The following is a 115,343-nucleotide window of genomic DNA, read 5'->3' on the forward strand; positions in this document are numbered from 1 at the left end:
GGCTGACGGGTAATGTCGCCATGGTAATGGTTTGATCAAGGCTTTCGGTATCAATGGCGCAGGCGGAGGCGATAATCCTGCCATTCACGGTAACCTCACCTCTTCCCTGATTGGCAGAGTGCGCCAAAGAGGAACACAGCAACAGATTAACTAACACCGCACTGCGCAATGTCCTTTTGCCATACTGTGAATGCATATCCGTTCCCCACATAACAAGTTAATAAGCAGCATGCGGGTTGCCCCGCATGCAATTAACTGTGCGAATTAATCGCCGTGGGCTTACTGGTACGCCAGGGTAAAGTCAGCAACAGAGTTGAATTCGCCCGGGGTGATGGCAGCAGAAGCGCCGTCGCCCTGCAGGTGGGCGCTGAAGCGCAGAGTCGCCTGGCCGTCTTCAATTTTTTGTGCCTTGCTGGCTTTGCTCAGCGGCAGCAGTTTACCGTCGACGTCGTTGATGGCGATGCTGGCACCACGTGCAGAGCCTTTCATAGCCAACAGGCCTGGAACGGCTTCAGACTCGGTACCGGTGAAGGTCGTGGTCACATCTTGAGCCGTTTGCACATCACAGCCAACCAGCTTGATCAGGATATCCTGCGGCGTAGACTTGCCGCCGTTTTTCAGCTGTGCAGAAGCGATATCGCCCAGTTTCACGGTTTGATCCAGGCTACCTGGTTCAATAGAGCATGGTGCATCAATGATAGAACCTTTAAAGGTTACGGAGCCGCCCCCTTGGTTAGCCGCGTTAGCCATAGAAATCGTACCCAGAGTCATTACCGCAGCCAGCATGATTTTGTTCAGTTTCATTAAGTTAATTCCATATAGACAATAAATTCAATTAAAGAAAACTCTCGTATACAGGACAGAGATTTTTCTTACTCTAAATTCGCCTAAACAACGCGTTGACCGCATTCGGCGAGGTGGCAATGATAGTTTCATAGTGTGAAAATCAGCAACATAAACTACATAATTTATGATATACGATATTAAATATCATAAATTATAGATTTATTACCTATATGTTCTATTTCTTTTCTGCAATTAGGTGTTGGTGCGGTGTAAGTTTCCTTGCTAAAAGCAATGAATTATCCGCCCTGGGATTTATTTTTCATGAAGCTATCGTTTTTTCTTGAAAATGATAATTTTTAACATAGGATAATACTTGCCTGATTCCTGTGATTTACAAATACAGCAAAGAAGACAGAAGATGAAATATATTATAAATAATAAGTTTTTATTCGATTTCAATGATCTGGGATTATCCGACAGCAAGCACCCTGAGATAGTCACGAAGCTAAAAAAACCAGTGGGTCGGTTGTTGTTAGAGTTTTTACACAACAGTAAAGTTGACGTATCCAGAGAGTATTTGCTGGAAAAAGTCTGGTCGACTAACATGTTTACCGCATCTAACGCGGGGCTCAATAATTACGTCAGTGATCTTCGTAAGGCCTTTACTTTGGTTGGGTGTGAGGATGATATTATTATCACGCTGCCGAAGTTTGGGTTTCGGTTTGAGGCGGATGTGGCATCTGTCGGTTTATCAGAAGATCATTCAGATGAAACTAACCTGAGTGACGATGCTGAACCTTCGGAACCTGATGAAAAAATTCAGCCTAAAAAACCATTTCTGCCTAAGGCAATTAAATTTCTTCTCATTGCTTCAGGCATAATGGTTATCATTATTTTCTTATGGATGATGTTAAGAAAGGATGAGGTTCATCGTATTGAGAAGATTGGCCATGTAGGCCAGTGTGATATTTACTCGATGAGCAAGCTCTATATTAATGATGAGACGGTATCGTACATCAAAAAAACGCTCGATCACGAGGGTTTTGACTGTACCAAGCGTCAGCTCGACGTTTTTTATATAGAGGACAGGATTAACAGAAAAACGGTGCGTGCGGATCTGGTCTCGGTGTGTGCCAGAAATCCTGACCAGCATTATAATTTTTGTTTTAATGTGAAAAATCAGTGGGGTAGTGTAAAATGATTAAATTCATAATCAACACTTTCTTTATTTTATTTATCTCTTTCGGCGCGAGTGCAGATGAGTCGTTCAAGTGCACAACTCAGAATAAATTTCATATAGAGGACGACACTGAGTCGGTCAATTTTGAAGGAAGAATTACCGTGTTTCTTCAAAATGATAATAAGGGTTTTTTTAGCCTGGCAGGACGCGTCAGTACCAAAGATAACCACTATCTTTTGGCCCGAAATACCTACTTCATTCTTGCTCCGGAAGAGGTCAATCAGGTTAAAAAGGCAAATATTACCAAAGTCATAAAACATCCTACTGATACGACACCGGAGGACATCTGGATAGATTATATTTTGCCAGAATTACCCGGCATCGACTTTCATATTGAAATTTGGCCCCTCAAGGATAATCTGGTGCTGATCAAATCGATCAATACTGGCTATCTTGTTTGTGCCAAGACATGATCCTCAAGATTTTTCTCTGATGATTCTTACCTGACGCCTCACAACTTATTTTTACCTGACGGTTCGATCGTTGAGGAGCTCCCTGACTTCAACGATATCGAACTCTGCCCTGATAACACAGGCACGCTGATTTTCATCCGGTTATCGCGGCCGTATAACATCCCTCACCCATGCAGCACTGTTCTGCAATACATGACCTTGCATTCCAGGCATAGGATGATGTGATCCCCACGACAAAATTCAATCCCTAGGTTCATATAAAATGAAATGCTGTTTCATTTTGTTGAGTTTATCCCATTTTGCCGCTAAGCTGCTTTTATCAGTTTTGGCATCGGGCACGCTCCGCCACCTGTCAGGGTCACGGAAAGCGCCTGAATATGTGGGTTAACTCAAGGAAACACCATGATTTTGGATAATTTCTCCCTGGCGGGAAAAGTGGCGGTGGTGACCGGGTGTGATACCGGTCTGGGGCAGGGGATGGCGCTGGGTCTGGCGGAAGCGGGCTGCGATATTGTCGGCATTAATATTGTTGAGCCGGTGGAAACCATTGAGCGCATCGCGGCCACCGGGCGTCGTTTTCTCAGCCTGACCGCTGACCTTAGCGATACCCAAGTCATTCCGGGTCTGCTGGAACGTGCGGTCGCCGAGATGGGCCACCTGGATATCCTGGTCAATAACGCCGGGATCATCCGTCGGGAAGACGCCATCGACTTTAGCGAAAAGAACTGGGACGACGTGATGAACCTGAACATCAAGTCGGTGTTCTTTATGTCACAGGCGGTGGCGAAGCAGTTTATCGCGCAGGGAACGGGCGGGAAAATTATCAATATTGCGTCGATGCTCTCTTATCAGGGCGGCATCCGCGTTCCCTCGTATACCGCATCGAAAAGTGCGGTGATGGGCGTGACCCGTCTGCTGGCTAATGAATGGGCGCAGCACAAGATCAACGTTAACGCGATAGCGCCCGGTTATATGGCCACCAACAACACTCAGCAGCTGCGGGCGGATGAAGCGCGCAGCGAAGAGATCCTTGGCCGCATTCCGGCCGGGCGCTGGGGCCTGCCAGCCGACCTGATGGGGCCGGTGGTGTTTCTCTCTTCCCCGGCATCTGACTATGTTAATGGCTACACCCTTGCCGTCGACGGCGGCTGGCTGGCCCGTTAATTTCCCTGTTTACTGACCTGCGGCAGGTAAGCCTGCCGCACACAAGAGGATGACGAATATGAAAATTGCACTGATGATGGAAAATAGCCAGGCGGCAAAAAACGCGATTATCCTGAAAGAACTGAACGCGGTCGCCGGGGAGAAAGAGTACCCGGTGTATAACGTCGGCATGTCTGACGAGCAGGATCACCACCTGACCTATATCCATCTGGGGATCATGGCCAGCATTCTGCTGAACTCGAAGGCAGTGGATTTTGTGGTCGCTGGCTGCGGCACCGGTCAGGGTGCGCTGATGTCGCTCAACCTGCACCCGGGTGTGATCTGTGGTTACTGCATTGATCCGGCAGATGCGTTCCTGTTTGCCCAGATCAACAACGGCAATGCGCTGTCACTGCCGTTCGCCAAAGGCTTTGGCTGGGGTGCCGAGCTGAACGTGCGCTTTATCTTCGAAAAGGCCTTTGCGGGTGAGAAAGGTCAGGGCTACCCGGCGGAGCGTAAAGAGCCGCAGGTACGCAATGCGGGCATTCTCAATCAGGTGAAGGCGGCGATCGTCAAAGAAAACTACCTGGATACGCTACGCGCCATTGATAAAGAGCTGGTGAAAACCGCGGTTTCGGGCGAACGCTTCCAGAAATGCTTCTTCGAAAACAGTCAGAACAAAGAGATCGAAAACTTTGTGCGTGAAATCCTCGCGTAATTTTTTCCTTTTCGCCCAATAAAAACCGGTGCTCTGCGAGCACCGGTTTTTTTATGCCGGATAAATTACAAAAAATCCTGGCGCTGTGGGGTGAACGTATCCAGCAGCACACCTTTCTCCAGGCAGACGCAGCCGTGAATGATGTCCGGCTTTTTGTACAGCGTGTCGCCGGCGGTCACCTCGTGGGTTTCGTCACCGATGGTAAAGCGAAAGCGGCCGGACAGCACATAGGTCAGCTGTTCGTGGACGTGATGGTGCAGCGGGCCGACGGCTCCGGTCTCAAAGCTGACCTCTACCGCCATCATGCTGCCGCCGTGTGCCAGTACGCGACGGCTGACGCCGTCGCCTAAATCCTGCAGGGGTCTGTCCTGTCTGTAAATAAACACGGGTTAATCCTTCTGTAATGAGTGGCGAAGCGCGTCCGGGATCTCGGCAAGATAGAGCGCGGGCTGTCCTTCATAATCGGTGGTGAACAGCACGTGACGATCGTCTGGCGAGAAAGAGGGGTGCGGATGGGTCACCTGCCGGTCACCGTCCAGCACCTGCCAGGAGCTGTTATGTGCAGCCAGCGGCGCGTATTTCCGCGTGCGCGCGTCGAACAGGTACAGCCACGGGTCATTCTCAATCGTGTGGCTGGCGGTGTCTTTCACGTCCACCGGGGTTCCGGATCCGTCACCGACCAGCAGCGTGCCGTTATCATTGCTCATCAAATGTGAGCAGGCAGGCATGGTCATCAGGCTGACGTCTTCACCTGTCTGTGGGTCAAAGCGGCGGATATGGCGGTCGTGCTGGCCCTTCAGGTAGGAAACATAAATGAGCGCGGAGCCGTCCGGCACCCAGAACTCGTGGGTGCAACTTTCCCCCGGGGCGTGTTCCTTCACTTTCCGCACGTTGCTGCCGTCTTCATTCACCAGCCACATTCTGGCGTCCACCAGATCGTGCGGGCCTTCGTGGCAGAACGCCACGGTACTGTCGTCAAACGGCCGGTAGATCGGGTGGCCCAGCCATTCGTTTTTCTCGTGGATAACGTGTGACTGGCCGCTGTGCAGGTCGATGCGCAGCAGGCGGCAGCGCGGGTTACTGTGGTAGAACGTCTGGAAAATTTTCCAGTCAGAGAGCGGCGTCCAGTCCCTGCGGTCGATCTCAATCCCCACCAGGCTTGAGCATTCGCTGTTGGCGACCCAGGTACCATAGCCGACCCAGGCTTCCGGCACCTGATAAACCGTTTTTTCGCTGAAGTCGGCCAGCGTGACGCGCTGCAGCAGGCGTTCATTTTTTACGTAATACAGGTACTGGTCATCCGGGGAAAGGAAACCGCCAAAGGTATTATCCCCAGGGCCTTCGGTAAGCTGCACGGCCTGCTGTGTGCCCAGGTCGAGCAGATAATAGTTGCGGTGACCGTCAAACTCCCCGGCAAACAGCAGCTGGCTGCCGTCGCGCGTAAAGCATTTCTGATAGAAGTAGTTGCGGTGGCACAGCACGTCAGGCGGCGTTAAGCGCGTGACGCGTGCGCCGGTCTGCGCATCCTGAACGGTGTGGAAGTTGAATGAGATCTGAGAGCCTTTAGCCATGATTCACTCCATCGGTAGCAAGGGGTATTACCCCTGAAGGATAAATTTATTAAAATGAAATGCTGTTTCATAAATATGAAAACAGATTATCACTGTGATGAGTGAAACAGCGGGTGTGGCTGACAGAAATGCTATGCGGATCACAAAACAACGCCTTATTCTTCAGGAACGCAGGATTAACTGCCCGATAGAAAGTGTTTTTTGTCCTTTGTGCCTGTTGCTTACACTGCACGGCTTGTTGCTTTTAAGTGTCTGTATTGTGGCAAAAAATAGTACGGTATTTGCCGTTTTTATCAGGCGATAAGGAATAAAGAGGGGGGTAAAAAGGACCCTTTACTATTAAGAATGCTACACGTATCGCAAATCTGTCTGAGAAATCACCGGCTGCTGTTTTAACTGTGAGTTAATTCACATCTATTCCGCCGGGAGATCTATATAAAACACCGTATCTATAAAAATAAAACAACGGTTCATTTTTATAAAATCTCTCTGGGCGGGGCTCACATGAACGCAGAAAAACCAATTCTCTTCAGACATCAGCTGGCATACGGCGGTGGTAATTTACTCGGTAGCGGGGCGCTGGCGATAGCCGGTATCTGGTTACTCTATTTCTATACTACCTTTTGTGGGCTGACGCTGTTACAGGCTTCGGCGATCTTTTCCGTTGCCAGCATCATCGATGCCATCAGCAACCCGCTGATGGGCTATCTCTCGGATAACTTTGGCAAAACGCGGCTCGGCAAACGCTTTGGCCGCCGCCGTTTCTTTATCTTACTCGGCATCCCGCTGATGATGGTCTACCCGCTGCTGTGGGTGGAGGGCTTCGGCTTCTGGTACTACCTTTCAACCTATGTGCTGTTTGAACTGATCTACACCTCGGTGATGGTCCCTTACGAAACCCTCGCCACCGAGATGACCACCGACTTCTCAGCCCGATCGAAGCTGACCGGATATAAGGCAATTTTCGGTAAAGTGGCGAACTTCCTCGCGGCATTTATCCCCGGCCAGTTCATCCTGATCTACGGTAAAGAGTCGGCAGAGCCGTTCTTCTTTACCGCGCTGACTTACGGGGTGATTTTATGCGTGGCGATGATCATGCTGTATATCTCCTCCTGGGAACGCCCGGTGGAAGAGACCACCCCGGTTGATGAGAAGAAAATGACGCTGGCGAAAACCATGGTGACGCTGGTGCGCGATATGAAGTCGACCTTCCATCTGCGCGTGTTCCGCAAGCACCTGGGCATGTACCTGTGCGGGTTTGGCGCGGAGTGGCTGTTTGCTTCAGTCTTCACCTACTTCATTATCTTTGTGCTGCAGTACGATCCGGCCATGGTGGCGGGATTAAGCAGTCTTAACTCCCTGTTACAGCTCTTCTCCACCGCCATCTTTATCGGTATCTGCGTGAAGCACGGCTTCAGCAAGCCGTACATTCTGGCTCTGAGTATCGTGGTGTTCTCGGTGGTGTGTTACAGCCTGCTGCACTTCCTGCACCTGCCGCAGCAGTACGCGACGGCGGCGATGCTGGCCATCACCGTGGTGTTCGGCATCGGTACGGGCGGTGTGTACTACATCCCGTGGACGGTCTACACCTTCCTGGCGGATATCGATGAAGCCTTTACCGGCCGTCGTCGTGAAGGCATCTACGCCGGGGCGATGACTTTCTCCGGCAAACTGATGCGCTCGGTGATTGTTTTCGCCATGGGTGCCATCCTCAGCTTCTATGGCTTCCAGTCTAAATCGCAGACGCAGCCGGAAAGCGCCGTTACGGCGATCGCTCTGGTGTTCTGCGTGGGCGTGATTGCACTGGCGCTGATGGCCATGGTCTTCAGTCATCAGATGAAGCTGAACCGCAAAACGCACCTGGTCGTGCTGGGTGAAGTCGCCAGGATCAAGGCCGGTGGCCTGATTGGCCACGTGCAGCCCGAGGTGCGTGCGGTGATGGAAGAGCTGATCGGCTACCCGTATGAAGAGTGCTGGGGTAACAGTAAAGTGTGCCGCAAAATCTTTGATACGCCCGCCGTTGAGGTGCTCCCCGTGGCAAAACCTGAATCGCTGGTGAGCCGCACGCAGCACCCGTAATCCTTCGTTTTTACCAACCCTTTACTGACTCTCCGACTGGCCGGGAAACCGGCCAGCGGCCCCCTGCGCATTGAGGATGGGAACCATGAACTGGGAACGTCAACTGTGTATCGTCACGTTAACCCTCGGGCTGAGTACGCTCGCCGCCGCTGCCCTGCCGGACAGCAGCCGGCTGGTCTGGCACAGCATCACCTTCGGTCAGTCGACCGACGTCAATTTCGCCACCAACGTGCTGGCGGAAAAAATTGGCCGCAATGAAACCCGTCTGGCTGGTGGAGATCCCGTCCCGCCGGAAGGCAGTGCGCTGAGTGTCCCCTTTACGCTGGAAAGCCGGGGTGGCAAGGTCGGCAACAGCCATGACGGGCTGACGTATTACTACACGCGCCTGCCGGCGGATGCCAACTTCCAGCTGGACGCGGACGTGACGCTTAACCAGTTTGGCCCGGAAAACGGTGCCAGACCGGCCGGACAGGAGGGCGCTGGCCTGCTGGTGCGCGATATCCTCGGACCGGCACGCTCCCCGGAGGTTATACCCGGTAATGAAGAGCTTCCGGCCGCGTCGAATATGGTGATGAACACGGTGATGGCCGTCGGTGATAAGCCGCCAGTGGTGGCGCTGGTGGCCCGGCAGGGCGTGCAGCAGCCCTGGGGCAATACCGGCATTGGCATCGTGCGTGAGCCGTATCAGCCGCTGGCCAGCCCGCAACATTTTTCACTGCGCCTGAGCCGCACGGATGCCGGCTTTGAGGTGGCGTATGCCCCGCAGGGCAGCAGCGCATGGATCCGTAAAACGGTGGCAGGTGCAGACCGCATCACGCAGCTGGATAAAGCCGGTTACTACGTCGGCTTTTTCGCCGCGCGCAATGCCCGTCTTACGGTCAATCAGGCCTCGCTGACCCTCAGTGAAGCACACCCGCAGCCCGGCATCCCCTATGTGCCACCGGCTCTGCAGCCGCGCATTGAAGTGATGTCATCACCGGTGCTCACCCGGTCCGCCAGCCTTTTCCAGCTGCGCACCAACGGTAACGGCCAGATTGCGGTTGCACAGGGCGGTAACGCGCTGCTCAGCCAGACGGTACACGGTGGACAGGTGGTGACGGTGCCGGTAAAGGCCACGGTGGGCGGCAGCGAGCTGACGGTGACGTTCACACCGGACAGCGGCCCGGCCCTGACGCAGATCCTGCCGGTTCGCCTGGCGAAGGTGAGCAATCCGCTGGTGCTGTACGCTTCAGCGCAGGGTGTGGCGGGCAATGACGGCTCACCGCAGCACCCGCTGGACGTTGCCAGCGCGGTGAATCTGTTAGCCCCGGGGGGCACCCTGTGGCTGGCGGACGGTGACTACCCGGCCAGCGTGATACCGGCCACCGCCAGCGGCACCGACAAACAGCCGAAAACCCTGCGTCCACAGGGCGGCAGTGTGGTGTTTCACGGGCTGAAGCTTGATGGCAGCTACTGGCAGGTACAGGACATCACCGTGACGGAGAAAAGTTTTCATATTGCCGGCAGTTATAACCATATCGATCGCGTTCGCGCCCATCACGCCGACGATACCGGCATCTGGGTCGCCTCGCCGGAGGGGATTGGCCGTGCCCTGTGGGCCAGCCAGAACCTGATCAGCAACTCGGAATCCTGGGGCAATCAGGATCCGGGGCGGAAAAATGCCGACGGCTTTGCGGTGAAAATGCGCGTGGGCGAAGGCAACCGGCTGGTGAACTGTTACGCGCATGACAACATCGACGACGGTTTCGACCTGTTCAATAAGATCGAAGACGGCCCGAACGGTAGCGTCACCATCGAAAACAGCCGCTCCGCGCATAACGGCAGCAACGGTTTCAAGCTGGGGGGCGAAGGCCTGCCGGTGGCGCATACGGTACGCAACAGCCTGGCAGAAGAAAACGGCATGGACGGCTTCAGCGATAACTTTAACCCCGGCGCGCTGGTGGTTGAGGGGAACCGCGCACGGGATAACCGGCGCTTTAACTTCCTGTTCCGCCCGTCACCTTATGTCACGCCGGATCAGCAGGGGCACTTTCGCGGCAATATCTCGCAGCGGACGACACCGGGAAAATATCCGGATGTGGTCAGCGGCAATATCGCTGCCGGCAATGATTTTTATATGAGTAATTAACACGAAGTTCTAAAAAAATATCAATATTCTCTGGGATGACATAATGAAAAATAACAGACTGCTGCTCTGCGGTCTGCTGCTGGCCAGCGCCGGCAGTCAGGCTGTGACAATCGATCTTCGCCACGAGTGGCTGGATGACAGTAAACAACATAAAGACCGCGCCATGGTGTCGCACCGTTTTGCTAACGGCCTGGGTTTCTCGCTGGAGGCAAAGTGGAAATCAGGCGGAGATAATTCGAATAAAGCCTTTAATAATCTGGTGGATAACGGAACGGAAAGTACCGTCAGTTATCAGTACAAAGTGACGCCCGCCTGGTTTCTGCAGCCAGGGTTTACGCTGGAATCCAGCTCTGACAGCAGCATCTATAAGCCGTTTTTAACCACCGGTTACCAGTTTGATAGCGGGATTTATTTTAACGTGCGCTATCGCTATGAATATACGCGCTACACCAAAGAAAATACCGACGATAAGAAAACCAACCGGGGTGAGTTCTGGCTGGGCTATCGTCTGGCCGACTGGCGCTTTGAATATAACTATATTTATAAGCACAGCGATCAGGTGTTGTATGACAACGACAAATGGGATTACGAGCAGGATTTGAAAGTCGCCTATAACATTAACAAGCAGTGGACGCCGTATGTGCAGGTGGGCGATGTCTCCGTCAGGAAAACGGCAGATGACCGGCAGACGCGGCTGCGCGTGGGCATTCAGTATAACTTTTAAGGCGGCTTAACCTGCGCCATATACCGCCCGCCGGACGACCCTGCGGGCGGTTTTGTCATGTGCCGATCAGCGCCCGGCGCGGCAGACCGATGGGATAAGACCGGTTAGTCCGCCGGACTTGATGAGAAAGCGTCAGATTCGTGAGTGTCTGCAGTCAGTATCCGGCTGATTTCGCTGCCATATCCCCGCACCGTCAGCACCCCATCCAGCAGCTCCACCACCGCAAACGGCACGTCTTCCGCGCCGTCGAGCATCCCTTTCATGGTGATAAAGTCGGTATTCTCACGCCGCACGTAGCCGCCGCGATGGTCGTGCCCGGTAAAGCAGGCACGTACCTGATAGCGGCACAGCAGATCGGCCAGCTCGCCGCCGTTCCACAGAATATGCCCGGTGTGCGGGGCCAGCGGATAGTGGCCGAACACCACCACCGTTTCTCCCAGCAGCCGGGCCTGTTTCAGCTGCTCTTCAATCCAGGCAAACTGGGCGCTGCCTACGGCACCATTCCACAGCTGGCCCTGCGGCTGCTGACGTGCGATCAGATCGGCCAGCATGGCCTTCGCCTGCAGACGGTCGCCGCCGTTACCCTGATTGCAGTACAGGCTGATGTCGTTACCGTCGAAAATAATAAAGCGGTAGCCCGCCAGGCGAAACTGATAATAGCTTTTGGGTAAACCGGCGGGGGGCGTGTGTGCCGACGTCAGGCGGTCGGAAATGACCTGTGCGTCATGGTTGCCGATCACCATCGCATGGGGGTGATGCAGCGTTTCATACAGCGGCAGCAGCGCCTGATAGCTTGGCCAGTGGCGATCCACCATGTCGCCCAGGGTGACGACAAAATCGAGTGGCTGTCGGTTAAGGGCGGCGATCGCCTTCGGCAGCTTGTGCAGGGCGTGGCGGTAGTAGAGATTTTTCGGCACGTCGGCATCAACGTCGGCGTACTGCGGGTCGGCCATCAGCCCAAAGCGCAGCGTGCGATCGGCCGGATGCGTGGCGCGCATCCGGGGCGGCTGGTACATCATGGCGGCTGCGCCCAGCGCCTGGCGTTGCAGGTCAGAAAGGGGGTGAGGCAGGGTGTCAAAGGACATGATGAAACTCCGTTAGCGGATACCGGCACGCATAAAAGACTGAACAAACTGAGGCTGGAAGACCAGAAACAGCACCAGCAGCGGTAACGAGGTCATCAGCGTTGCTGCACCCACCAGCGCCCACTGCACGCCCTGCTCCGGCGCAGAGAAAAGCTGAAGCCCGACGGTAATCGGCCGCACGCTGACCGAGTCGGTGATCACCAGCGGCCAGAGGAAATCATTCCAGTGGAAGCTGATCGACACCAGGGCAAAGGCGATGTACACCGGCTTTGCCAGCGGCACATAAATACGACGCAAGATAGTCCAGCGGCTGGCACCTTCAACAATGGCCGCCTCTTCCAGCACCAGCGGGATGCTTTTAAAGGTCTGGCGCAGCAGAAAGATGGCAAATGCCGAGGCGAGGTAAGGCAGCGCAATTCCCCACAGGCTGTCGCGCAGGCCCAGTGCGCCCACGGTTTTGTAGTTACTGAGGATCAGGACATCGGGGCTGATCATCAGCTGCAGCAGGATCAATGCAAACAGCAGCCCGGAAAATTTCAGCCGGAACCTGACCAGCGCATAGGCCGCCATGGTGGCCAGCACCAGCTGACAGATAACAATCATCAGCACCAGCAGCGTGGTGTTGAGGAAGTAGCGGGCAAACGGGGCGGCATGCCAGGCGTCAATAAAGTTCTGCGCCGTCAGCGGTGAAAACAGGATAAAGGTGCCCTGGTCGGACGCCGGGTGAACCGCCACCCAGATGGCCACCAGAATGGGTAAAAACCACAGCAGCGCCGCCAGCCAGATCGCCAGGTTCAGGCACAGGCAGCCCGCGGAAAACGGGCGTGCAGGACGTATCATCGTCAGGCTCATTGGTAGTGGGCTCGCTTATCCAGCAGGTGGAATTTGATGAGAGCCACCGCGCCGAGGATAACCAGCAATACCACGGTCATCGCGGAGGCGGCCGGTAAATCCCAAAAGCTAAAGGCGGTGCGGTAGATGTAAAACAGCAGCAGGCTGCTGCTGTTATTGGGCCCGCCGTTGGTCATGGCGATCACCTGATCGACGATGCGGAAGGCGTTCATCGAGGCATTGATCAGAATAAACAGCGTAGTCGGCATCAGCAGTGGCCACTGCACGCGGCGGAAGAAGTAGCGGCGGGACGCCCCCTCAATCTCTGCCGCCTCGCTCAGACGCGGGTCAATCTGCTGCAGCGCCGCCAGATAGAAGATCATAAAGAATCCGGCCTCACGCCAGACGGACACCGCCATCAGGCTCCAGAGTGCGCTGTCAGGATCGCCCAGCCAGTTGACGGGCGGCAGCGAAAACAGCGCCAGCAGCTGATTCAGCAGGCCGAGCTGCGGCGTGTAGAAAAACAGCCACAGATTGGCGATGGCAATCATCGGCAGCAGCGACGGAATGAAAAAGGCGGCGCGGGTCAGCGCACTGCCGCGCAGGCGGCGATTAACCGCCAGCGCCATCAGCAGCGCCAGCCCCACCGCCAGCGGAATGGTGACCGCTGCGTACAGCAGGTTATTGCGCAGTGACAGCATAAAGATGTCGTCATCCAGCAGCGCGGCATAGTTATCCAGCCCGACAAAATGGGCCGGATGACCGTTGCGTGCGGCAGAAAACAGGCTCTCCCACATCGTCGCCACGGCCGGGTAATGGGTAAACGTCAGGAGAAAACCCAGCGCCGGTAGCAGCAGCAGATAACCGTAAATCTGCAGCGACAGGCCGCGCTGACGTGCGGCAGGGGCGGCGATATGAAACGTGCTCATCTTGTGCCCGTTACTGGTAAGGTTTCAGCAGGCGGTCAGCCTGCTTCTGCGCCGATTTCAGTGCCTGCTCAGGGGTTTTCTCCTGGGTGACGGCCGCTTCGATCGCATGGTTCAGGGCTTCCTGAATCTGTACGCTGTTATAGGTCGACAGCTCGGGCTGGGAGTATTTGAGCTGCTCACGTGCCACCAGAGCCTGCGGTACCTGCTTCACGTAATCCTGCATCACGGCGGTATCCCATGCTGCCGGGGAGGTGGCTACGTAACCCGTTGCGATACTCCAGCGTGCTGCCTGTTCCGGTGCGGACACCCAGCGGATAAAGGCCATGGCGGCTTTCTGCTGTTCCGGGCTGGCGTTTTTAAACACGTAAAGGTTGCCGCCGCCGGTCGGGCTGCCGCGCTGCGTTTTCTCTGGCAGCATGGCGACGCCAAACGGGAACTTCGCATTTTCACGTACGGTGGTCAGATTACCGGTGGTGGTAACCATCATGGCCGTTTTGCCGCTGATAAAGTCCTGTGGGGTGGTGCTCCAGGCGATAGCACCTTTAGGGGATACGCCCTCTTTCTGCCCCAGGTCGGTCAGCCACTGCAGGGTTTCAATGTTAGCTGGCGTGTCGAAGGTCACGGCGGTGCCTTTGCCATTATCCAGACGGCCACCGTTGGTGGCCGCCAGTCCCTGGAAGTTCCAGTAGCCGTTCGGCGTGGACGGGATCTCAATACCCCACTGGCTCACGCCTTTCTCGTCTTTCACCACCAGTTTTTTCCCGAAGTCGACCACCTGCTGCCAGCTGGCAGGCGGCGTATTGCCGTCGAGGCCCGCTTTTTCAAATGCCTGTTTGTTCCAGTACATCACCACCGTGGAACGCTGAAAAGGGATGCCCCACACCTTACCGTCGATATGACGGAGGAAGGCCGGATAAAAACTGTCGATCCACTTTTTACCCTCATCATCATTCGCCAGATCGCTGGCGGCACTGATGGCGCCGGCGTCAATCAGAGAATAGGCTTCAATGTCACCGATCACCGCCATCTGCGGGGCGTTGCCGCCGCGAAACGCAGTCAGGGCTTTGGTTACCGTGGTGGCATAATCCCCGGTATACACCGGCTGGATGCTGACGTCCGGGTGCAGTTTTTCAAAATCGGCGACCAGGGTATCGACGGTATGGCTGACTTTGCCGCCTACGGCGATCGGGTAGTACATCTGCAGTTTCACCGGATCGGCGGCGAAGGCTGATGAAGCAGCGCACAGCAGCAGGGCAGAGGTCAGGCGTGAGACATGGCGAACTGGAGACATGATTTTCCCTTAGGCGATAAAATAATGATTAAACAGCATATTTTTGTTCTGACGGTAAAGCGGTGTGTTCCGCACCGTAGCAGCGTTTGCCGCTGGCGGTGACGAAGAAATAGTGTCGGGAGGCTGACCACTGCAGCCCGACCAGGCTGTGTTCACTGAAGCGCCTCATGCCGGCGACTTTGACGGTGATTGGCTCGCGGCAGGCGGCGATCTGACATACCAGCAGGGTGTCGGCCCCCATATATTCATAGCTGATGACCCGGGCGGTGAGCGCCGCCCGGTCGGCAGCGGTCAGCTGAATATCTTCCGCGCGCAGCCCCAGGCTCAGGGCGGCTTCATGGCGGTGTTCCACCACCGGGATCGGCATCTCTCCCAGGTAATGGTGCTGGCCCTCGCGCCGCAGCGGAATGATATTCATCGGCGGTGCGCCAATAAACTGTGCGGCAAAAATGCTGGCGGGGTTGTTGTAAAGATTATCCGGGGTGTCGTGCTGTTCGATAGCGCCGTCGTTCAGCAAAATAATCTTATCGGCCATGCTCATGGCCTCGGTTTGATCGTGAGTGACGTACAGCATCGTCAGGCCGAGCTTCTTCTGTAGGGCGCGAATTTCGCGGCGCATGCTCTGGCGCAGCTTGGCGTCGAGGTTAGAGAGCGGCTCATCCATCAGACACAGTTTATTGTTGGCGATCACCGCACGGCCCAGCGCCACGCGCTGCTGCTGCCCGCCTGATAGCTGGGACGGCAGCCGGTCAAGCAGCGGTGCCAGCTCCATCAGGCGGCTGACTTCCTCCAGACGCGCGGGGAAATGACGCTTGTCTTCGCCACGGGCGCGCAGGCCAAACAGCAGATTTTCCCGCACGCTGAGGTGGGGGAAGAGCGCATAAGACTGGAACACCATCGACAGCTTACGCTGCGATGGCGGCAGGGTGGTGACATCGGTCTGCTGAAAGCAGATAGCGCCACTGTCGGCAGACTCCAGTCCGGCGATGGTACGCAACAGGGTCGACTTGCCGCAGCCGGAAGGCCCGAGGAGCGCGATAAAATCGCCTTCTGCCACCCCGAAGCTGATGTCGTTGAGCGCGGTTTTGCTGCCCCAGGCTTTGTCAATATGGTGAAGAGAGAGATAGCTCATACCCGCTGTGCATCTTTGCAATAATAAGTGGCCTTACGCTAGCGGGGCGGAATGACGTTTTTATTAACGACGGATGACGCTTGTAAGACAGGGGGCGTCAGGCCTGACCGGATGGCGGGTCAGACGGCGGGAAACGGCCGGATTTTCTATTTTTTATTACTGGTATGAATAAATAATTATATTTTGCCTGATGAGGTGAAAGTATAATTACCGTATCTTTTTTATTGCATTAAATAGATCTTTAAACCTTAAGGATGCGCAGGATTTATTCCATCTCAAAAGGGAGGTTTTACAGTAAATAGCGCGATTTATTACTTATTTTGATAATAAACATGACTGTTTTGCCTATTTTTTTATGCTTTTGCCATTAGTGCTGAATAAGCCGGAAAGCTCAGTTTATACTAATGTTGAAATTAGCGGAGATAACTAAAAAAGCATATTTTTTCGACTATTTTATCATTTTTATGTGTTTTTCGATACTTTTTCCTGCCATTGTTAGGGTGGTTAATTTTTTTTACTTATTTTAATCATGGGCTTAGTGTGGTTTTATGCGACTGTTTCTTCTGTTAGTGAATGGCCTTATCGATTAATAAAATTTATCGATATGATAATTTATTGTCACTTTACATTAATTACCTGCAATCCACAGACTTCTTCGCACTCTATCTCATTTAAAGAGGCTATTAAGACTCAGTGTAACGATTCCCGTAAATTATATTGCGTCATTTCCTGTCACTGAAATAACAATTATTTCTGGTGTGGAAGGCTTTGCTTTAAATAAATGGATGAGCAAAAGCAGCTGCCAGTGAGGTGACTGCTTAATTGTTTTTTATAAAAAGGAATTGCAGTGATGAAAAAAAACAGTTTCAGGCTGAGTGCACTGACGGTCTCCGTTGTCGTTGGTATGAGTAGTGCTGCTTTCGCCGCCGGCGTAACGCCCGCCGTAAAAGATATCACCGCACTGAGCCATAATGGCCAGGGTCAGTACACTGGCGGAGGTTCAGTCTTTATTGGTGGCGATAACCTGACCGTGGTTAACGACACGCTTACCGGGTCCCGCTGGGTGAATATCAACCCTCGCACACCGGGATTTGAAGCCCTGCTGAACAGCAGCGGTTATAAAGGTTACATGGACGCCAGCGCGGCCAGTCTCGAGGGCGACGTACATTATCTGATCAATGAAGACTATCAGCGTGCACTGCACGGTGAGCGCCAGGCCCATGCCGTCAGCCAGAACGGCTATTCGGTGCCGGTTGGCGTTGTTAACGGTCTGAAAATGGGCACGGCCGATCAGCGATATCAGAAATCGCAGTCCGTTACGCTTTACCAGCGTGATGCGGCGGGGGCTATCCAGTATAAGAAAAATGCAGATGACACCTTTGTGCTGGATCAGAGTGGCAATAAAATCCCTCTTACCGTGATCTCCTCCCTGGTGCTTGACCGCAATGCGGATGTCTATCTCAAGCCGGTAACCAGCGTGGGCGGTGATTTTGGCCTGCTGAATGCGGCGATCTATTCGAAAGTGGTTAGCCTGCAGAATGATGTTACCGCGGCCGTTGCCGTGAACGGTAATCTGCAGGAGAACACCGGCAATCAGCGTGCCCGCGATGTGCTGGTCATGAAAAATACCATCATCGACAACACCCTGGATAAAGACGCCGTGCCCGTGGGCGCTTCCGGAATCAATGGTGACCAGCACGGTGATGAACACAAATACAGTGAGCGCCCGTTTGCCACTGGCCTGAGCATCAACAGCAGCAGCGTCGACCATCAGTTTGATAAAGACGGACAGATTGTCTCGTCCGGCGTGTTGACCCATCAGGTCGCCAGTTCGGCCAACGTGGTGCTGGATAATGCCCAGATTACGGCCAAAAACATCGCCGCCGTGCGCCATGATGATAACAACAACGGTGGTCATCATTATGATGCCTACGACCGTTATGCCGATAAGCGTTCTACGGCAGTGGCGATCACCGGTTCTGGCCTGTTTGTCTCTATTGCCAACCAGTCTACCCTCTCCGGTGGGGTAAACCACGCCGGCAATGCCCTGAGCCTGTCCGGCCATGCCAACCGTGTTGATGTGAATCAGTCAACGCTCAACGGTAACGTCCAGTTGGATCATGACGGCTATCGCCCGACCGTCACCGTGACCGTAGTGCGGGACAGCAAGACCGGCCATTACATCGCCAGTGGTGCGGCCGTGGCTAACAACAGCCTGCTTAACCGTGAGCATAACGGCACCACCCTGAATATCGCCAATAACAGTGTGGTTAATGGGGATATTACGGCTTCTGGGCAGACGGGATATTACGTTCAACTGGTTGACGTGACGGCGTCGGATGCGCCGGTGACGCTGACCGATGACGTGATCATTGGTTCAAGCTCGGCGACGGCGATTTATAAAAATGCCGTCAGCAGCGCTAATCAGACGCTGCTGGCTAACGCCGGTGCCGCCTGGACGCCAGCGACCGTTAACCTCAACCACAGCACCCTGAATGGTCGCGTGGCGGGCATTACCTCTGTCTCGCAGCCTGATTTCATTGTGGGGGGGACGGATGTGCTGTCCCGTCATCCGGATTTCAACGTCACTAACGGTTCCGTATGGAATGCCGCAGCGACGGCAGATGGCGGCCTGGCAATCAGCGACGTGCACGATCTGAATCTCTCCGCTTCCACGCTGAACATGATCAACATGGAAACCGACAATGCGACACTGGGTGGCCGGGGCCGCTATGAAGATGTTGGCGCAGCGCGCGTTGTGGTACACGGTAACCTGACGCAGGATAAAGACAGTAAGGGCAACAACCTGACGTCACTGATTAACATCGGCAAGGCTGTGGCCGATCCGCTGCTGAACCTGGGTGGTGAGTACACCTACGGATCGATGCAGGTGAAAGGATCTGCGCAGGGCACCTACAAGCTGGCTATCGCTAACTCGGGCGTGGAACCCTATGTGAAACAGGGCTACATTGCCGATCGCGGTGACAAAAATGCGGCCAGCAAGTACAACCCGCACAGCTTTGTTAACTATCAGGCCAGCGGCAGCAATGCACATTTCTACGGACGCACAGAAATGGGTGTCTGGCAGTATGATGCAGTCGACCAGTTAAATGACAAAGTGCACAACGAACATAACGTGTACTTCAAAAATAACGGTCATCTGTCAAACAGCGCCGCGACGGCGTTAAGTATGGCGGCATCTCAGGTGAATGTGGCCAGTCTGGAAAATGAAGCGTTATCCCAACATATGAAAGCCTCGCGTCACGCGATGGACGATGGTGGCGTCTGGCTCTCTTACTTTGGCGGTAAGAGCAAAAATACCACCAGCGCAGGCGCAGGCTACTCTCTGGATACCAACGGCGTGATGCTGGGTGTGGATAACCTGTTTGATGCCAAAAATGGCGGCAGCTGGTTAGCAGGCCTGGCGTTCTCTTCTGCACGTTCAGATATGAGCGTAATGAACAGCAGCGGCGACCTGGACAGCTACGGTGCGCAGTTCTATCTGTCCCGTCATTTTGACAACGGTCTCTTTGTTGATACCACCGCGCAGTTTGACCACTTCAGCAACAGCGGCGACGCCCGCACGCTCGATGGCCAGCGTTCACGCTCTGATTTCTCGGGCAACGGCTACGGTTTGGGTATGACCGTGGGCTATACCTGGGCTGATAACGGTTACTTCGCAGAACCCTATATCAAAGCCACCGGTCGGACAATTGATGGCGCCCACTACACCATGAACAACGGTATGGTGGTTAACAGTGATGACTACAAATCGCTGCAGGGTGAGATTGGTGCCGACGTGGGTTACACCTTTGATATTAATCAGGGCTACATCAAGCCTTATTTCCACCTGGCGGGTCTGAACGAATTTGCTGACAGCAATGAAGTGAAGCTGAATAACGTCACCATGAACAACAGCATTGATGGTGCGGCGGTTCAGGTGGGGGCAGGTGCCGAGGTGAAACTGATGAAGGATGTCGGTGGTTTCGCCAGCTTCAATTATACCAAAGGCGATGACATTGAGCGTCCGTGGCAGGCAAACGTAGGGGTCAGTTACTCCTGGTGATTGCCTGTTAATTTTCCCCCGCCTTTGGTCTGAGGCGGGGGGTTTTCCGGCTATGGATAGCAACTATATGAAGAAAAAGATCGTAGCGTCGGCACAGAAGCAGCAAGTGAAATTCGTTAAAACTGTCTCACAAAGTAACCATGATGGCGGGCTCATTCCTGAAGAGCTGAGTGAATATGCCAACAGGCCGCTTTATATCCTGATCGCGCTGTGGTGCCGCCGTCAGCATAAATGGATAGACCGCAAACAAATCTCCGCCGCGTTTGCGATCACCGAACGCCGTGCTTCCTTCCTGATATCCTACATTATCCGTAAAAATGAGATTATTCATTGCCAGACGCGTAAAATTAAAGCGCAGGGTTCACGGCATATGTGTCATGAGATCCTTATTGAACAGGTCTTTTTAACGCCTGAAAACGGAAAAAAGACCCCTCAAAATCAAGCCAGAGCTAAGCGCCGTCCGCGTGAAAATACCTGTCGTCACGACATGCGCTGGTTGCTCAGCCGCGCAATATCCGGTAAATCATAACGTAGTGTCAGGTGCGGTCCGTGAGTGCCTGACGTTGCGCTTTCCCTGCCACAGGTAACTGAGGGTGGCAAACAGGCACAGTGAGTACCCCAGCAGTTCACTCCCTTCTTCAGCCATGTTTTTCACCGTGCGGTTATAGCCCTCCAGCATCAGATGTTCCCAGAGCTGATGCATACCGAACAGGCGGGAGAAAACCAGAATCGTCAGCATTCCCGCCGTCATCAAACCCCATGCCGGGTGAGTCATAAAGGCTGCCAGACCCGGGACGATGCCGCGCGCATCCCGCAGTGCCAGCGCAAGGCAGGCCAGCGCTAAGGCCAGAGCAAACCAGAACCAGCTACCGTGCGTGATCTTATCAAACAAAAAATCCAGCTCGCGGATCAACATGCAGCTGAAGAAACCGCCGACCAGCACCATCACCGGGCGCTGGAGCGGGGAACGCCAGGCACGGTGAAAGAACATCAGCGCGATCGCCGCCAGCATTGTTTCCTGAGCGATTTCCGTGAATGAGGTTTCGTGGACTGCATTGTTCATCCACACCACATCAATAAATACCAGTCCCATCATCATACTGAGGAACAGGGCAGACCCTAAAAATGCGAATGTTTTATTTTTTATTATGGTTAAGTCAGTAGACATATTGCCTCCCAGTGATCAATTGGGGGGCAATGATAGGGATGTTAACTGACAGAACTAGCCATTTTATGCGGTTGTCGTGACCACCGCACATAATGTCATGTATCGCACGATTTTTTAAGTTAACTCATTGTTGTATATGGTATTTATTTTCCTGTTTTTCAAACCACTCAGGGGTGACATGCCAGGGGGCCTGGTGGAGCTGCGCGATCCCCTGTTCAATGACCTGGTCTGCCATCCGGTGCAGGGTTGCATTGCCATCGGTCAGCAGGCGAATTTGTATTCGTTTTTCTATCAGATACACCCGTGCAAAATGGGGATCGTAATGAATGATGGATCGCGTGTTGTCGATGATGTCTGCCAGCTTAATGGTCTGCGCATCGGCTGAGGCCTGCTGAGTATGGCGGAAATGCGCCACCTTGCGTGCCGTACGGTTCTGCCCGGCGCTGGCACCTTTGTTGGTCAGCATTTCTACCAGCGAAGCAACCCGGTCGCCGAAGTGGGTACGGATATCCTCCAGCGTGCTGGGGGTGTCTTCCACGGTGTCGTGCAGCCACGCGGCGGCCAGCATCTCTTCATCGTCACTGACGCTGCGCACCAGTTCAGCCACGGCGGCCGGATGCACTATATAGGGTTCATCGGTATACTTTCGTCGCTGCCCGGCTTCTGCATGGGCTTTGCTGGCGTAGCGCTGTGCCTGTTCTTCCAGTGTCTGCATATTACACTCCCTGATAATAAAGTTGCTTGCAAATATATAGCGCACTATTTATATTGTTGTCATGACTAAAGATAAAGATGACAAAAAAGCAGCGGATGCGCCACTGTTGCTCGATCAGCAGATGTGCTTCGCTCTTTACTCCGCCAACCTGGCGCTGCATAAGCTCTACCGGCAGCTGCTGGCTCCGCTGGAGATCACCTATCCTCAGTACCTGGTGATGATGGTACTGTGGGAGCGCGATGACGTAACCGTATCGGAAATCGGCGAGCGGCTGTTTCTTGACTCCGCTACCCTGACTCCGCTGCTGAAGCGCCTGGAGACGGCGGGCCTGTTACACCGCCTCCGCTCGCGTAAAGATGAACGCCAGGTGGTGGTCACCCTGACCGATGCCGGGCGTGAACTGCGCATGAAGGCGCTGGATATTCCCGAGTCAGTCCGCTGTGCTTCGGCCTGTGAGCTGGAGACACTTCAGTCACTGAAGGGCGAACTGGAAATACTCCGCGATAACCTTAACCGCTGACGGCGGTGAAGGTTGCGCATAACGCTATGCTGTAACAATGTATATAGTGCGCGATTTAATCGCTCGTAAAATAAACCAACAGGAAGCTCACCATGTCTTTAGAAAAAGTTGTATACCGTGCAAAAGCAAAAGCCACCGGTGGCCGTGAAGGCCGTGCGACCTCCTCCGACGGCGTGCTGGATCTCCAGCTTGGCCTGCCAAAAGAGATGGGCGGGGCGGGCGGTAACGTCACTAACCCGGAACAGCTGTTTGCTGCTGGCTACTCGGCCTGTTTCCTCGGGGCGATGAAGTTTGTCGCCGGGCGTGACAAACTGGCCATGCCAAAAGAGGCGTTCGTGGAAGGCGAAGTGGGTATCGGCCCGTTGCCGACCGGTTTTGGCATTGAGGCGACACTGAACATCCACCTGCCGGGCATGGACAGCGCTGATGCACAGAAACTGGTTGATGCTGCCCATATCGTTTGTCCTTACTCGAATGCCACCCAGGGCAATATCGACGTGACGTTGACGATCATTAACTAAGTCCCTGACCGGGGCTGAGGCCCCGGTGATGTTCCTGCCTTGTGTGCCATCCTCCCGCTGTCACCCCTTCTGCGGGTTTAAACGTAAAAATGCCAAAATTTTCGTTGTTCACAGACTAACGTCCCTGAGTGTGTTTAACTACGTCCCCTACTTTTCTTATCAGATTCCTCTGGTTATGGGCGGCCTTAAGGTTTATCGGTGTTATTACCGAACTCTGGGGCAGTGCCAGGGTCTGATTAGCGTTCAGATCGTTTTAGCACTCGTTTAGGTTACGCCAGGATTAAAGGTCCAATGAATTCTATTAAAATGTATTCCCAGCAAAAGTTGTCGCTGTTGCTGGCCTTCTACGTCGGACTGTGTTTGAACCTTCCGGTGTTTTATCGTCGGTTTAGTCCCTTTCTCGATAAATTTAACATCATGCAGTGGCTGTCCGCGCTGGCAGAAGGGACAGCAGCCGTACTGCTGACCTTCTTCCTGTTTCGTCTGCTGTCGCTGGGTGGAAAATGGTTCTGGCGGATAACCGCCACGCTGCTGGTAGTGATTTCCGTTTCGGCCAGTTACTACATGGCCTTCTTTAACGTGGTGATTGGCTACGGCATCGTCGCCTCGGTGATGACCACGGACACCGACCTGTCGAAAGAGGTAGTGGGTTACCACTTTATTCTCTGGATGGTGCTGGTCAGCCTGCCGCCGCTGGTGCTGATCTGGTGGAGCAGCCTGCGTCTGACGCTGCTGGAACAGCTTAAAACGCCGGGGCAGCGCATGATGCCGTTGCTGACGCTACTGCTGGCTCTGTTACTGACCTGGGGTCCTATCCGCTATTTCGATAAAATCCAGAGCGCTAATGAGAAAGTCACCAACATTGATCTGCCGAGCTATGGCGGCGTGGTGGCACACTCTTATCTGCCGTCTAACTGGCTGAGTGCCGTCGGGCTGTTTGCCTACACCACCTATGACGAACGAATGGACAGCGGAAACCTGCTCGATCCGGCGAAGAAGTTCACCTATAACGCGCCAGAAGGGCTGGATGATACCTACGTGGTCTTCGTGATTGGCGAAACCACGCGCTGGGATCATATGGGACTGCTGGGCTACGAGCGTGATAACACGCCGAAGCTGTCGAAAGAGAAAAACCTGGTGGCGTTCCGTGGGGAGTCCTGCGATACCTCGACCAAGCTCTCCCTGCGCTGCATGTTCGTGCGCGAGGGCGGGACCATGGATAACCCTGGCCGCACGCTGAAAGAGCAGAACGTCTTTGCCGTCCTGAAGGAACTGGGCTTCAGCTCCGATCTCTTTGCGATGCAGAGTGAGGTGTGGTTCTATAACAACACCGACGCTGACAGCTACGCCTTCCGCGAGCAGATTGGCTCAGAGAAGCGTAACCAGGGGAAATCAGTGGACGATATGCTGCTGATCCCGGAGCTGAAGGCCTCTATTGACGATCACCCTAAGGGTAAACACCTGGTGATCCTGCACACCAAAGGCTCTCATTACTTATACTCTCAGCGTTATCCGCGCGAGTTCGCCCGCTACCAGCCGGAGTGCCTGGGCGTGGACGATACCTGCAGTAAAGAGATGCTGATCAACGCCTACGACAACTCGATTCTTTATGTCGACACCATGCTGGACAGCGTCTATGACCAGCTGCGTGATAAGAAAGCGATTGTGTTCTACGCTGCCGATCACGGTGAGTCCATCAGCGAAAATATGCACCTGCACGGTACGCCACGTAATATGGCCCCGCCGGAGCAGTTCCGCGTACCCATGATTGTCTGGGCGTCGGATAAATATCTGGAAGATCCGGCAAATAAAAGTGCCTTTGAGCGGTTACAGGCAGAGCAGAAGGCAGGGAAAACCCATCGCCACGTTGAGCTGTTTGACACCATCCTGGGATGCCTGGGCTATACCTCGCCGGACGGCGGGATTAAGCAGGCTAATAACTGGTGTGCCGACCCGAAAAAACCGTAACTGTCAGGGGGACGACCGGAAAAGGGTCGTCCCCCTGGCGCGTGCTTCCCGGGGCCTGACGTGCGGCTTATCTCAAACCGGTTCCATCCCTTCAAATATTCGAACCCGCCGTGGGTGTCAAAACCCGCCACGCTGTGACCGCCTCCTGCCGAATAATCTGCTACCGCTCAACCCTGGGGTACGTCCGTTTATCGCAAAACCCGTCCTGTAAAACTGCATAAAAGCCTTATCGCACCTGCGATGAATCACTTAATTTGCGTCGCGTTTTTCTTATGACCGATTCCGACTTGTTGCTCATTTCTTATCTCTGCGTTGCAGCATTTTTATCTATAAGTTAGCCATATAGCCCACTTTATCGGGTGATAATCGACTTTTTGTGGATTATTTTTTGGGTTTTTTCCCGACGCGATATGCTACTTCACTGGCATTAAGCCAGGGTTTAATGTGGTTAATATCACATTAAATAACGTTTAACGCTGGAAATGTTATTGATTTGTTTTTTTTATATTTGCTTGCTGTTTCTCACAGAAAGAGCAAATACCCGACACTTGTATTGACGTTCCCTGAAACTATTGACAAATTGAACCCTCAGTACAAAAGGTAAGGGGATTTGTCTGATAGTTTCATTTCGTCAGCGCCTCTCTGATCCCGCCTGTTTTACTGATGCCGCAAGGCACCACGCACAGACCACTCACAAAAATTATCGGTCGGCGTGAATACCCAGCAATACAGCGCCGGGTAACGCACACAACATCACATCACTACTGGAGCATAAGCATGAGTATTTCCCTGGCTAAATCCGGGATGCTGAAGGTCGGTCTCAGCGCTATCGCGTTGTTAATGGCTACAGGTGTTCAGGCGAAGACCCTGGTTTACTGTTCTGAAGGTTCGCCTGAAGGTTTTAACCCACAGTTATTTACCTCTGGCACCACTTATGACGCCAGTTCGCGTCAGATTTATAACCGTCTGGTGGAGTTCACCATCGGGACCACGGAATTGCACCCCGGGCTGGCCGAAAAATGGGATGTGAGTGCAGACGGAAAAACGTACACCTTCCACCTGCGCAAAGGCGTGAAGTGGCAGACCACCAAAGACTTTAAACCGACGCGCGATTTCAACGCCGACGATGTGGTGTTCACTTTTGAACGCCAGCTGGACAAAAACAACAAATATCACGGTGTTTCCGGTGGCAGCTACGAATATTTCGAAGGCATGGATATGCCGAAGCTGATCAGCAAAATCGTCAAAGTTGATGACAACACGGTGCGTTTCGAACTCTCGCGTCCAGAGTCGCCGTTCCTCGCCGACCTGGGAATGGACTTTGCGTCGATCCTGTCAGCGGAATACGCCGACAATATGCTGAAAGCGGGCACCCCGGAAAAAGTGGATCTGAACCCGGTCGGTACCGGTCCGTTCCAGCTGCTGCAGTACCAGAAAGATTCCCGCATCCTGTATAAAGCGAACGCAGAGTACTGGGGGACCAAGCCGAAGATTGACCGTCTGGTGTTCTCTATCACTCCGGATGCCTCCGTGCGCTACGCCAAAATGCAAAAAGGCGAATGCCAGGTGATGCCGTACCCGAACCCGGCAGATATCGCGCGTATGAAGCAGGACAAAAACATCAACCTGCTGGAGCAGCCGGGTCTGAACGTCGGCTATCTGTCATTTAACGTTGAGAAAAAACCGCTGGATAACCTGAAAGTTCGTCAGGCGCTGACCATGTCAGTGAACAAGAAAGCGATTATCGAGGCGGTTTACCAGGGCGCAGGCCAGGAAGCAAAAAACCTGATCCCACCAACCATGTGGGGCTATAACGACGCCGTACAGGATTACCCGTACGATCCGGTGAAAGCTAAAGCGCTGCTGAAAGAAGCCGGTATGGCAGACGGCTTCGCCATTGACCTGTGGGCTATGCCGGTACAGCGTCCGTACAACCCGAACGCACGCCGTATGGCAGAGATGATCCAGAGCGACTGGGCGAAGATTGGCGTGAAAGCCAAAATCGTCACCTACGAGTGGGGCGAGTACCTGAAGCGGGCGAAAGCGGGTGAACACCAGACCGTGATGATGGGCTGGACCGGCGACAACGGGGACCCGGATAACTTCTTCGCGACCCTGTTCAGCTGCGCGGCGGCGAAAGACGGTTCGAACTATTCACGCTGGTGCGACAAGTCGTTTGAAGACCTGATCCAGCCTGCGCGTGCGACCGACGATCACAACAAGCGTATCGAACTGTACAAGCAGGCTCAGGTGGTCATGCACGATCAGGCACCTGCGCTGATTGTTGCCCACTCTACGGTGTACGAGCCGGTGAGCAAAAAAGTTTCCGGCTATGTTGTCGATCCGCTGGGTGGTCACTACTTCGCTCAGGTCGATATCAAGGAATAATGTCTCGGGCCGGGACTCCCGGCGCTGAGAACTGTCCCCAGGGCCGGGTTTCTCCGGCCCTTTTGCCAGGAAGCAAACAGGTCGTCAAGGCGCAGTTCGCTGCGTCGCGGAGGGATGTCCCCTGAAGGTATCCCCCCGCAAGATGTGAGCAATAATAATCCTGTCGGTTACGGCTGGCAGGAACTAAAAGAGAATGCGGAATATGTTGCAGTTCATACTCCGACGCTTGGGTCTTGTTATCCCAACGTTTATCGGTATCACCCTGTTAACCTTTGCGTTTGTTCATATGATCCCCGGCGATCCGGTGATGATTATGGTGGGCGAGCGCGGTATTTCCCCGGAACGTCACGCCCAGTTAATGGCCCAGCTCGGTCTGGATCAGCCTCTCTGGCAGCAGTACCTCACTTATATCAAAGGCGTTCTGCACGGCGACCTCGGTATGTCACTGAAAAGTCGCGTACCGGTGTGGGACGAATTTGTCCCGCGCTTTAAGGCCACGCTTGAGCTGGGCATCTGCGCCATGCTGTTCGCCGTTGCCGTCGGTATCCCGGTCGGCGTGCTGGCAGCCGTTAAACGCGGTTCCATCTTTGACCATACGGCCGTTGGCATCTCCCTGACCGGTTACTCGATGCCGATTTTCTGGTGGGGCATGATGCTGATCATGCTGGTTTCGGTGCAGCTTAATCTGACCCCGGTTTCCGGGCGCATCGGAGACACGGTATTCCTGGATGACACCATGCCGCTGACCGGCTTTATGCTGATCGATACCCTGTTCTGGGGTGAACCCGGCGATTTCAAAGATGCCGTGATGCATATGATCCTGCCTGCCATCGTGCTGGGCACCATCCCGCTGGCGGTGATTGTGCGTATGACGCGCTCGGCGATGCTGGAAGTGCTGGGTGAGGACTATATCCGTACCGCACGCGCTAAGGGGCTGACCCCGATGCGGGTGATCGTGGTTCACGCGCTGCGCAACGCCATGCTGCCGGTGGTCACGGTGATTGGTCTTCAGGTTGGTACGCTGCTGGCAGGTGCCATCCTGACGGAAACCATCTTCTCCTGGCCAGGCCTGGGGCGCTGGTTAATCGACGCCCTGCAGCGCCGCGACTACCCAGTTGTACAGGGTGGGGTGCTGATGGTGGCTACGTTGATTATCGTCGTCAACCTGCTGGTCGACGTGCTTTACGGCGTGGTTAATCCGCGCATTCGTCATAAGAAATAAGGGGCCAACATGTCTGTTGTGGATCCAGGCAGCGTTAACGCTGCACCCAAGCCGATGACCCCGTTACAGGAATTCTGGCACTACTTTAAGCGTAACAAAGGCGCGGTGATCGGCCTGGTGTACGTGGTTGTAATGATTTTCATCGCGGTCTTTGCCAACGTGCTGGCACCTCATGCCCCGGCGGAACAGTTCCGCGATGCGCTGCTGAAGCCACCGGCCTGGCAGGAAGGCGGCAGCTGGCAGTATGTATTCGGCACGGATGACGTCGGCCGTGATGTGCTGTCGCGCCTGATGTACGGTGCCCGCCTGTCGCTGCTGGTCGGCTGTCTGGTGGTGGTGCTGTCGCTGATCTTTGGCGTGATTTTTGGCCTGATTGCCGGCTACGTCGGCGGGGCGGTAGACGCAGCGATCATGCGTCTGGTCGATATTATGCTGGCGCTGCCAAGCCTGCTGCTGGCGCTGGTGCTGGTGGCGATCTTCGGCCCGTCGATTGTCAACGCCTCGATAGCGCTGACCTTTGTCGCCCTGCCGCACTACATTCGACTGACCCGTGCGGCGGTCCTGGTGGAAGTCACCCGCGACTACGTCACGGCCTCCCGCGTGGCCGGAGCGGGTGCCGTGCGTCAGATGTTCGTCAATATCTTACCAAACTGCCTGGCACCGCTGATCGTGCAGGCGTCTCTCGGTTTTTCCAACGCGATCCTCGATATGGCCGCGCTGGGTTTCCTGGGTATGGGTGCACAACCGCCTACGCCGGAGTGGGGCACCATGCTCTCCGACGTGTTGCAGTTTGCGCAGAGTGCATGGTGGGTGGTCACCTTCCCGGGTGTTGCCATTCTGCTGACGGTACTGGCATTTAACCTGATGGGCGACGGTTTACGCGACGCTCTCGACCCGAAACTCAAACAGTAGGCAACGAGATGGCACTATTAACGGTAGATAAACTCTCGGTGCATTTCGGCGACGAAAAAGCACCGTTCCGCGCCGTCGACCGCATCAGCTATCAGGTTGAGCAGGGTCAGGTGGTGGGTATCGTCGGCGAGTCCGGCTCCGGTAAATCGGTCAGCTCGCTGGCAATTATGGGGCTGATTGATTACCCCGGCAAAGTGATGGCGGATAATCTGGTATTTAACCAGCGCGACCTGAAACGCATTTCGGAAAAAGAGCGCCGCCAGCTGGTGGGCTCGGACGTCGCAATGATTTTCCAGGATCCGATGACCAGCCTCAACCCCTGCTACACCGTGGGCTTCCAGATTATGGAAGCCATCAAGGTGCATCAGGGGGGGAATAAGCGTACCCGCCGTCAGCGCGCCATTGACCTGCTGAACCAGGTGGGCATTCCCGATCCGGCATCACGTCTGGATGTCTATCCGCATCAGCTGTCCGGCGGCATGAGCCAGCGCGTGATGATCGCCATGGCAATTGCCTGCCGTCCCAAGCTGCTGATCGCTGACGAACCCACTACGGCGCTCGACGTGACGATCCAGGCGCAGATCATTGAGCTCCTGCTCGATCTGCAACGCCAGGAAAATATGGCGCTGATCCTGATCACCCACGATCTGGCGCTGGTGGCGGAAGCCGCACAGCACATTATCGTGATGTACGCCGGTCAGGTGGTGGAAACGGGTAAGGCGGTGGATATCTTTAAAGCCCCGCGCCATCCTTACACCCAGGCGCTGCTGCGTGCGCTGCCGGAATTTGCCGCAGACAAAGCCCGCCTTGCGTCCCTGCCGGGCGTGGTACCGGGCAAGTACGACCGCCCGAACGGCTGCCTGCTCAACCCGCGCTGCCCGTATGCGCAGGACCGCTGCCGCAGCGAAGAGCCGCCTTTACGTGATATTGCCGGGCGTCAGTCCAAATGTCATTTCCCACTGGATGATGCCGGGAGACCTGCTTATGAAGCCTGAACACGACAAATCGACCCTGCTGATGCAGGCCATCGACCTGAAGAAGCACTACCCGGTTAAAAAAGGCCTGTTTGGTCAGGAGCGGCTGGTTAAAGCGCTGGATGGCGTGTCGTTTGACCTGGAGCGCGGTAAAACACTGGCCGTGGTGGGCGAGTCCGGCTGCGGTAAATCGACCCTGGGCCGCTTGCTGACCATGATCGAAACGCCAACCGAAGGTCAGCTGTTCTATCAGGGGCAGGATTTGCTGAAGCACGATCCGGAAGCGGAGAAGCTGCGCCGTCAGAAAATTCAGATCGTTTTCCAGAACCCGTACGGTTCCCTGAACCCGCGTAAAAAGGTCAGCCAGATCCTGGAAGAGCCGCTGCTGATTAATACCCAACTGAGCAAAGCCGAGCGCCGGGAAAAAACGCTGGAGATGATGGCTAAGGTCGGGCTGAAGACCGAGCACTACGACCGCTACCCGCATATGTTCTCTGGCGGCCAGCGTCAGCGTATTGCCATTGCTCGCGGGCTGATGCTGGATCCGGACGTGCTGATCGCCGATGAGCCGGTCTCCGCGCTTGACGTATCGGTGCGTGCGCAGGTGCTGAATCTGATGATGGATCTGCAGCAGGACCTCGGCCTCTCCTACGTGTTTATCTCCCATGACCTGTCGGTAGTGGAGCATATTGCGGACGAAGTGATGGTAATGTACCTCGGCCGCTGCGTGGAGAAGGGGAGCAAGGAGCAGATCTTCGCCAACCCGCTGCATCCTTATACTCAGGCGCTGCTGTCGGCCACGCCACGGCTTAACCCGGATGAGCGGCGCGAGCGCATCAAGCTGACCGGCGAGCTACCCAGCCCGCTGAATCCGCCACCGGGCTGCGCCTTTAACGCGCGCTGCCGCCGCCAGTTTGGCACCTGCGTACAGCTTCAGCCGCAGCTGAAGACCTGGGGCGGACAGCAGGTCGCCTGCTTCGCTGTTGATCAGGATGAAAACCCGGGCGCTTAACCCCTGAGTGTAGGCCGGAAGGAAGGGGCGACCCCTACGGCTTAGCGTATGATCCTGGCCCGCCCTCTGCCGTTCGTCGTATCGCGCAGGGGCCGGGCCTCTTTTCCGGCCCGCCTTCTGTTACACATCGCATAAAATCCTTAAGCAAAATGCACCATTCCCTAACCGCTGCTATGCTGTATAAAAAGTCTCCTTATCTGTCGTACTTAAGTCGAATTCGCGCCTGGTGAAGTAAGCGGTTGTTGTACAGGCTTTGCACAGTGGCTTATGTCAAAATTTCTTAACACGGGAGAGGATCATGGGATAACCACAACGTGCAGGTGGGTAGTTCCGCGTTAAGAATGCGTAAGTTCTGGTGAGGTATTTCTATTACAGAAAATAGCCTCTCTTTAACCTGTGGAAAATAATTAACTAAGCCAAATAATCACCCTGCTGATATATAACCCGTGCAATGAATTATTTAATGAATTGCCGTTAATTAATCACTCATAACCATTTATCTGTGATATGAGAATAGTCTGAGTAAATTAAAATTTATATGTTATATTGCCGCGAAATCCTCCACCTTGCGCGATCATACTCATGAATAGCTATGATGACCTGCAGCGTTTTAAAGAAAAAACGCAAACAAACCACATTGAATTCAAAGACATGTCTGAGCAGGTGTTAAGCGCTGACACCACCAACTGGGCGCTGATTAAACAGTTGCTGAATGATGGCGCAGGGTCGGTACTGGATAATAGTCAGCGTATTGACCGGGCAGCGCCACAGCCTGCCGATCCTGCCGCTTTTACGCCGCCCCCGGCCGTGGCTGAACCGGCTTCAGCAACTCTGCGGGTGCAGTCTTTTGTCGCCACCACGCCAGCTTCCTCTGATCGGGTGGGGGCCTCGCTGCTGGACAGTATCTCCGCCTCGCTGCCGACAGACGCTGCGGCGGTGAGCGTGGCGCAGCCCGCGCCGGTTCAGGCTGGCAGCCCGGCTGACGTGGCTACGCTGCGTGCCCTGCCGGTTGCCCGGCAAACCGCATTATCCGGCAGCACGCTGCTGGCCCAGCTGGCGGCCCGCTCTGCCCCTGAGTTACCGCCCGCTGCCGTTTCCGCATCGCCGGTCCCTCAGGCACCGACAGCCGCGCCCGTTGAAGCCCCGGCACCCCCGGCGAGCGTCACTTATAAACAGCTGTTTAGCACCGGAACCACACCGTCTTCCGCGTCGCTGCCGAAAGATATGTTGTTACATCCCCTGCTGGAGAAAATTGCCTCATGCCGTTAGTTTGTGTCTGCTCCCCTAAAGGCGGCGTGGGTAAAACCACCATGGCGGCCAACCTCGCTCATGCCCTCGCGCGCGGCGGCAGCAAGGTGTTGGCGATCGATTTTGACGTGCAGAACGCCCTGCGCCTGCACTTTGGCGTCCCGCTGGCCGACAGTCGCGGCTTTGTGGCGAAATCCGCTGAATCGTCTGACTGGAGCCAGTCTATTCTCACCACCGGTGGCAATATTTTTGTCCTGCCTTACGGGGAGGTAACCGAAGATCAGCGCGTGGCGTTTGAAGAGAATTTAACCCGGGACCCGAATTTCCTCGCGCGCGGCCTGCACTCGGTGCTCAACTATCCGGGGCTGGTGATTATCGCTGATTTTCCTCCCGGTCCCGGTCCGGCGCTGAAAGCCATGACGGCGCTGGCCGATATGCATTTAGTTGTCATGCTGGCAGACACGGCATCGCTGTCGCTGCTGCCGCAGATTGAAAATGAAAAAATGATTGGTGGTGCGCTGAATCACCGGGGGGGGCACTATTTTGTCCTCAATCAGAGCGACAGCCGCCGCAATATCAGCCGCGACGTCACCGCGTTTATGCAGCAGCGCCTGGGCGACAGGCTGATGGGCGTGGTGAATCGTGACGAGAGCGTGGCAGAAGCCAATGCGTCTCAGCAATCGATTTTCGATTTTAGCCCGGTCTCCGCGGCGGCCTTTGATATTGAGCTGATCGGTAAGCGTCTTGCGGCGTTGCTCAATATTAAAGTCGGTGATGGCGAAATGCATGCCCCGCTAAAGTCCCGTTAACGGCTTAATTGCCCCAGGCAGGGACGCCTGAAGACGCGTGGTCCGGTTATTTTGGGATTACCACGAATTATAACAATACGTATTCAGGATGACTTATGAATAAAGTCATGTTTTATCTTCTGCTGCTGATATTATCCCCCGTCGCAGCCGTCATCGTTATTACCCCGATGGATAGCTCAAAACAATATATTTTTGGCTTGATCTCGATTGCTATTCTTTTTTTATTAGGCATCAGCAAAAGTAAAAAAATCTCTCTGGTAATGGTGGTCCTCTCTGCCATGATGTCCACGCGCTATATTTACTGGCGGGCGACGGAGACACTGCATTTTAATTCTGAAGTAGAGGCGATTCTCGGTATCGGATTATTTTTGGCCGAGCTGTATGTCTGGCTGATATTAATCCTCGGCTATCTGCAAACGTCATGGCCGCTGAAGCGCACCATTGAACCGCTGCCTGACGATGTCAGCCTGTGGCCCACCGTGGATGTTTACGTGCCCAGCTATAACGAAAGCCTGGACGTGGTCCGTGATACCGTGCTCGCCGCCCAGTGCATCGACTATCCGCGCGACAAGATAAAAATCTATCTGCTGGATGACGGCAAGCGCAGCGAGTTCGCCCGTTTTGCCGCTGACGTCGGTGTGGGCTACATCACCCGCGATGACAACCGTCATGCCAAGGCCGGTAACCTCAACCACGCGATGAAAATCACCAAAGGTGAGCTGATCTGCGTGTTTGACTGCGATCACGTTGCTACCCGCACCTTCCTGCAGGCTACCGTGGGCGCGTTCCTGAAGGATGAGAAGCTGGCCCTGCTGCAGACGCCGCACTACTTCTATTCACCGGACCCGTTTGAGCGCAACCTGAAGGCCGCGCGTGAAATACCGAACGAAGGCGCCCTGTTCTACGGCCCGGTGCAGCAGGGAAATGATAACTGGAATGCCACCTTCTTCTGCGGTTCCTGTGCGGTGATCCGCCGTTCAGCCCTGGAAGAGATCGGCGGGTTTGCGGTGGAAACCGTAACCGAAGATGCCCACACCGCGCTGAAAATGCAGCGTCTGGGCTGGGGCTCTGCCTTCCTTGCTATCCCACTGGCGGCGGGCCTGGCGACGGAACGCCTGGGTCTGCATATTGTACAGCGTACCCGCTGGGCGCGCGGAATGACCCAGATTTTCCGCGTCGATAACCCGCTGTTGGGTCGTGGCCTGAAATGGCAGCAGCGCCTCTGCTACCTGAATGCCATGCTGCACTTCCAGTTTGGCCTGCCGCGCGTCGTCTTCCTGACCGCACCGCTGGCGTACCTGCTGTTTAACCTCAATATCATTCACTCGTCGGCCAGCCTGATCTTTGCCTACGTCCTGCCGCACCTGGTGATGTCCCTGTACGTCAACTCGCGAATGAATGGCCGCTTCCGCGCTACTTTCTGGGGAGAGATCTACGAAACCGTGATGGCCTTCCACCTGGTGATCCCGACCCTCCTGACGATGATTTCACCGAAGCACGGTAAATTTAACGTAACGGATAAAGGGGGCCTGCTGGACGTCGGCTTCTTTGACTTTAACATTGTGCGCCCGCACGTGATCTGCGCCCTGCTGTTACTGGTGGGGGTGGTCAGCGGGATTGTGCGGGCCACGGCACACGACTACTTCGGCGTGGATCCCTATGTGATTGCGCTAAACGTTGGCTGGGCCACCTTCAGCCTGATTATCCTGATGGCGGCCATCGCCGTGGCGCGTGAAACCAAACAGGTACGTAAAACCATTCGTATTGATGTCAATCTGCCAGTGGTGGTGCACTACGCCAGCGGGATCTCATCACGCTCCAATACCGTCAACCTGTCGATGGGCGGGGCGCAGATCCAGGCACCGGACCAGCGTCATGAAAACGATGAGATTGAAGCGATAGATCTTATCCTGCGGTCCGGGGCGATCTCCATTCCGGTGCAGATGATTGGTGCTGAAGATGGCGTTATCCGCCTGCAGTTTGATGAGATGCCACTGTCCCGCCGTCGTGAGCTGGTGCGCGTGGTACTGTCACGTGCCGATGCCTGGATCCAGCCGGAAGGGCCAAAAGATAAACCCCTGCGTTCGCTACTGAACATTATCCGTACCGTTTTTGAGCTGTTCTGGCTGACATTCCAGGATCGGCGGGCAAGAAAAAAACAGCGCGCACGCGTGGAAGAGGACAGCGCAGTATGAAGCCATTACTCCTCCGGGCATTGTGCCTGAGTACCTTGCTCACGCTGGGCACCGTGCAGGCCGATCCGGCCAGCGTCACCCGCGACAGCAGCGCGTTATCGGATATTCCGCCGCCGGCGGATACGGGTGCAGAAGTGACGTCGCCAGCGGCAGACGCCGCTGCTCCGGTGCAGACCGACGCTCCGGCCATGGCGACGGAAGCCCCGGACACTCCGGCGCAGGAGCCCGCTGTTTCCCAGCCGGCCAGTCCGGCACAGGAGCCTGCTGTCTCTCCGCCGGTGGAAACCTCTCAGCCGGCAGAAGGGCAGGCCGTAGCAAACGATCTGCCTGCCGGTGCGGTGGAAAACAGCCTGCCAGCGGGGGATGAAGCCGCGCTGCCGCCGGGCACCAACGAAGGCCTGCCTGCGGGTCTGCCGCCGCTGCCGGCCCCGGTCATGGACGAGGCCGCGCCTCAGCCTGCCGTATCGCTAAATCAGCCGCTTTCCAGCACGGTCAGCGTAGCGCAGATGGGGCAGAAGCAGGGGATCACCCTGACCGGCGGCCAGCTGCAGTCCGGCATCGTCTTCACCCTGCCAACCGATGAAGTGGTCACCAATGCCCGCCTGAACCTGTCGCTGAAAGTGTCCCAGGCGCTGGCGGCGCGGAATACGTCACTGCAGCTGATGCTGAACGGCCAGCCGCTGGGGACCCTGCCGCTGAGTGCCTCCGATCGCGCCAGCGAAGATTACCAGCTGGATATCCCGGCGGCGATGGTGGTGTCCAGCAATAACCTGAGCTTTAAAATCAACGATGCCGACCAGCTGCTGTGTGAGCGCGACAGTGCCCGGCAGTATCAGGTCACTATCCTGCCGAAGACCACGCTGGCGCTGGAGGGCCAGCAGCTGAACATGGGGACCAGCCTGCGCAACTTCCCGCGCCCGTTTATCGATCCACTGCGCATGAGTCCGGCCAGCGTCGCCATGACGTTCGGCGACAATATTACGCCGGGTGAAGTGAGCGCCGCGGCGATCCTCGCTTCCTGGATGGGGATTCAGGCAGACTATCGCGGCATCAGTTTCCCGGTATTACGTGGCGCGCTGCCCGAGAAGAACGGCGTGGTATTGGGCCATCCCGGTGAAAAAATCGGCAGCCTGACCCTGCCGGACAGCGACGGCCCCTCCCTGCAAATCGTTAATAACCCGGACAATCCGGTGTATAAGCTGCTGCTGGTGGTCGGGAAAACCGACGACGAGCTGCGTCAGGCCACCTGGCGTCTGCTGCAGCCGCTGGCGGTGGATGCGCCGTCGCTGGCCGTTGCCCCGCAGAGTATGCCGCTGCGCAAGCCGTACGATGCACCGCGCTGGATCAATACCGAGCGACCGGTGCGTCTCAGCGAGCTGCTGCGTAAGGATCAGAACCTGACCACCACGGGCCTCTGGCATGATGCGCTGCGCGTCAATTTCCGTGCAGCCCCCGACCTGTTCCTCTGGGACGGGGACAGCATTCCGGTACAGCTGAACTACCGCTTCCCATCAGAAAGCTGGATTGATGAAGATAGCTCCCTGCTTAACGTCACGCTGAACGGGACTTTCCTGCGGAACCTGACGGTGAACAAGGTCGGGCTGCTGGAAAATATCTGGCACCGCCTGGGCGGCGATGCGCGTCAGGAAAAATACACCCTGAAGCTGGATCCGTATCTGATTTACGGGGACAACCAGATGCAGCTCTACTTCAACATCAAGCCGAAGGCCAGCGCACCGTGCAGCGTGCTGACCAACAACAACATCAAGAGCCGGATTGAGGAGGATTCGTTTATCGACCTCAGCCATACCCGTCACTTTACGCTGCTGCCCAACCTCTCGTACTTTGTCGGGGCTTCTTTCCCGTTCTCGCGTCTGGCTGACTATTCGCAAACCCTGCTGATGCTGCCCCCGGTCCCGAGTAACGCGGAGATCAGCACCCTGCTGGATATGGCAGGCCGGTCGGGTAACGCCACCGGCGTTGCGCTAAGTCAGAACAGCGTGGTGTTTGGCATCCCGGCCGCCGGTACGCTGCGCGGTCGCCTGGAAAACAGCGATATCCTCTCGGTGTCGACGCTGGCACAGGCCGGTTTCAACCGCGAGATGCTGTCCGATTCCCCCTATGAGCTGAACAACCATACGCTGGGCGTCAAAGTGCCGAACATGCTGGATAACCTGCGTGGCTGGCTGACCGGTGACTGGTATCGCCAGACGCTGGATGCGGACCGCTACTTATCATCCAATGAAGACTGGCGCGGTTTTATCAGCTACCGCTCGCCGTGGAACAGCAGCCGTCTGGTGGTGATGACCGTCGCGACCGATGATAACCAGCTGGCGCGCCTGCATAACGACATGACCTCATCGCGGATTAACGCCGGTATCCGGGGCGATACGGCGATCATTACCGATGAAAACGGTATCCGCAGCTTCACCGTCGGGGCGCAGTTCCCCAGCGGCCAAATGCCGTGGTACATGATGGTCGTGTGGTATGCCAATCAGCATGCGGTACTGCTGGCGCTGCTTGCCCTGTGCTGCTCCGCGCTGGTCGGTCTGAGCGTTTATGTCCTGCTGAAACGTCATTCATGGCGTCGTCTGCATCCGCAGAATCACTCCCGTACCTCTGGCGAGAAGAAAGAATAATGAAAACAAAACTCACCCCTTTAACCGCCAGAATTCGTCACCGCTGGATGGCTGGCAGCGGCCTGGTGCTGTCGGTGATGGCCTTCCCGCTGTGGGCAGCAGAGAACAATCCGGCCATTCAGGCGCTGTTTGATCAGGCCAACTACTGGCATCAGAAAGCCCACGATGAGCTGGCGCGTGATGCACTGAATAAAGTGCTGATGGTGGACGGGAACAACGCCCAGGCGCTGTACCTGATGGCGCTGTGGTCTCAGCAGGGCGGGGACGGTGCCGACGCGGCCAGATGGCGCGCGCGCCTGAGCCAGGTTTCTCCGCAGGACCCGCGCCTGTCGGAGCTGGACAAAGCCCGTCAGCTGCAAACCATCCCGGCGGCACAGCTGGCTCTGGCCCGTCAGCAGGCGCGCAGCGGCAATACGGCGGCCGCCCTGCAGACCTGGCGCAACACCTTCAGCGGCAATACGCCACCGGCCAGCGTGGCGGCGGAGTATTACCTGACCATGGCCGGTGACCGCACTCTGCTGCCGCAGGCGGTGGACAACCTGCGGCAGTTCGCGGCGCAGCATCCACAGGATACCGGCGCGAAGCTGGCGCTGGGCAAAGCCCTGACCTGGCAGGAAGCGACCCGACGTGAGGGGCTGCAAACGCTGGAGGGACTGGCGGGCGGTAATGCCGATGCTGACCGTTCCCTGCGTCAGGCGCTGCTGTGGCTGGGGCCGCAGCCGGGCGATGCACCGCTGTATCAGAACTATCAGCAGCGTCATCCGCAGGATACGGCGGTGATGGATCACTTCCGTAAAAACGTCGGCGGCGCGGCCAAAGGTAAGGGCTTTAACGCCCTGAACAGCGGCGATGTCAGCGGCGCACAGACCGCCTTCGATCAGGTGCTGCAAACCAACCCGGAGGATGCCGACGCGCTGGCCGGCCTGGGCTATGTGGCACAGCGCAGCGGCGACTATGCCAGAGCGGCAGACTATCTGGAGCGAGCAGCGAAGCTCGGCGGCAGCAATAGCGAACAGCGCCAGCAGCAGGCAACCGATGCCCGCTTCTACGGTCAGTTAGCCGCCGCCCAGCAGGCGATGAAATCCGGAGACAGCGCACAGGCCTTAAGCCTCAGCGCACCGTTAACCCAGGCGGCGGGCGAGAAAGGCGTGGCGGCGAAGCTGTTCCGTGCCGACGTGCTGCGCCGTAACAATCAGCTGGATCAGGCCGCGCAGACCTACCGTGACGTGCTGTCCAGCGATGCCGCTAACCGTCCGGCGAAAGAGGGGTTGTTCTACGTGCTGCGACAGCAGGGCAATACTGCCGAAGCCAATACGCTACTGGCCTCCCTGCCCTCCAGCGTGCGAGAGGCGGTGACGCCGCGTCCGGTGGCGACCAGTGAACCGGTGCGCCGTGACGCGAAGCAGGCGCTGGCGGCCGGCAACCCGCAGCGGGCTATTACGATCCTGCAGCAGGGTATGCAGCGTTTCCCGGCCGACGGCTGGCTGCGCCTTGACCTTGCCCGGATCTATCAGCAGCAGGGCAATACCGCAGCGGCGGCAGGCGTGATGCAGCCTGCTTTCCGCAACGGTGCCAGCAGTAATGAAGTGTATGCGGCCGCGCTGTTTGCCAGCGAAAGCGGGGCCTGGGGCCAGGCGCAGAGCCTGCTGTCACGCATTCCGGCCCGGAGTCAAAACGCAGAGATGCGCGCGCTGATCCAGCGTGTGAACTTCAACCAGCAGATGTCCGTGGCGCAGCAGTATCTGACCCAGGGCTCCAGTGCGGCGGCGGCCAACACGCTGAAAGCGCTGGCGGCGAACCCGCCGCAGAACCCGGCGGATGCGGGTAACCTGGCGAAAGGCCTGGCGCAGGCGGGCGATATGACCACCGCGGTGGCGGTGGTGCGCGGCAATATGCAGCGCGGGGTACAGGGTAATGCCGGTGACTACGCGGCACAGGTGGCGGTACTGAATCAGGCGGGACTGGGCGGTGAAGCGCAGGCCTTCCTCAATAACCCGGAACTGCAGTCACGCAGCACCCGCGCCCAGCTGGCGGGGATCCGTAACGGCGGGGTAATTAATGAAGTGGATGACCTGCGTGAACGCAAACAGTACGCGGCGGCTTACGATAAGCTGATCGGCGCCCTGCAGAAAGATCCGCAGAATACCGACCTGATGTTTGCCATGGCCCGCCTGTACCAGTCCGGCAAGATGAACAAAGAAGCCGCGGTGGTGTACGACTACCTGATGACGCGCGATACCGAGACTCAGGACGCGCGCGAAGGGGCAATCAACACCGCGCTGGCGCTAAACGATGTGCCCAAAGCGCGCGCACTGGCCAGCGGCCTGCGCGGGGAACCGTCGCCGGAGCGCCTGCTGTTGCTGGCGCGGGTTTCCGAAGCGGAGGGGGACCATAATCAGGCCCTGAGCTACCTGCGCACCGCCAAAGGGAAGATGATCGGGCTGGACGGCAGTAGTGTCGGCAGCACCGCCGGCATTGGTGGGCTGACGCTGTCTGATAATCCGTTTATCAACCGCACCACCATGACGGTCCGCAAATCCCCGTCGGTGTATGGCAATACCATGCCGTGGCAGCAGGCGCCGGATGCGCGTGACTACCGCGAGATCGGGGGGGCCAGCGGGGGCCTGACGGTGGTTGGCGGTGGCTCAGAGGCCGCCCTCCAGCAGAATCAGACGCTACATCAGATTGACACCATGATGGACGAGCTGGAGAAAGATACGGGCACCTGGATGCAGGGCGGTATTCAGATCCGTGGCCGCGACGGCGAGAACGGCCTGAGCAAACTGACCGAAGCCAAAGCGCCGCTGGTGTGGTCCAGCTCTCCGCTGGGCGATGCCCGCTTTGACTTCACCGTGACGCCAATGACCCTGAGCGCCGGCAGCGCCAGCGGTGATGCTTATCGCCGCCTTGGCACCGGAGCGGCCGGAGTCGCGGTCGCTAACCTCATCCAGAACATCAAAAATGAACAGACCAGCTACAGCGGACTGACCGCTGCCGAGAAAACGGTATTCGATGCGGCTAATCCGGGGGTGGGGGCTGCCCTGACCAACCTCACCGGTATTGATAGCGCCGATTACAATCCGTTCACCAACAGCGGCCTGAGCAACTTACAGAGCCTGAATAACAATGCCACGCTGGCGAAATACCTCGCAGCCTCTTCGCGTAAGGTGAATGTCGATACCGCATCGTCATCCTCGACCGACTCGCAGACGGCCTCCGGCGTGGAGCTGAACCTGGCGTTAAGCGGCGACAGCTACAAGATTGACCTCGGCAGTACGCCGCTCGGTCAGGATCTCAGTACGATGGTTGGCGGCGTGAAGTGGGCACCGAAGCTGACCGACTACCTGACGCTGATCCTCACGGGCGAACGCCGTGCGGTGACCGACAGCCTGCTTTCTTACGTCGGGGTGAAAGACAAGTACTCCGGGAAAAGCTGGGGCCGCGTCACTAAAAACGGCGGTAACGCCATGCTGAGCTACGACGACGGCGATGCCGGCTTCTATGTCGGCGCGGGAGGGTACAGCTATGTCGGGGAAAATGTGGCCAGTAACACTTCGTTAATGGGTAACGCCGGGGCCTATGTGCGTCCGTTCCACTTTACCGATCGCGAACTGAAAACCGGCATCAACATCAGCTGGATGGACTTCTCTAAGAACCTCAGCAACTTCAGCTACGGTCAGGGGGGCTACTTCAGCCCGCAGAACTATATCAGCGTGTCGTTCCCGGTGGACTTCACCCAGACTTATGACGACCTGAGCGTAAAAGTGGGCGGTTCGGCGGGCTACCAGTCTTACACTCAGGATCGCAGCGCTTACTTCCCGAACAACAGCGATTACCAGTCACTGCTGGAAGATGCCGTAACGGCAGGCTATGCCAAAGAGGCGTACTTCAGCGGCGGCAGCAAGAGCGGTATCGGCTATAACCTGCACGCGGGTGCAGACTACAAGATTAACAAAGACGTCACCATCGGCGGTCAGTTGGGTTATGACACCTTTGGCGACTATAACGAAAGTACAGCGCAGCTCTACTTCCGCTACATGCTGGGAGGCAAATAAGCATGAGTCACTTACAGGAACGCACCCTGCAGTATTATCGCCAGCAGCAGTATCAGCCGGGCTGGTTTGATCTGCTGAGCGTGTTGATCAACGGCATGCTGAATAACGCCGGTGAGCGCGAAAGTCAGGCGTTTTTACGCCAGATGGGCGACAGTCTCGCCAGTCGTTACCCGCTGGGCACGATCGCCACCGTCGCGGATCTGGAAGCGCAGATCAATCAGGTGCTGGCGCGGTTTAACTGGGGATTTGTCGATCTGCAACCGACGGATACCGCGATCGTTATCGATCATCTGGCGCTGCCGCCGGGCGATGGTATTATGCCGGATCGCCAGTGGCGTCTGGCGCTCGGTGCGGTTTTACTGGGCCTGTATGCCCGTTGGCTACGCAGTCAGGGAGGCGGTGAGAACGTCTCCCTGACCTGTGAAGAGACCGGTGAAAGTTCACTGCGTTTCCACTACCAGAGTTGAGGAATACCATGATGGCAATGTTCAGGGCGGGCATCATCCTGCTAGCGCTGGTGCTGGGCCTGTCCCATGCCAGCGCCGCAGAGGGCTGGGGCACGTTTAAAACTCGTTTTCTGACCTCTGAAGGCCGTATCCAGGATACGGGCAACAACAATGTCAGCCATACTGAAGGGCAGGGGTATGCCATGCTGATGGCGGTGTATTATAACGACCGCAGCACCTTTGACCGCCTGTGGCGCTGGACGCAAAAGAACCTCAGTAACCCGACGAATGACCTGTTTTACTGGAAATATATTCCGGGGAATGCCGATCCGGTCAGCGATAAAAACAACGCCTCCGACGGCGATGTGCTGATCGCCTGGGCGCTGCAGAAGGCCGGGGAGAAATGGCAGGATCAGTCCTATTTACAGCATTCAGATCGCATCCAGCGGGCGATTATCGCCCATAACGTGACCGTCTTTGCAGGCCACACGATCATGCTGCCGGGCGCGCAGGGCTTTAATAAGACCAGCTATGTGGTACTGAACCCGTCCTATTTTATCTTCCCGGCGTGGCGTGATTTTGCCCGGCGCAGCCATCTGAAGGTGTGGAATACGCTGATCGACGACGGGGTCGCCCTGTTGTCTGAGATGCGCTTCGGTGACAGTGCTCTGCCGCTGGACTGGGTGGCGATGAACGCCGACGGGTCACTGGCCCCGGCGACCGCCTGGCCACCACGCTTCAGCTACGATGCGATCCGTATTCCACTTTATCTGTACTGGTACGATCCCGCGTCGTTACAGCTGGTGCCGTTCCAGCGTTTCTGGATGAACTTCCAGCGCCTGCAAACGCCCGCCTGGATTGATGTCATGAGTAACGATAAAGCCCCTTACGCTATGGCGGGGGGACTGCTCGCCGTGCGCGATCTGACGCTCGGGGAAACGGGTTATCTGAATGATTCGCTGAACAGCGATGAGGACTATTTTTCAGCGAGTTTGCGGCTGCTGACATGGCTGGCGTTTAAAGACCACTAAACAACGGGTCAACCAGCCGTAACGGTCGAGGTAGTGTTCCGGCTGGCCTGCAATCTGGTGTGACGGGCCGGCCAGAAGAGAAGGCCGGCCCCTGCGTCGTACAGGGGGAAATGCTCCCTACTGCGGATAAGCGACCCAGTCCCCACCGTTCAGCCGAATCCAGGGTTTCCCCTGATACATCATCACCACCGCATTGTCATTCTCAGAAATCACCGGGGTTTGCGGCAGGTCGGCGGTCAGCGTGGCCATATTCACGTTGGCGGCGTTAAAGACCTGACCATCCACCACGCGGGAAATCAGCTCCGACAGGGCCAGCAGGCTGGTCGGCGTACTGACGTCCAGCGGTTTCCCGGCATGAGGGGCCTTCATACCGACAAACTTGATGCCCACGGGAACGTGAGTAATCGATGGGCTGGGGATATCGCGCAGGCCGGACATCTGCATCCGGTCGCCTTCCAGCGCGGCACCGTGCTCCGGCACCACCAGCACCATTACCCGGCGGCCGGATTTTTCCAGGTTGGTCAGGAACGCATCCAGCTGGTCGAAGAGCAGTTTGGCGCGCGGCTGCCAGGCGGCGGTTTTGCTGCTGCCCAGCTCGCGCGTGCCGTCGTGCAGCGGGATCAGGTTGTAGAACGTCGCGCTGCGGGTGTCGGTGCTTTTCTGCCGGTCGTCAAGCCAGCGCTGCATCACCTGGGCGTCGTTAAACACCGGTTCGCCGTCGAAAGAAGTCAGTTCGGGCTTAATTCCGGCCTGTGACATCAGCGGGGCCTGCAAATTACCGTCGTCACGCAGCTCCTGCAGATAACCACCAAACACGCCCGGATGGTCGAGCATCAGCTGCTGCTTAAAGCCCAGTTTTGCCAGGTTATCGAACAGATAGCAGCGCTCATCGGTGGGCTTGTAAAGTTCGCTGTGCGAACTCTGACCGCAGCTGGCGCGCAGCAGGCGGATCCCCGCCGGGCCGCTGTAGCCGGTAGCCGAATTATAGTTATCCAGCACCACGTCGAAGTGCTGCCACAGCGGATGTTCGCGCAGTTTGGCAAACTCAATGTCTGACCACGCCAGCGAGCAGATATTGACCACCAGAATATCAAAGGGTGCAGAGTCAGCAGGCAGCGCGTCCGGGAACTGCGTCATACGCTGCTTTTCACTGGTGTAAAAGGCGTTGAGGTGCGCCGTCAGATTAGCGCTGGTCGGCGGCAGCGTCTCCTCCATGCCGCTCACCGTATTTTTCTTCGCTTCTGGCGCGGCGTTTGCCGCCGGCGGCGGCGTGGCTTCTCCGGCGGGCAGCAGGGTAAAGGCCGGGCCGGCCAGGTTCACCACGTTGACCCACACCAGCAGCAGCGAGACCAGGACCGTGACCCGCACCCACTGGGCAATAAACAGGTACAGCACCAGCAGCACGAAGGCACCGCCCACCATCTGCCAGTTAATAAAGCGGGTGGCCAAATCCAGCAGATAGTCGGCGGAAAAGCCCGCCAGCTGACCGCCCTGACTGAGCAGGGTTTGCAGACCGGGTAGCCAGGTGTCGTGCCAGAACAGGGCAATGCCCAGCGGAATCGAGACCGCGTTGCGCAGACGGTGCAGCTTCAGCGACGGGATCGGCATCAGCAGCCAGGCCAGAAACACCAGATTTGTCAGGGCGTGGAAATTCAGATAGCCGAACCACAGCAGCGCAAATTTCAGCAAAAAATAAAAATTCCAGCCGCCCAGCCCGCGCCAGTAGCGCCAGGCGGGTGGGGTGGCAGAGGGTGAGGCATCACGATGGTTAATCACTTTTTCGTATCCGAACCAGAGGGTTTACGCCGCCATGTCCCTTCATATTTCAGGGCGCGTGGGGGGAGAACACGATGCATAGCACCGTGCCATTTTTTGGGCAGCCAGCGGGTATAAAACGGCTTCAGCAGCAGTAAAATCAGCAGCAGCAGAATGACGATCTGCACCCCATCCATCAGTGTCATTGCGGATCCTCTTTATCTGAACGGGTGGTGAGCGTCACCTCCTGCGGCACCAGGCGAATCTCTGGCGAGGCAGGGATCGCTTGCGGCACATCGCGTCCGGCCTCAGGTGCATCACGCCAGGCGCTGGGCACCAGGCCGGTGATTTGACGGATTTCAGAGAGGATCTGCAGATCTTCGAACCACACCAGCCGGTTGGTAAAAATCTCGTCATGCGGCAGATGGAAGATATAGTGCAGCGCGGTATCCAGGTCGTTGTAGCGGCACGACGAAAGGAACAGATACACCCTGTCCTCAATGCGGGTCACCAGGTCACCGTAGCGCCGGGGTTTACACAGCGTCAGCGCCTGCTCCGGGCTGAGTTCGGGCACCGGCCGCAGTGCAATTAGCAGGCCTTTACCGTTTTCCGGCAGCATGGTGTTATCGATCAGTCTTTTGACTGAGCGGCAGAAATGCTCCAGCGGAAGATAGCCTTTTTCCTGCAGCGGCTGCATCGAGCGCAGCAGGATGCCGAGATCGGCAGGCACATGGCGGTTATAAAGCTGTCCCTGCAGGCCTTCAACGGCGGTCAGGAAGCGTGACAGGGTGGCGTTAAACGGCACGATGGTGTTGACGCCACAGGCCAGCAGCAGGCGTTCATCGCTGTAGCGCAGGGCCGTCTGCATCTCACGCACCACAATTTTCAGCCCGCTGCCGCGCGTACGGCGCAGGCCGTGAATATCCCCCGCCAGCGTTGCCACCTGATCGTTATGGCTCAGAGTAAAGATAATGGTCGCGGCGCTGGCCTGCTGCGCCCGACTGGCCAGCTGGCTGTTATCATCAAACAGCGTCCATGCACTGGAAAGCGGGGGGGCACCTTCCAGCACGCTTTTTTCTGCCAGATAAAGGTTTTCATCGTTCAGCGTTAATGGCGTATTGTGATCGAGTTCATTAATTTGAACGAATACATCATTAAGTAAAGTGAGACGCAGTGCACGATCTGCCAGCATGCCGCTTTTATTACACCACCAGTTAATCTGATAATTCCAGCTGTCCTGCTGCCATTCAAGATGAGCCAGCCCTTCTAAATGACGATAACGTGTTTGTAAATCATTGCGCAAAAGATTTACGCCAGAACCGGAGGTGATAATCAGCAGGGTTGATTTTCGCGCACTTAACCAATTTTGCATCCCCTTTAACCAGCTATTTAATTCAGCGGAAGATAACTTTTCCCAGGCGCTGAATGCGGTGTAAAATATCAGAAGTCGGGGTTTGCTGACTAACGTCCGGGACAGATCTTCCGCCAGATCCTTCAGTGCTTCCGGCGTTTCAGGCAGGGAAAAGAGCGGGATTTTATTCGGGCCGCCCTGCGGCGCAGGGGTCAGCAGGCTCTGGGGTTTCTCCGCCGTACTGATCAGCGTGAGTGCGCGCTGCGCGGCAATGGTCTGACGAATCAGCAGGCGTGCATCTTCCTGCCGACTGACGGTAACCCAGTAACAGCCCGGCGGTTGCATCAACACTAATTCATTTTGAACCTGTCCGAGACCTAAGGTATATGAAATCGTCATAAGATTCTGTGCACCAGGGGTAATTCAGTGTGGTGATAGCCTGGAAAAAAAAGCGTACCATTTGTTATACTGTAAATATACATTACTACTTAATACGTTCCAGTGAATCATTAATATCGCGTTCATCTTTTATGCGGCGGACAGGCCGGAATCGCGTCTGCCACTGATTTTTATGAAGCGGTGGTGGTTTTTTCCGCACGATGCTTACCCTGAGGTAAACCTGGTGCCTTTTAAAGCGTGACTCCAATGAACCGATATTTAAAACGGCAGACCTCTGCATAATGGCTGGAAAAGATGAATAATAATCAGCGCCCTGCTTACTCCTCCGACCACGAACAATCCGATGATATCAGCGCACTGGGTAAGGCGTTTTCGCTCGGTGCATTTCGTTATATCGATATTGCCCGTCAGGAACGGCTGGCTGAAATCTATACCCGCTGGCCGTTACTGAGCGAACTGGGTGTACGACAGGAAAAGGAGGGCTAATGCCGATCGTCGCTTTGTCGGGATTACGCGGGGGAGTGGGAACCACGTCGGTCACGGCCGCGCTGGCCTGGGCGCTTCATCGGCTGGGTGAGCGGACCATTGCTATTGATTTCTCCCCGCACAATCAGCTGGGTACCCACTTTAATACCCCGGTGATGCAGACCCGTGGCTGGGCGCACAGCCTGCGCCAGCAGCAGCCGTGGCAGCAGAGCGCACTGCGCTATACCGACCAGCTCGACTTTATTCCCTTTGGCCAGATGCCGGAAGATGAACGTCTGGCCTGCATGCGCCAGCCCGAGACATTACTGGCCGGCTGGCCTGCACGGCTGGCCGCCCTGCGCCGTGAATATCGCTGGGTGCTGCTGGATATCCCGGCGGAGATGCCGGCGGTCAGCCAGGCGCTGCTACCGCAGGCCGATCACCGCCTGGTGCTGCTCAATGCGGACGGTAACTGCCACCTGCGTTTGCATCAGACCACGTTCCCGGCGCAGACCCTGTTTTTGCTTAACCAGTTTAACGCCATCAGTAAGGCGCAGCAGGATCTGCACCAGCTGTGGTTAAGCACGCTGAAGGCGATGGTGCCGCTGCTGATCCACCGCGATGAGGCGGTGGCCGAAGCGCTGCTGTGCAAACAGCCGCTGGGCGAATACCGGCCCCTCAGTCTGGGCGCAGAGGAGATCGCCACGCTGGCAAGCTGGTGTCTGATCAATCTGAAAGGGAACGCCGCATGAACCCGCTGCGCTGGCTGCTGATCCCGCCTGTCTGGCAGACATTACACCGGCGCTATCGGGACTATCGTCACCAGCGCACTCCGGCGCTGACCGCTGCGCTTCAGTGCCTGCTGGTGATGCTGGGCTGGGCGCTGCTGCGTTTTGAATCCCCGGAATGGCAGTCAGTGCGCGCCCGTCGCCGCGACCTTTATCCGCAGATCTCCCCGGAGCGCCCGCGCCCGGCGGATCTGCTGCGTTATCTGGTACAGAGCCTGTGGCTGCTGCTGTTTATACCGCTTGACGCGTCACGGCGCAGCGAGCGTCAGCGCCTCAATGCCTTCCGTCCGCTGGCGCGCTGGCGTAAGCGCTTTTATCGCGGCCTGGAGCATTTGCCGCAGCGGGCGCAGCGTAGCAGGCTGGAAACCCGGGGTGAGCGCTGGTTAACCCAGCTCCATCCGCTGCTGCGTAAGCTGCTGTTCAGCGTGGCGGTACTGGTGGCCACGGGGCTGGCCCTGCTGTGTATTTCACAGCCGTTCGACATCTGGACGCAGTTTATTTTCGTGATGGTGCTGTGGAGCGTGGCGATGGTGGTGCGACGTATTCCGGGCAGGCTGTCGACCATGATGATGATCGTGCTGTCGCTGACCATCTCCTGCCGCTATCTGTGGTGGCGTTACACGTCGACCCTCAACTGGGATGACCCGCTCAGTCTGACCTTTGGTCTGCTGCTGGTCGCGGCGGAAACCTACGCCTGGGTGGTGCTACTGCTGGGCTACTTCCAGAGCCTGTGGCCGCTGAACCGTCAGCCGGTGTCCATGCCGGAAGACGTCAGCCGCTGGCCGACCGTTGACCTGCTGGTGCCGACCTACAACGAGCCGTTAAGCGTGGTAAAACCGTCCATCTATGCGGCGCTGGGCCTCGACTGGCCGAAGGACAAGCTGACGATCTACCTGCTGGATGACGGGCAGCGCCCTGAGTTTCGTGAGTTCGCTGAAAGCGTGGGTATCCGTTACGTTGCGCGTGAAGTTCGCGATCACGCCAAAGCCGGTAATATTAACCATGCCCTGCGCACCGTCTGCTGCAGCGAATACGTGGCGATTTTTGACTGTGACCACGTGCCGACGCGCTCATTCCTGCAGATGACGCTTGGCTGGTTTATAAAAGATCCCCAGCTGGCCATGTTGCAGACGCCGCACCATTTCTTCTCGCCGGATCCCTTCGAGCGCAATCTTGGGCGTTTCCGCCGTACCCCTAATGAAGGCACCCTGTTCTACGGACTGGTTCAGGACGGCAACGACGTCTGGGATGCCACCTTCTTCTGCGGCTCCTGCGCGGTGTTACGGCGCACCGCACTGGATGAGATTGGTGGTATCGCGGTAGAAACGGTCACGGAAGATGCCCACACTTCCCTGCGCCTGCACCGCAAAGGTTACACATCGGCCTACATTCGCATTCCTCAGGCCGCCGGGCTGGCGACGGAGAGCCTGTCGGCGCATATCGGCCAGCGCATCCGCTGGGCGCGGGGCATGGTGCAGATTTTCCGCCTGGACAACCCGCTGTTCGGTAAAGGGCTGAAGCTGGTGCAGCGCCTGTGCTACGCCAATGCCATGCTGCATTTCCTGGCGGGGATCCCCCGGCTGATTTTCCTGCTGGCCCCGCTGGCTTTCCTGCTATTCCACTCGTTTATTATTTATGCCCCGGCACTGGCGATCGCGATCTATGTCCTGCCGCATATGCTGCATACCAGCCTGACCAACTCGCGAATTCAGGGACGCTGGCGTCACTCGTTCTGGAGTGAGGTCTATGAAACCGTGCTGGCCTGGTATATCGCCCGGCCGACCACCGTGGCGCTGCTCAACCCGCATAAGGGGAAATTCAACGTTACCGCCAAAGGGGGGCTGGTTGAAGAGCAGCACCTCGACTGGGTGATCACCCGCCCCTATATGTGCCTGGTGTTGATCAATGTTGCCGGGGTGATCGCGGGTATCTGGCGTATTTACACCGGCCCGACCAGCGAGGTACTGACGGTACTGGTCAGCCTGGTCTGGGTATTATACAACCTGATTATCCTCGGGGGCGCGGTGGCGGTCTCGGTGGAAGCGCGTCAGATCCGCGAGGCCCATCGCGTGGAGATGGCGATGCCTGCCGCGATTGCCCGCGCCGACGGCCACCTGCTGCCTTGTACCCTGCGCGACTATTCCGACGGCGGGGTCGGGGTGGAACTGCGTGAGGCGGACGCCCTGAACAGCGATGAGGCGGTATTTTTACTGCTCAAGCGCGGTCAGCAGGAGTTCAGCTTCCCCTGTGTGGTGCAGCGAACCTTTGGCCGCCGGGCGGGGATCCGCCTGAATAATCTCACCACACAGCAGCACGTCGAATTTATTCAGTGCACCTTTGCCCGGGCCGATACCTGGGCGCTGTGGCAGGACAGCTTCCCGGAAGATAAACCGGTACAGAGCCTGGCCGATATCGTGGTACTGGGTTTTAAAGGCTATCTGCGGCTGGCGGAGTACGGGCCCCCGCGCCTGCGCCAGCTGTTTATTGGATTAACCTCGCTGGTGGCGTGGGTGACCTCCTTCCTTCCTCATAGTGTGGGGCGCGTGCGCCGCCCCGTGACGCAACAGTGAAGATAAGACGATGATGATAAAAAAGAGCTGGTTTACCGCGCTGTTGATCGGGGTGATGCCTCTGGGCCAGGCGGAAGACATCCCGGCCCCCCCGGTGTCAGAGACTGCCCCGCCGCTGCCGGCCGCCCCGGTGCGCCAGTCGGTGCTGAATTTTGAGAAAATAGCGCCGCCGCCCGGGGCATTTTCGTTGCGGGGCACGCGGCCTGACGGGCAGATCGAATTCGGCGTACGCAGCGATGAGGTAGCCACTCAGGCGCTGCTGACGCTAAACTTCCGCCCGTCGCCTGCGCTGCTTCCCACCCTGTCGCATCTGAAAATCTACCTGAATGATGAGATGGTCGGGCTGGTCACGCTGACGGCAGAGCAGCTGGGGAAAGAGAACCAGGTGCAGGTGCCGATTGACCCGCGCTTTATCTCCGACTTTAACCGCATCCGTTTTGAACTGGTGGGCCATTACACCAACGTCTGTGAAAACCCCGCCTACAGTTCGATCTGGCTGGATATTGGTAAAGAGAGTCGTCTGGATCTGACGCTGCAAAAGCTCCCCCTGACCAATGACCTGTCGCACTTCCCGGAGCCGTTCTTTGACAGCCGCGATAACCGTCCGATGTCGCTGCCGGTGGTGTTTGCCGGCACGCCGGATCTGACGGCGCAGCGTGCTGCGGGGATCCTCGCCTCCTGGTTTGGTACCAAAGCGCAGTGGCGCGGACAGCATTTCCCGGTGCTGTACAATCAGCTGCCGCAGGATCAGCATGCGGTGGTCTTTGCCACCAACGACAGGCGGCCGGATTTCCTGAAAACCTGGCCTGCGGTAAACAAGCCGACGGTGACCATCATCAGCCAGCCTGATAACCCTTATCAGAAGATGCTGGTGGTGATGGGGCGTGACGATAACGATCTGGTCATGGCAGCACAGGGCATTGCACAGGGCGAGCTGCTGCTGCGCGGCCAGTCCTCAATTATTGAGTCGCTGAAACCGCTGGCCGACCGCCAGCCGTACGATGCCCCGAACTGGGTGCGGACGGATCGCGCCACCACCTTTGCCGAGCTGCAGCAGTATCAGGGCCAGCTGCAGTCTGATGGGATGCAGCCGTCGCCGATCAATTTCACGCTTAATCTGCCGCCTGATCTGTTCCTGATCCGCGCTCGCGGCATTGATATGAATCTGCAGTATCGCTACACCTCCCCGATCCTGAATGACAGTTCGCGGCTGGCGGTTCACCTGAATAACCAGTTTGTGCAGGACTATCCGCTGGTGGTGAAAAAAGACCGCAGTAAACAGCTGCTGCGTATTCCACTCATCCAGGGGCTGCAGGATGACTCGACCAGTCTGACCATCCCGGCCCTGCGCCTCGACGTGGTGAATCAGCTGCGCTTCAGCTTTGACTACGGGCTGACCTTTATCGGCGGGACCGCCGACGGCCGCTGTGAAACCGTGGTGCCCGTGGACAACCATGTGGTGATAGATGGCAGCTCCACCGTCGATTTCTCCGGCTATCGTCACTTTATTGAAATGCCGTCCCTGCGGGCCTTTGCTTCCGCCGGCTTCCCGTTCAGCCGTCAGGCCGACCTGGCCAGCACCCTGGTGCTGGTGAACGCCAGGCCGCAGCCGGAGCAGGTCTCTGCCATGCTGGATGCGCTGGGCACCCTGGGGGCGCAAAGCGGCTATCCGGCGCTGAAGGTGCGCCTCACCGATGACTGGTCACAGGCCAAAAATCAGGATGCTGACCTGCTGATGATCGGCAGCCTGCCCGCGGGTTTAAAAGACGACAGCAGTATCAACCTGCTGGTGGATGCCGCGAAAAGCTGGATTAACAAGCCTGTGCGCCAGCCTGCGCTGAACACGGCAGAGAGCCCGGTGGCCGATCGCCAGCCGGAAAGCCAGACCACCATCGTGTCTGCCGGACCGATGGCGGCGGTGGTGGGCTTTCAGTCGCCGTTCTTTGAGCAGCGCAGCGTAGTCGCGCTGCTGGCCGACAGTCCGCGTGCCTGGACGCTGCTGACCAACGCCATGAACGACAGCGGCAAGCGAGCGGCCATGTTTGGCTCGGTGTCGGTGATCCGTGAGTCCGGCGTGAACAGCCTGCGCGTGGGAGAGACCTATTACGTTGGGCATCTGCCGTGGTGGGAGCGTCTGTGGAACAGCCTTGCCACCCATCCGGTCTGGCTGGCGGCGCTGGCTGGGGTCGTAGTGATCCTGTTTGCGGTGCTGATATGGCGGGTAATGCGCGCCGTCAGCCGTCGTCGCCTGCACGATGAGGATGATGAAGAGTGATGCGCCGACTGCCCGGGCTGCTGCTGCCCGTTATGCTGCTGCCGTTCAGCCCGGGCAGCCAGGCAGAGGACGTTGCGCCGGTGGCGTGGCTGCTGCAGCAGGTACGCACCGGCGAGGCGACCAATAAGTACGAACTGGTCACCCAGTCGCTCTACCGGCTGGATAAGATCGCCCCGGAAAACCCGGACGTGCTGGCGGCAAAGCTGCGACTGGCGCTGCATCAGGGCGACCAGGCACAGGCCGCGCAGCTGATGGCCCGGTTGAAAAAGAACGCTCCCGACGCGGAGGCGACGCGACAGGCGGCGGCCAGTATGCTGCTGATCACCCCGGAAGGACGGCAGCAGCTGCAGCAGGCCCGCCTGCTCGCCGCTTCAGGGCGGCTGGATGAGGCGCTGAAAGCCTGGGATGCGCTGTTCAACGGCGTATTTCCATCAAACGATATCGCGCTGGAGTACTGGCGGCTGGTGGCCAGACTCCCCGGCCAACAGAGGCATGCACTGGCGCAGATGCAGGCCCTGGATCGCCAGGCGCCGGGCAATGTCAGCCTGCGCATGGCGATTGCCCAGATGCAGTTGAGTAACGATAACGTGCCGGCCGCCGTTAAGCAGCTGCAGTCCGTCGCGGAGAATCCGGCGGGCCGGACGCAGGCGGCAGAGCTGTGGCTGAGTCACATTCAGTCCCGCCCGGTCAGTGAGCAGAGCGTGGCGGAGTTAAAAAACTATCTGAAGACATTTACCCGCGATAAGCCGCATGAGGACGGTCAGGCCGAGCTGGCACGGCAGGAGAAGATGATGGCCGACCCGGCTTTCCGGCAGCGGCTGCGCGGGCTGGCCCTGATCGACAGCGGGGCCGGTGCCACGGCGATCCCCGCCCTGACGGCCGCCCTGCGCGGCGCGCCTGACGATCCGGCGCTGCTGGGGGCGCTGGGTCAGGCCTACTCGCGGGCCGGCAACCGTGCCTCCGCCGATCTCTGGTTACGCCGGGCGGTGCAGGCGGATGCCGGGGGAGCCGATATCGATAAGTGGCGGAGCCTGCTGCGCTCGAACCAGTACTGGCTGATGATTGAGCAGGGCGATAAGGCGCTGGAGACGGGGGATATCGCCACGGCGGAGCGTCTGTATCAGCGTGCCCGTCCCCTCGATCCGAAGGACGGCTATGCCCGTATTGGCCTGGGCGACGTGGCGCTGGCGCGGAAAGATAACGGCCAGGCAGAACAGCTTTTCCGCGACGCCCTGCGTGCAGATCCCGGCAATACCACAGCGGTGCGCCGCCTGGCGGGCGTTTATCAGCAGCAGTCCCCGCAGCGGGCGCTGGACTTTCTGAATACGCTGCCCGCCGCACAGCAGCGGGCGCTGGGCGACACGCTCAACCGTCTGCGCAGCAATGCCCTGAGCGATGAGGGCGACAGGCTGGGGCAGCAGGGCAGATGGGCGCAGGCGGTGGAGAAATACCGCCTGGCGCAGCCGGGTGCGCCGGATGACGTCTGGCTGAACTATCGCTACGCCGGGGCGCTGCGTGAAAATGGCCAGACCGCTGCCGGAGAGGCGCTGATGGTGGCGATGGCCCGCCAGCAGCCGCAGGATCCGGCGCAGGTTTACGCGTACGGTCTGTGGCTGTCCGGCAGCGATCGCGACGACGACGCGCTGAAGCAGTTGAACACGCTGCCGCAGGCGCAGTGGACGCCGGATATTCAGGCCCTGTCAGACCGTCTGCAAAGCCAGCGTCTGCTTGACAACATCGACACACAGATTGCACAGCATCAGCCTGCCGCCGCCCGTCGCCTGTTGCAGGCGCTGCCGCCTGCGGTGATCGCGTCCAGCGTCAGTAACGGACGCCGGGTGGCGAATGCGTGGCTCAGTGTGGGGGAAACCGACCGCGCAGCGGCGCTGTACGCCGGGTTAAAACCTGCGGCCGAAAAAGAGATGCCGTCGGAACTGAGCGCACTGGTATTCCGCGATGCGGCAAGGCTGGAAGCCGTGCAGGGCCAGCCCGATACGGCGCTGGCTGACTACCGCCAGGCGATGGTCGCCAGCGGTATTGCCGCGCAGCGGCCTGCCAGCAATGAGGATTTTACCCGGCTGACGCGGACTGACGCGCGCGACGACTGGCTGAAGCGCAGCATCCGCAGCGACAGCGCTGACCTCTATCGCCAGCAGGACACGGTGTTGACGCTGGAGGAAGACTATTCACGGAATAAGGGTACCGGGGGGATCTCCGACTTCACGGCGCATACCACCATGTTGCAGGCGGAAACGCCGTGGCACGACGGCCGCAGTTGGCTGCGGCTGGACAACGTCGACGTTTCGGCGGGCACGTTTTCCCGCAGCGGTAGCGGCAATATCACCGAGAATTTCGGTACCTGTGCCAATGATGACGCCCGGTGTGACCGGGATTTCAGGCAGCATCAGAATGGCACCAGCGTGGGTGCCGGCTGGCGCAGTGACCGCTGGTCGGCCGATATCGGTACCACGCCTCTTGGTTTCGAGGTGACCAACTGGGTGGGCGGCCTGACCTGGAACACTGACGTAGGCGATGTCGGCGTGTCGCTGACTGCTTCGCGGCGTCCTGTTTCCAGTTCGCTGCTGGCTTTTGCCGGCGCGCGCGATCCCAATCAGGCCAGCGGTAAAACCTGGGGTGGGGTGGTCGCCACCGGCGGGGCGATTGGCCTGAGTTACGACCGGGGGGAGGCACACGGGATCTGGGCCGATATCAGCGCCCACCAGATCAGCGGAACCCACGTGGCGGATAACTCACGTGAGCGGCTGATGAGTGGTTACTACTATAAGCTGATCAACGAAAATAACCGCCGTGCGACCATTGGCCTGAACGGGATGCTGTGGCACTACGCGAAAGATCTCAGCGATTACTCCCTTGGCCAGGGTGGTTACTACAGTCCGCAGAGCTATGCCTCACTGTCGGTGCCGGTCACCTGGCGTCAGCGTACTGAAAACTGGTCCTATGAACTGGGGGGATCGGTGTCCCTTTCCCATTCGAAAACCGACGCGCAGTCGCGTTATCCGTTGAGCTTCGGCGCACTGACCCGTGATAATCCGCCGGGTAGCAATGGCGGCGGTAGTGGCGTGGGCTACACGCTGCAGGCGCTGGTGGAGCGGCGGTTATCCTCACACTGGACGCTGGGGCTGGGCGTGGACATTCAGCAGGCAAAGGATTACACCCCCAGCCACGGGCTGATGTACCTGCGCTATTCCGCAGCGGGCTGGCAGGGCGATCTGGATATGCCGCCGCAGCCGCTGACACCGTATGCAGACTTTAAATAGGCCAAATCCGGATAAAAACACCAGGAAAACGCCTAAACGAACGATTGCGGTGCGTGATAGCTTAAAAAGCGTTGCCCATAGGATATACTCAGGGCTGTTTTTTTTGCCCTATATGCGCTGAACAGTAAATTCTGCGCTTCGGAGAGCAGGCTTGCGCGTCAGTCGTTCGTTAACGATTAAGCAAATGGCGACGATTTCCAGCGTTGCTGTGGTCACCATTTGCATTTTTATCGTCATACAGCTTTTTCATTTTGTGCAGCAGCGCAGGATTGACTACGCCCAGCAGATGGAGAACGTGGCGCATACCGTGCGTCAGCCCCTTTCCCAGGCGGTACTGAAAGCCGATATTCCTCAGGCCGAATTTATACTGAATTCGCTGCGCCCGGCAGGTATTCTCGCCCGCGCGGAAGTGGTGCTTCCTAACGGCTTACAGGCGCTGCATACGGATTTTGAACCAGAAAAACCCATCCCGCGTTTTATCATGGATCTGTTTGAGCTGCCGGTGCAGATCACCGTTCCGCTCTATTCGGTGCAGCCCGCCAACCCTAAGCCGCTGGCTTTTCTGGTATTGCAGGCTGATTCCTGGCGCGTTTATCAGTTTATCCTCAGTGCCGTTTCTACCATGGTCACCGCCTATCTGCTGTTGGCGCTGATCCTCTCGGTGTCGATCAGCTGGTGTATTAACCGGCTGATGGTGCGTCCGATGCGTAATATTGCCCGCGAACTGCAGGATCTCACGCCGCAGCAAGCCCTGACTCACCAGCTGGCGCTGCCGCGCTATCACCGCAATGATGAAATTGGTCTGCTGATCCGTAACTACAACCGTAATCAGCAGATGCTGGCCTCCGTGCATGATGAGATGAGCCACCTGAGCACCCGCTTTGTGGTCACCGACCTGCCCAATAAGACCCTGTTCCTGGCACTGCTGGAGCAGCATCTGCTCGCTGTGAACACCCCCGGCGCGTTTACCGTGATGGTGGTGCGCATTGAAACGCTACAGGATACTAACGGCCTGGTGACTGACGACCAACGTGATGCGCTGCTGCTCACGCTGGTGGACAAGATCCGTGGCTGTATTGATGAGCGCACAGTGCTGGCGCAGCTGTCGATCAGTGACTTTGCGCTGCTGGTGGAGCGGGCCAACAACCCGTTCCGCGGGCTGCGGCTGGCGCGTAACCTGATGCTGCGTCTGAACCAGCCGGTAACGTTACAGCATATGCAACTGCGGCCCAGCGTCAGCATTGGTATGGTGCAGCATGAAGGGGATAAGCTGAACGCCCACGACCTGTTGGGCCGGGCCACCTCGGCGATGATGTCAGCCCGCCATGAAGGGAAGAACCAGGTTCGTTTCTTCGACCCGGCACTGACCGAACGCGCGCAGAAACGGCTGACGCAGGAGCATGACATTCTGCAGGGCATCAGGGAGCAGCAGTTTGCGCTGTGGCTGCAGCCGCAAATCGATATGAACAACGGCGCGCTGGTGGGGGCTGAAGCGCTGCTGCGCCAGCGTCAACCGGATGGCAGCTGGAGCCTGCCGGAAGATCTGATTGCCAGCGCGGAAGAGATTGGCGTGATCACTGCCCTCGGGCGCTGGGTATTTGAAGAGGCCTGCCGCATTCTGGCAGCGTGGCAGCAGCAGGGCATTATGCTAACGATGAGTGTCAACCTGTCGGCCATTCAGCTGCGTGAGCCTTCCATGGTCACGCACCTGCAGGAGCTGATTGAACGTCACCGCATCTGTCCCGGCAGCCTGATGCTGGAGATCACCGAAACCGCCGACGTGGGGAAACCCGAGCAGGCGCTGCAGCTGTTGCAGGCCCTGCAAAAAACCGGGGTCGCCGTGGCGCTGGACGACTTCGGCATGGGGTACGCCAATCTGAACTGGCTGAATCAGTTTAAATCCCTGCCTATCGCCAAGCTGAAGATGGATCGCAGCTTTGTTGCGGTACTGCCGCAGGATGACACCATGGTGCGGATTGTCTCCTCTATTGCCGAAATTATGCAGCTGGACGTGATTGCCGAAGGAGTGGAAACCGCTGAGCAGCGCGACTGGCTGCTGGCTCGCGGCATTCACATTGGTCAGGGATATCTCTACTCTGAAGCGCTTTCGCTGCCGGAGTTTGCGCGTCAATATCTCTCTCATCCCTGAATTGCAGACCCGTCTCTCTGGTTTTTTTAGTTATACAAGTTTCGGCTGACGTGATTCAGCTCTTAAAAATGGCGCTATGGGGCTCCAGGGCCCGGTCAGTCGATACCAATCCTGTTAACCGGATGTTACTTTCGCGCTGTCGTTTAATGATAACAACAGCAATTAACGCGGTTAACGGATACCTTCTTTATGAAAACTTCTCTGTTCAAAAGTCTTTATTTCCAGGTACTGACAGCCATCGCCGTCGGTGTGTTGCTGGGCCATTTCTACCCTGAACTGGGTGCCCAGATGAAGCCGCTGGGCGACGGGTTCGTCAAGCTGATCAAGATGATTATTGCCCCGGTGATCTTCTGCACCGTGGTGACCGGTATCGCCGGTATGGAAAGTATGAAAGCGGTAGGGCGCACCGGTGCGGTGGCGCTGCTCTATTTTGAAATCGTCAGTACTATTGCTCTGATTATCGGTCTGGTGGTGGTGAACGTGTTGCAGCCCGGCGCCGGAATGAACGTTGACCCGGCGACGCTGGATGCCAAAGCGGTGGCGATGTATGCCCAGCAGGCGGAACAGCAGGGCATTGTGGCCTTCCTGCTGGATGTGATCCCGGGCAGTGTGGTCGGTGCCTTTGCCAGCGGTAATATTCTCCAGGTTCTGCTTTTTGCCATTTTGTTTGGTTTTGCCCTGCACCGCATGGGCGATAAAGGCACCCTGGTGTTCAACTTTATCGACAGCTTCTCTAAGGTGATTTTCGGCATCATCAACATGATCATGCGCCTGGCCCCGATTGGGGCATTTGGGGCCATGGCCTTCACCATCGGTAAATATGGCGTCGGTTCACTGGTGCAACTCGGCCAGCTGATTATCTGCTTCTATATTACCTGCGTGCTGTTTGTAGTGATCGTGCTGGGGCTGATTGCCCGGGTGGTTGGCTTTAATATTTTCAAATTTATCGCCTATATCAAAGAAGAGCTGCTGATCGTTCTTGGTACCTCATCCTCTGAATCTGCCCTGCCGCGTATGCTCGACAAAATGGAGAAGCTGGGTTGTAAAAAATCGGTGGTGGGGCTGGTGATCCCGACGGGTTACTCCTTCAACCTTGACGGCACCTCGATTTACCTGACCATGGCGGCGGTGTTTATCGCTCAGGCGACCAACAGCCATATGGATATCTGGCATCAGATCACCCTACTGGTCGTGCTGCTGCTCTCTTCCAAAGGGGCTGCTGGGGTCACCGGCAGCGGGTTTATTGTGCTGGCTGCGACGTTGTCCGCCGTCGGGCACCTGCCGGTGGCCGGACTGGCGCTGATCCTCGGTATTGACCGCTTTATGTCCGAAGCCCGCGCCCTGACCAACCTGATTGGTAATGGCGTGGCCACCGTGGTGGTAGCGAAGTGGGTGGGCCAGCTGGATGAAACACAGTTAAAAGAGACGCTGGATGCAGGGAAAAAGCGTCAAAAAACCGCCTGAAAGGTCGTCTTAAGTACTTAATTCACAAAAAATCACTGCAAATGCCCGTCGTGACTTGCCCCTCACCACGGGCATTTGCATAATAACCCTCATATTTCCATCCGTCATGCTTCAGGCGGCTTCTGCGTCGGCTTCACTCTGCATCCGAATCACTGACCAGAGTCAGCTTACGGGCAGGGTGAGCGCTGTTCGAACCGGCTGATGGCCGGTGAGTTTTTTCCCTGCCACCCTGAAGCCGCCGGAACGATTGACGGTATACTTTTTTATTTTTCATTCCGCTGTGCGACATCCTCATCGATGTGTGGTCTAAGAAGCTGTTCCTTTATAAACAGCGGCTTTCCGGAGTTATCTGTCAACCAGACAGAAGCTGGCCGTAGACCGCCAGTGAAAAATTTTTGGTTTGTGATTGAGTAGGGGTTCACATGCAGGGCACCAGAATTCGTCTATTAATTGGTGGAATATTACTGGCCGTAGCCAGTAGCACTGTACAGGCTGAAACACTCCAACCCGATCCTGCCTGGCAGCAGGGAAAACTGGAGAACGGTTTTAGCTGGCAGTTGCTCACCACCCCTCAGCGGCCAAGCGACCGCATTGAGATCCGCCTGATGGTCAATACCGGCGCGCTGGTTGAAAGCGCCCAGCAGGCAGGCTACAGCCACCTGATACCTCGTCTGGCGCTGGTACATAATGCCGCGCTTGACCCGGCACAGCAGCGGTCACTGTGGCAGCAAAGCATTGATCCGCAACATCCGCAGCCGCCCGCCATCACCTCATACGACTACACGCTGTATAACCTCAGCCTGCCCAACAACCGCCCGGAACTGCTGAAAGAAGCCCTCAACTGGTTGGCAGCCACCGCAGGCAAAATGACCATTAATGAGCAGGTTATCAACACTGCGATCAACGCTGCCGATCCGATTGCTACCTGGCCTGGCAACCCGCAGGATGTCTGGTGGCGTTACCGCCTGAAAGGCTCTGCGATGCTGGCGCATGACCCGGGGGCACCGGTCAAAGTGCCGGTGGATCTGACGCAGCTTTACGCATTCTACAAGCAGTGGTACACCCCTGACGCGATGACGCTGTTTGTGGTCGGCAATGTCGACAGCCGCAGCCTGTCCGAGCAGATTAACAAAGTCTTTTCTCCGCTGGAGGGCAAGCGTGACCAGCCTTCCGCACTGCCCACGCTCTCCCCGCTGCCGCAGCAGCCGGTGAATCTGATGAATAATGCCATCAGTCAGGATCGCCTGGCCCTGGTGTGGGATACGCCGTGGCAGCCGATCCGTGAGTCACAGCATCTGCTGCGTTACTGGCAGAGCGACCTGGCGCGTGAAGCCCTGTTCTGGCATGTGCAGAAGGTGCTGAGTGATAAGAAAACTCAGGGCATGCAGGTCGGTTTCGACTGTCGCGTGCTATACCAGCGTGCCCAGTGTGCAATCAATATGGATGCCGACAACGCGGCGCTGAACAGCAACCTGGACATGATTGCCAGAGAGATGGTCAACGTGCGCGATAAGGGGCTGTCGCAGCAGGAGTTTGATGCGCTGATGGCGCAGAAAACCAGCGAACTGAACAAGCTGTTTGCCACCTATGCGCGGACCGATACCGATGTGCTGATGAGCCAGCGTCTGCGTTCGCAGCAGAATGCGGTGGTGGACATTGCCCCGGAGCAGTATCAGAAACTGCGGCAGGCGTTTTTGTCAGGAATGACGCTGGATATACTCAACCAGGAACTTCGCCAGCAGTTAACTCAGGATATGACGATGGTGCTGATGCAACCGCAGGGTGAACCGGAAACGAAAGTGAAAATGCTGCTGGAGAACTGGCAGAAGATCATGACGCCGGTCGCCCCTGCAACAGCGCCTGCTGATGCTGCACCCACCGACGGCAGTCCGCCAGCACAGTAGGGGCGGCCTGTTTTTCGGTCAGTCTGTGATAACAGTATGACAGGCAGTGGCGGACCTTCGTTTTTGGTCCGCCCGTCGTCAACCTGGCTTCACCACTGACGCGCGCGTAGCCATTCGTTAACCAGCATGGGCCAGCTGGCTAAGGGCAGATCGGCCACGTTGCGAATGCCAAAGCCGTGACCGCCTTTCTCGTAGAAATGCAGCTCACAGGGTACCCCGTTTTCCCGCAGGGCGCTGAACATCACCATGCTGTTATTGACAGGAACGGACGCGTCGTCCACGGCGTGGATCAGCAGGGTTTGCGGTGTTTTCCCGCTGACGCGTGTCTCCATTGACCAGGCATCAATCTCCTTCTGATCCGGGTGCTCACCCAGCAGTTGCAAACGCGACCCGGCATGAGCCAGTCCGTCACGCATGCTGATCACCGGATAGATCAGCACCTGAGCATCAGGACGCGGCGAGAGGGCATCGGCAGCATCCTGCACCGGATAGAGCTTCTCACCGAAGCGATTGCCCAGGCTGGCGGCCACATGGCCCCCGGCAGAGAAGCCCATCATCACGATGCGTTCACCGTTACGGCCCCGCTGGGCACGTTCCCGCAGTACCCTGACCGCCCGCTGTGCATCGGCCAGCGGCGCATCGGCACCTTCATGATGGCCGTCGGCGGGCAGGCGATAGGTCATCACCGCCAGCGTATAGCCCATGGAGGTAAAGAACATCGCCAGCGCGCTGCCCTCTTTGTCGATCATGATACGCTGATAACCGCCGCCGGGAGCCACCAGCAACGTCACCCCATTGGAATGTTCCGGGTACCAGACAGCCAGTTCCGGACAGCGCACGCCGCTGGCGGCCCGATCAAAGGGTTCAAATGGTTTGGCTAAATCAATAATCTGCGGCTGCGCCCGGGAGTCGCTGGCACCCGGCGCATCACCGTGAGGCCAGAGATTAAATATTTCAGCATTCATGGGCGCTCCTGAATTATTGTTATGGTGTTGAATAAAATTATAGAAGCCGCAGAAAAAAGGAAGCGGGATATTTGTCACGGCGTATTGCAGAGAAACAGTGCCGTTTTCCTCCCCCGGCGTCTACTATTTCGCACCGCTGGCAGCCAGTTTCGGAATATACTCAAATTTAACGGTTAACCGGGTGGAAGACGCGCCCTGTCTGCCTTTGTGAATAATTACATTAGCAATATTAAAACATTTCCCTAAACACAAACGAATTACACAATCGCTGTTTTTATTCAGGAATAATCATTTTATTGAAAGGGGATCTTGCAGGAAATAATTTGATGCAAGATTTTTGATTAATGCTGTCGGCGTATTATTCCGCCCGGGCTATGCTGTTTGATGAAACCGGAACGGGGAGCCCCGATGAGATTCAGTTTACGTTCTGTCATCGTCTTACTGCTGGGAGTGGCGTTCTGCCTGCCAGTGTCGGCACAGCAATATGCCTTTTTGAACGCGGATGCGCTGGCGTTGAATAAAACCCGCCTGCAACAGCATCAGGCACCGGCGCAGACGCAGCAGGCATGGCAGGCGCTGCAGCGCGAGGCTGACAAGGCGCTGAAGGCACCGCTCATGAGTGTGACCGATAAAGGACTTATGCCGCCAGGCGGCTCAAAGCATGATTACCTCAGCCTCAGCGCTTACTGGTGGCCGGACGCTGCTGCTCCCGGCGGCCTGCCATGGGTGCGGCGTGACGGTCAGATCAATCCGGCCAGCAAAAACAATGACAGCGACGGCGTACGGCTGGCAGCCTTTAGCGCACGGGTGCAGACCCTGACGCTGGCCTGGTATTTTTCCGGTGACGATCGTTACGCCAGCCGGGCGATAGCGCTGATCCGCCGCTGGTTTACTGACCCCGCCACCCGCATGAACCCCAACCTGAACTATGCCCAGGGCGTGCCGGGCAGGGCGGACGGGCGGCGCTCTGGCGTGCTTGACGGGCGCTATCTGGCGACACGCATCGTCGATTCCCTGCTGATACTGCGCAATGCACCGGGCTGGCGGCAGGAGGATGAGCAACAGATGCAGCAGTGGATGAGTGATTATCTGCACTGGCTGCAGACCAGCAGGCTGGGAAAAAGTGAAGCGCGGGCGGAGAATAATCACGGCAGCTGGTACAACGCGCAGGTAGCGGGTATCGCCTGGTATCTGGGGCGTCCTGAGGTCATTAGCCTTATGCTGGAGCAGGCCCAAAAGCGCATGAATGACCAGTTTGCCGTCGACGGCAGCCAGCCGAAAGAACTGGCCCGCACCCGCTCCTTCCACTACAGCTGGTTTAATTTGCAGGCCCTGACCGCGCTGGCGACCGTCGCCCGACACAGCGGTGCCGGCGATTTATGGCATTACCGCACGCCGCAGCAGGCCAGCCTGCTCACTGCGCTGGATTTTATGGCCCCGTACAGCGACAGTGGGAAAACCTGGCCCTATCCCAGCCTCGATCACCTCGGCGTGAGGCTGATCCCGCTGCTCTCGCAGGCCGATAACCAGCGCAATAGCGATCGCTATCAGGCGACGATCCGTAAGGTCCGATGGGATCGGCCTGCCGATCCAAAAGCCCGTGGGGCGACGGCCGATGCACTGCGCGATACCTGGCTGCTCGCCGTGCCCCGCTTCAGCGTCAGTCCGGCATCGCCGCCAGAGGAATAATCGCGCCGCGATGCTGGATCACCGTACTGGCGGTCAGGTGCCCGCGCCGTGCGGCATCCGCAGGGCTGCCGCCAGTCAGACGCACGGCCAGATAGCCCGCGCTGAACGAATCCCCGGCGGCGGTGGTATCCACCACGGCTGACGGTGGCAGGCGAACGGCGGGGATCTCCAGCAGTGCATCCTGGCCGCTGGCCACCAGGCAGGCGTCGGCCCCGCGTTTGATCACTATTTCACTGGCTCCCGCCTGCTGCGTGCGGGCGATCACCTCTGCCACCGGCGCGTCCCCCCACAGCAGGATCTCATCATCCAGCGTCAAAAAGGCGATATCTGTCAGGGTGAGCATCGCCTGGTAGGCCGTACGGGCTTCCTCCTGGCTCTGCCACAGGCGCGGGCGGTAATTATTATCGAAGATAATTTTTCCGCCGTTGGCGCGACAGGCGGCGAGCAGCGCATACAGCTTTTCGCGCGCCGGGGCAGAGAGGATGGCAAGGCTGATGCCGCTCAGATAGAGATAGTCGTAGTGGGCCAGCTGACGGCAGATCGCTTCGGCGCGTTCACCCTCCAGCCAGTAGCGTGCGGCGGCGTCGTTGCGCCAGTAGTAAAAAGTACGCTCACCCTGCGGATCGGTTTCGATCACATACAGTCCCGGCAGCTTATCCTCCATCCGCTGGATCAGGTCGGTGTGCAGCCCTTCGCTCTGCCAGGCCGCGACCATCTCGCGGCTGAAGCTGTCGCTGCCCAGCGCGGTCACATAATCCACCCGCAGCGCCTGCTCCGGGACCTGGCGTGCGACATAGACGGCCGTGTTCAGGGTGTCTCCGCCAAATCCCCGGCTCATCTCGCGGCCCTGCTGGGAGAGTTCAATCATACATTCGCCGATCACGGCCAGTTTCTGTTGCGTCATGGTCATTCGCTCAATAAGAAATCTGCCTCTAGTCTCGCCCTGCAGAAGACAACAGTCAACGATTTAAAACGACGTTTTAAATTTATTGTGAAGAGAGTTTATTCTCGGCCAACTGCTGATAAAACGCCCTAAGTTGTGCCTGTTTTAACGATTGAATTCACGCACTTTTGTTACCATGGGTGACATTTACGTGGTGGCGGTATGGCTAACGTTCTCAGAGACGATGCCAATACTTGCAGCACGGGATGCCATATGAAGGCGGTCTCACAAAAAAAGGGTCACAATAATGGTGCTGAATAGCCTCAGTCACCGGTTACCGAACGCAATTGTCGAACAAGAGCAGCTTAAAGAACCTGCCTGGTGGCAGCAGTGCCAGCGTTCCTATAACTTTCAGCCCATTTACCGGGTTAACGGTAGCCTGATGGCAATTGAGTTGCTCACGGCGGTTTTCCACCCGACCGCCCCAGGCAAAAGAGTATCGCCGGAGCTTTATTTTGCAACGCTTGAGATCCCTCAACGCCTGCATATTGTGGCCGAGCAGCTTACGCTGTTGGCCAGATGGGAAAGGAAATTTGTCAGTACCAATATGGTGGCGTCGGTCAATATCGACGGGCCAACGCTGCTGGCTATCCAGCACGACAGTACCGTTCGTCAGCTGATTGCGCGCTGCCCCTGGGTGCGTTTTGAGCTGGTTGAGCACCATGTATTACCGCAGGAAGTGATCATTGCACAGATGCCTGAACTGGGCCCCCTGTGGCTGGACGATTTTGGCTCCGGCATGGCAAACTTCTCCGCGCTGACCGAACTGAAATATGACTACATCAAACTCGCTCGTGAGCTGTTTATCCTGCTGCGTGAAAGTGAAGAGGGTCGCAACCTGTTTGGCATGTTACTGGCGCTGATCAATCGCTACTGCAAAGGCGTGATTGTGGAAGGGGTGGAAACTGAAGAGGAGTGGGAGCAGGTTCGCAATTCTCCCGCCTGTGCCGCTCAGGGCTATTATTTCGCCCGCCCGATGCCGTTTGAACAGCTGGAAACCCTGCCGCTGATCTTCGTCTGATGCCATGTGCTGCCGTCTCGACTATCTTTAGCAGAGACGGATAGCCATCAAGGAGACGACGAATGTCGCGTAAGGGGAAAGTCATTAGCTGGATTGCGGGGATATTAGTCGTACTGGTAGGGGGGGCGATCCTGTTTATGGCCACCTTTGACTGGAATCGCCTGAAGCCCACCATTAATCAGAAAGTCTCAGCGGAAATTAACCGCCCTTTTGCCATACGTGGCGATCTGGGCGTGTCCTGGGAACGTCATCGTGACGAACCTGGCTGGCGGCGCTGGGTGCCCTGGCCACATGTTCATGCTCAGGATATTATGCTGGGCAATCCGCCTGAAATCCCCGATGTCACGATGCTGCATCTGGCGCGTATTGACGCCACACTCTCACCGCTGGCCCTGCTGGGTAAGCAGGTCTACCTGCCGTGGATCAAGCTGCAACAGCCGGTGGCGAAGCTGGTGCAGACTGCCGACCACAAGAATAACTGGACGTTTACCCTCGCTGACAGCGGGGAGCCGGGTGAGCGTGAGACGCCATCCACCTGGTCTTTCCGGCTGGATAACGTTGTTTTTGACCAGGGGCACATCAGCTACCGCGATGCGGTGAATAAGGCCGATGTTCAGGTGGCCGTTGACCCACTGGGCAAACCGGTGGCCTATGCCCAGCTGGCCGGAGGGGAGGACGGACAAAAAGGAGCGGCTGACTTTGTCTTCGGCTGGCGAGCCAGCGGCACCTATAACAACGAAAAGCTCAGCGGAGAGGGCAAGACGGGTGGCATGCTGTCGCTGCGCAGTGAGAATACCCCGTTCCCGGTGCAGGCCGATGTGCGCAGCGGCACCACCCGCGTGCGGTTGGCGGGTACCGTGCAGGACCCGATGAATCCCGGCGGGGTAGATCTCCGCCTGCGTTTCTCCGGTGATACGCTGGCCAACCTCTACGGCCTGACCGGCGTCCTGCTGCCGGACACCCCACCCTATGAAACCGACGGTCATCTGACCGCGAGCTTCCGGCAGAAGGGCGGTGCGGTGTTCCGCTATAAAAACTTTAACGGTCATATCGGTGACAGTGATATCCACGGCACCCTGACCTACCGGCAGGGCAAACCCCGGCCTACGCTGGAAGGGGCGCTGGAGTCCCGCCAGTTACGTATGGCCGATCTCGGGCCGCTGATCGGTGTTGATTCAGGCAAAGGCAGTGAAAAGACCGCCAAAGCGAAGGCCGGGCGCGGTGAGGCGTCCAGCCAGCCAGCGGATCGTGTGCTCCCGCATGACACTTTTGATACCAAAAGCTGGGATGTGATGGATGCGGATGTGACGTTCAAAGGCCGTCGTATTGAACACAGCAGCTCCCTGCCGATTAGCGACCTTTCCACTCATCTGATCATGAAAAACGGCACGCTGCGTCTCGATCCGCTCAGCTTTGGCATGGCGGGAGGCAGCCTGAACGCCAGCGTTCGCCTGGAGGGCAAGACAACCCCCATGCAGGGGCGTATTGACCTTCATGCCCGCAAGCTCAAACTGCGCCAGCTGTTCCCGGGCGTTGAGGCGATGCAGAGCGCGCTGGGCCAGCTGAACGGTGATGCCACCCTGAGCGGGCGCGGGAATTCGGTGGCTGACCTGCTGGCGACCAGCAATGGCGATCTGAAACTGCTGATGAATAATGGGCTGATCAGCCGCAGTCTGATGGAAATCGTCGGCCTGAACGTCGGTAACTACGTGGTGGGTAAGCTGTTTGGCGATGATGAGGTGAGGATCAACTGTGCGGCGGCGAACCTGGATGTGAAAAGCGGGCTGGCGACCTCGCGGCTGTTTGTGTTTGACACAGAAAACGCAATTATCAATATCACCGGCACGGCCAACTTTGCTAACGAGCGTCTGGATCTGTCGATCAACCCTGACAGTAAGGGCATCAGGATTGTCACCCTGCGTTCACCGCTGTACGTACGGGGTACCTTTAAGAGCCCGGACGCCGGGGTCAAAGCGGGTCCGCTGATCGCACGCGGTGCAGCAGCGGTCGCGCTGGGCGCCGTCGTCGGGCCAGCAGCGGCGCTGCTGGCGCTGGTCTCGCCGAGTGATAACGACGACAATCAGTGTACGCGCGTGTTGCAGCAGATGAAAAACGGGAAATAGCGCGGGGGACGATCCGTTACGCCTGCAGGGCCGACCTTTTTTGGGTCGGCCCGCAGCGGCTCAGTTAAACAGCGATTCGTCGCGTGTCTCTTTGCACAGGATCAGCGCAATCAGCGTCAGACAGGCCATCGAGGCCAGATAAACGCCTACGTAGAACAGGCCGTAGTTATGGGCCAGCCAGGTAGCGATGTAGGGCGCAACGGAGGCCCCCAGAATCGACGACAGATTGTAGGAGAACGACGCGCCGGTATAACGGACTTCGGTCGGGAACAGCTCTGGCAGTAACGCACCCATCGGGCCGAATGTCAGCCCCATCACGCTCAGGCCACAGATCAGGAAGGCCATAATCAGCATCGGGTCACCAGAGCCCAGCATCGACGGGAATACCATCGCAAAACCGATAATCATCAGGGTGATGACGATCATCGTCTTACGACGCCCGAAGCGGTCAGCCAGCAGCCCGGCAATTGGTACCATGATACCAAAACCAATCACCGCCACCATCAGCATCCACAGGAAGGTATTGCGGGGAATGCCCAGCCCGTTCGGCGCCGGCGTGGTGCCGTAGGTCATGGAATAGACGGTCATAATGTAGAACAGCGTATAGGTGGCCAGCATAATGAACGTACCGATAATGGTGGTACCCAGATGCTTCGTCAGCAGAGTGCCAATCGGCACTTTGACCTGTTTTTTCTCTTTCTGTACCTTAGCGAACACGGGTGACTCGTGCAGGGATACGCGGACATACAGCCCGATCAGCACCAGCACGGCAGACAGGATAAAGGGAACGCGCCAGCCCCAGCTCATAAACTGCTCGTCGGTCAGCAGCCAGGAGAGCAGCAGGAAGGTACCGTTAGCAAAGAAGAAACCGATGGGCGCACCCAGCTGCGGGAACGAACCGTACAGCGCCCGCTTTTTCGCCGGGGCGTTTTCCGTTGCCAGCAGGGCCGCACCGCCCCATTCGCCGCCGAGGCCCAGCCCCTGACCAAAGCGCGCCAGCGCCAGCAGCAGCGGCGCAAAGACGCCAATGGTGTCGTAGCCCGGCAGCAGGCCGATAGCCACGGTCGAAATTCCCATGGTCAGCAGAGAAGCCACCAGCGTGACTTTACGCCCGGCGCGGTCGCCGAAGTGACCAAACAGGGCAGACCCGATCGGCCGCGCGATAAAGGCGATGGCGAAGGTGGCCAGCGACTGCAGGGTGGCGACGGTCGGATCGCCCTGCGGGAAGAAGATATGCGGAAAGACGATCACGGCCGCCGTCGCGTAAATATAGAAATCGAAAAATTCGATAGCGGTTCCGACCAGCGAGGCGATCACCACTTTGCCGCGTGAGTTTACGGGCGTGGCGTCCGGATCGGTGTCGGTGGATGGCGCGATGGAAGCTTGCATAAATGTTTCTTATTTCTTATGTGATTGTAAACGGTGTAACAAGAATCTTACGCACAGCCAAAGCCGCATTCAATGGTGAAAAAGCGCCGGGGAGGGGCATTCAGCGACCGAAAAGAGGATAATTTTCGATACGCGATATTTGCGGGCAGATGGCAGGGTGAAATCGACGAACCGTGGCGTGAATCACTACAAAACCGCATAATTACAGTGTTCTGTCAGCGATAAATACTGTTTGTTGGCTAAATAAGCGCCAGGATTCGCAATTTTCAACTGCTTCTGGCTTATTTATGACAACTTATGCTTAAAAAGTATCGCCAGGTTGTTGATAAAAGGTTTAGGAAGGAAACTATCAGCATGGTTTACAACGTCTCCCTCCCGGCATAAAATTCCCGCACTTTCACTTCAGGAGCACACAATTGGACAGTCACCCTGTAACTCACACGTTATAAAGGCAGACCCACTCCGTTGTGAGCCTGCCGAAAACCGGCGGGCTATGTTTCACCTCCTTAATCCGAGCTGTTTCATCCCCCCTTTATTTGCACTCTTCCTGCGTCGCTTGTCTCTGCGCCTGGCTTCCCGTGCATAAAATATTTTTTGCCATAAGGAACACCCGATGAAAGAACCTCCGTCCCGAGAGAGGCTGCGGTGTGACCACAGGGGGATAAACCTGAACTGATCCCTGCCTGCTGTCGTCCTGTCCGCCTGCCTCCCACTGAATAACCGAAAAATATCCTCGTCTGCAGGCGTGCTGTGCCTGCGCGTAAAACACCTTTATTCAAGGAGCTGGCATGATGAAAATGCACCAGACCCACCTGAAAATGGCACGTGACCTGGCTATCGCCAGCGCGGCCACCCAGAGCCAGGATCACACCCTCGCTCATCTGAATACTCAACGTAAGGGGCTGACCCGTGAAGAGGCGGCCGCACGCCTGGAACAATACGGCCCGAATCAGGTCGCCAGTGATCGTGCACCGGCCGCGTTAATTCAACTGTTCCAGGCTTTCAACAACCCGTTTATCTGGATCCTGATGGTGCTGGCAGCCATCAGCGTGTTTACCGACTATGTGATGCCGCTACGGCGCGGCGAAGAGACCGACCTGACCGGGGCTACCATTATGCTGGTGATGATTAGCCTCAGCGGTCTGTTGCGTTTCTGGCAGGAGTACCGCACCAATAAGGCGACGGAAGCGCTGAAGTCGCTGGTCAGCACCACGGCAACGGTAATGCGCCGCAGTCATACAGACAGTGAGGCGGTCAGCAGGGAGGTGCCGCTGCAGGATGTCGTGCCGGGGGATATCGTGCAGCTGTCGGCAGGGGATATGATCCCCGCCGACGTGCGGCTGCTCTCCTCACGCGATCTGTTCGTCAGCCAGGCCGCGCTGAGTGGAGAAGCCCTGCCCGTGGAGAAGTATGACAGCCACAGCCCGCTGCATCGCAACCCTGCTGCCGTTGATGATCAGGACCTGCTAAGTCAGCCGGGTATCTGCCTGATGGGCACCAGCGTGGCCAGCGGCAGCGCCACGGCCGTGGTGGTCGCCACCGGCGGCCAGACCTGCTTCGGGTCACTGGCAAAATCATTAGTCGGTGAGCGCCCACAAACCTCCTTTGACCGTGGCGTCAACAGTGTGAGCTGGCTGCTCATTCGTTTTATGCTGGTGATGGTACCGGTAGTGCTGCTGATTAATGGCTACACCAAAGGTGACTGGAGCGATGCACTGCTGTTTGCGCTGGCGGTGGCCGTCGGCCTGACGCCAGAAATGCTGCCAATGATTGTCAGTTCCAACCTGGCGAAAGGGGCGATTGCCCTGTCGAAACGCAAAGTGGTGGTTAAACGCCTGAATGCTATCCAGAATCTGGGTGCAATGGATGTCCTGTGCAGCGATAAAACCGGCACGTTAACGCAGGACAAAATCCTGCTTGCCGGGCATCTCAACCTGCAGGGCCACAGTGATGACCGCGTTCTGCAGCTTGCCTGGCTGAACAGTCGCCATCAGACCGGGGTCAGAAACCTGATGGATCGCGCCGTTTTAGGTTACTGCCAGGGGAATGCGGCGGTCAGCGGACTGTGGCGCTACCGCAAGCTTGATGAACTGCCCTTTGATTTTGAGCGCCGTCGCCTGTCAGTGCTGGTGGCCGATGAAGGCCGGCAAACCCTGATCTGTAAAGGGGCGGTCGAGGAGATGCTGGCGGTTTCTGCCTACCGGATGGAGGGGGGAGAAGTCCGTCCGCTTGATGAGGCCGGTCGCGCTGAATTACGCCAGCTGACCGGGCGCTATAACCAGCAGGGCTTCCGTGTGCTGATGGTGGCAATGCGTCAGGTGAGTGAGCACACGCTTACTTCTCAGCTCAGTGCAGCCGACGAACGTGAACTGGTCATTACTGGCCTGCTGACGTTCCTCGACCCACCGAAAGAGAGCGCGGCTGCCGCCATTGCCGCGCTGCATGAACAGGGCGTGACGGTGAAGATCCTGACCGGCGATAACGCCATTGTCACCGCTAAGATTTGTCGTGATGTGGGGCTGGAGGCGGGTGAGCCGCTGTGCGGCAGTGAGATCGCGCGTATGGACGACGCTGAACTGGCACTGAGGGTGGAAGAGAGAACGCTGTTCTGCCGCCTCAGCCCGCAGCAGAAAACCCGCGTGCTGCAGATGTTGCAACACAATGGTCACACCGTCGGTTTCCTTGGCGATGGCATTAATGATGCGCCGGCGCTGCGCGCGGCGGATGTCGGTATTTCCGTCGACAGCGCGACCGACATCGCCAAAGAGTCAGCGGATATCATTCTGCTGGAAAAAAGCCTGCTGGTGCTGGAGCAGGGCGTGATAAAAGGACGCGAGACGTTTGGCAACATCATCAAGTACCTGAACATGACTGCCAGCTCCAACTTTGGCAACGTATTTTCCGTACTGGTGGCCAGCGCCTTCATTCCGTTTCTGCCGATGATGGCGATCCATCTGCTGTTGCAGAACCTGATGTATGACCTGTCCCAGCTGGCGCTGCCGTGGGATAAAATGGACAAAGAGTTTCTGCGCAAGCCGCGCAAGTGGGACGCCAAAAACATTGGCCGCTTTATGCTGTGGATGGGGCCGACGTCGTCGATTTTTGATATCACTACCTTCTGGCTGATGTGGCATGTCTTTGCGGCGAACAGCGTAGAAACGCAGGCGCTGTTCCAGTCTGGCTGGTTTGTTGAAGGGCTGCTGTCACAGACACTGGTGGTGCATATGCTGCGCACGCAGAAAATTCCATTTATTCAGAGCCGTGCCGCCCTGCCGGTGATGCTGATGACCGGGCTGGTGATGGCGCTGGGGATCCTGATCCCGTTTTCACCGCTGGGCCATGCCGTCGGGCTGGTGCCGCTACCGTGGAACTACTTCCCGTGGCTGCTGGCGACGCTGCTGGGCTACTGCCTGGTGACTCAGGGCATGAAACGCCTTTATATGCGCCGTTTTGGCCAGTGGTTCTGAGGGGAGCGTAACGATGAAAAATAATAATGCCGTGACCGCTATTATCCTGTTCTTTATTGGATTGCTGATTTTTTCCAGCAGTATTGCGATGATATTTAGCGGGTAACCTGGTGGGCTGACCGAAAAAAGTCAGCCCCGGGGCACTTTTCCGGTTGGAGCGGCCTTTTATCGGGCCGACCCCGGCCATTATCAGGGCCGGATAAACCGCACATAGATAAAACGAATGACGTAGAACTCAATCACCCCCAGCAGTAGAAACCACAGGCAGAACACCAGCGTATATAGCTGGCCGATATCTGCCAGGTGGAACATCTCAACCAGCCTGCGCGCCAGCGCCAGACCGAACGAGGGCGCAGGCAGCAGCAGCGCCGAGAGAAAGCCGAGCAGCAGGGCGCTCATGGGCATCAGGAAAGTCTCAAACGGGTTTTTCATCACGATTCCGTGTTAGTCAGTTGCGGCTATTTTCTGTTAATCCCAGGCCATCTTCAATCATTAACCACCAGAGCGGCGGGCACCTGCTCACGCATCCAGCGAACGAAGCTACGGCGTTTTTCCGAGGGGCTAAGATCCTGACGCCAGAGGAGATTAATCGGGCGACTGGCGGGTTGCCACTGTTGCAGCAATGGCACCAGTCGGCCATCGGCAATATCCTGCGCCAGCAGAATACGCGGCTGCAGTATCAGCCCGGCCCCGGCCAGCGCCGCCTGGCGCAGGGCCTGACCATCATTACAGGTAAAACTGTTGTCAAAGGGCCAGGTGACGTTGCCCCACTGCCAGGCATTATTTTTATTCCACGCCCGGTTGGCCAGACAACGATGCTGTTGCAGATCCTCCGGGGTTTGCGGTGAACCGAACTGCGCCAGATAGTCCGGTGCGGCACACACCACCATCTGATACTCCCCCAGAAACTGGGCGACCAGCGGTTCGCTGTGCTTCAGGCCACCGATGCGGATGGCAAAATCAAACCCTTCCGCAATCAGATCCACAAAGCGGTCGTTCAAATCCAGTTCGATTTTCACCTGCGGATAGCGCAGCTGATAGCGTGTCACCACCGCAGCAATGGCGCTGGCACCCAGATTCAGCGGGGCACTGATGCGCAGCAGACCGGACGGGGTCCGTTTCAAATTTTCCACGCTTTCATCCGCTTCACGCAGCTGGGCCAGCGCCAGCTTGCACTGGCGATAGTAACTTTCACCGGCCTCCGTCAGGTGCTGGCGGCGGGTATTACGCTGCAACAGGCGGGTATTGAGTGCGGTCTCCAGCTGACGGACATGCTTGCCGACCATCACGGCGGTGATGTCCAGCCGTCGCGCGGCTTCGCTAAAGTTGCCGCTCTCCACGGCGCAGATAAAGGCTTCGATACTGCGTAATTTATCCATGATTACAAACCCTGGGTTCGGAGTTCCCGAAAGTATCGCGCATTTATTGATCCACTGCACTACGGCACACTCACCGGACTGAATAACCGACAGGAGAGAACAGATGAAAATTTTAGTGATTGGCGCAACGGGCACCGTGGGTCAGGGCATCGTGCAGGAGCTGGCGCAGGATCACCAGGTGATCCGCGTCGGAAAAAACCACGGGGATTATCAGGTCGATCTGAGTCGTGAGGAGAGTGTCAAAGCGTTGTTTGCTCAGACAGGAAAGGTTGATGCGGTGATCGCGGCCACCGGCGGCGTACACTTTGGCCCGCTGGCAGAGATGACCAGCGAGCAGTTTAACCACGGCCTGCAGGACAAGCTGATGGGACAGGTGCGCTTAGTGCTGATCGGCAAAGCCTTCGTTAATCCGGGCGGCTCATTTACTCTGACCAGCGGTATTCTTGCCCAACAGCCGATCCGCACCGGGGTGAATGCCACGGCGGTGAACGCGGCGCTGGAGGGGTTTGTGCTGGCCGCCGCCGCCGAGCTGAACGGGTTACGCATCAACGCCGTCAGTCCGACGGTATTAACCGAATCGCTGGAGAGCTACGGCCCGTTCTTCCCGGGCTTTGAGAGTGCTCCGGCAGGCCGCGTGGCGCTGGCCTATCGTCGCAGCGTGGAGGGAATTGATACGGGGAAAGTGTTTAAGGTGTGGTAATTCTGCGGGCAAACAGGGGGCGATATTTGGCCAGCAGCCGGCGAAATATCCCCCAGTCCGATCAGGGATGTATATCCCTACTCTTTTTGTAAGACGGTAATTCTTTTAGAGTTTCCGCTCTGTTTTTCACCTCTAAATTAGCCACTGTTAAAAAGTATAGCCGAGGCTATACTCAAATCCCTGATTTTACTGTCTTTTTTTCTGGCGATTAGCGTGCTAGGATGCGTGTCACTTGAACAGGCTTATGATGATTTTTGCCACATAAGCTGATGTTTTAACGACCTGATGCGCCCCTGCTGCTTCAGCCCGGATAAATACAATGAACCTATACGCAACCCTGATTCTGGCTTTTGGTATGTCGATGGACGCCTTTGCGGCGGCGATCGGCAAAGGGGCCAGTCTGCATCGCCCCAGCCTGAAAGAAGCGCTGCGTACCGGCCTGATTTTCGGCGCGATCGAAGCCCTGACCCCGCTGATTGGCTGGGCGATTGGCCTGGCGGCCAGCAAGTACATCATGTCGTGGGATCACTGGGTGGCGTTTGGCCTGCTGTTTATTTTAGGCAGCCGCATGATCATGGAAGGGCTGCGTAAGAAAGAGTGCAACCCGGAAGAAGCCCCGAGCAGCCACGGTTTCTGGCTGCTGGCCTGCACGGCGGTGGCAACCAGCCTGGATGCGCTGGCCGTTGGCGTGGGTCTGGCATTTCTGCAGGTGAACATCGTTACCACCGCGCTGGCGATTGGCGCGTCCACCATGATAATGGCTTCGGCCGGTATCCTGCTGGGCCGTTTCCTGGGCCCGGTGATGGGAAAATGGGCAGAAATATTCGGCGGTGTAGTGCTCATTGGTATTGGCTGTAGTATTTTAGCGGAACATCTGGGCCGGTGAATGCACTCTCCGGCCTGTCAGGGGCGGAGTGGATATGGCGTTATCGATAGTCGACTGGAACAGCCGCAATCAGATTGAATGTTCACACCTCACCGCCAGCCATGCGGCGTTCCCGCTGCACACCCACGAAGAATATGTCATCAGTGCCAACCTCAGCGGCATTGAAACCCTCAGCCTGCACCGGCAAACCCTGTTCGTCCACGCAGGCGACATCACCATTTACAACCCTGAAACGCTGCAGTCTTCGAAGTTTGGTGCCGATCCGGTGGAGTTTTACAGTATTCATCTGCCGCGTCAGGTATTTGCCGATCTTGCCGATCGATCTCCGCCGATCCTGTATGAAGGGGTACTGCGCGATCCCACGCTGTTTGCCGCCATCTGCGGCTATGTGCAGTCAGGTGATGAAGAGCAGGAGCAAAACCTGCTGTGGCTGACCAGCCAGCTATTGCAACACCGGCGCGGCGCGTCCCCTGCGCCTGCCACGCTTCCCGTGGGGCGGGCGCTGGAGTGCATGCGCGATAATCTGACCATAAAGCTGACGCTGGACGAACTGTCTGCCGCTGCCGGACTGAGCAAATATCATTTCGTGCGGCAGTTTCGTCAGCAGACGGGCATTGCCCCGCTGCAATATCATATGCAGCTGCGCCTGCTGGCAGCGCGTAATCTGCTGCGTGACCACCACAGCGCCCTGGATGTGGCGCACCGGCTGGGCTTTTACGACCAGAGCCACTTTATTAACAGCTTTCGCAGAATGATGGGGATCACCCCCCATCACTATCTGCGCAGGCTCAGCCGATAAATTCACGGTAGCCGGAGAGGATCACGTAACCGGCGAAATAGCAGAAAATCACCGCCGACGCGATATACGACCAGCGCAGCATCTTCGCCCCGAGCATGCGTCCGCCAACACTCCCCATCGCACACAGCACCGCCGTCCAGGTCACGCCCGCGAGGAAAAATCCGCTGAGGAACCATCCTGACGCCGCTGTGCCGCTGCTGCTCATCCGCGAAATCAGAGCACCGCCGACCGCGGCAAACCACAGGATCGCCGTGGGCGATGACATGGCGAGGAAAATACCGCGAAAAAAGTTCTGACGAATACTGAGTGCCTGGCCGATGTCCCCGGCGCTAAGGTCCGCCGTCGGGCGCAGGGCGTTCTGCACCATTTTCCATGCAAACCACAGCAGGATGAGCGATCCCCCAATCCACAGCACCCAGCGCACCGCAGTGAACTGCAACAGCACCGCCATCCCCGCCATGGCGAGGATGGCGTAGATCAGATCGCCCACGCAGGTGCCGATCCCCAGCCAGAAGCCGTGAAAATAACCGCGCTGCATCGCCAGGGTGATCATCGCAATATTGGCGATGCCGATATCCAGGCACAGGGAAAGGCTGAGAAGAAAACCATTTGAAAAGGGCATTGGCGTCCGGTCAGTGAGGAAAGTGAAGCCCATTATGCTCAGGGCATGAGCGGAAATATTGGAAAATATTGCGCCTGCGGCAGGGGTAGGGACGCCTCCCGGGCGGCGAGGCCGTTTAGCTCTGGTTTATCTTTTTATCGGCATACTGAGGGTGATTATGTGATCTGGCTCATAAAATATTGCCTGAAAAATGGGCTGCATGTATAATTTTCTAGCAATATTCAATAAAGCGGCATACAGGCCATCATGAAAAAATTCTTTAAATACGTGTTCCGGGTTTATGTCGACACCTTTAAACACGTACCGCCAGGCGCTGTTCTTTAAGCCTGGCTGCACCGAAAACCCTCGATAATGCGTCGGTCAGGGATCGACCGATGGTTATCACCCGTTTCGATTATCCCTTGAGAAAGCTATTGCATAACCGTCGCGTCTGCGCGAATCTGTCCTCTATGCAACCGACTCAGCTGTGTCTTACCACCCCAACCACCACCACCACCACCGCTTATGGCGGCGTGTGGCGAGTTTGCGTGTCTGAGTAGTTAGCACACCTTCCCCCACCCGCCGGTTTCCGACGGGGTCGCTTATTTCTCCGTCGTCACTGGTGTTAATCAGGATTGTTAAAGGAGAAATAACATGTCTGACGCCTCCGCGTTATTAGTGATTGATATGCAGGCAGGCTTACTGCACGGCCCGCAGGAGCCTCACGATAAAGCCGGTTTACTGGCGAACGTTTCCTATCTGATCGTCGCGGCCCGTTTGCAGCAGGTGCCGGTCTTTTTTGCCCAACACACCGGCCCGGCGGGATCGCCGATCGCCGCTGACAGCATGGCGTGGCAGCTGGCTGCGGAACTGCCGCGGGCGGAGACGGACCGCTGTTTTAACAAAGCGCGGCCCAGCTGTTTTGCCGGTACGCCGCTGCTGGCATGGCTGCAGGCGTCTGACGTGAAGCGGCTGGTGATCGCCGGAATGAAAACAGAATACTGCGTTGACACCACCTGTCGGGCGGCGGCGGATCTGGGGTTTGACGTGGAGCTGGTGAGCGATGCCCACAGCACCCAGGACAGTGCCGTGCTCACCGCCGCGCAGATAATTGCCCATCATAATGCAACGCTGGCGGGGCCGTTTGTCCGTCTGGTCAACACGGCGGATGTGCGCTTTGTGTAACGGAGTCGGACAGCATTCAGCAGGATAAACGGAATAAGGCCGGTAAGGCCTTATTCCGCCTGAGGGAGGATCAGAGGGTTGGTCCGGCCTGAGCGATACGCGCGCCGTCTTCTGTGCGGGTGTACTGGGCAAAGTTGTCGATAAATAAGCGGGCTAATTTTTCGGCCGCCTGCTGCCACTGTTCTGCGCTTTCCCAGCCATTGCGCGGGTCAAGCAGGGCATCCGCCACCCCCGGAACCTGAGCCGGGATCATCAGCTCAAAGATCGGCAGCCGGGTATCATTCTGCGCAATCGTCCCGCTAAGGATAGCGTTGATAATATTGCGGGTATCCTTCAGCGACAGGCGCTCCCCTTTACCATTCCATCCGGTGTTGACCAGCCAGGCTTCTGCCTGCGTTTCTGCCATTTTTTCCGCCAGCACGCTGGCATAACGGGTCGGTGGCAGCATTAAAAAGGCGGCCCCGTAGCAGGCAGAAAAGGTCGGTGTCGGCTGGGTGATGCCGCGTTCGGTGCCGGCGAGTTTAGAGGTAAATCCGGACAGGAAGTGGTACTGCATCTGTTCACGGGTCAGGCGCGAAACCGGCGGCAGCACGCCAAAGCCATCCGCCGCGAGGAAAATCACTTTCGACGGATGGCCTGCAGCGGACACCGGGCGGACGATATTCTCAATATGATCCAGCGGGTAGGAGACCCGGGTGTTTTCCGTTTTGCTGCCATCAGCGAAGTCGATGCTGCCATCGGCCTTCACCATCACGTTTTCCAGCAGCGCGTTGCGGCGGATGGCGCGGTAAATTTCCGGCTCTGCGGCTTCACTCAGATTGATGGTTTTGGCATAGCAACCGCCTTCAAAGTTGAAGACGCCCTCCGCGTCCCAGCCGTGTTCGTCGTCACCGATCAGCTCGCGCAGCGGGTCTGTGGACAGCGTGGTTTTACCGGTACCGGACAGGCCGAAGAACAGCGCAACATCCCCCGCAGCACCCCGGTTGGCGGAACAGTGCATTGAGGCAATTCCCCGCTGGGGCAGCAGGTAGTTCATCACTGAGAACAGCCCTTTTTTCATCTCGCCGCCGTACCAGGTCCCGCCAATCAGCTGAATTCTCTCAGTCAGATTGAAGGCCACAAAGTTTTCAGAGTTCAGCCCCTGTGACTGCCACTGGCTGTTGGTGCATTTTGCGCCGTTCATCACGATGAAATCAGGGGTGAAGTTCGCCAGCTCCTCTGCGGAAGGGGCGATAAACATGTTTTTCACAAAGTGCGCCTGCCAGGCGACTTCTGTCACCACCCTGACCGCCAGCCGCGAGTCGGCATTGGCACCACACCAGGCATCTACCACGTAGAGTTTTTTCCCTGACAGCTGCTGGCAGACCAGCGCGCGCAGTTCTGCCCAGACGGCTGGCGACAGCGGTTTATTATCATTACGGCCATTGCCGGCGTCAGACCACCAGACGGTATCTTCGGTCAGGGCATCCCTGACGATATATTTGTCGCGCGGGGAACGCCCGGTAAACTCGCCGGTATCCACCGCGGCGGCACCGGAGGCGGTGAGAGTGGCGCGTTCCCAGCCGGTAAGCCCGGGCGCGGTTTCATGCTCCATCAGCAGTTCATAGCTGGGGTTGTAAATCACGTCATGAAGGTCGGTAATACCAAGGTCTGACAAAGCGGCTTTTAGAGATACAGTGCTGGACATGAGATACCTGACTAGTAATGGTCTGAGGATGGGTTAACGGTTTGTTGCGAACTCGTGCAGGGATACTAGCACTGGATAATGGATGCTCTAATTGCATAATTTCTATGCTGCATGCTAAATTTGCATAGCATTTTTGCGACAGGGGAAACAGACATCGATGATCGGTAATCTCGAAGTAAAATGGTTTTATGATGTGATTGCCCTGGAGGAGAGCCGGAGTTTTACCCAGGCCGCAGAGAAGCGAAATATTTCGCAGTCCTCCTTCAGCCGCCGTATTCAGTCCCTTGAGTCTGCCCTGGGTTTTATGATTTTTGACCGCAGCAAAAACCCGCTACAGCTGACGCAGCAGGGTAAAAACTTTATCGGTTATGCCCGCAATATGCTTGATGATATGGATTTCCAGCTCAACCGAATCAAGGGGTTAGACAACCTCAGGCAGAGCATTAAAATCGATGCGGCCCCGTCGTTATCCGTGCTGCTGCTGCCCGAAATGATTGCCGGATATAACGACAGCCTGGAGCGTATCCATTATGTTGAATCGATTAACGTGGATGAGGCGGTTTATAACCTGAAAGAGGGGAAGTGCGATTTTATTCTGAGTTTTTATAACGAAGAGCTGATGAACTATCCCTTTGTTCATCATAAGATTTTTGACTCTCACCTCCATCTGGTTACGCCCTGTGACGATCACGGTCAGCCGCTGTATTCCCTCAGTAACGATATTCTGCCCCTGATGAAATATGCCAACGACAGCTACATGGGACGGCAGGTGAATCAGGTGATCGATACGCTGTCTGACGACACCTTTTCACTGCGGTTTGTCTCGTCAATGAGCGAACTGCTGAAGCGCATGATCGTTAACGGCCAGGGGGTGGGCTGGCTGCCGCAGTATTCGATCAAGGATGAACTGCGTGAGGGCAGGCTGGCCATTCTTGATCCTGCGGTGTCGCTGGAAATTAAAGCCTATGTTTATCGCTCCGGCTCCCGGCTGAATCTGTCTGCGGAGCGGTTCTGGCAGTATATTCGCTCCCAGCCGACACGGCGGGAGTAAGACCCCGGAGAGGGACGGGGCCGATCGGCTTTTCCGCCCCACCCGGCACAGGGCCTGTTACGCGAAATCGACCCAGGTTGCGCCCGCATCGGCTGACGCAACGCAGCGCTCTACCCACTGCACGCCTGCCACCCCGGCATGAACATCCGGATACCAGAAATCTGCCAGCAGCGCGTCATCACCCCGGTCGGTCGCATCCATGGCAATCGCAAAACGGCGGTACAGATTCGACCAGGCTTCGAACAGCCCTTCCGGATGGCCGCCGCCGATGCGGTCCTCTTCCCGCGCACGCGGGGTCAGGTAGCCCATTCCCCGCTCCAGAATACGCACCGGCTCACCCTGAATTTCATACCGCAGCTGGTTTGGCTGTTCGTCCCACCACTCCAGGCTGGCTTTCGATCCGATCACGCGGATCTTCTGGCCGTGCATCGATCCGCAGTTCACGGCCGAACACCACAGCGATGCCACCGCCCCGTTATCGTACTCCATCAGGACAAAGGCGTTATCCTCCAGCGGCGCACGGGTTTTGACAAAGCTCTGGCGTGAACACATCAGGCGTTTGATTTTCAGATCGGGCAGCATGGTTTCTGCCAGGAACAGCGGGTGCGTCGCCAGGTCGCCCAGCACGTAGCTCGGCCCGACGAAGGCCGGATCGACGCGCCAGCGGGTGCTCGGGTTATCCAGCTCGACCGCTTCATTATGAAAGCCGTGCGAGAACGACATATTCACAATGCGAATATCGCCCAGCAGACCTTCCGCAATCATACTGCGCGCCTGCTGGATCAGCTGATGACCGGCGTAGCCGTAGGTAACGCCGATAATTTTATGCTGCCTGTGGCTCAGGGCGGCCAGCTCTTTCGCTTCTGCGGTGGTAAAGCACAGCGGCTTTTCACACACCACGTGCAGGCCAGATTCCAGCGCGGCTTTACAGATGGCGAAATGCGTATTATTGGGCGTGGCGATCGATACCGCTTCAATACCGTCAGCGCGCGCGGCTTCTTCAGCAAACAGCGTCTGATAATCCGGGTAGCAGCGGTGACCATCCACGCCCAGACTCTCGCCAAAGGCGCGGCCACGTGCCGCATCAATATCGAACGCGCCCGCGACCAGGGTAAAGGTGCTGTCGCGCAGCGCAGCCGAGCGGTGGATATAGCCAATCTGGCTGGTACCGCCGCCGCCTACCATGCCCCAGCGCAGGGAGCGGTCGAGAGGTTTAATGCCGTTAATCATCTGATATTCCTTAATTAAAATCCGACAGAGGTGAGATAACGCAGACTTTCGGTCACGTCGTGCAGGCTGCCCTCGGCCTGGCGTGGGTCACGTTCCTGCTCGATAGTGATCCAGCCCTGATAGTTGCGCTCTGCGAGGAAGGCGCGTACGGCCGGATAATCAATCGCCCCCTGGCCAATCGGGCACATCACCCCTTCGGCACAGGCGCTAAAGAAGTCGAGTTCACGGGCGAGGACGTCGCGGAATACCGCGTCGTTTACGTCTTTAAAATGCAGATAATCAATGCGCTCAAAGTAGTGTGCCAGCGCCGGGATAGGGTCCATTCCAGCGTAGTAAAGGTGTCCGGTGTCCAGGCACAGGCCCGCCACGCCGTGCGGTATGGCCTGCACCAGCTTTTCCAGTTCATCGGCAAACTCAATATTGCCGCCCGCGTGCGGGTGGATCACCGGGCGTACGCCGTAGGTATGGGCAATGCGGCTTATCTCGCTGATGTGCTCGATCATGCGCTGCCAGTCACTGTCGGACAGGCGGGCGGCTTTGTCGTACTGCCCGGCAAAGCGCGCACGGTCGGCGTTACCGAAGTCGATAATCACCAGATAGGGGGCCGGTAGGTTATCGCCGTGAACGGGTGCGGCCGTAGGAACGGCCGACAGATGGCGGCACAGGTGATGAGTCAGTTCAATCATCGCCGGGAAGTTCGCTTCGCTGACCAGGTCGTCAAAAATCGTTCCCGCGACTATCGTCAGGCCATACTGCTGCAGTTTTTCGCTCAGCAGTGCCGGATCAGTGGGCAGGTAGCCCCAGGGCCCCAGTTCAATACTGGAATAACCGGCCTGCGAGGCCTCTTTCAGCACCTTCTCGTACGGGGGCAGGTAGGGGTTTTTCGGGTCATCAACCCCCCAGCTGCAGGGTGCATTAGCAATATGAATGGTCATGTTAGTGTCCTGTCGTGATCAATAAACGGCACTCAGAGAGTGGCGGCCTTGCGTGCTTGTTTGTGGCTTTCGAAGCGTTGCAGTACCAGCGCTTCCATTTTTTCCAGCGAGACGCCTTTGGTTTCCGGCAGCAGGGCTTTGACGAACCACCAGGAGGCCAGAGAACACACGGCGAACAGCAGGAGCGGGAATGCGCCGTGGAAGTGATCGTTAAGCCAGGCGTTCTGGTTCATCATCGGGAAAGACTGGCTGACAAAGAAGTTACCGGCCCACATGGCGCAGATAGAGAAGCCCATACCCGCGCCGCGCAGACGTGTTGGAAAGATTTCGCCAATCACCGTCCAGACCACCTGGCCCCAGGTGCCGCCGAACAGGAACATAAAGCCAAACAGGCCGATGACGGAGGCCCAGCCGGTCATACCGCTGTAGAAGGTCGTGAAGGTCACCAGCAGACAGAGGGCAGAGCCGAGGGAACCGATCAGCAGCAGTGATTTACGGCCCATTTTGTCAATCAGCATCATGCCGGCCATCACCCCAATGAACTGCAGAACGGCCAGCCAGATGGTCATGTACATCGCCTCCTGCATATTGTGGGTAACATTCATCAGCAGCGTCGGACCGAAATACTGGATCACGTTAATCCCGGTGAGCTGGTTGAAAAGCGCCAGGCCAACGCCAATCACCAGGAAAATAGCGCTCTTGCGGTTGAAGCTGACGCGTTTGCGCTTTTCCGGTGTGTCGGCGTCATCACGTAGTGAATCCTGAATTTCCGTCATCACGCGGCGGGCATGTTCCGGCGTTGAGATGCGCGACAGGGTGTGCAGTGCCTGCTCATGGCGGCCGGCCATCGCATTCCAGCGCGGAGATTCCGGAATAAAGCCGACAAACAGGAAGAACAGGACGCAGGGTACAAAAGCCGCACCCAGCATCCAGCGCCAGCCGTAGGCATTTAACCACTCCGCGTCGGCATTTTTGGCGATAAGGTAGTTAGTGGCCAGCACCAGTACCTGGCCGCCCACGCAGCAGATCATATGCATGGTCATGGCGCGGCCGCGATAATCTTTCGGGGCCACTTCCGCAATGTAGATAGGGGATATCACCGAGGCGAGGCCGATGCCAAGACCGCCGATAATGCGGAACACCACAAAGGTGGTGAAGTCCGGTGCCAGCGCCGTTCCGGCCACCGACACCACAAACAGCATCGCCGTGACGATCAGCATTTTTTTGCGGCCATAGCGATCTGCCAGTTTCCCCGCCGCCAGGCAACCGATGATGCAGCCGATGATGACATTGGAGACGGCCCAGCCGGTTTCGGCAGGAGAGAGTTGATAATGGTGGCTGATAGGTTCGATAGCACCGGAGATGACCGACGAATCATAGCCAAACAGCAGGCCACCCAGGGCGGCGACAGCGCAGATCGCCATCACATACGCCATGTTGTGTTTTAGTGTTGTCCGGGACACGAGATAATCCTTCCGTTGTTAATTGAAGGAAGTATCAAACAAACGTTCCATTGATCACAATGATGGAATATTTGTTTTTTGATGGTGATCTCACTAAATTTGATAGTTTTAAATGATGATATTCTATCATTTAAATGAATTCAGCGAGTTATCCGGCAGGGGATGTGAAACAGCAGGCCGGTGGGAACCGGCCCGATGAGCCTTTTAGTAATTTTCTTTGGTAATCAGTTCAAAACTGCTGGTAAGGGTAATAAATCCGCCCCGTTCGTCACGACTGGCCTTCTGCATCGCCTCGACGACGCGGGCAGCCAGTTCATCCAGCCGGTGAGCAATCATCATGTCCAGCGTGCCGTCGATCAGGGCCAGCTGCGCATCCTGCAGTGGTCCGTGGCAGATCAGGGTTATCTCGTGCCGCCTGTCGCTGTCGCGCAGTGCATTGACCACCCCTTCGACCCCGCCACACGGTGCGTAGATCACCGACAGCTCAGGGTGACGCCGGATCAGATCAGCAGTCACCTGATAGCCCTGCGCCACGTTTTCAAAACTCTTTACCGGTTCCAGCACCGTATGACCCGTGGCGTACTCACGCAGATAGGAACGGAAGCTGATCTCACAGGTCTCCTGACATAAAAAACGATTATCTCCGACGATAACCCCCACTTTACCCGGCGGGCCACTCAGACGTTGCACGGCCCAGGCGGCCGTTCTGCCCGCTTTACGGTTATCCAGACCGATATAGCCGGAGTGACCGCAGGGCGACAGGTCGGAGAGCACCGTAAAGACCCTGACACCCTTCCGGCTGGCTTTCTCAACCGCCCGGCGGATCAGCGCATTGTCCAGGGCAATCAGTGCCAGAACGTTCACCCGGTCGCTCAGACTGTCGATAGCGGCAGCCGTTTCTTCAATCGCGTGGATATCGTGAAACGCAAATTCGACCGCTGTGCCTTCCTGTAAAAACGGGGCTGCATGCTGTTCCAGCGCCCGGGCAAAGGTGTCGTAAAACGAATAGTCACGTGACAGCAGGATCACCCCGATACGCAGTGTGCCTGCGCTCTGGCGTGGCACCGAGGCCGTGAGAAAATCAGGATCGAAACGATAGCCAAGCCGCGAGGCGGCCTGAATCACGCGGTTTTCCGTATCCGGACGCACCGGTGCCCGACGGTTCAACACGCGGTCAACGGTGGCAACGCCCACGCCAGCTTCGCGGGCAATGTCCGTCAGTGTGGTTTTTTTCATCAGGTGGCCCTTGATAAGAGTTATGACAAAAAACTATCACGTCTGCTGACGGCGCAACAGCACAGGTGCGGAGCTAAATACTCAGGACATGAAGTATGTCAGATTATTTTTTTTGTTTTAGATGAAATAAGATTCAAATATTTCATTTCAGGACATGCCGAAAGGGGCTTAAAAAAAACTGAAATAACCAGATTTATGCTATCGTGCTGCAAACATACCGTGTGGTATCTTTGAAATGAAAACGTCATGAATGATCACTCTCTTTCCGCCCGTTCTCTTCGGGCAGCACTCTGCTGTGAGCGAGGCTATAAACGTAAAAAACAGCCCGAGCAGGTGCGGGCGGCGCTGATCCAAAGTGCCGCTGAACTGGCTGCGATGCAGGGTCTGGCTGGCGTGACCGTGCAGGCGGTGGCGGCCGCGGCCGGCGTGACAAAAGGGGGTTTTTTTCATCATTTCCCCCATAAGCAGGCGCTGCTGGATGCAGTATTTGATCACTTTATGGCAGAGAACGAGCAGGCGATTGACCGCATGATGGCGGCCGACGACCTGGCGTCAGGCTGCTTCACGCGCGCTTATATCAGCGTTGCGTTCGACGATATTTTACAGGCAGAGAAAAGCCTGAGCATGCCGCTGTCGCGGTCAATGATGGGCTCACCCGAACTGTGCGAACGCTGGGCGGCGTGGCTGGCCGGGCGTCTGCAGCGCCACCGTGACACCGACTGCGAACCACAGCATGAAGTGGCGCGGCTGGCCGCCGACGGCGCATGGCTGGCCTGTTCCCTGGGGAATTCCCGGGGCATTCGTGATCCGTTAACGCTGAAAAACTATTTGCTGACACTCACCAGAGAGCATAATTCACCGTGAAAACGACCTTCAAACAGGAAGTGGTTTACCAACTTCTGCACTGGCTGGAAGGGAATATCCATACGCCACTCTCCATCAATGACTTCGTTGAGAAATCGGGCTATTCCAAATGGCATCTGCAACGCATCTTCAAAGAGGTGACCGGGCAAAAGCTGGCGTCGTACTGTCGTCAGCGGCGGTTGACCTCCAGTGCGTTTATGCTGCGCCTGTTTGATAGGCAGATTGACTCCGTGGGCAGCGAGCACGGTTTCTCCAGCCATAACGTCTATCATAAAACCTTTAAGCGGCATTTTAACGTCACGCCGGCGCAGTACCGCGATGCGCTGCACTGGTCCTGCAAGGGGCTGTGCCCGCCAATCAATCTCACGGCTGAGCCGGTGCCGGAGGGCCGTCTGGTTGAGCTGGATGCGATGACCCTGCGGGGACGGATGACGGATTATGCTTTCACGCAGGACACTATCTGTCACTTTTGCTGGGATCAGCGTGAAGTGCTCTGGCGGCAGCGGCTGGCAGAGTCGCCGGCCCATTCCGGCGCGCTCTACGGACTGTCGAACGTGATTAAAGGGGGACCGCGCGCGGATGACTGCGCCACCCTGCAGTATCTCGCCTGCTTCCATCCTGACGCCGGCATAGCAGAAGCCCCGCTGGTCGATATTACGGTCGAAAAACAGACGTATCTGCACTTCATTTTCAACGGTGAAGCGCAGCAGTTCGCTGACTTTATTAAGCTGATTTATGAACACGCGTTGCCGACCGCAGGCGCTGTGCGTCGCGATGGCTATGATATTGAACGTATTGACCCGCAGCGTTTCAGCGCGTCACGGAGTGGTCGCATCGATTATTACGTGCCGGTGCTGATCTGACGCCGGGCTGGACGTGGGGAAGGCGCTGTGGTTCGGACTGGAGGCGGCAGGATCGGGTATGCCCGTTCCCTGTTATCCAGGGACCGGGCATATAACCTTAAGTCATGCTACTGACAGCCGGGCAAATCTTATTTCAGCAGCTCGGCAGTCATGTGAACGCCGTTGTTGGTGTTGGCTTCGGTAATTTTGTAAGACGACGCACCGGCCTGCTGTGCCTGAGCGGCGATTTTCGCTTCAGCGCTGTCCAGGGTGCTGCCGGTTGCGGTAACGCTCTGCGCGAAGCTGGCGAAAGAAACGGTAGAGAGCATGATAATAGCAGCAAAAGTTTTGATAGATTTCATCGGGTCATTCCTTCATTAGGTTTGTTTGGGTAAGGCGTATTGCCTCGTTGAAAACAATAGTACGCCTGCTAATGAAGTAGTGATAGCGGAGTGATTTGCTGTTGTTTATCAAAAAAACTGATTGATAACTGACCGCGTTTTACATAACTTGCAGACCGCTGACTTTTGCTGCGGTTTCACGTCCTGCCTTGACCCCAATTGACATAAAACAGCCCGCCGGGGTCACTTTCGCTCCCGGCGGGCCGGGCTGTTTCAGTCAGCGGCAGTCAGCTTCAGTTCTGCAGCGTAGCAAGGAAGTGCGCTTTCACTTTTTCAGCCTCGACGGTCAGGCACAGTTTCTGCACGCAGCTGCCGGCAAACGGATCGTCGTAGGAGGCGGCGCTGTGCAGCTGACGCAGCGTCTGGCCACGGCTGATCCCCCCGGTGACGACCCGCACCGGAGAGGCTGTCACGCCGAACCATTCCGGGTGGCAGAGGTAAGCAATGGTCAGGGTGTCGTGCAGCGGCATGCCTTCCGTCCCCTCTTTTTCGCGGCTGTATTGCAGATAACGGCGGGAGATGGCTTCCAGTACCGGGTGTTTCAGGCCGCGTATCTCATCGCCGCTGACCAGCACCTGATGGGTGACGTCCAGCGGCAGTAGCACGACAGGCATCCCGGCGTTCAGCACCTGGTCGGCGGCGTGCGGATCTTTCCAGATATTAAACTCAGCAAATGGGGTGACGTTACCGCTGTGACCCTCAGTCCCAAAGGCACCGCCCATGATCACCAACTGTTTGATCTGCGGCACGATATCGGGGGCCTGGTTGATGGCCAGCGCAATATTGGTCAGCGGGCCGATAGCCACGAGGGTGAGGGCATCGGGATGGGCGCGAACGCTGCGGATAATAAATTCAATAGCGTTATCAGCGGCCCCGTTCCATGGATTGTCAAACACCCCACCCAGCCCGTCCTCGCCGTGTACCGCCCAGGCGGGTGACGACGGGGCGTGAGCCAGCGGGCGGGAACTGCCGCGATAGATCGGCACATCCAGGCCAATTTTCTGGCTGAACAGCCGGGCGTTACTAACCGCCTGGCCGACCGGAACATTACCAAAAACCGTAGTGATGCCAATAATATCGAGGCTTTTTGCGGCAAAGGCGAGGGCAAAAGCGTCATCAACGCCAATATCGGTATCAAAAATAATTTTCTGCATCAGAATCTCCTTTCCGTTGGGCTGCGCCCGATCCTCCCTGGCGGATCTGTCAGGTGGTCAGCAACGTATGCAGCGCCTGTAAGTCACGTTTTACCCACTCCAGCTCCTGGGCAAATTTGTCATCCGACACCAGCGGCTGACGAAAGACGGTGAGCAGCACCTGGGACCCCTCTTCATTCGCCACGATACGCATCGGGACAAAAATCTCTTTGCTGTAACCGCTGTCGATGTAGTGGTCCATGATGCAAAAAGGGTTGTGCGCGGTAAAGCGGACTTTCACCGGGCCCTGCGGGCCACGACCTTTCCAGCCGTTCCCTTCAGGTTCCAGCGGTCCCTGGCTCAGGCCCGAGGCCCACTTCGGGAAAAATTCCGGCTTCCAGATCGTTTCATACAGGTCTACCCAGTTACGGTGAATAGCCAGGCTAAGGGTGTGTGAGGACAGCATAAAACCTCCGGTCAGTGTTCAGTAGCGAATTTAAGCACCCTCGCCGACAGATGAGAAGCCCCGGAGGGCCTGTTATGTCCATACCACGACACAGCTCGCAAATTATTGTCAGCGATTTCAATGACCGTTAACGGCTTGTTTTGCCAGCCAGACCGGCCTATAAATACGGCTCAACGAAGGACTGGGAGAAAGGGTATGAAGCAAGGGGATATCGGGCGCTTAGTTCTGCTGGCTGCCATCTGGGGGGCCAGCTTTATGTTTATGCGCGTGGCCACGCCGTATTTCGGTTCACTGAATACCGCCTTTTTGCGCGTGCTGTTTGGCTGCCTTGGCCTGCTGACGCTGCTGCTGGTACTGCGGGTCAGGATCCGCTTTAGCGGCAAGGCGCTGCCGGCCGTGTCGTTAGGTGTGATCAATTCAGCCGTTCCGTTTGCGATGTACTGTCTGGCGGCAAAGTGGCTACCGGCGGGTTACTCCGCCATTCTTAACGCGACCACTCCGCTGATGGGCGTGCTGATTGGGGGGCTGTTTTTCAGCGAAAAATTTACCCTGAGAAACATCGCCGGGGTGCTGCTGGGTCTGCTCGGTATCGTGCTGCTGACCACCACCGGCAGCCTGGCCTTGTCACAAGAGGTACTGCTGGGTATTGCGGCCTGTCTGGTGGCGACGGCCTGCTATGCCAGCGCAGGCTTTCTGACGAAAAAGTGGATTGGCGACCGAGGCGGCATGGATGCACGACTGGTGGCGCTGGGCAGTCAGATCGGAGCCAGCGTTTTCCTGCTGCCGTTCTTCGTCGGGTCGCTCCTCACCCAGCCTGCGGTATCGTGGTCTCATCCCGGCGTCTGGCTGTGCGTGCTGGCGCTCGGCCTGGTATGTACCGCCTGGGCTTATATTCTTTTCTTCCGTCTGATTGCCGATATCGGCCCGCTGAAAACGCTGACCGTCACCTTCCTGATCCCCCCGTTTGGCGTGCTGTGGGGCTATCTGTTCCTCGGGGAGACGCTGTCGCAGGGATTTATCGCCGGAGGGCTGGTGATCATCGTGGCGGTATGGCTGGTGGCCGGGGGCGTGAAAGCAAAACCGCACATCGAAGAGGTTTCCCTCAAATCCTGACACCCCCTCTGAGGATGGATGGGTGATGCGCTACCCGCAGAGCATGAGCAAAAGGGTATAGCGGGTAACTTTTTCAGTGATATCCGGCACAGCAGGTGGACTCCATACTGACGGCATCACCGCTATATGGAGAAGACGATGACACCTGCTGTTCACGATCTGCGCTCTGCGCTGGCCCTGCTGGCCGACCTCCCGGGGGAACGGGTGGAAACCGATACCGAAGTGGATCCGCATGCGGAACTGTCCGGCGTCTACCGCTACGTGGGTGCGGGGGGAACGACCCGGCGGCCGACGCGGGAAGGCCCGGCAATGCTGTTTAATAAGGTGAAAGGTTTCCCTGATTTCCGCGTCGTGACCGGCGTACTGGCCTCCCGACGTCGCGTGGGTCACCTGCTGGACTGCGATCCTGCCCGCCTCGGCCACCGGCTGATGGACGCAGTGAGTCATCCCATTTCGCCAGTGCTGACGCAACAGACCGACATCCCCTGTCAGGAGGTGGTGCACCTCGCCAGCCATCCGGATTTTGACCTGCGCACGCTGCTGCCCGCCCCGACCAATACTGAAGAGGATGCCGGTCCCTATTTCACCATGGGGCTGTGCTATGCCAGCGACCCGGAAACTGGCCAGTCCGATGTGACCATTCACCGGCTGTGTATTCAGGGGCGCGATACGCTGTCGATGTACTTCGCCCCCGGCCGCCATCTGGATGTGTTCCGCCAGAAGGCGGAAGCCGCCGGGCAGGCGCTGCCGCTGACCATCAGCATCGGTGTTGACCCGGCAATTTACATCGCTGCCTGCTTCGAGCCACCCACCACGCCGCTGGGATTTGATGAACTCAGCGTTGCCGGGGCATTACGGGGGCGTGCGGTGGTATTAGCGCAGGCGCGCACGGTGGATGCGCGAGCCATTGCTCACGCCGAAGTGGTGATTGAAGGGGAACTGGTGCCGGACGTGCGGGTACGTGAAGACCAGAACACCCAGACCGGTAAGGCAATGCCCGAATTTCCCGGCTATACCGGGGCGGCGAATCCCGCGCTGCCGCTGATCAAAGTAAAAGCGGTCACCCATCGCCACCAGCCCATCCTGCAGCACACCATTGGTTGCAGTGAAGAGCATGTGAACATGGCCGGTATCCCGACCGAAGCCAGCATTCTTGGCATGGTAGAGCGCGCGATGCCGGGACGTCTGCTGAATGTCTATGCCCATCCGGCGGGGGGCGGTAAGTTTCTGGCCGTTATGCAGTTTAAGAAAAGCGGGCCGATGGACGAGGGGCGGCAGCGTCAGGCGGCGCTGCTGGCCTTTTCCGCCTTCCCTGAGCTGAAACACGTCATGCTGGTGGATGAAGACGTGGATATTTTTGACAGTAACGACGTGCTGTGGGCGATGCAGACGCGCTATCAGGGGGATGTGGATACGCTGTTTATCCCCGGCGTCCGCTGTCATCCGCTCGATCCGTCGCAGATACCGGCCTTCAGCCCCACCATCAGCGATAAGGGGATCGCCTGCAAAACCATTTTTGACTGTACGGTGCCCTACGCGTTGAAAAGCCAGTTCCAGCGCTGCCAGTTCAAAGAGGTGGACGTAAAACGCTTCCTGCCGGATTTTACCTGAGCAGCAGACCGGCCGCAGGGGCGCGCTGTCTGCCGATCGCCCCGAAAAGCATCACCGGTTTCGTCGCATTGACTGCATTTGCGGTAAAAAGGCGTTTTCTCCTGCCACCGGATCCCGCCATGCTGAAACTCAAACCGCTGCACTATTTCAAAACCGTGGTCGAAAAAGGCTCTATTTCGGCCGCCTCACAGGTGCTGTTCACCGCACAGCCGCCCATTAGCAAGGCACTACTGCAGCTGGAGTCCCACTGGGATCTGCGGCTGTTTGAACGTACCCCTCGCGGCATGATCCCCACCGATGCCGGGCGTTATCTTTACCAGCGCGCCAGCGATCTGTTACAGCTGGCAGAGAGCATTGAGGGAGAGATACACGCCTTCAGCGAAGGGCAGCGCGGCGTGCTGCGTATCGGCTGTGTCGATATGGCGACGGGCCTGCTGGCCGGGGCGGTTGCCGCACTGCGTGAGGATCACCCTGCGCTACAGTTTTCACTGCATCAGGGCGACCCACTTTTTCTGGAAGAGCTATTGGAGCGCCGCCAGATCGACGCGGCGCTGGTGCATCTGCCGCTGACCCTGACGGCCAGTGATGTTGACAGCATGGCACTGCAACAGCTTTGCGTACGGGCGCTGTGCCTGGCTGATGACCCGCTGGCGGAGGCGTCATCGCTATCGCTGGCGGCGCTGGCGACGCATCCACTGGTGCTGCTGCGCCGCCAGCGTGGATTCGGCATCTACGAACGGGTGCTGGCCTGTTTTCATGATGCGGGCCTGACCCCTGATGTGGTGGCTCAGGCCAGCGATCTGCCGGTGATGAAACAGCTGGCCCTGCAGGGCGTGGCGATCGCCCTGGTGCCGTCGCTGGGCGACAGCCCTCCGGATGCCGGACTGGTGGCGCTGGCAGTACCTGAACTGGACGGTGCCGCCGACAGGCTGGCGCTGATTTATCATCAGCAGCACGCCGGGAGCGCGGTACTGCGGCCACTGCTGGCGTATTTTATGGCCGTCGCCGCGCCCGGCTGACATCCCGGTGAGTGAGGACGAAAAACCTCTTTTGTGAGGGCATCATGCCTTCACCCCCCTGCGCCAGCAGAAGAAATCTTCGCCACATACGGCCCGTTTTTATACTTTTTTTACACCCCAGCCCCGCATTTTTACATCAACTTTGCACGCCACTCGCAACAATACCTGAACTGAAAAACGCCTCTGGAGGTGTGTTGTGAGCGTCGCTGTGATTACCGGCATTGTGCTGGTCTGTTTGCTGCTGGGCTACCTGGTGTACGCCCTGATCCGTGCGGAGGAGTTCTGATGGCCGCTCCCGCATTTTTACTGATTGCTACCTATCTGCTGCTGCTGATGCTGCTGGCCCGCCCGCTGGGTAAAGGGCTGGCGCGGCTGGTGGATGACCGGCCGCTGCCCGGCATGGCCGGGGTGGAGCGCGTGTTGTGGCGCGTGAGCGGCGTGGCCCCGGAAGGCATGAGCTGGCAGCGTTATCTGTGGGCGATCCTGCTGTTTAACGCCTGCGGCCTGCTGCTGCTGCTGGTGATACTGATGAGCCAGGGCAGCCTGCCGCTGAACCCGCAGCACCTGCCGGGACTGAGCTGGGATCTGGCGCTGAATACCGCCGTCAGCTTTGTGACCAACACCAACTGGCAGGCGTACGCCGGGGAAAGCACCCTGAGCTATTTCAGCCAGATGGTCGGCCTGACGGTACAGAACTTCCTGTCGGCAGCCACCGGGATGGCCGTTGCCTTTGCCCTGATGCGCGGCTTTGCCCGCCGGGCGCTGGGTGAGCTGGGTAACGCCTGGCGGGATATCACCCGCATCACCCTCTGTGTGCTGCTGCCGCTGTCGCTGCTGATGGCGCTGTTCCTCGTCAGCCAGGGTGTGCTGCAGAACACCGACGGCTACCTCAGCCTGACGACGCTGGAAGGGGTGAAACAGACGCTGCCAATGGGGCCGGTGGCCTCGCAGGAAGCGATTAAAATGCTCGGCACCAACGGTGGCGGCTTCTTTAACGCGAACTCCGCGCATCCGTTTGAAAACCCGACCGTCTACAGCAATTTTGTACAGATGCTGGCGATCTTCCTCATCCCGGCCGCGCTCTGTTTTGCCTTTGGCGACGTGGTGCGTGACCGCCGTCAGGGCCATGTGCTGCTGTGGGCGATGTCGCTGATGTTTATCGGCGCGGTGGCCGTGGTGATGTGGGCCGAACTGAACGGTAATCCGCACTTCCTGACGCTCGGCGCAGACAGCGCCATCAATATGGAAGGCAAGGAGACGCGCTTCGGCATCCTGAACTCCAGCCTGTTTGCGGTGATCACCACGGCGGCCTCCTGCGGTGCCGTCAATGCGATGCATGACTCCTTTACCGCGCTGGGCGGCATGGTGCCGATGTGGCTGATGCAGATCGGAGAAGTGGTGTTTGGCGGCGTCGGGGCCGGGCTGTACGGCATGCTGCTGTTCGTGCTGCTGGCGGTGTTTATCGCCGGGCTGATGATCGGTCGCTCGCCGGAGTATCTCGGCAAAAAAATCGACGTCTGGGAAATGAAAATGACCGCGCTGGCAATCCTGGTCACGCCCTGCCTGGTGCTGCTGGGGACCGCGCTGGCGATGATGACCGACGCCGGACGCAGCGCGATGCTGAATCCGGGCACGCACGGCTTCTCGGAGGTGCTGTATGCGGTGTCATCGGCGGCCAACAACAACGGCAGCGCCTTTGGCGGCCTGAGTGCCAATACCCCGTTCTGGAACCTGCTGCTGGCGTTCTGCATGCTGGCGGGCCGCTTCGGCATCATTATTCCGGTGCTGGCGATTGCCGGTTCCCTGGCGCTGAAAAAGGTACAGCCCGCAGGCCAGGGCACGCTACCCACCCACGGGGCGCTGTTTATTGCCCTGCTGATTGGTACGGTGCTGCTGGTCGGTGCGCTGACCTTTATCCCGGCGCTGGCCTTAGGGCCGGTGGCGGAACATCTGCAAACGATCGGACGTTAACGGGCGGAGAAGAGAGATGAGTCGTAATCAACAGGCGCTGTTTGATGGAGCGCTGATGCGTACCGCGCTGCTCGATGCGTTTAAAAAACTGGATCCGCGTACCCAGGTACGCAACCCGGTGATGTTTGTGGTGTGGCTGGGCAGTATGCTGACCACGCTGCTGGCCATCGGTATGGCCAGCGGAAACATGTCCGGAGACACCGGTTTTACGGCGGCTATTGCCGTCTGGCTGTGGTTTACCGTGCTGTTTGCCAATATGGCTGAAGCCCTGGCGGAAGGGCGCAGTAAGGCGCAGGCCAACAGCCTGAAGGGCATTACCAAAACCAGCTTTGCCAAAAAACTCGGGGAACCGAAATACGGAGCCAGCCATCAGTCGGTGGCCGCCGAATCGCTGCGTAAAGGCGACTGGGTGCTGGTGGAAGCCGGCGATATGATCCCCTGTGATGGCGAGGTGCTGGAGGGGGGCGCATCGGTGGATGAAAGCGCCATTACCGGTGAGTCAGCGCCGGTGATCCGCGAATCCGGCGGTGACTTCTCCTCGGTGACCGGTGGTACGCGCATTCTCTCCGACTGGCTGGTGGTGCAGTGCAGTGTCAACCCGGGGGAGACCTTCCTGGATCGCATGATCGCCATGGTGGAAGGGGCCAAACGGCGTAAAACGCCAAACGAGATTGCGCTGACCATTCTGCTGGTGGCGCTGACCATCGTCTTTCTGCTGGCCACCGCGACGCTGTATCCGTTTACCGCCTGGGCGGGAGAGCCGGTCAGTCTGACCGTGCTGGTGGCGCTGCTGGTGTGCCTGATCCCCACCACCATCGGCGGCCTGCTGTCGGCCATTGGCGTGGCGGGCATGAGCCGCATGCTGGGGGCCAATGTTATCGCCACCAGCGGGCGCGCGGTGGAAGCCGCCGGTGATGTGGACGTCCTGCTGCTGGATAAAACCGGCACCATCACCCTCGGTAACCGTCAGGCAACACAGTTCCTGCCGGCCGCCGGTATCAGTGAACAGCAGCTGGCCGATGCCGCGCAGCTGGCCTCACTGGCTGACGAAACCCCGGAAGGGCGCAGCATCGTGGTACTGGCCAAGCAGAAATTTAATCTGCGCGAACGTGACCTGAAAAGCCTGGATGCCACCTTTATTCCGTTCTCGGCGCAGACCCGTATGAGCGGAGTGAACGTACAGGATCGGACGGTACGTAAAGGGGCAGTGGATGCAGTACGCCGCCATATCGACAGCAACGGCGGCCAGTTTCCCATTGAAGTGAACGGGCTGGTGGAGCAGGTGGCGCGCGCCGGCGGTACGCCGCTGGTGGTGTGCGACGGTGCCACCGTGCTGGGCGTGGTCGAACTGAAAGATATCGTTAAAGGCGGCATCAAAGAGCGCTTTGCCGAACTGCGCAAAATGGGCATCAAAACCGTGATGATCACCGGGGATAACCCGCTGACAGCGGCGGCTATTGCCGCCGAAGCCGGGGTGGATGACTTCCTGTCGGAGGCGACGCCGGAAGCCAAACTGGCGCTGATCCGCCAGTATCAGGCAGAAGGACGGCTGGTCGCCATGACCGGGGATGGCACCAACGACGCGCCGGCGCTGGCCCAGGCCGACGTGGCGGTGGCGATGAACTCAGGGACGCAGGCGGCGAAAGAAGCGGGCAACATGGTCGATCTGGACTCTAACCCGACCAAGCTGCTGGAGGTTGTGCATATCGGCAAGCAGATGCTGATGACGCGCGGGTCGCTGACCACCTTCAGCATCGCCAACGACGTGGCGAAGTACTTTGCCATTATCCCGGCCGCCTTTGCTGCCACCTTACCGCAGCTCAACCGGCTGAACGTGATGCACCTGCATTCGCCCAACTCTGCCATCCTGTCGGCGGTGATTTTTAACGCGCTGGTGATTGTGTTCCTGATCCCGCTGGCGCTGAAAGGCGTGAGCTACCGTCCGCTGAGTGCCGCCGCGCTGCTGCGCCGTAACCTGTGGCTGTACGGTGTGGGCGGTCTGCTGGTGCCGTTCGCCGGTATTAAACTGATTGATATGCTGCTGACCCTGCTGGGTCTGGTATAAGGAAAATAATGATGAGCCAATTACGTCCTGCCCTGTTTTTACTGATCGTACTGACGCTGGTGACCGGGCTGCTCTATCCTCTGTTAACCACCGGACTGGCACAGTGGTGGTTCCCGCAGCAGGCGTCCGGCTCGCTGCTGCGGGTGGAGGGCACCGTACGGGGGTCGGCCCTGATCGGCCAGAGCTTTACCCGGGCGGATTATTTCCAGGGACGGCCCTCCGCGACGGGCGATGCGGCGTATAATCCGCTGGCCTCCTCCGGCAGTAACCTGGCGGGCAGCAATCCGGCGCTGGATCAGGCGGTCGCCGGTCGCGTGGCGGCGCTGCGCGCCGCCAACCCACAGGCCAGTGCGCAGGTGCCGGTGGATCTGGTCACCGCCAGCGCCAGCGGCCTGGATCCGCAGATTTCACCGGCCGCCGCCCGCTGGCAGGCCCCGCGCGTGGCGGAGGCGCGGCATTTACCGCTGGAAACCGTGGAGCGGCTGATTGCCGACCACACCGGGACGCCCCGTCCGGCATTTATTGGTGAACCGGGCGTTAATGTGCTGGCGCTGAATCTGGCGCTGGATGCGTTGCAGCGTTGAACCACACGCAGGCATCGGGCATCCCCCGATGCCTGCGGTTTCTGGCTAATAAAGGAATCTGATGAACGACGAACTCCAGCGCCCGGACCCGGATGCCTTGCTGCGTCTGGCGGCGGAAAGCCGGCGCGGTAAGCTGAAAATTTACTTTGGTGCCTGCGCGGGCGTCGGCAAAACCTGGGCGATGCTGCAGGAGGCCCGCCGTCTGCGTGCGCAGGGGCTGGAGGTGCTGGTGGGCGTGGTGGAAACGCACGAACGCCCGGAAACGGCGGCGCTGCTGGCCGGGCTGACGATACTGCCCCGCCGTGCCACCGGGCAGCATCGTCACCCCGAGTTCGACCTGGACGCGGCGCTGGCCTGCCACCCGGCGGTGATCCTGATGGATGAGCTGGCGCACAGCAACGCGCGCGGCTCGCGCCATCCGAAGCGCTGGCAGGATATTGAAGAGCTGCTGGATGCGGGCATTGATGTGATGACCACCGTTAACGTGCAGCATCTGGAGAGCCTGAATGATGTGGTGGGCGGCGTCACCGGTATTCGCGTACGGGAAACCGTACCCGATCCCTTTTTTGATGCCGCCGACGAGGTGGTGCTGGTGGACCTGCCGCCGGACGATCTGCGCCAGCGGCTGAAAGAGGGCAAGGTCTATATCGGGGAGGGGGCCGAGCGTGCCATTGAAAACTTCTTCCGTAAAGGCAACCTGATTGCCCTGCGCGAGCTGGCGCTGCGGCGCACCGCCGACCGCGTGGACGACCAGATGCGCGCCTGGCGCGACACCCAGGGGCGCGAGAAAGTCTGGCACACCCGCGATGCGATTTTGCTGTGCATCGGGGACAACAGCGGCAGCGAAAAGCTGGTACGCAGCGCCGCCCGCCTTGCCGCCCGGCTCGACAGCGTGTGGCACGCGGTGTATGTCGAAACCCCCCGACTCTATCGCCTGTCTGAAGCGCGGCGGCGCGGTATTCTGCGCACGCTGCAGCTGGCACAGGATCTGGGGGCGGAAACCGCGACCCTCTCCGACCCCAGCGAAGCCAACGCCGTGCTGCGCTATGCCCGTGAACATAACCTCGGCAAAATTATTATCGGCCGTCGTCCTGCCCGGCGCGGGTGGCGTGAGCGTTTTGCTGACCGTCTGGGGGAGCTGGGGCCGGACCTCGATATCCTTATTGTCGCGCTGGACGATCCGCCACCGGATGCCGTCAGCCCGCTGGCCCCGCGCGCCGGGGGGAGCGAAGGTAAATGGCGAGCTCAGATGAAGGGCTGCGCCGCCGCGCTGCTGCTGTGCGCGCTGGTCACCGTCGCCGGACGCTGGCTGCTGCCCGCCGTCGACTCCGTCAACCTGGTGATGGTCTATCTGCTGTCGGTGGTGATTGTCGCCCTGCGCTATGGCCGCTGGCCGTCGGTGGCGGCAACGGTCATGAACATTGTCGCGTTCGATCTGGTGTTTGTGGCACCCACCGGCACCATGGCGGTATCGGACGTGCAGTATCTGGTGACCTTCGGCGTGATGCTGGCGGTTGGGGTCATCGTCGGCAATCTGACGGCCGGGGTGCGCTATCAGGCGCGGGTGGCGCGCTACCGTGAGCAGCGCGCTCACCATCTGTATGAGATGGCGAAGGCCCTCAGCCGCGCCCTCAGCCAGCGTGATATTGCCACCACGCTCCAGCGCAGCGTGGAGAGTACGCTGCAGGCCCGCAGCGAACTCTATTTGCCCGATGAGCAGGGTGAGCTGGTGTCGGTGGGCGATACGCACCTCAGTGCCGTACCAGACCGGGCCATTGCGCGCTGGAGCTTTGATAAAGGCCAGCCCGCCGGGGCGGGAACCGATACGCTGCCCGGCGTCCCCTGGCAGATGCTGCCGCTAAAAAGCGGCAGGGAAACGCTGGGCCTGCTGATCCTTGAACCGCTGAATCTGCGCCAGCTGATGATCCCGGAGCAGCAGCGGCTGGTGGAAACCTTCACCGTGCTGATCGCCAACGCGCTGGAACGGATGAATCTCAGCCAGCGCGAGGCGGTATCCCGCCTGGCCGCCGAGCGTGAACAGCTGCGTAATGCGCTGCTGTCGGCGCTGTCCCACGACCTGCGCACGCCGCTGACGGTCCTGTTTGGTCAGGCGGAAATTCTTACCCTGGATCTGGCGTCTGAGAATTCACCTTATGCGCCTCAGGCCAGCGCGATGCGTGAGCAGACGCTGAATACCATCCGTCTGGTGAACAACCTGCTGGATATGGCGCGTCTGCAGTCCGGCGGTTTCCTGTTACGTCGCGAGTGGATGGCGCTGGATGAACTGGTCGGCAGCACGCTGCGTCAGCTGGCACCGCTGCTGGCCGGACGCAACGTCACGCTCAGTCTGCCGCCGATGCTGCTGATCGACGTCGACGGTCCGCTGATGGAACGGGTATTAAGTAATCTGCTGGAAAACGCGCTGAAGTACGGGGGAACGGGGGCGGATATCGGCATCAGCGCCACGCAGCCGTCGGCGCAGCAGCTCCAGCTTGAGGTCTGGGACAGCGGGCCGGGCATTGTTTCCGGGCAGGAAAAGCTGATTTTCGAGAAGTTTTCACGCGGCGACAAGGAGTCGGCGGTGCCGGGGGTCGGGCTGGGACTGGCAATCTGTCAGGCGATTGTCACCCTGCACGAAGGGACGATCCGGGTGGAGAACCGGCCGCAGGGCGGGGCTCGTTTTATCATCACGCTGCCGCTCACCCCACCGCCGGTGCTTGAAGACTATATTACGTCAGACACGACGCAATAAAGGCAGCGGCACGCGCGGCACCCTGCGCCGAAATGGTGTGACCCACGCCCGGTTCATACTGGCTGCTGACCTGTACGCCCAGCGTGCGCAGACGTTGCTCTGCGGATTCACTCTCCTGCACCGGGATCACCTCATCGGCCATGCCGTGTACCAGCAGCACCGGGGTATTCAGCTTGGGGGTGAACGGCGGGGGGGACGACAGGCGGCCGGAGAACGCCACAATGCCAGCCAGCGGCCAGCGGCCGGATACCAGCGCATCCAGCGCCATGATCGACCCCTGTGAGAAGCCGGCCAGTACTACCTGGTCGGGACGGTCACTCATCTGATGGTGGTCGAGGATCGCCTGAAGTGTCTGGTCAAACGCCGCCCGCGCTTCCGCCACGCGGGCAGGGCGGTTTTCCGGGGTGACGCCCGTCAGACTGAACCACTGCCAGCCTGCGCCGTGTTCAAAATGTACAGGCGCATTGGGGCTGGCAAAGCGCACGCCCGGCAGCGTGGATGCCCAGTGGTCGCCCAGGCCCGCCAGGTCATCGCCGCTGCTGCCGACGCCATGCAGTAAAATGACAAGTCCCTGCTTCATTGTTGTCTCCTGAAATCAGTTCAAAACCGCTGTTTCCGGGCAGGAAGGCCTTATCTGCCATCAGCAGAGGCGGGCTTACAGCTTATCCTTGCGTGACATACTGTCCAGATAGCCCATCACAAAGGCTGACAATACAAACGTCAGGTGAATGATCACGTACCACAGCAGTTTATTATCCGGGATATTCTTCGCATCCATAAACACCCGCAACAGGTGGATGGAGGAGATCGCCACGATGGAGGCGGCCACCTTATTCTTCAGCGAGCCGGAATCCATCTTGCCAAGCCAGTTGAGCTTCTCTTTATGCTCACCGATATCCAGCTTGGAGACAAAGTTTTCGTACCCCGACAGCATCACCATCACCAGCAGTCCGCCTACCAGCGTCATGTCAATCATCGACAGCAGCACCAGCACCATGTCATTTTCCGTTATCTCAAGCACGTGCGGCAGCAGATGGATCAGCTCCTGGAAAAATTTAATCGCCAGCGCCACTAATCCCAGCGACAGCCCGAGGTATATCGGAGCCAGCAGCCAGCGCGCAGAATAAATCAGGTTTTCGACAAAACGTTCCATAGCATCCAGTTCACCATTCAACAGGGCGGACAGTATACCTGATGGCTGAAGCATTTTTTCAAGACGCGGGGGGGTAAAATCGCGGAATTTAAGCGACTTTACGTTGGGAGCCGCAACAACAGGCGATGTTTTGCCCTGGCTCAAGGGGCGGGTCGTTCCTGCACACCCGCCTGTCCGGCGGGGTAACTGCCTGCGTTGCGTCGATAAATCGCCGGGCTACAGGTTATTTTCCCGATGGGACAGGTCATCCTGGCTGCCCTGCGGCAGCAGGTCGTTAACCGGGCGCATGACCTTCTTCAACTGGCGCTCGTAGCCGAACGGGCTGCCCTGACCGCGATCGCTCTGCGAGCTGGCCGCAGCCTGGCTCACCACGGGGAAGAACATCACCGCCAGCAGGGCGGTCATTCTGGCAAACTGTGACACGTGGGCTCCGGGCTTAGTGATACTGACGGTACTGGATACGGTAATCACGCGGGGTGACGTTAAAGTGTTTTTTAAACACCCGCTGGAAGCACTGCTGGGACGAAAAACCGAGATCCGTCGAAATGGTCATAATGGTCTTCGTGGAGCTGACCAGGCATTGCGCGGCCTGATCGAGGCGGCGGCTGCGAATAAACGTCGCCAGGGTGATGCCTTTCTGCTGTTTAAACGCGCGCTGCAGGTGCCACTTTGAGTAGCCTGATTTGGCGGCTACCGTTTCGATATTCAGACCTTCTTCCAGGTGATCGTCGATCCAGTCGACGATCACGTCGACGATTTCATTTTTCATGTTGAACTCCGCGATGACGGGCGACGTGCGCCCACTCCTGCCTTAATAGCACAAGGAAGTTAGTTATTATTTTGATTTTATTGGAATAAATGCGATATGAAAAAAACGAATAACATATCAAAAAAACGTGGAAGGGATGGTATTCGAGCGCTTAAAATAGTTCAAATAGATAATTTTAATCTTGGATAATAGATACTAACTATATGCCATCGAATATGGACCTTAATCTGGTCCGGGTGTTTATCGCGATTTATGAAACGCAGAGCGTCAGCGGGGCCGCTGCACGTCTGTATATCACCCAGCCTTCTGCCAGCTACGCCTTAGCCCGGCTGCGGGATGCGACGGGAAATGAGCTGTTTAAACGCAGCCGTAAAGGCATGTTGCCCACCCCCACTGCCACTCAGCTGTATACCGTATTTAAAAAATCCCTGAGCGGTATTGAGAAGGCGGTGGCGGATACCCGCAGCTTCTCGCCGGACACATCCTTTCACAAATTTCGTCTCGCCCTCTCTGACCTCGGTGAACTGCTGCTGCTACCAGGCCTGGTGCAGCACCTGCGCACTGTGGCCCCCAACGTCCAGCTGGAGGTGATCCCCGTTGAGATGCGCAAACTGGATGAGTGGCTGCTGACCGGGAAAGTTGATGCTGCGCTGTGTAGCCGCAATGAGAGTATCTCACTGGCCCAGCGTGATCGGATCATGGATGAGCGCTACGTCTGCCTGTTGAACCGGGCACATCCGCGCATCGGAGAGACGCTGACGCTGAGTGCGTACCTGGAAGAGCAGCATATTATTGTGTCGACCATCAGCGGGCATTATCTGGTCGAGGAGCGGATCAAAGAGTATGGCTTTGAGCGCCGGGTAGCGCTGGAGGTGCCGCATTTTGCCGCGCTGGGGGAGCTGATCGCTTCCAGCGAACTGCTGGTGACGCTGCCCTCCAGCGCGGCAAAAATTTACGTGGCGCGCGGCAACGGACGGGTTATCGAGCTGCCGTTTAAGCTGCCGAATCTTGAAGTGTACCTCTATGCGCACACGGAGATCGGCGATATCACGGCCAAAACCTGGTTTTACACGACGCTGAAAGAGACCAGCCAGCGGCTGATGGCGCGCTGATCACCCCTCGCGGCGCGGACCCCGGCTCCAGTACGCCATAAAGCTGATGCACTCCGGCGACAGACCGCGCTCGCCAATCAGATAGCGGCGTAGCTGCTTGACGGCGCTGGACTCGGCAGCCACCCAGCCGTGGAAGCGCTTATCGCCGCTGTCGGCGCGATCCCAGAGAATATCGCCTTCGCTTTCTTCATGCAGCTCGCCGCGCACCAGCGCGCTGGCAGGCAGGATCACCTGCTGCTGTACTGCGCCCAGTAACGCTTCACCATGGGATGCTCCGATCACTTCGCGCGGCAGCCAGTGAATATCGGCAAACCGGTAGTGGCTGAGGTCAACGCAGTCGCCACGCTTCGGCACTTCGAGGAACACCTGCAGCTGCGGTGGGTTATCCCAGCCGGCCAGCTGCTCCAGGATCGCCTTTGCTGCCGGCAGCGCCGTTTCGTCCGCCACCACCAGCGCCCGTTCAACGTCCGGGTGCGGGGCCCACTCGTAGCCGCCGCTGCTGGTCGGGCAGGCGAGGTTGGGTGCCACCATTTGCAGCGCCGCACCCGGCTCCGCCGACAGCGCCCACGCCGACGCCGGACCTTCGGTGCCGTGCATGACAAACTCCACTTCCACCTCAGCGGCTTCTGCATTGACATGACGGAGAGTATAGGTGCGCGCAATCGGACGGCTTTCCTGCGGCATGGCCCGCGCTTTCTCCCACCAGGTTTTATCCCCTTCGTCGGTCAGCGATGACGGCGTGCCGTTAAGCGACGGAAAAAGCAGCTTAATGCGCTGATCCGGCGCATCCATCTTCATCTGACGGATATCCTGGCCGCTGAAAACGCAGCGCAGCATCGAAGGTGAAAGTACCTGCTTACGCGCCAGCACCACATTAAATAAGCGATAACCCTGAACACCCGCCATAAATCCGCCTCGTAAAGCTGAAAGCCGCGCACGTATGACAACGTGCATAAGGCCGGCAAGAATAGCAAAGCTAAATGATAATGAGAATGAGTATGAGCCTTCTTTACATGCAGGCCACCGTAATAACGGATTGATCCCGGCACGAAAAGCGGTCAACGTAAGCCTTTCCCTGTGGTAACTGCGGAGCACGCCGATGTCCCTGATGGTTCTGACACAGCTGGCGGATATTCCCGCCAGTCAGTGGGATGCCCTGACCCCCAACGATCAGCCTTTTTTACGTCATGCGTTTCTTTCGGCACTGGAGGAGAGCGGCGCGGTCAGCCGCGCCAGCGGCTGGCAGCCGCAGCATCTGCTGTGGCTGGAGGACGGGACGCCACGGGCCGCGATGCCGGGCTATGCCAAACATCACTCGATGGGTGAATACGTCTTCGATCATGCCTGGGCCGAAGCCAGCGAACGGGCAGGCATCCCTTACTATCCTAAATGGCTGTCGGGGGTGCCGTTCAGTCCGGTTAGCGGCGCACGGCTGTTGGGCGAGGCGCGCGCGGGCGCACAGCTGCTGCAGGCGCTGCCGGACTTCCTTGAAAGCCAGTCGCTGTTCAGCGCCCATATCAATTTCAGCGATGAGCGGGTTCAGCATGGCCTGGCAGACGATCCCCGCTGGCTGCCGCGCCTGGGCTGCCAGTACCACTGGCACAACCGGGGTTTTCGCGACTTTCAGGATTTCCTCGATCTCCTGACCTCACGTAAACGCAAACAGCTGCGTAAAGAGCGCGAGCTGGTCGCCAGCCAGGGCGTGGAGTTTGTCTGGTATCAGGGCGCGGAGCTGAATGAAGCGCAGTGGGATTTTGTCTATGCCTGTTACGCCAATACTTACCTGATTCGCGGCCGCCAGCCTTATCTGGCGCGTGATTTTTTCAGCCTGCTGGCAGAACGGATGCCGCAGGCGATCCGCGTGACGATCGCCAGCCAGCGTGGGGAGCCGGTGGCAATGGCCTTCAGCCTGGTCGATGGTGACACCTTCTACGGCCGCTACTGGGGCTGTCTGGAGGAGTTCAACCGCCTGCATTTTGAAACCTGTTTTTATCAGGGCATGGAGTACGCTATTGCACACGGGCTGAAGCGCTTTGACGCCGGGGCGCAGGGCGAGCATAAGCTGATCCGTGGGTTTGAGCCGGTGCTGACCGAGTCCTGGCACCTGCTGCGTCATCCCGGATTACAGGATGCCGTTGCCGGTTTCCTTGATCAGGAGCGGGACGGCGTTCGCGCCTGGGCGGAGGAGGCCCGGTCGGCGCTGCCGTGGCGTCAGGGAGACGGGCAGTGATGCCCGCCGCCCCGGGCGGCGATCAGGCGTCGCCGACAAAACCGCCGGTCTGGTGCTGCCACAGGCGCGCATACAGGCCGCCTTTTGCCAGCAGTTCGCCGTGGCTGCCGATCTCGACGATACGCCCCTGTTCGAGCACCACCAGCCGATCCATGCGGGCAATGGTGGACAGGCGGTGGGCGATGGCAATCACCGTCTTGCCGCCCATCAGCGTTTCCAGGCTCTCCTGAATGGCCGCTTCCACTTCGGAGTCGAGCGCCGAGGTCGCCTCATCCATAATCAGGATTGGCGCATCCTTCAGCAGCACGCGGGCGATGGCAATACGCTGACGCTGGCCACCGGAGAGCTTCACGCCGCGTTCGCCCACGTGGGCATCCAGTCCGGTGCGCCCCAGCGAGTCAGACAGCTGCGGGATAAACTCGTCGGCCTTCGCCTGATGCACGGCCTGCATCAGTTCGTCCTCTGTGGCATCCGGGCGGCCATACAGCAGGTTGTCGCGAATCGACCGGTGCAGCAGTGACGTATCCTGAGTGATCATGCCAATCTGCGCCCGCAGGCTCTCCTGGCTGACCTCCGCAATGTTCTGGCCGTCAATCACAATGCGCCCGCCGTTCAGGTCGTACAGCCGCAGCAGCAGATTGACCAGCGTCGACTTCCCGGCCCCGGACGGGCCGATCAGACCAATTTTTTCACCGGGACGGATCGTCAGCTGTAAATCGTCGATCACCTTGCGTTCGCCACCGTAGTTAAAGCGGATGGCGTCAAAGTGGATTTCACCCTGCTTAACCTGCAGCGCGGGGGCGTGGGGTTTATCGCTGACCTTCACCGGCTGGGCGATAGTTTGCAGGCCGTCCTGCACCATGCCAATATTTTCGAAGATGCCGTTCACCACCCACATAATCCAGCCCGACATATTGACGATGCGGATCACCAGGCCGGTGGCGAGGGCAATGGCCCCGACGCTGATCAGCGACTGCGTCCACAGCCACAGGGCCAGACCGGTGGTGCTGATAATCAGCAGGCCGTTCAGCGTGGTGACCACCACGTCCATGCTGGTCACCATCCGCCCCTGACGGCGGGTTTTCACCGTCTGGTCGCTGATTGCTTCGCGCGCATACTGCTGCTCCAGGTCACTGTGGGCGAACAGTTTTAACGTGGTGATATTGGTGTAACCGTCGACAATGCAGCCCATCAGACGCGAACGCGAATCGCTGGAGGCGACCGAACGGGCCTTCACGCGCGGCACAAAATAGCGCATGCACAGCACGTAGCCGACTATCCAGATCAGTAGCGGGACGGTCAGCCGCCAGTCGGCTTCGGCAAACAGCACCAGCGTGGTGATGGCATAAATCAGCACGTGCCACAGGGCATCCACCGCCTGCACCGCCGAGTCGCGCAGGGCGCTACCGGTCTGCATAATGCGCTGGGCGATACGTCCGGCGAAATCATTCTGGAAGAAGTTCAGGCTCTGGCGCAGCACGTAGTTATGATGCTGCCAGCGGATCATACTGGTCATGCCGGGGTTGATGGTCTGATGCACCAGCAGGTCATGCAGGCCAATAAACAGGGGCCTGAAGAGCAGCGCGACGGCGACCATCCACAGCAATTCTCCGCCGTGGTCACTAAAAAAGGTAGCGGCGGGGCTGGTATTGACCAGATCGATTATCCGGCTGAGGTAGCGAAACAGCGCCACTTCGATCAGTGAGGCGACCAGGCCGATAATCAGGAGCAGCGCGAAGCAGGCCCATACCTGACGCAGATAGAACAGATAGAATGCCCAGACGTTAGCGGGCGGCGTGTCGGCCGGGGCATCCCTGAAGATATTGATCATCCTTTCAAAACGGCGATACAGCATAACGCAGGCTCACTTTTACGGCAGGAAACCTGGAGTTTAGTGCATCAGGGCTTTGCCAGTACACTTCTCCCTACGCCATACCCCATCACCAGCAGCGCACCGACGGTTCCGGCAATCCAGTGCAGAGACGTCAGAGGGCCGGTAAAACGCAGCAGCGCCGGGTCTGTCACCAGCATACTGCCCGCAATCCAGCCGATCAGCCCGCCGCCCAGCGTGACGATAAACGGAAAGCGCGACAGCACTTTCAGCACCAGTTTGCTGCCCATCACAATCACCGGAATGCTGATCAGCACGCCCAGGGACACCAGCCAGACGTTACCTTTCCCGGCGGCCGCCACGGCCAGTACGTTATCAAGCGACATCACCACGTCGGCCAGGGTGATCGTCAGGACCGTTTTCCACAGGCGGGTATCGCTGCCGACGCTGGCCTCTTCCTCGTCATTGCTGACCAGCTTAAAACCAATCCACAGCAGCAGCAGGCCACCGGCCACCTTCAGCCACGGCAGTGCCAGTAGCTGCACGGCGATGATCAGCAGCACCACCCGGGCGACAATGGCCCCAAGCGTGCCGAGAATAATGGCTTTTTTCTGTATGTGCGGCGGGAGTTTGCGGCAGGCGAGGGCGATCACCACGGCATTATCGCCCCCCAGTAGCAGATCAATCGCCACGATTTGCAGCAGGATAACGGCGAAATCAAGATGTTCGAACCACATAAGCACTCAGTTAACGCAGAGGAGAAGGGCCACGGGGTGACCCGTTGACATCAGCGGCGAAAGTCGTTGGCGCTGATCTGGTATTTTTTCAGTTTATTATAGAGCCCGGCGCGTGACAGCCCCATGACCTGAGCGGCCTGACGCAGGTTGCCGTTAAGCGCGTCGAGCGTGCTAATGATATGCGCACGCTCCTGGCTGTCAAGGCGTGCTGCCTGCCGTGGCGCAGCGCGGGGGACCGCAGGGGCGAACTGGCTGCCCTGCAACACCTCATCCGGCAGATCCTGTACATCGATAAACAGGCCGGTGGTCATGTTGATCGTCCGTTCGACGATGTTTTCCAGTTCGCGGACGTTGCCCGGCCACGGATACTGGCTCAGGGCGTCCAGGGCGCGGGGGGTGAACTGCACGTTGATCTTCTTCAGCTGGGTACAGACTTTCTCGCGGAACCACTCGGTCAGCGCCGGAATATCGCTGCTGCGCTCGCGCAGGGCCGGGATCGGAATGGAAATGACGTTAAGACGGTAGTAGAGATCGCGACGAAAAGCGCCGGTCTCCACCGCCCGGATCAGGTTGCAGTTGGTGGCGGCAATGATGCGTACGTTGACTTTCACCGGCTGTGAGGCACCGATGCGCACCACCTCACTCTCCTGCAGGACGCGCAGCAGGCTGGTCTGTGCCTCCAGCGGCATATCACCGATCTCATCCAGAAACAGCGTCCCGCCTTCGGCCAGTTCAAATTTTCCTGCCGCACCACCCCGGCGGGATCCGGTAAACGCACCGTCCACGTAGCCAAACAGTTCGCTCTGCACCAGATCACGCGGCAGCGCGCCGCAGTTGACGGCAATAAAGGGTTCGCTGCTGCGCAGGCTGCCATTATGGATCGCCTGGGCAAACAGTTCCTTGCCGGTGCCGCTCTCGCCGGTCAGCAACACCGTGCTGTCGCTGCGGCTGCTGCTGCGGGCTTTGTCTATCGCCACCTGTAGCGCGGGCGCGCTGCCGCGCAGCATATCAAAAGTATAACTGGCGCTGGCCCCCATCACCCGGCGGGTGATGGCGCGGATGCGCTGGTTTTCACGCAGCGTGATCACTCTGCCGCCATCCGTGGCGGGCATCACCGACACCAGACAGGGGATGGGCGGGCCACCCTGGGGCGTAAAAATGATTTCACGATCATTGCAGAACCCCGTGGTGGTCAGGCGAATATTTTCAGGATTAAGCCGGTCGTCCACCTGCTGGCCAGCCCGCACTGCGATCTGGAAGATCTGCCGGGCATAGCGGTTGATGGTTTTGATCGTCCCTGCGCGATCGAGCACGATCACCCCCTCATTCAGCGTTTCCAGGATCGAGGTCTGTTCGGCCAGCAGGGCCTGCAGGATCAGCTGCTGGCGAATCGCTTCGGCGGCGGCCTGTACCGTACCCAGCGTGTGATAGTGGAAATTATCCTGGCTGGCGGTAAGCGTCAGCACGCCGATCATCTGTCCCCCGGCATCGCGGATCGGGGCCGCCGCACACTGCAGGTGACGCTGACGCAGGGCGAGCTTCCAGTTTTCCCCGTTAAGGATATAGACCAGCCGCTGCTGCTTCAGGCAGCAGGCCGTGCAGTTGGTGCCCATTTCAGATTCGGTGAGAATACTGCCGACAGGCGTAAGGTCGCGCCCGCAGCAGGAGAGGGTAATACCCTGCGCGCTGGTCAGATTGATATGCCCGTCCGGGTTGTAGGCCAGCAGGTTTTCCATAATGCTGCCCGCGACGCCAATCAGTTCAGCGTTATCGGCCAGAATCTGCCTGACTTCCTCCTCCGGCGGGGAAGTATAGGCAAAGTGCGACGGATCAATGCCGGCGTCGCGACTGCGCTGCCACGAACTGAGCACCTCCGGACGCACAAATGCCGGCTCCCGCCCGGCATCGAAGTCGCGTCTTGCCTGCTCCAGCAGGCTGTCCCAGTGGCTGGCTTCACGTCCCGCAGGCAGCTGCGGCTGCCCGTCACGCTCTGCGCGGATCGCGGCGGATAGATGTGGCTGGTTCATCAGTTACTCCCCTCTCATGGAATGTCCATTTTATCGACATGTTAAGTTGACATGTTTTATTTGTGTCCATTTTGTGATCGCCACGAGCAGCGCGCGCCGCGTCAGACGGGCTTAAGCACCCTGGCATAGGGTTTGCTTATGTCTGTTGAGTCAGGAAAACGTCAGCCAGCCACCTTAAGGGGAACACAATGTCAGTCATAAACAATCGCGTACGTGTGGGATTAATCGGCGCAGGGCGGATGGGGAGCTTCCATGCCACGTCGCTGGCGCAAAAAGTGCCGGGTGCGGTGCTGGCCGCCGTTGCCGACCCGGTGCCGGGGGCGGCACAGCGCCTGGCAGAGCAGCTCGGCGCAGGGAAGTTTTACAGTGAACCGCAGGCGATGCTGGACGATCCGGAGATTGATGCGGTACTGATCGCCACCCCGGCACGTACCCACGCAGAACTGGTGGCCGCTGCCGCCCGCGCCGGCAAGCACGTGTTCTGTGAGAAACCGATGGCCATTACCCTGGAAGAAGCCGACCACGCCATTGCCGCCGCCCGCAGCGCGGGAGTGGTGTTACAGGTGGGCTTTAACCGTCGCTTTTCCCGTGGCTTTGCCGCCGCGCTGGCCGCCATCGCGGCGGGAGAGATCGGCACCCCGCAGCTGATCCGCTCCCTGACCCGCGATCCGTCGCCGCTGCGTGACCCGAGCGGTATCCCGCCCTGGACTATTTATCTGGAAACGCTGATCCACGACTTTGACACGCTGCTGCATTGCAATCCCGGTGCGAAACCGGTGGAGGTGTATGCGATTGCGGATGCGCTGGTGCGCCCGGACTTTAAAGACAAGGGGCTTCTGGATACCTCAGTGGTGACGATTCGTTTTGATAACGGGGCGATAGCGGTGGCCGATGCCAGCTTTGAAGCCGTCTACGGCTACGACGTGCGGGCAGAAGTGTTCGGCAGTAACGGCATGTTCCAGATGGGCAATATTAACGTCAATAACTGCGTGCGCTACGGCGCGGGCGGGATTGCGATTGAGACCTCCCGCCAGGATACGGACCTGCTGGCAGAGGCCTATGTGGCCGAACTGAGTGAGTTTGTGCGCTGTGCGGCCAGCGGGGAAACCCCACGCGCCACCGGTGAAGATGCGCGTAACGCGTTGGAAATCGCCCTGGCCTGTATCGCATCTGTCCGCCAGGGCAAACCGATTCAACTACGAGGATAACAGCGATGTCGGACTATCGTCTTTCGGTGTCAGCCGAAATGGTTTTTCTGGATTTACCCTTTATTGAACGGGTGAAGCGTATTCATCAGCTGGGTTTCGGCGTGGAGATCTGGCACTGGAACAATAAAGACATCGACGCGCTGGCGGCGACCGGGGCCCGCTTTACCTCAATGACCGGCTATCTGACGGGTAACCTGACGGACGATGACGAGACAGAGAATCTGTTGAGCAGCGCCGCAGAGTCGCTGGCGGTGGCGGAACGGCTCAACTGTCCGTGTCTGAACCTGCACGGCACCGGGCTGGATAACCAGGGCCTGCCGGTGAAACCGGTGGCGATCGTCACCGGCGAGATGTGGGTGAAAGCCGTGCGCACGCTGGAAAAACTGGCCGCGCTGGGGGAGAAAGCAGGGCGGGTGTTTACTCTGGAAAACCTCAACCTGGCCGTTGACCATCCGGGTACGCCGTTTGCCCGGGCGGCGGATACGCTGGCGCTGGTGGAGGCGGTGAACAGCCCGTATCTGAAGATGAACCTCGACCTGTACCACGCGCAGATCGGGGAGGGCAATCTGATTGAACTGGTCAGGCGCTGCGGTCACGCCATTGGAGAGATCCAGGTGGCTGATGTGCCGGGGCGCTGTGAGCCGGGCACCGGCGAGATTAACTACCGGGCGGTGGCCAGCGCGCTGCGGGCCATGAACTACCGCGGGGTCATTGCGCTGGAAGGCTGGGCGTCAGGGGACAGTGAGGCGGCCCTGGCCAGTTTCAAAGCGTATTTTGAATAATGTCAGGCCGTTGTGCGGCCAGCCCTGGCCGCTGTTTTGCTCAGGATCGGCATTGTTCGCTTTGCTGACCCGCCAAAAATAATAACTTACCGACACCTACAGGAATCTCTTTATGAACGTGAATAAAATTGCACTGTTGATTGGGGCGCTGGCACTCGCGCCCGCTTCCCACGCAAAAGATTTGCGTATTGGCGTTGCACTGGCGAATTTCGACCTGAATTTCGTCTCTATTCTGCGAACGCAGATGGCGAAGGAGATGGAAAAAGAGCAGATCCAGGGGCAGTTCGAAGATGCCAAAGGCGATGTTGCGGTACAGGTACAGCAGGTGGAGAACTTTGTTAACCAGGGCGTGGACGCCATTATCCTCAACCCGGTGGATACCCAGGGCGTGAAGCCGATGATGGAGGCGGCGAAGCGCGCCAATATTCCGCTGATTTTTGTTAACCGCAAGCCGGAACTCGAACTGAGCGGGAAGATGGCGTATGTCGGTTCCGACTCGCTGCTGGGCGGGCGGATGGAGATGGAAGCCCTGGCGAAAAAAATGAATTACAAAGGTAATGTGGCCATTCTGATGGGGGCCCTGTCAGCGGAAGAAGCCCGCCAGCGGACCAAAGCCACTGAAGAGGTCATCGCCAAATATAAAGAGATGAAGGTGGTTGAGAAGCAGTCTGCAAAGTGGATGCGTAACGAAGCCGTCGATGTGACCTCCGGCTGGCTGCTGTCCGGCGATAAGATTGATGCGATAGCCGCTAATAATGATGAGATGGCGATTGGGGCGATCATGGCGCTGAACCAGAGCGGCAGAAAAGATATTCTGGTGGCGGGCATTGACGGTACGCCGGATGCGCTGCAGTTCATCAAAAACGGCAAGCTGACCTTAACCGTTTTCCAGGATGCCGCCGGCCAGGGGAAAGGCGCAGTCACGATGGCAAAACAGGTCATCGAAGGTAAAGCGGGCGACAAATTTATGTGGATCCCCTACCAGGTGATCACCAAAGAGAACTATGAGGCGTTTGCCAGTAAAAACCTGAAGTAATCCCCACCGGGCCCTGACCGCAGGGCCCGGCAGCCATCTCCCCGACTATTTTCCCATTTGCGCCGAAAAAAGTGTGATCTCAGTGGCATTTTATGCGTGATATGCATACTATTTCGCCGCTGAGCCAGCCCCGGCTGTTGCTCAATACTCACCCCCTGTTTTTTGCTGAGAACGCTGGACATGTATCTTGATTAGTCGCCGCCGGTTCATCATGGGTACCGGTGCGTTTATGCTTGCCATGAGCACCGATAAGCTATTTGCCCGTCAGGATTTTTTCCCGCTCTGGCCCGATGAACCTCCCGGCGGCGGCGGGCCGAGCGGGGCGTTACGCATTTCGGCCAACGGCTCATGGTCCAACATTGTCAGCCCCGGTATTCAGCGCTTTGTTCCTGAAAACCCTAACGGCCGCGCGGTGCTGATTGCTGCGGGAGGCGGCTATCGCTGGATTGGGATGGGGCGCGAAGGCTGGCCGGTGGCGCGCTGGCTCAACAGCAAGGGCTATACCGCCTATGTGCTGAGTTATCGCCTGCC

General features: G+C 57.8%; 94 protein-coding genes (1 of these 94 running past the window's edge). 58 read left to right on the forward strand and 36 right to left on the reverse strand.

The features are described 5' to 3' along the window. Both IFU29_RS22360 and IFU29_RS13545 read right to left on the reverse strand, forming a co-directional pair. Nucleotides 1-196: fimbrial protein (locus tag IFU29_RS22360; protein ID WP_206757319.1), on the reverse strand; the 196-nt coding region annotated here is incomplete at its 3' end. Nucleotides 197-279: 83 nt separating this feature from the next. Then, nucleotides 280-804, reverse strand: coding sequence for a fimbrial protein (locus IFU29_RS13545; protein ID WP_191934383.1), 525 nt, complete (start codon nt 802-804; stop codon nt 280-282). Between the two features lie 400 nt (nt 805-1,204). Here IFU29_RS13545 and IFU29_RS13550 point away from each other — a divergent pair, with 400 nt between their 5' ends. The 4 genes from IFU29_RS13550 to IFU29_RS13565 all read left to right on the forward strand — a co-directional run bounded on the left by IFU29_RS13550 (nt 1,205) and on the right by IFU29_RS13565 (nt 4,300). After that, nucleotides 1,205-1,987 carry a winged helix-turn-helix domain-containing protein gene (locus IFU29_RS13550; protein WP_191934384.1) on the forward strand — a complete coding sequence of 261 codons (783 nt, stop codon included), beginning with the start codon at nt 1,205-1,207 and terminating at the stop codon, nt 1,985-1,987. Nucleotides 1,988-2,127: 140 nt separating this feature from the next. Further along, nucleotides 2,128-2,439 (forward strand): hypothetical protein, encoded by a 312-nt coding sequence (locus tag IFU29_RS13555; RefSeq protein ID WP_244633704.1) that lies wholly within the window; start codon nt 2,128-2,130, stop codon nt 2,437-2,439. Nucleotides 2,440-2,841: 402 nt separating this feature from the next. Next, nucleotides 2,842-3,603 (forward strand): 2-dehydro-3-deoxy-D-gluconate 5-dehydrogenase KduD, encoded by a 762-nt coding sequence (kduD, locus tag IFU29_RS13560; RefSeq protein ID WP_062743996.1) that lies wholly within the window; start codon nt 2,842-2,844, stop codon nt 3,601-3,603. A gap of 58 nt (nt 3,604-3,661) precedes the next feature. Continuing rightward, nucleotides 3,662-4,300 (forward strand): RpiB/LacA/LacB family sugar-phosphate isomerase, encoded by a 639-nt coding sequence (locus tag IFU29_RS13565; protein WP_062743994.1) that lies wholly within the window; start codon nt 3,662-3,664, stop codon nt 4,298-4,300. Between the two features lie 65 nt (nt 4,301-4,365). Here the strand turns inward: IFU29_RS13565 and IFU29_RS13570 are convergent, their stop codons facing one another. After that, on the reverse strand, nt 4,366-4,686 hold the full coding sequence (locus IFU29_RS13570) for a cupin domain-containing protein (RefSeq protein ID WP_191934386.1): 321 nt from the start codon (nt 4,684-4,686) through the stop codon (nt 4,366-4,368). A gap of 3 nt (nt 4,687-4,689) precedes the next feature. Continuing rightward, complete coding sequence (locus IFU29_RS13575) at nt 4,690-5,871, reverse strand: oligogalacturonate lyase family protein (protein ID WP_191934387.1); 1,182 nt, start codon at nt 5,869-5,871, stop codon at nt 4,690-4,692. 504 nt (nt 5,872-6,375) lie between these two features. On the opposite strand from IFU29_RS13575, the gene IFU29_RS13580 reads away from it, so the two are divergent. The 3 genes from IFU29_RS13580 (at nt 6,376) to IFU29_RS13590 (ending at nt 10,802) form a co-directional block, all read left to right on the forward strand. Next, the gene (locus IFU29_RS13580; protein WP_062743988.1) at nt 6,376-7,950 is read left to right on the forward strand and encodes an MFS transporter; all 1,575 of its coding nucleotides are present in this window, start codon (nt 6,376-6,378) and stop codon (nt 7,948-7,950) included. A gap of 85 nt (nt 7,951-8,035) precedes the next feature. After that, nucleotides 8,036-10,078 (forward strand): right-handed parallel beta-helix repeat-containing protein, encoded by a 2,043-nt coding sequence (locus IFU29_RS13585; RefSeq protein WP_191934388.1) that lies wholly within the window; start codon nt 8,036-8,038, stop codon nt 10,076-10,078. A gap of 43 nt (nt 10,079-10,121) precedes the next feature. Further along, nucleotides 10,122-10,802, forward strand: a complete 681-nt coding sequence (locus IFU29_RS13590; RefSeq protein ID WP_062743984.1) for an oligogalacturonate-specific porin KdgM family protein — start codon at nt 10,122-10,124, stop codon at nt 10,800-10,802. 104 nt (nt 10,803-10,906) lie between these two features. On the opposite strand, the gene IFU29_RS13595 is transcribed toward IFU29_RS13590, so the two are convergent. The 5 genes from IFU29_RS13595 to IFU29_RS13615 are packed head-to-tail and all read right to left on the reverse strand — an operon-like array spanning nt 10,907 to nt 16,070. Beyond that, nucleotides 10,907-11,887, reverse strand: coding sequence for a metallophosphoesterase (locus tag IFU29_RS13595; protein WP_191934389.1), 981 nt, complete (start codon nt 11,885-11,887; stop codon nt 10,907-10,909). Nucleotides 11,888-11,899: 12 nt separating this feature from the next. Further along, entirely contained in the window at nt 11,900-12,727 is an 828-nt protein-coding gene (locus tag IFU29_RS13600; RefSeq protein WP_244633705.1) for a carbohydrate ABC transporter permease, read from the reverse strand. A gap of 8 nt (nt 12,728-12,735) precedes the next feature. Beyond that, complete coding sequence (locus tag IFU29_RS13605; protein ID WP_191934391.1) at nt 12,736-13,647, reverse strand: carbohydrate ABC transporter permease; 912 nt, start codon at nt 13,645-13,647, stop codon at nt 12,736-12,738. A 10-nt stretch (nt 13,648-13,657) separates the two neighbouring features. Continuing rightward, nucleotides 13,658-14,938, reverse strand: coding sequence for an ABC transporter substrate-binding protein (locus IFU29_RS13610; protein WP_191934392.1), 1,281 nt, complete (start codon nt 14,936-14,938; stop codon nt 13,658-13,660). A gap of 28 nt (nt 14,939-14,966) precedes the next feature. Beyond that, nucleotides 14,967-16,070 carry an ABC transporter ATP-binding protein gene (locus IFU29_RS13615; protein WP_191934393.1) on the reverse strand — a complete coding sequence of 368 codons (1,104 nt, stop codon included), beginning with the start codon at nt 16,068-16,070 and terminating at the stop codon, nt 14,967-14,969. Nucleotides 16,071-16,920: 850 nt separating this feature from the next. On the opposite strand from IFU29_RS13615, the gene IFU29_RS13620 reads away from it, so the two are divergent. Further along, complete coding sequence (locus IFU29_RS13620; protein WP_191934394.1) at nt 16,921-20,136, forward strand: autotransporter outer membrane beta-barrel domain-containing protein; 3,216 nt, start codon at nt 16,921-16,923, stop codon at nt 20,134-20,136. A 52-nt stretch (nt 20,137-20,188) separates the two neighbouring features. Next, nucleotides 20,189-20,665 (forward strand): CaiF/GrlA family transcriptional regulator, encoded by a 477-nt coding sequence (locus IFU29_RS13625; protein WP_191934395.1) that lies wholly within the window; start codon nt 20,189-20,191, stop codon nt 20,663-20,665. On the opposite strand, the gene IFU29_RS13630 is transcribed toward IFU29_RS13625, so the two are convergent. Further along, entirely contained in the window at nt 20,660-21,235 is a 576-nt protein-coding gene (locus IFU29_RS13630; protein ID WP_342214475.1) for a hypothetical protein, read from the reverse strand. The genes IFU29_RS13625 and IFU29_RS13630 overlap by 6 nt on opposite strands. 193 nt (nt 21,236-21,428) lie before the next feature. Then, nucleotides 21,429-22,019 (reverse strand): HD domain-containing protein, encoded by a 591-nt coding sequence (locus IFU29_RS13635; RefSeq protein ID WP_191934397.1) that lies wholly within the window; start codon nt 22,017-22,019, stop codon nt 21,429-21,431. Nucleotides 22,020-22,080: 61 nt separating this feature from the next. Here IFU29_RS13635 and IFU29_RS13640 point away from each other — a divergent pair, with 61 nt between their 5' ends. The 15 genes from IFU29_RS13640 (at nt 22,081) to IFU29_RS13710 (ending at nt 43,959) form a co-directional block, all read left to right on the forward strand. Further along, nucleotides 22,081-22,539, forward strand: a complete 459-nt coding sequence (locus tag IFU29_RS13640) for a MarR family winged helix-turn-helix transcriptional regulator (RefSeq protein WP_191934398.1) — start codon at nt 22,081-22,083, stop codon at nt 22,537-22,539. 92 nt (nt 22,540-22,631) lie between these two features. Then, nucleotides 22,632-23,060, forward strand: coding sequence for an organic hydroperoxide resistance protein (locus IFU29_RS13645; protein WP_191934399.1), 429 nt, complete (start codon nt 22,632-22,634; stop codon nt 23,058-23,060). Nucleotides 23,061-23,351: 291 nt separating this feature from the next. Then, on the forward strand, nt 23,352-25,028 hold the full coding sequence (eptB, locus tag IFU29_RS13650) for a kdo(2)-lipid A phosphoethanolamine 7''-transferase (protein ID WP_191934400.1): 1,677 nt from the start codon (nt 23,352-23,354) through the stop codon (nt 25,026-25,028). A gap of 777 nt (nt 25,029-25,805) precedes the next feature. Beyond that, nucleotides 25,806-27,416: a dipeptide ABC transporter periplasmic-binding protein DppA gene (gene dppA / locus IFU29_RS13655; RefSeq protein ID WP_191934401.1), complete on the forward strand. Its 1,611-nt coding sequence runs from the start codon at nt 25,806-25,808 to the stop codon at nt 27,414-27,416. Nucleotides 27,417-27,618: 202 nt separating this feature from the next. Then, nucleotides 27,619-28,638: a dipeptide ABC transporter permease DppB gene (dppB, locus tag IFU29_RS13660; protein WP_191934402.1), complete on the forward strand. Its 1,020-nt coding sequence runs from the start codon at nt 27,619-27,621 to the stop codon at nt 28,636-28,638. 9 nt (nt 28,639-28,647) lie between these two features. Continuing rightward, nucleotides 28,648-29,550, forward strand: a complete 903-nt coding sequence (dppC, locus tag IFU29_RS13665) for a dipeptide ABC transporter permease DppC (RefSeq protein ID WP_191934403.1) — start codon at nt 28,648-28,650, stop codon at nt 29,548-29,550. Between the two features lie 8 nt (nt 29,551-29,558). Then, a complete protein-coding gene (dppD, locus tag IFU29_RS13670; protein ID WP_191934404.1) occupies nt 29,559-30,545 on the forward strand; it encodes a dipeptide ABC transporter ATP-binding protein in 987 nt (328 codons plus the stop codon). Beyond that, on the forward strand, nt 30,535-31,536 hold the full coding sequence (gene dppF, locus IFU29_RS13675; protein ID WP_191934405.1) for a dipeptide ABC transporter ATP-binding subunit DppF: 1,002 nt from the start codon (nt 30,535-30,537) through the stop codon (nt 31,534-31,536). Before dppD ends, dppF begins: the two co-directional genes overlap by 11 nt. Before the next feature lie 582 nt (nt 31,537-32,118). After that, complete coding sequence (gene bcsO, locus IFU29_RS13680) at nt 32,119-32,805, forward strand: cellulose biosynthesis protein BcsO (RefSeq protein ID WP_191934406.1); 687 nt, start codon at nt 32,119-32,121, stop codon at nt 32,803-32,805. After that, entirely contained in the window at nt 32,796-33,593 is a 798-nt protein-coding gene (bcsQ, locus tag IFU29_RS13685) for a cellulose biosynthesis protein BcsQ (protein ID WP_191934407.1), read from the forward strand. Before bcsO ends, bcsQ (IFU29_RS13685) begins: the two co-directional genes overlap by 10 nt. A 95-nt stretch (nt 33,594-33,688) precedes the next feature. After that, complete coding sequence (gene bcsA / locus IFU29_RS13690; protein WP_191934408.1) at nt 33,689-35,788, forward strand: UDP-forming cellulose synthase catalytic subunit; 2,100 nt, start codon at nt 33,689-33,691, stop codon at nt 35,786-35,788. Continuing rightward, nucleotides 35,785-38,427, forward strand: coding sequence for a cellulose biosynthesis cyclic di-GMP-binding regulatory protein BcsB (gene bcsB, locus IFU29_RS13695; protein ID WP_191934409.1), 2,643 nt, complete (start codon nt 35,785-35,787; stop codon nt 38,425-38,427). The genes bcsA (IFU29_RS13690) and bcsB (IFU29_RS13695) overlap by 4 nt, the downstream gene beginning before the upstream one ends. After that, a complete protein-coding gene (locus IFU29_RS13700; RefSeq protein WP_191934410.1) occupies nt 38,427-42,482 on the forward strand; it encodes a cellulose biosynthesis protein BcsC in 4,056 nt (1,351 codons plus the stop codon). The genes bcsB (IFU29_RS13695) and IFU29_RS13700 overlap by 1 nt, the downstream gene beginning before the upstream one ends. Before the next feature lie 2 nt (nt 42,483-42,484). Beyond that, nucleotides 42,485-42,949 (forward strand): cellulose biosynthesis protein BcsD, encoded by a 465-nt coding sequence (bcsD, locus tag IFU29_RS13705; protein ID WP_191934411.1) that lies wholly within the window; start codon nt 42,485-42,487, stop codon nt 42,947-42,949. A gap of 11 nt (nt 42,950-42,960) precedes the next feature. After that, entirely contained in the window at nt 42,961-43,959 is a 999-nt protein-coding gene (locus tag IFU29_RS13710; RefSeq protein WP_191934613.1) for a glycosyl hydrolase family 8, read from the forward strand. 117 nt (nt 43,960-44,076) lie between these two features. Here IFU29_RS13710 and bcsG read toward each other — a convergent pair whose 3' ends face one another. The 3 genes from bcsG to bcsE are packed head-to-tail and all read right to left on the reverse strand — an operon-like array spanning nt 44,077 to nt 47,464. Continuing rightward, nucleotides 44,077-45,732, reverse strand: a complete 1,656-nt coding sequence (gene bcsG / locus IFU29_RS13715) for a cellulose biosynthesis protein BcsG (RefSeq protein ID WP_191934614.1) — start codon at nt 45,730-45,732, stop codon at nt 44,077-44,079. Beyond that, the gene (gene bcsF, locus IFU29_RS13720; protein ID WP_191934412.1) at nt 45,732-45,920 is read right to left on the reverse strand and encodes a cellulose biosynthesis protein BcsF; all 189 of its coding nucleotides are present in this window, start codon (nt 45,918-45,920) and stop codon (nt 45,732-45,734) included. Before bcsF ends, bcsG begins: the two co-directional genes overlap by 1 nt. Continuing rightward, nucleotides 45,917-47,464 (reverse strand): cellulose biosynthesis protein BcsE, encoded by a 1,548-nt coding sequence (gene bcsE, locus IFU29_RS13725; protein WP_191934413.1) that lies wholly within the window; start codon nt 47,462-47,464, stop codon nt 45,917-45,919. Before bcsE ends, bcsF begins: the two co-directional genes overlap by 4 nt. 294 nt (nt 47,465-47,758) lie before the next feature. Between bcsE and bcsR the strand changes: the two genes are divergently transcribed. From bcsR to IFU29_RS13765, 8 genes are all read left to right on the forward strand, one after another. Next, on the forward strand, nt 47,759-47,950 hold the full coding sequence (gene bcsR, locus IFU29_RS13730; protein WP_191934414.1) for a cellulose biosynthesis protein BcsR: 192 nt from the start codon (nt 47,759-47,761) through the stop codon (nt 47,948-47,950). Beyond that, nucleotides 47,950-48,681: a cellulose biosynthesis protein BcsQ gene (gene bcsQ / locus IFU29_RS13735; RefSeq protein ID WP_191934415.1), complete on the forward strand. Its 732-nt coding sequence runs from the start codon at nt 47,950-47,952 to the stop codon at nt 48,679-48,681. Before bcsR ends, bcsQ (IFU29_RS13735) begins: the two co-directional genes overlap by 1 nt. Further along, nucleotides 48,678-51,287 carry a UDP-forming cellulose synthase catalytic subunit gene (bcsA, locus tag IFU29_RS13740; RefSeq protein ID WP_191934615.1) on the forward strand — a complete coding sequence of 870 codons (2,610 nt, stop codon included), beginning with the start codon at nt 48,678-48,680 and terminating at the stop codon, nt 51,285-51,287. The genes bcsQ (IFU29_RS13735) and bcsA (IFU29_RS13740) overlap by 4 nt, the downstream gene beginning before the upstream one ends. 10 nt (nt 51,288-51,297) lie before the next feature. Continuing rightward, on the forward strand, nt 51,298-53,562 hold the full coding sequence (gene bcsB / locus IFU29_RS13745) for a cellulose biosynthesis cyclic di-GMP-binding regulatory protein BcsB (RefSeq protein WP_191934416.1): 2,265 nt from the start codon (nt 51,298-51,300) through the stop codon (nt 53,560-53,562). Next, nucleotides 53,562-56,840 carry a cellulose biosynthesis protein BcsC gene (locus IFU29_RS13750; RefSeq protein WP_191934417.1) on the forward strand — a complete coding sequence of 1,093 codons (3,279 nt, stop codon included), beginning with the start codon at nt 53,562-53,564 and terminating at the stop codon, nt 56,838-56,840. The genes bcsB (IFU29_RS13745) and IFU29_RS13750 overlap by 1 nt, the downstream gene beginning before the upstream one ends. Before the next feature lie 151 nt (nt 56,841-56,991). Next, a complete protein-coding gene (hmsP, locus tag IFU29_RS13755) occupies nt 56,992-58,989 on the forward strand; it encodes a biofilm formation regulator HmsP (protein WP_191934418.1) in 1,998 nt (665 codons plus the stop codon). 189 nt (nt 58,990-59,178) lie between these two features. Continuing rightward, complete coding sequence (locus IFU29_RS13760; RefSeq protein WP_191934419.1) at nt 59,179-60,453, forward strand: dicarboxylate/amino acid:cation symporter; 1,275 nt, start codon at nt 59,179-59,181, stop codon at nt 60,451-60,453. Between the two features lie 422 nt (nt 60,454-60,875). Further along, nucleotides 60,876-62,357: a M16 family metallopeptidase gene (locus tag IFU29_RS13765; protein ID WP_191934420.1), complete on the forward strand. Its 1,482-nt coding sequence runs from the start codon at nt 60,876-60,878 to the stop codon at nt 62,355-62,357. Nucleotides 62,358-62,446: 89 nt separating this feature from the next. Here IFU29_RS13765 and IFU29_RS13770 read toward each other — a convergent pair whose 3' ends face one another. Further along, nucleotides 62,447-63,322: an alpha/beta hydrolase gene (locus IFU29_RS13770; RefSeq protein ID WP_191934421.1), complete on the reverse strand. Its 876-nt coding sequence runs from the start codon at nt 63,320-63,322 to the stop codon at nt 62,447-62,449. Nucleotides 63,323-63,730: 408 nt separating this feature from the next. Between IFU29_RS13770 and IFU29_RS13775 the strand changes: the two genes are divergently transcribed. Beyond that, nucleotides 63,731-65,011, forward strand: coding sequence for an alginate lyase family protein (locus IFU29_RS13775; protein ID WP_191934422.1), 1,281 nt, complete (start codon nt 63,731-63,733; stop codon nt 65,009-65,011). Here IFU29_RS13775 and IFU29_RS13780 read toward each other — a convergent pair. Then, the gene (locus IFU29_RS13780) at nt 64,983-65,915 is read right to left on the reverse strand and encodes a sugar kinase (RefSeq protein ID WP_191934423.1); all 933 of its coding nucleotides are present in this window, start codon (nt 65,913-65,915) and stop codon (nt 64,983-64,985) included. The genes IFU29_RS13775 and IFU29_RS13780 overlap by 29 nt on opposite strands. Nucleotides 65,916-66,201: 286 nt before the next feature. Here IFU29_RS13780 and pdeH point away from each other — a divergent pair, with 286 nt between their 5' ends. Together pdeH and IFU29_RS13790 are read left to right on the forward strand one after the other, a co-directional pair. Beyond that, entirely contained in the window at nt 66,202-66,975 is a 774-nt protein-coding gene (gene pdeH, locus IFU29_RS13785; RefSeq protein WP_191934424.1) for a cyclic-guanylate-specific phosphodiesterase, read from the forward strand. Between the two features lie 62 nt (nt 66,976-67,037). Beyond that, entirely contained in the window at nt 67,038-69,098 is a 2,061-nt protein-coding gene (locus tag IFU29_RS13790) for an AsmA family protein (RefSeq protein ID WP_191934425.1), read from the forward strand. Between the two features lie 60 nt (nt 69,099-69,158). Here IFU29_RS13790 and IFU29_RS13795 read toward each other — a convergent pair whose 3' ends face one another. Then, nucleotides 69,159-70,487: an MFS transporter gene (locus tag IFU29_RS13795; protein ID WP_191934426.1), complete on the reverse strand. Its 1,329-nt coding sequence runs from the start codon at nt 70,485-70,487 to the stop codon at nt 69,159-69,161. Nucleotides 70,488-71,278: 791 nt separating this feature from the next. On the opposite strand from IFU29_RS13795, the gene mgtA reads away from it, so the two are divergent. Continuing rightward, entirely contained in the window at nt 71,279-73,954 is a 2,676-nt protein-coding gene (gene mgtA / locus IFU29_RS13800; RefSeq protein ID WP_191934616.1) for a magnesium-translocating P-type ATPase, read from the forward strand. A 189-nt stretch (nt 73,955-74,143) separates the two neighbouring features. Here mgtA and IFU29_RS13805 read toward each other — a convergent pair whose 3' ends face one another. Further along, the gene (locus IFU29_RS13805) at nt 74,144-74,386 is read right to left on the reverse strand and encodes a DUF1158 family protein (protein ID WP_118665219.1); all 243 of its coding nucleotides are present in this window, start codon (nt 74,384-74,386) and stop codon (nt 74,144-74,146) included. A gap of 53 nt (nt 74,387-74,439) precedes the next feature. Then, nucleotides 74,440-75,333, reverse strand: coding sequence for a LysR family transcriptional regulator (locus IFU29_RS13810; RefSeq protein WP_191934427.1), 894 nt, complete (start codon nt 75,331-75,333; stop codon nt 74,440-74,442). Nucleotides 75,334-75,436: 103 nt separating this feature from the next. Between IFU29_RS13810 and IFU29_RS13815 the strand changes: the two genes are divergently transcribed. The 3 genes from IFU29_RS13815 (at nt 75,437) to IFU29_RS13825 (ending at nt 77,718) form a co-directional block, all read left to right on the forward strand. Continuing rightward, a complete protein-coding gene (locus IFU29_RS13815; RefSeq protein WP_191934428.1) occupies nt 75,437-76,033 on the forward strand; it encodes a short chain dehydrogenase in 597 nt (198 codons plus the stop codon). A gap of 319 nt (nt 76,034-76,352) precedes the next feature. After that, a complete protein-coding gene (gene mntP, locus IFU29_RS13820) occupies nt 76,353-76,919 on the forward strand; it encodes a manganese efflux pump MntP (RefSeq protein WP_191934429.1) in 567 nt (188 codons plus the stop codon). 34 nt (nt 76,920-76,953) lie between these two features. Beyond that, nucleotides 76,954-77,718: a helix-turn-helix transcriptional regulator gene (locus tag IFU29_RS13825; RefSeq protein WP_191934430.1), complete on the forward strand. Its 765-nt coding sequence runs from the start codon at nt 76,954-76,956 to the stop codon at nt 77,716-77,718. Here IFU29_RS13825 and IFU29_RS13830 read toward each other — a convergent pair. Then, nucleotides 77,708-78,340 (reverse strand): LysE family translocator, encoded by a 633-nt coding sequence (locus IFU29_RS13830; protein WP_084344169.1) that lies wholly within the window; start codon nt 78,338-78,340, stop codon nt 77,708-77,710. The two genes, IFU29_RS13825 and IFU29_RS13830, sit on opposite strands and share 11 nt — an antisense overlap. Before the next feature lie 246 nt (nt 78,341-78,586). Between IFU29_RS13830 and azuC the strand changes: the two genes are divergently transcribed. Both azuC and IFU29_RS13840 read left to right on the forward strand, forming a co-directional pair. Next, complete coding sequence (gene azuC / locus IFU29_RS22835; RefSeq protein ID WP_118665912.1) at nt 78,587-78,664, forward strand: stress response protein AzuC; 78 nt, start codon at nt 78,587-78,589, stop codon at nt 78,662-78,664. A gap of 309 nt (nt 78,665-78,973) precedes the next feature. Next, the gene (locus IFU29_RS13840; protein WP_191934431.1) at nt 78,974-79,504 is read left to right on the forward strand and encodes a cysteine hydrolase family protein; all 531 of its coding nucleotides are present in this window, start codon (nt 78,974-78,976) and stop codon (nt 79,502-79,504) included. A gap of 70 nt (nt 79,505-79,574) precedes the next feature. On the opposite strand, the gene pckA is transcribed toward IFU29_RS13840, so the two are convergent. Next, complete coding sequence (pckA, locus tag IFU29_RS13845) at nt 79,575-81,191, reverse strand: phosphoenolpyruvate carboxykinase (ATP) (RefSeq protein ID WP_191934432.1); 1,617 nt, start codon at nt 81,189-81,191, stop codon at nt 79,575-79,577. Nucleotides 81,192-81,348: 157 nt separating this feature from the next. Here pckA and IFU29_RS13850 point away from each other — a divergent pair, with 157 nt between their 5' ends. Beyond that, nucleotides 81,349-82,242 (forward strand): LysR substrate-binding domain-containing protein, encoded by an 894-nt coding sequence (locus IFU29_RS13850; protein WP_191934433.1) that lies wholly within the window; start codon nt 81,349-81,351, stop codon nt 82,240-82,242. 57 nt (nt 82,243-82,299) lie between these two features. Here the strand turns inward: IFU29_RS13850 and IFU29_RS13855 are convergent, their stop codons facing one another. From IFU29_RS13855 to IFU29_RS13870, 4 genes are all read right to left on the reverse strand, one after another. Then, nucleotides 82,300-83,472: a Gfo/Idh/MocA family protein gene (locus tag IFU29_RS13855; RefSeq protein WP_191934434.1), complete on the reverse strand. Its 1,173-nt coding sequence runs from the start codon at nt 83,470-83,472 to the stop codon at nt 82,300-82,302. 14 nt (nt 83,473-83,486) lie between these two features. Then, nucleotides 83,487-84,407 carry a TIM barrel protein gene (locus tag IFU29_RS13860; protein ID WP_191934435.1) on the reverse strand — a complete coding sequence of 307 codons (921 nt, stop codon included), beginning with the start codon at nt 84,405-84,407 and terminating at the stop codon, nt 83,487-83,489. A gap of 32 nt (nt 84,408-84,439) precedes the next feature. Then, nucleotides 84,440-85,870, reverse strand: coding sequence for a sugar porter family MFS transporter (locus tag IFU29_RS13865; RefSeq protein ID WP_342214476.1), 1,431 nt, complete (start codon nt 85,868-85,870; stop codon nt 84,440-84,442). A gap of 204 nt (nt 85,871-86,074) precedes the next feature. Then, nucleotides 86,075-87,106 carry a LacI family DNA-binding transcriptional regulator gene (locus tag IFU29_RS13870; protein ID WP_191934436.1) on the reverse strand — a complete coding sequence of 344 codons (1,032 nt, stop codon included), beginning with the start codon at nt 87,104-87,106 and terminating at the stop codon, nt 86,075-86,077. 246 nt (nt 87,107-87,352) lie between these two features. On the opposite strand from IFU29_RS13870, the gene IFU29_RS13875 reads away from it, so the two are divergent. Beyond that, a complete protein-coding gene (locus IFU29_RS13875) occupies nt 87,353-87,970 on the forward strand; it encodes a TetR/AcrR family transcriptional regulator (protein ID WP_191934437.1) in 618 nt (205 codons plus the stop codon). Then, nucleotides 87,967-88,833, forward strand: coding sequence for a helix-turn-helix domain-containing protein (locus IFU29_RS13880; RefSeq protein ID WP_191934438.1), 867 nt, complete (start codon nt 87,967-87,969; stop codon nt 88,831-88,833). Before IFU29_RS13875 ends, IFU29_RS13880 begins: the two co-directional genes overlap by 4 nt. Before the next feature lie 128 nt (nt 88,834-88,961). Here the strand turns inward: IFU29_RS13880 and IFU29_RS13885 are convergent, their stop codons facing one another. The 3 genes from IFU29_RS13885 to IFU29_RS13895 all read right to left on the reverse strand — a co-directional run bounded on the left by IFU29_RS13885 (nt 88,962) and on the right by IFU29_RS13895 (nt 90,812). After that, on the reverse strand, nt 88,962-89,174 hold the full coding sequence (locus tag IFU29_RS13885; RefSeq protein WP_191934439.1) for a YdgH/BhsA/McbA-like domain containing protein: 213 nt from the start codon (nt 89,172-89,174) through the stop codon (nt 88,962-88,964). A 272-nt stretch (nt 89,175-89,446) separates the two neighbouring features. Next, complete coding sequence (locus IFU29_RS13890) at nt 89,447-90,367, reverse strand: nucleoside hydrolase (protein ID WP_191934440.1); 921 nt, start codon at nt 90,365-90,367, stop codon at nt 89,447-89,449. A gap of 49 nt (nt 90,368-90,416) precedes the next feature. Next, entirely contained in the window at nt 90,417-90,812 is a 396-nt protein-coding gene (locus IFU29_RS13895) for a polyketide cyclase (protein WP_191934441.1), read from the reverse strand. 195 nt (nt 90,813-91,007) lie between these two features. On the opposite strand from IFU29_RS13895, the gene IFU29_RS13900 reads away from it, so the two are divergent. The 8 genes from IFU29_RS13900 (at nt 91,008) to kdpD (ending at nt 101,927) form a co-directional block, all read left to right on the forward strand. Beyond that, complete coding sequence (locus IFU29_RS13900; RefSeq protein WP_191934442.1) at nt 91,008-91,925, forward strand: DMT family transporter; 918 nt, start codon at nt 91,008-91,010, stop codon at nt 91,923-91,925. A gap of 138 nt (nt 91,926-92,063) precedes the next feature. Then, complete coding sequence (locus IFU29_RS13905) at nt 92,064-93,536, forward strand: UbiD family decarboxylase (protein ID WP_244633706.1); 1,473 nt, start codon at nt 92,064-92,066, stop codon at nt 93,534-93,536. A gap of 119 nt (nt 93,537-93,655) precedes the next feature. Then, nucleotides 93,656-94,555 (forward strand): LysR family transcriptional regulator, encoded by a 900-nt coding sequence (locus IFU29_RS13910; RefSeq protein WP_191934444.1) that lies wholly within the window; start codon nt 93,656-93,658, stop codon nt 94,553-94,555. A 196-nt stretch (nt 94,556-94,751) separates the two neighbouring features. Continuing rightward, nucleotides 94,752-94,841, forward strand: a complete 90-nt coding sequence (gene kdpF, locus IFU29_RS22510) for a K(+)-transporting ATPase subunit F (RefSeq protein ID WP_084344168.1) — start codon at nt 94,752-94,754, stop codon at nt 94,839-94,841. Further along, entirely contained in the window at nt 94,841-96,526 is a 1,686-nt protein-coding gene (gene kdpA, locus IFU29_RS13920; protein WP_191934445.1) for a potassium-transporting ATPase subunit KdpA, read from the forward strand. The genes kdpF and kdpA overlap by 1 nt, the downstream gene beginning before the upstream one ends. A gap of 16 nt (nt 96,527-96,542) precedes the next feature. After that, nucleotides 96,543-98,591 (forward strand): potassium-transporting ATPase subunit KdpB, encoded by a 2,049-nt coding sequence (gene kdpB / locus IFU29_RS13925; RefSeq protein ID WP_191934446.1) that lies wholly within the window; start codon nt 96,543-96,545, stop codon nt 98,589-98,591. An 11-nt stretch (nt 98,592-98,602) separates the two neighbouring features. Next, nucleotides 98,603-99,175 (forward strand): potassium-transporting ATPase subunit KdpC, encoded by a 573-nt coding sequence (gene kdpC / locus IFU29_RS13930; RefSeq protein WP_118665246.1) that lies wholly within the window; start codon nt 98,603-98,605, stop codon nt 99,173-99,175. 61 nt (nt 99,176-99,236) lie between these two features. Then, on the forward strand, nt 99,237-101,927 hold the full coding sequence (gene kdpD, locus IFU29_RS13935) for a two-component system sensor histidine kinase KdpD (protein ID WP_191934447.1): 2,691 nt from the start codon (nt 99,237-99,239) through the stop codon (nt 101,925-101,927). Here kdpD and IFU29_RS13940 read toward each other — a convergent pair. The 4 genes from IFU29_RS13940 to IFU29_RS13955 all read right to left on the reverse strand — a co-directional run bounded on the left by IFU29_RS13940 (nt 101,905) and on the right by IFU29_RS13955 (nt 103,849). Beyond that, a complete protein-coding gene (locus IFU29_RS13940) occupies nt 101,905-102,507 on the reverse strand; it encodes an alpha/beta hydrolase (RefSeq protein WP_191934448.1) in 603 nt (200 codons plus the stop codon). The two genes, kdpD and IFU29_RS13940, sit on opposite strands and share 23 nt — an antisense overlap. Nucleotides 102,508-102,582: 75 nt before the next feature. After that, entirely contained in the window at nt 102,583-103,080 is a 498-nt protein-coding gene (locus tag IFU29_RS13945) for a TIGR00645 family protein (protein ID WP_191934449.1), read from the reverse strand. A 216-nt stretch (nt 103,081-103,296) separates the two neighbouring features. Further along, nucleotides 103,297-103,503 carry a hypothetical protein gene (locus tag IFU29_RS13950; RefSeq protein ID WP_191934450.1) on the reverse strand — a complete coding sequence of 69 codons (207 nt, stop codon included), beginning with the start codon at nt 103,501-103,503 and terminating at the stop codon, nt 103,297-103,299. A 13-nt stretch (nt 103,504-103,516) separates the two neighbouring features. After that, the gene (locus IFU29_RS13955) at nt 103,517-103,849 is read right to left on the reverse strand and encodes a helix-turn-helix domain-containing protein (RefSeq protein ID WP_191934451.1); all 333 of its coding nucleotides are present in this window, start codon (nt 103,847-103,849) and stop codon (nt 103,517-103,519) included. A 203-nt stretch (nt 103,850-104,052) separates the two neighbouring features. Here IFU29_RS13955 and IFU29_RS13960 point away from each other — a divergent pair, with 203 nt between their 5' ends. Further along, a complete protein-coding gene (locus tag IFU29_RS13960; RefSeq protein WP_191934452.1) occupies nt 104,053-104,961 on the forward strand; it encodes a LysR family transcriptional regulator in 909 nt (302 codons plus the stop codon). On the opposite strand, the gene IFU29_RS13965 is transcribed toward IFU29_RS13960, so the two are convergent. After that, nucleotides 104,962-105,867: a siderophore-interacting protein gene (locus IFU29_RS13965; protein ID WP_191934453.1), complete on the reverse strand. Its 906-nt coding sequence runs from the start codon at nt 105,865-105,867 to the stop codon at nt 104,962-104,964. It abuts the gene before it with no gap. Nucleotides 105,868-106,060: 193 nt separating this feature from the next. On the opposite strand from IFU29_RS13965, the gene IFU29_RS13970 reads away from it, so the two are divergent. After that, on the forward strand, nt 106,061-107,191 hold the full coding sequence (locus tag IFU29_RS13970; RefSeq protein WP_191934454.1) for a GNAT family N-acetyltransferase: 1,131 nt from the start codon (nt 106,061-106,063) through the stop codon (nt 107,189-107,191). Nucleotides 107,192-107,213: 22 nt separating this feature from the next. Here the strand turns inward: IFU29_RS13970 and IFU29_RS13975 are convergent, their stop codons facing one another. Genes IFU29_RS13975 through IFU29_RS13985 form a run of 3 tightly spaced genes read right to left on the reverse strand, consistent with a single transcriptional unit; the run spans nt 107,214 to nt 111,786 of the window. Further along, the gene (locus IFU29_RS13975; RefSeq protein WP_191934455.1) at nt 107,214-109,046 is read right to left on the reverse strand and encodes an ABC transporter ATP-binding protein; all 1,833 of its coding nucleotides are present in this window, start codon (nt 109,044-109,046) and stop codon (nt 107,214-107,216) included. A 44-nt stretch (nt 109,047-109,090) separates the two neighbouring features. Continuing rightward, nucleotides 109,091-109,759, reverse strand: a complete 669-nt coding sequence (locus IFU29_RS13980; protein WP_191934456.1) for a TerC family protein — start codon at nt 109,757-109,759, stop codon at nt 109,091-109,093. Nucleotides 109,760-109,809: 50 nt separating this feature from the next. Further along, the gene (locus tag IFU29_RS13985) at nt 109,810-111,786 is read right to left on the reverse strand and encodes a sigma-54-dependent Fis family transcriptional regulator (RefSeq protein ID WP_191934457.1); all 1,977 of its coding nucleotides are present in this window, start codon (nt 111,784-111,786) and stop codon (nt 109,810-109,812) included. A gap of 188 nt (nt 111,787-111,974) precedes the next feature. Between IFU29_RS13985 and IFU29_RS13990 the strand changes: the two genes are divergently transcribed. The 4 genes from IFU29_RS13990 to IFU29_RS14005 all read left to right on the forward strand — a co-directional run. Beyond that, entirely contained in the window at nt 111,975-112,994 is a 1,020-nt protein-coding gene (locus IFU29_RS13990) for a Gfo/Idh/MocA family oxidoreductase (protein ID WP_191934458.1), read from the forward strand. A 5-nt stretch (nt 112,995-112,999) separates the two neighbouring features. Beyond that, a complete protein-coding gene (locus tag IFU29_RS13995; RefSeq protein ID WP_191934459.1) occupies nt 113,000-113,776 on the forward strand; it encodes a TIM barrel protein in 777 nt (258 codons plus the stop codon). 112 nt (nt 113,777-113,888) lie between these two features. Next, nucleotides 113,889-114,812, forward strand: a complete 924-nt coding sequence (locus IFU29_RS14000; RefSeq protein WP_191934460.1) for a sugar ABC transporter substrate-binding protein — start codon at nt 113,889-113,891, stop codon at nt 114,810-114,812. Between the two features lie 229 nt (nt 114,813-115,041). Beyond that, nucleotides 115,042-115,343 carry the 5' end (the start) of an alpha/beta hydrolase gene (locus IFU29_RS14005; RefSeq protein ID WP_191934461.1) on the forward strand. 553 nt of this gene lie beyond the right edge of the window, so 302 of the gene's 855 nt are visible here — the first part of the coding sequence; the start codon lies at nt 115,042-115,044; its stop codon lies beyond the right edge, outside the window.

It is taken from the genome of Erwinia persicina, assembly GCF_014838825.1.
GTDB classification, from domain to species: domain Bacteria; phylum Pseudomonadota; class Gammaproteobacteria; order Enterobacterales; family Enterobacteriaceae; genus Erwinia; species Erwinia persicina_A.

Coding starts and splice junctions, on each gene's coding strand:
- IFU29_RS13545 (WP_191934383.1), bottom strand. CDS start 804: ATGAAACTGAACAAAATCATGCTGGCTGCGGTAATGACTCTGGGTACG.
- IFU29_RS13550 (WP_191934384.1), top strand. CDS start 1,205: ATGAAATATATTATAAATAATAAGTTTTTATTCGATTTCAATGATCTG.
- kduD (WP_062743996.1), top strand. CDS start 2,842: ATGATTTTGGATAATTTCTCCCTGGCGGGAAAAGTGGCGGTGGTGACC.
- IFU29_RS13565 (WP_062743994.1), top strand. CDS start 3,662: ATGAAAATTGCACTGATGATGGAAAATAGCCAGGCGGCAAAAAACGCG.
- IFU29_RS13575 (WP_191934387.1), bottom strand. CDS start 5,871: ATGGCTAAAGGCTCTCAGATCTCATTCAACTTCCACACCGTTCAGGAT.
- IFU29_RS13580 (WP_062743988.1), top strand. CDS start 6,376: ATGAACGCAGAAAAACCAATTCTCTTCAGACATCAGCTGGCATACGGC.
- IFU29_RS13585 (WP_191934388.1), top strand. CDS start 8,036: ATGAACTGGGAACGTCAACTGTGTATCGTCACGTTAACCCTCGGGCTG.
- IFU29_RS13590 (WP_062743984.1), top strand. CDS start 10,122: ATGAAAAATAACAGACTGCTGCTCTGCGGTCTGCTGCTGGCCAGCGCC.
- IFU29_RS13595 (WP_191934389.1), bottom strand. CDS start 11,887: ATGTCCTTTGACACCCTGCCTCACCCCCTTTCTGACCTGCAACGCCAG.
- IFU29_RS13600 (WP_244633705.1), bottom strand. CDS start 12,727: ATGATACGTCCTGCACGCCCGTTTTCCGCGGGCTGCCTGTGCCTGAAC.
- IFU29_RS13605 (WP_191934391.1), bottom strand. CDS start 13,647: ATGAGCACGTTTCATATCGCCGCCCCTGCCGCACGTCAGCGCGGCCTG.
- IFU29_RS13610 (WP_191934392.1), bottom strand. CDS start 14,938: ATGTCTCCAGTTCGCCATGTCTCACGCCTGACCTCTGCCCTGCTGCTG.
- IFU29_RS13615 (WP_191934393.1), bottom strand. CDS start 16,070: ATGAGCTATCTCTCTCTTCACCATATTGACAAAGCCTGGGGCAGCAAA.
- IFU29_RS13620 (WP_191934394.1), top strand. CDS start 16,921: ATGAAAAAAAACAGTTTCAGGCTGAGTGCACTGACGGTCTCCGTTGTC.
- IFU29_RS13625 (WP_191934395.1), top strand. CDS start 20,189: ATGGATAGCAACTATATGAAGAAAAAGATCGTAGCGTCGGCACAGAAG.
- IFU29_RS13630 (WP_342214475.1), bottom strand. CDS start 21,235: ATGATGATGGGACTGGTATTTATTGATGTGGTGTGGATGAACAATGCA.
- IFU29_RS13635 (WP_191934397.1), bottom strand. CDS start 22,019: ATGCAGACACTGGAAGAACAGGCACAGCGCTACGCCAGCAAAGCCCAT.
- IFU29_RS13640 (WP_191934398.1), top strand. CDS start 22,081: ATGACTAAAGATAAAGATGACAAAAAAGCAGCGGATGCGCCACTGTTG.
- IFU29_RS13645 (WP_191934399.1), top strand. CDS start 22,632: ATGTCTTTAGAAAAAGTTGTATACCGTGCAAAAGCAAAAGCCACCGGT.
- eptB (WP_191934400.1), top strand. CDS start 23,352: ATGAATTCTATTAAAATGTATTCCCAGCAAAAGTTGTCGCTGTTGCTG.
- dppA (WP_191934401.1), top strand. CDS start 25,806: ATGAGTATTTCCCTGGCTAAATCCGGGATGCTGAAGGTCGGTCTCAGC.
- dppB (WP_191934402.1), top strand. CDS start 27,619: ATGTTGCAGTTCATACTCCGACGCTTGGGTCTTGTTATCCCAACGTTT.
- dppC (WP_191934403.1), top strand. CDS start 28,648: ATGTCTGTTGTGGATCCAGGCAGCGTTAACGCTGCACCCAAGCCGATG.
- dppD (WP_191934404.1), top strand. CDS start 29,559: ATGGCACTATTAACGGTAGATAAACTCTCGGTGCATTTCGGCGACGAA.
- dppF (WP_191934405.1), top strand. CDS start 30,535: ATGAAGCCTGAACACGACAAATCGACCCTGCTGATGCAGGCCATCGAC.
- bcsO (WP_191934406.1), top strand. CDS start 32,119: ATGAATAGCTATGATGACCTGCAGCGTTTTAAAGAAAAAACGCAAACA.
- bcsQ (WP_191934407.1), top strand. CDS start 32,796: ATGCCGTTAGTTTGTGTCTGCTCCCCTAAAGGCGGCGTGGGTAAAACC.
- bcsA (WP_191934408.1), top strand. CDS start 33,689: ATGAATAAAGTCATGTTTTATCTTCTGCTGCTGATATTATCCCCCGTC.
- bcsB (WP_191934409.1), top strand. CDS start 35,785: ATGAAGCCATTACTCCTCCGGGCATTGTGCCTGAGTACCTTGCTCACG.
- IFU29_RS13700 (WP_191934410.1), top strand. CDS start 38,427: ATGAAAACAAAACTCACCCCTTTAACCGCCAGAATTCGTCACCGCTGG.
- bcsD (WP_191934411.1), top strand. CDS start 42,485: ATGAGTCACTTACAGGAACGCACCCTGCAGTATTATCGCCAGCAGCAG.
- IFU29_RS13710 (WP_191934613.1), top strand. CDS start 42,961: ATGGCAATGTTCAGGGCGGGCATCATCCTGCTAGCGCTGGTGCTGGGC.
- bcsF (WP_191934412.1), bottom strand. CDS start 45,920: ATGACACTGATGGATGGGGTGCAGATCGTCATTCTGCTGCTGCTGATT.
- bcsE (WP_191934413.1), bottom strand. CDS start 47,464: ATGACGATTTCATATACCTTAGGTCTCGGACAGGTTCAAAATGAATTA.
- bcsR (WP_191934414.1), top strand. CDS start 47,759: ATGAATAATAATCAGCGCCCTGCTTACTCCTCCGACCACGAACAATCC.
- bcsQ (WP_191934415.1), top strand. CDS start 47,950: ATGCCGATCGTCGCTTTGTCGGGATTACGCGGGGGAGTGGGAACCACG.
- bcsA (WP_191934615.1), top strand. CDS start 48,678: ATGAACCCGCTGCGCTGGCTGCTGATCCCGCCTGTCTGGCAGACATTA.
- bcsB (WP_191934416.1), top strand. CDS start 51,298: ATGATGATAAAAAAGAGCTGGTTTACCGCGCTGTTGATCGGGGTGATG.
- IFU29_RS13750 (WP_191934417.1), top strand. CDS start 53,562: ATGCGCCGACTGCCCGGGCTGCTGCTGCCCGTTATGCTGCTGCCGTTC.
- IFU29_RS13760 (WP_191934419.1), top strand. CDS start 59,179: ATGAAAACTTCTCTGTTCAAAAGTCTTTATTTCCAGGTACTGACAGCC.
- IFU29_RS13765 (WP_191934420.1), top strand. CDS start 60,876: ATGCAGGGCACCAGAATTCGTCTATTAATTGGTGGAATATTACTGGCC.
- IFU29_RS13770 (WP_191934421.1), bottom strand. CDS start 63,322: ATGAATGCTGAAATATTTAATCTCTGGCCTCACGGTGATGCGCCGGGT.
- IFU29_RS13775 (WP_191934422.1), top strand. CDS start 63,731: ATGAGATTCAGTTTACGTTCTGTCATCGTCTTACTGCTGGGAGTGGCG.
- IFU29_RS13780 (WP_191934423.1), bottom strand. CDS start 65,915: ATGACGCAACAGAAACTGGCCGTGATCGGCGAATGTATGATTGAACTC.
- pdeH (WP_191934424.1), top strand. CDS start 66,202: ATGGTGCTGAATAGCCTCAGTCACCGGTTACCGAACGCAATTGTCGAA.
- IFU29_RS13790 (WP_191934425.1), top strand. CDS start 67,038: ATGTCGCGTAAGGGGAAAGTCATTAGCTGGATTGCGGGGATATTAGTC.
- IFU29_RS13795 (WP_191934426.1), bottom strand. CDS start 70,487: ATGCAAGCTTCCATCGCGCCATCCACCGACACCGATCCGGACGCCACG.
- mgtA (WP_191934616.1), top strand. CDS start 71,279: ATGAAAATGCACCAGACCCACCTGAAAATGGCACGTGACCTGGCTATC.
- IFU29_RS13805 (WP_118665219.1), bottom strand. CDS start 74,386: ATGAAAAACCCGTTTGAGACTTTCCTGATGCCCATGAGCGCCCTGCTG.
- IFU29_RS13810 (WP_191934427.1), bottom strand. CDS start 75,333: ATGGATAAATTACGCAGTATCGAAGCCTTTATCTGCGCCGTGGAGAGC.
- IFU29_RS13815 (WP_191934428.1), top strand. CDS start 75,437: ATGAAAATTTTAGTGATTGGCGCAACGGGCACCGTGGGTCAGGGCATC.
- mntP (WP_191934429.1), top strand. CDS start 76,353: ATGAACCTATACGCAACCCTGATTCTGGCTTTTGGTATGTCGATGGAC.
- IFU29_RS13825 (WP_191934430.1), top strand. CDS start 76,954: ATGGCGTTATCGATAGTCGACTGGAACAGCCGCAATCAGATTGAATGT.
- IFU29_RS13830 (WP_084344169.1), bottom strand. CDS start 78,340: ATGCCCTTTTCAAATGGTTTTCTTCTCAGCCTTTCCCTGTGCCTGGAT.
- azuC (WP_118665912.1), top strand. CDS start 78,587: ATGAAAAAATTCTTTAAATACGTGTTCCGGGTTTATGTCGACACCTTT.
- IFU29_RS13840 (WP_191934431.1), top strand. CDS start 78,974: ATGTCTGACGCCTCCGCGTTATTAGTGATTGATATGCAGGCAGGCTTA.
- pckA (WP_191934432.1), bottom strand. CDS start 81,191: ATGTCCAGCACTGTATCTCTAAAAGCCGCTTTGTCAGACCTTGGTATT.
- IFU29_RS13850 (WP_191934433.1), top strand. CDS start 81,349: ATGATCGGTAATCTCGAAGTAAAATGGTTTTATGATGTGATTGCCCTG.
- IFU29_RS13855 (WP_191934434.1), bottom strand. CDS start 83,472: ATGATTAACGGCATTAAACCTCTCGACCGCTCCCTGCGCTGGGGCATG.
- IFU29_RS13860 (WP_191934435.1), bottom strand. CDS start 84,407: ATGACCATTCATATTGCTAATGCACCCTGCAGCTGGGGGGTTGATGAC.
- IFU29_RS13870 (WP_191934436.1), bottom strand. CDS start 87,106: ATGAAAAAAACCACACTGACGGACATTGCCCGCGAAGCTGGCGTGGGC.
- IFU29_RS13875 (WP_191934437.1), top strand. CDS start 87,353: ATGAATGATCACTCTCTTTCCGCCCGTTCTCTTCGGGCAGCACTCTGC.
- IFU29_RS13885 (WP_191934439.1), bottom strand. CDS start 89,174: ATGAAATCTATCAAAACTTTTGCTGCTATTATCATGCTCTCTACCGTT.
- IFU29_RS13890 (WP_191934440.1), bottom strand. CDS start 90,367: ATGCAGAAAATTATTTTTGATACCGATATTGGCGTTGATGACGCTTTT.
- IFU29_RS13895 (WP_191934441.1), bottom strand. CDS start 90,812: ATGCTGTCCTCACACACCCTTAGCCTGGCTATTCACCGTAACTGGGTA.
- IFU29_RS13900 (WP_191934442.1), top strand. CDS start 91,008: ATGAAGCAAGGGGATATCGGGCGCTTAGTTCTGCTGGCTGCCATCTGG.
- IFU29_RS13905 (WP_244633706.1), top strand. CDS start 92,064: ATGACACCTGCTGTTCACGATCTGCGCTCTGCGCTGGCCCTGCTGGCC.
- IFU29_RS13910 (WP_191934444.1), top strand. CDS start 93,656: ATGCTGAAACTCAAACCGCTGCACTATTTCAAAACCGTGGTCGAAAAA.
- kdpA (WP_191934445.1), top strand. CDS start 94,841: ATGGCCGCTCCCGCATTTTTACTGATTGCTACCTATCTGCTGCTGCTG.
- kdpB (WP_191934446.1), top strand. CDS start 96,543: ATGAGTCGTAATCAACAGGCGCTGTTTGATGGAGCGCTGATGCGTACC.
- kdpC (WP_118665246.1), top strand. CDS start 98,603: ATGAGCCAATTACGTCCTGCCCTGTTTTTACTGATCGTACTGACGCTG.
- kdpD (WP_191934447.1), top strand. CDS start 99,237: ATGAACGACGAACTCCAGCGCCCGGACCCGGATGCCTTGCTGCGTCTG.
- IFU29_RS13940 (WP_191934448.1), bottom strand. CDS start 102,507: ATGAAGCAGGGACTTGTCATTTTACTGCATGGCGTCGGCAGCAGCGGC.
- IFU29_RS13945 (WP_191934449.1), bottom strand. CDS start 103,080: ATGGAACGTTTTGTCGAAAACCTGATTTATTCTGCGCGCTGGCTGCTG.
- IFU29_RS13955 (WP_191934451.1), bottom strand. CDS start 103,849: ATGAAAAATGAAATCGTCGACGTGATCGTCGACTGGATCGACGATCAC.
- IFU29_RS13960 (WP_191934452.1), top strand. CDS start 104,053: ATGCCATCGAATATGGACCTTAATCTGGTCCGGGTGTTTATCGCGATT.
- IFU29_RS13965 (WP_191934453.1), bottom strand. CDS start 105,867: ATGGCGGGTGTTCAGGGTTATCGCTTATTTAATGTGGTGCTGGCGCGT.
- IFU29_RS13970 (WP_191934454.1), top strand. CDS start 106,061: ATGTCCCTGATGGTTCTGACACAGCTGGCGGATATTCCCGCCAGTCAG.
- IFU29_RS13975 (WP_191934455.1), bottom strand. CDS start 109,046: ATGCTGTATCGCCGTTTTGAAAGGATGATCAATATCTTCAGGGATGCC.
- IFU29_RS13980 (WP_191934456.1), bottom strand. CDS start 109,759: ATGTGGTTCGAACATCTTGATTTCGCCGTTATCCTGCTGCAAATCGTG.
- IFU29_RS13985 (WP_191934457.1), bottom strand. CDS start 111,786: ATGAACCAGCCACATCTATCCGCCGCGATCCGCGCAGAGCGTGACGGG.
- IFU29_RS13990 (WP_191934458.1), top strand. CDS start 111,975: ATGTCAGTCATAAACAATCGCGTACGTGTGGGATTAATCGGCGCAGGG.
- IFU29_RS13995 (WP_191934459.1), top strand. CDS start 113,000: ATGTCGGACTATCGTCTTTCGGTGTCAGCCGAAATGGTTTTTCTGGAT.
- IFU29_RS14000 (WP_191934460.1), top strand. CDS start 113,889: ATGAACGTGAATAAAATTGCACTGTTGATTGGGGCGCTGGCACTCGCG.